Origin of the sequence: Blautia wexlerae, from assembly GCF_013300825.1 — a bacterium.
GTDB classification, from domain to species: domain Bacteria; phylum Bacillota; class Clostridia; order Lachnospirales; family Lachnospiraceae; genus Blautia_A; species Blautia_A wexlerae_B.
Window position 1 is genome coordinate 1 of record NZ_JAAIMY010000001.1, and the last position, 115343, is coordinate 115343.

The window sequence follows — 115343 nt, forward strand, 5'->3', positions numbered from 1 at the left end:
CTTTCCAGACAGGAAAACGATATAATTGTGACCTGTCAGCATCCTATAATATAGGGGCGAGATATTTTATAAGGGAACTTTTAAAACCCCTTCCGGCAACGGAAAGGTCTTTGCTGGAGGCAAAAGTCCCTCCTGTAAAGCGTAGAACCTCATGCGTCTATGCAGATCTGCGGAAACTCCATTCAGAAATGGAACGCTTAAAAGCAGCATAGATACAGGCAGATATGCAGCGGACTACCTGTAATGTGGGAACCAGCCATATCTGGTATGGGAAATGCGCATAACTGCGCACCTAAGTTACAGGCGTATCCACCGATATTCAGTCTGACGCCTAAAGCGTCTGGAAGTACGTGACTTCAGTCATGTGAGGTTCACAAGTAGAGGACTACTGTAAATAAACATAAGTTAACAGTAAAAAGGATGTCGGATTTGCTCCCGGCATCCTTTTTATATGGGATCATACAGGATAAAATAGTATAAAAAAATGTCAAAATATTTTATTGAAACTCCTCGTGATTTTGCTATGATATAATAAGATTATGTCGGCAGAAGGTCAGTACTATAGATATATAGTGAATCGGAGACAAAATTCAGAAAGGGGATTTTTACATATGTACACAGAAAACTATGAATGTCTGGAATTATTTGTAAAACCAGAAGCCGGGAAAAAAGGTAGAGTGAGCCTGAAGAAGGTAAAAGAAAACAAAACAGAAATAAAAGAACTGCAGCATATCTATGGGAACTGGATCAAGTTCCGAGCCGGGAGCTTATGGAAGCATGACTCTGCCAAGAGAACTCCATGTGAAGAATGAAAATGAGGGATAAATAGAAATGACCACATCTATGATAAAGGGCAATCCACTGAAGTTGATGTTACAGTTTGCGTTTCCTTTATTATTAGGAAACTTGCTGCAACAGACCTATAATATTATTGATGCTGCGATCGTAGGCCAGATTCTTGGCGCAAAAGCACTGGCAAGTGTAGGAGCCAGCAGCAGTATTCAGTTTCTGGTACTGGGATTCTGCATGGGAAGCTGTACAGGTTTTGGTGTTCCTGTAGCTAAATATTTCGGTGCAGAGAAAATAGAAAAAATGTGGGATTATATCTTTAATGGAGCTGTATTATGTGCAGGAATCGCAGTGATCCTGACAGCATTATGCAGTGTTTTATGTCCTCAGATTCTGCATATTTTATCTGTACCAGAGGACATTTATGACAATGCATATAGCTATTTGCTAATCATTTTCCTGGGGATTCCCTTTACGATTTTATATAACTATCTGTCCAGTATTTTGAGGTCAGTGGGAGACAGCAGAACACCGTTTATATTTCTGGCATTATCTGCTGTTCTGAACATTTTTCTGGATTTATTCTGTATCGTAGTGCTGAAACTTGGATGTGCCGGAGCTGCCATTGCAACAATTTCCGCACAGGCGATCAGTGGAATCTTGTGCCTTATTTTTATCATCCGCAAGATGAAACTTCTGTGGCTCAAGAAAGAAAACAGGACAATAAAGGGAGATGCAGTAAAGGAACTTCTGGCAATGGGAATGCCTACGGGACTTCAGTTCTCCATCACAGCTATCGGAAGTATGGTTATGCAGTCTGCCAATAACGGGCTTGGAAGTGCATATGTATCAGCCTTTACTGCTGCAATGAAGATTAAGCAGTTTACCATGTGTCCATTTGATGCTATCGCAACATCTGCATCTGTATTCTGCAGCCAAAATCTGGGAGCAGGACAGTCTGACAGGATTAAGAAAGGATTGCGCTGTGGTATTACAGTGGGAGTAGGATATGGTATTGCGGCGGGAATTTTACTGATTTTTGCAGGGCGTACACTTTCTATGTTGTTTGTTGGAAAGAGTGCGGTGGCAGTTTTGGATGCCTCTGCCAAATACCTCAGATGTATGGGATTTTTCTACTGGAGTCTTGGTATTCTCAATGTCGCCCGTATGGTAACTCAGGGACTTGGATATTCAGGCAGAGCAGTTTTTTCCGGCGTAACAGAAATGATCGCCAGAACAGTTGTCTGTCTTGGATTTGTAGGAACTTTTGGCTTTACAGCCATCTGTTTCGCAGACCAGACTGCCTGGATCACAGCAACCTGCTATATTTTTCCGACATGCCTGTGGTGCATCCGAAAGTCTACAAGAATGCTTGCATCTAATAAAAGTATGACAAAATAAGAAAACAGCTATGCAAGAGCAGCAGATAAAAATATCTGTACTCTTCATAGCTGTTTTTATGTATGGTTTATATATGGTAAAGCTATTGACTATATGGATATCAGGTTAAAAGAGCTTCTGCTCAGATGCTTTTTTATCCGTAAATGGTCCTGCGACAGTTTTGACATCTCTGTGATTTCCAAAGAAATCCTGATTAAAGATAATCGGGCTTCCGTTAGGATTTTCGTATTTCTGCTCCGGTTCGAATGCCATACCAAGTGTTTCAGTTGAGATGATACCGTCGGTTTCTTCTTTGATGATATCATACAGGTTGGTCTTCAGATACCAGCCATCTTCTTTCTCTTCAACAGAGATATTTACAGTGTGTTCTGTATCTGTGACTGCATCTGTTTCTTTTTCCCATGCACGTGCTCCATTGAAATAGAGATTGCCGGATGCCCATACAGGAAGATGATCATAATAGCAGTTGCCTGTTGTCTCAGAACCCATTCCGCAGTAACCTTCGAACTGTCTGTTCCATTCATCAAAGGTTGGATATCCGTTAAATTTGAAAGTTCCTGTGATCACATTGCAGTCATCCCACATATTTCCATTGTTACCCATAAGATCAGCCAGATCCTGCATACAAGGACGGATCGGTTTCTGAACGAAGATGTTGTTGTAGAATCTGTCATCTCCATGAAGGATGGTCATAAATCCTGCAACCTGAGTTCCGTGTTTGGTGTGATATGGAGTATATCTCGGAGATGGAATATCAGGTGCACCGTTGTCTGTACCGATACCAACAGAAACGAAGCCGCCGCAGATCAGGTTATGTACAAGGGCAACACCCTGGGTTGCAATTTTCAGTGCACGGTCAGACAGCAGGATATTGTGGTCGATTAATGTCGGACCATGGGAAACCTCAACGAAGATATCTTCTCCTACGCTTGTGACAGCGTCATCCCCTGCCTCGAAGTCATTAGGAAGAGCATTGTCATGGAAGAGATTTCCTGTAACGCGGGTTCCCTGTGCCTGCCAGTCAAGCCACAGACCACGGGTGCAGTTGTGGATATGGTTGCGGCGGAAAATAACATCGATAGCAGCATGCATTTTGATACCGCCGATCTCTGCTCCTGCCAGATTCTGCTTGTTGTTAATGTGATGAATATGGTTGTCTTCAATAACAGAGAATACGCCTCCAAGATGTCCTACAATACCTGTCTGACCGCAGTCATGGATCTCACATCTGCGTACAATATGGGAACCGATGTGTTCTTTATCCCATCCTTCATAGGAAGCCTGGCAGATGCAGTCGCGTTCTGTCTGAGTTCCGTCTTTGTATTTCAACTTTAACCATTTGTTATCATTTTCCGGCTGCAGATATTTACCAAGAGAAATACCGCTGCATTTGGATTCATAGATTTCACAGTCTTCGATGATCCATCCTTTGGACCAGTGAGGACCGACCATTCCCTCCTGATAAGCGGTAGGGGGAGCCCACTGAGTAGCAGCCTGACTGATGCGGAAACCGGAGAGAGTGATATATCCGATTCCTTCACTTTCTGGATAGAAGCAGTTTCTTCTTACATTGATCTCAACATTTTCTTTATTGGGATCTTTTTCATGGAAGTTTGCATAAATAATTGTCTGATTATTGGCTTCATCCTGTTCTGCATACCATGTATATACAGAGAAATCAGGATCCCATGAGATAGTACTTTTTTGTGGATTTTTAACTTTATCCAGAGTGGTTACTTCATACATGGATTTTTCATTCAGATATACATCTCCTGTATGAGCAATAAATGTAGCGATAAACCAATCTCCGGATACCAGGGTAGTAAATGGGTTATAATCACCGAAGATTCCGTTCGGAATGACTGCTTTCCATACAGTGCCTTCTACATTTTCCCAGTCTTTGACAGCTTCACTTCCTGTAATGTGCGCCTGTCCTTTTATTGCAGAACGGTAGGTGATACGCTTGTCTGCCGTTCCAGCGTGAATCGGATTAACAGCTTCACGGTATAATCCCGGTGCAACGATGACTTCATCTCCCGGAAGTGCCTTTGCAGCGGCCTCCTGAATAGTTTTGAATGGATTTTCTTTTGTTCCGTTTCCGGTCTGGATCACGGATGCATCAACGTAAATAATCATTATAAAAACCTCCCGGCCTTCTGGCCTGAATCCTTCTGTTTGCGGGCGAAATGCCCATAAGATATGTAATCTAGTGTAGCATGTAGATATGCAGCGAAACAATGGAATCCTGTGTCATTTTGTATGAATTTTGTGATGATTCATTACTGTTCACTGACAATGTCGGATTCTGATTTTTTTCTGACAGTTTTTTGCGATTTTCTAAGAAATATGATATAATATAACATTATATAATGTTTGCATATGGAAGGAGTCATCAATGAGTTTGGATAAAAAATCACAGTTACCATTATATGCTCAGTTAATGAAAGAGATAAAAGATCAGATTCGAAAGGGAACATATAAGGAGGGAGATCAGATTCCCACAGAAGGAGAATTATCCACTGCCTATCAGGTCAGCAGGATTACAGTACGCAGAACAATTGAAGAGTTATGCTCTCAGGGATTTCTTGTAAAAAGACAGGGAAAAGGAACTTTTGTGGAAATACCCAAAATATATCGTAAAATAGAAAATGATAACAACATGAGTTTTTCAGAAGCGTGTCGTTCAAATGGAAGAAAGCCGTCTTCACATATCATTTCCTGTCATATTACGGAAATGCAGGAATGGCAGCAGGATTTTTTTAAACCTGAACATACTAAGATATATCATATAGAACGAATTTTGTCAGCCGATAACTTGCCGATTATTTATGAACATATTTATATTCCAACCGATTTTCTGCCGGATTTTCAGGTGGAAAAGCTGGAAAATGGATCTCTTACACGTCTTCTCAGTAAAGAATATCATATGAAAGAATCTGAAAAAGCGAGAAGTACAGTAGAAGTCAGTACAGTTTCTCAACCAGTGTCAGGATACCTTAGAATGAATGAAGGAGAACCGGTTATGATTCTGGCAAGCTATATTAATAATGAAAAAGAAGAACCTTTATATATCAGTTATGAAATTATTGCTGGTTCACGTTACAAAATTTCTATATAAACAACGAAAATGTAATATTAATAGATGGTGAAGAACCGTTTAAACACGAAAGGTTATATTAAACAAAAAGAAGGATTTCAAATCTTGTTTTCAGCACAGAAATATACTTTGAAAATGAGAAACGGAAATCCTTTTTTTGTGTGTTATAGACAAAAAAATAAAGAATAAAATATCAAGAATTCACAAAGTTATGATTTGACCAAAAGATCATATTGTATTATGACGTTATATGATGATATAATACAAACCAAGAAAGGAGGACGTGATAAATGAAAAAAAGATTTTCAAAAGTGATTATTGCAAAACATCTTTTTGACGGTATAAATGAGAAAGATTACGAAGGATATCTGTGTTTAAGTGGAAATCATATTGTCGAAAAAAAAGCAGGAAAACCTGAAAAAGATATTTTGGATCAGGCACAGGAAGTTCTTAATTTCAGGGATGAACTGGTTATGCCGGGAATTACAGATACTCATACATTTTTTACCGGATATGCAATTTATCATGTAGGAGCAGATTTTTCGAAAGTGACAGATAATGAAGAGGGATGCTGTATTCTGAGAAAATATGAGCAGAAGAAACATCCGAAGGGAGCATTACTGGGTCATGGATGGAATCCGGAGATGTGGGACAGGCAGAACGGAGAAGAAATGCTGGAAGAGAAATTTCCAAATAAAGCGGTGATCATTTTTTCGGCAGATCGTTCCTGTTGTATTATGAATCAGAAAGCCAGAAATATTTATCAGTTTTCGGCAGAAACATGTTATCCGGAAAGCTATTACCGCATCATGAGAGAATATCTGAATGACCGGGAATTTATTAAAAAGGAATTTTCAGATTATACGAAAATGATGAATTCCAGAGGGGTAACTACTGTAAAGGAAATGGGATTTGATGACTTTTATGGATTTACAGATTATCTTAAGGAACTGGAAGATTCTGATGATATTAATCTGAGAACCTTCTTTATGTCACAGCCTGTAGGTGAAGGAATGAATCTTGTTTATGCCCGCAGAATGAGAGAGCAGTTTACAGGAAATAAGATTCGTTTCAGTGGTTTTAACCGGATGACTGATGGTACGATTGCTTCTTATAAGGGTGATTTAAAAGAGCCATATGAAAATCAGGATTTCTGCTGTAAAGATCCGGTTCCATATGAAGAAATTGAAAAAGACGTTCTTGCAGCAGATGCAGAAGATTTCAGATGGTCTTTACATGCACAGGGAGATGGTGCAGTAGGAAAAATTACAGAAATTTATCAGAAATGCAAGAAGGTTCAGGGAAAGCTGAAAAACAGACATGCAATTACAGATATGGAGTTTACAGATCCAAAAGATCTGAAAATCCTTGGTCGGATTGGGGTAACAGCAGAATTATATTTTCAGATTATGTCACTGGATCCGGCAGATGTGCTGATTAATAATATTAAACAGACGATAGGTGCAGAGCGTGGAAAATATTACTGGAACCGCCGTAAAATGCAAGACAGTGGAATGAATTTAAGTGGTGCCACAGATTTACCGTTACTGCTTACCAGTATACCGGAATCTATCTATTATTCCTGTGGAGGATACATGGATGGACGTGCTGAGGCATTTCAATCGGAAAATACTCTTACTGTACCGGAACTTCTGAAAGCATGGACAATCGGTGGACAGAAAAATCTGGGTATGGAAGAAGTGCTTGGAACGTTAGAAGAAGGGAAACTGGCAGATATTACTGTGTTTGACAGAAATTTACTTGAAATTGATCCGGTAGATGCCAAGGATGCAAGGGTTGTAATGACAATCATGGACGGAAGAACCGTTTTTACAGAAAAAAGTCAGACAGAAAAAAATTGATCTGACAGAAAACAATAAGAAAAGGGGAAGGTAAAATGGAAGAAAAGAAAAAATTCAAACTTCATATGCCACATGTGCTCACATTGATTTTTTTTCTGATCATTGTAGTGGCAATACTTACATGGATTCTTCCAAGTGGTGAGTTTGAACGAAAGGTAGTGGAAACTTCTGCAGGAGAAAGAAGTGTAGCAGTAGCAGGAACTTATCATTCGGTAGATAAAGTTCTTGAAGATGGAACAAATTTAAGACAGGGAATTGCTCAGGTACTTATGGCACCTGGAAAAGGAATTCAACAGATGGTAGAGGTTCTTGCATTTGTCTTTATTATCGGCGGTGTATTTCAGATTATGGCCAAGACTAATGCACTGAATATGGGAATTCAGAAGATTGTGAAAAAACTTGGAGCAAAAGAAATTCTGATCATACCGATTCTAATGGTTCTTTTTGGATTAGGTGGAAGTACCTTTGGAATGTCAGATGAGTTGATTCCATTTTATTTGTTGATCATGCCAATTATGTTTGCAATGGGATATGATTCCATGACTACTTTTATGACAGTCTGCTTATCTGCAACAGTTGGTTATGCTGCATCTACAGTAAATCCGTTTTGTGTATTGATTGCACAGGGCATTGCCGGGATTCAGGGAAATCCACAGCTGGTATTTAGAATGCTCCAGTTTGCGATTATGATGGCTTTGGTTATTGCTTTTGTAACCTGGAGAGCATTTAAGATTAAGAAAAATCCTGAAAAGTCTATTACGTATCAGGATGATCTGATCAAGAAAAAAGAAATGAATACGGATATTGATTTTAATCAGGAAATGACAATTCGTCAGAAGTTGGTGCTCCTCACTTTTGTGATCGGAATGGTCATAGTGGTAGTAGGACTTGTAAAAAATGGCTGGTATATGAATGAATTATCCATGTGCTTTCTGGGAATGGGAATCCTCATGGGAATCTTTGGTGGTATGAATGAAACAGAAATAGCAGAAGAGTTTATCAATGGTGTAAAGGATATTGCATTTGCAGCTATGGTAATTGGCTTTTGCAGTGGAATCATGGTAATTGCGCAGGATGGGATGATTATTGATACTATTTTAAATGCATTAAGTGGACTGGTAGAAAAATCCAATAATGTTGTTTTCTCAGCAGTGATGTATGTGGTTCAGTCTTTATTGACATTGTTAGTACCGTCCTCCTCAGGACTGGCAGCATTATCTATGCCAATCATGGCACCTTTATGTGACCTTCATGGTGTAAATCCGGAAGCGGCAGTTACAGCTTTACAGTATGGAAATCAGTTGACAAATCTTATGAGTCCGGTAGCAGGAACAACAGTAGCAGGGCTTGCAATCTGCAAGATTTCATTTGGACAATGGTGGAAAACTATCTGGAAAATGTTTTTGATCATGGCGGTTATAGCAATTGTATTCTGTACAATTTCAGCAGGATTATAGAAAACTATAAAATAAAAAATATAAATAAAAGGAGATTATTAAAATGAACAGACCAGAAGAATTAATCAAAAAAATCTATGAAGAGCAGGGACAGATTAATGATGTATTTTTTACAGCATGTGGAGGTTCTTTAGTAGATCTTTATCCAGGATTCTATTTTATCAATGCAGAATCAGAAACTATGCATTCTCATTGGCTTACAGCAAAAGAGTTGATTGTATCCCCATCCAAATTTCTGAAAAAGGGAGCACTTGTAATTCTTTGCTCTCATGGTGGTAATACAAATGAAACTGTAAATGCAGCGAAACTTGCCAAAGAACGTGGTGCAGCAGTGATTACTATGACACATAATCCAAATTCTATCTGTGCACAGGAAGATATGAATCCAGTCGTATATAGCTGGGAAGATGATACAAATGAAAAAGAAAGACCACAGGGAATTGTAATGCGTGTTCTTAATGAACTGATGAAGTTACAGGAGCCATCTTATACAAAATATGAAGCTGTACTGGATGGACTTGAAAAAGCTGACGGTATTGTCCGTGCAGCAGTAAAGAAAGTACAGAACCGTACATGGGTATTTGCTGAGAAATATTTTGAAGAGCCGTTCCTTTATATTATGGGCTCTGGTGCTTCTTATTCACAGGCATATGGTTTCTCTATCTGTTCTCTTCAGGAAATGCAGTGGATGGATTGCTGCTATCTGCATTCCGGCGAATATTTCCATGGACCATTCGAGTGCACAGATGAAGACCATCTCTACATTCTTCTTATGGGAACAGGTGCAGCCAGAGTTATGGATGAACGAGCACTTACTTTCCTGAAAAAATATGGAAAGAAATATGAAGTAATTGATGCTAAGGAACTGGGAATTGATGCAATTGACGAAAGCGTAAATGAATATTTCTGCCCAATGGTATTCTATGCAATGTCAGTAGCATATCGTACAGGTTTACAGGACAAGAGAAGACATCCTCTTGATATGAGAAGATACATGGGTGTTGTAGAATATTAATATTCTTTCGTAACAAGTCTGGCAGATATGAATCTGCCAGATAAAAAAGGAGAAGAAAAATGGTAAAGTATAATACAAAAGTATTGGGATTTGGTGATAATGTAGTTGATCTGTATGAACATTCTCATATGATGTATCCAGGCGGGAATTGTGTAAATCTGTGTGCATATTCCAAAATGTTTGGTGTAGAGAGAGCTGCATATATGGGATATTTTGGAAGTGATGACATTGCAGAATTTGTAATTTCAGTATTAAATGAACTTGGAATTGAAACTGTAAAGTGCAAACAGTTGGTAGGAGAAAACGGATGGTCTAAATGTACACTTCGTGATGGAGACCGTATATTTGGGGATTATAATGAAGGTGGAGTAAGAGGAAAGACTCCGTATATTCTTGACCGTTTTGACCTTGAATATATGAAAGAATTTGATTTTGTGCATACGGGAAATTATTGCTATACAGAATCACAGCTGAAAGTTATGAAAGAGGCTGGTATAAAAATTTCCTTCGATTTTTCTGATGACTCTTCCAAAGAATATTATGAAAAATATGCACCATACATTACATATGCATTTTGTTCCTTTGACGGAGATGATGAAGCAGCAAAAGAACATCTGAAATTTATTCATTCCCTGGGACCGGAGCTGGTATCTCTTACCAGAGGTTCTAAAGGCTGCATTATGTATGATGGTGAACAGTTTTATACACAGCCGGCAACACTTATTGACAATGTGGTAGATACAATGGGTGCCGGAGATTCTTTTCTGACCTCTTTTATGGATTGTTATATTGATCAGCTGAAAAGAGGAACTGACAGACAGGAAGCAATCCGTACTTCTTTAAAAGAAGCTTCTAAATTTGCAGCACATGTATGTACACTCAATGGTGCTTTTGGATACGGAAAACCATACGAGGATTAGAAATATAATATATAGAGTGAATGACAAAGAGGAGAAAATATATGCTGTACCATGGAAATGCAATGGATTACATATATGAGACTCCTGATATCCTGCAATACATATTGGAAAATAAGAAGGAAATTCTTGAGGACAGCAACAGAGTGCTGAAAGATAAGAAAATATCAGAAATTTACCTGACAGGTTCAGGATCTTCTTATAATGCAGCAGTAGCTGTAGCCGATTTTGCAAAGAAATTACTGGGTATACGGGTTACACCTGTATACCCAGTAATGCTTATAGAGGATTATGAATTTATTTCAAAAAGCGCAGTGGTAACAGGAATTTCACAACAAGGAACCAGTGCAGCAGTCATAAAGGCACTGGACGATGTTAGAGAGCGCGGTATTGCCACAATTTCAATGACCGGTGAATATGATACGGAAATTACCAGACATGCAGATGCTAACATATATATTGAATGTGGTTATGAAGATGCTGGTGCAACAACCAAAGGTTTTACGGCAACAGTATTGACTTTGATGATATGGATTATTGATACTGCCGAAAGCATTGGAAGGATTACAGAAAAAGAAACTGAAAACTATAAAAAGCGAATAGATGTTGTAATAAAGAATATGAAAAATATTCTGCAGATAAGCAAACTCTGGTGCTCAGAAATATCAGAGAAACTAAAAGATAATGAAGATATGATACTTATTTCCGGTAATAAAATGAAGAGTTTGCTACTGGAGGGAATATTAAAATTTTCTGAGACCTGCAGATTTCCGGTGAGGGGATATGAGGCAGAAGAATTTATGCATGGTATGTATAATGCTGTCACTTCAAAAACTAACTTTTTATATATTTTTCCACCTAATGGTTATGAAAGAAATCGAATGGAAAAATTGTTCGATTATTATACAAAGCAGGGTTACTGTTTATTTGGGATTAATTCCAAACAGGTAGATGAAAATATAAAATATATACTGAACTGTAAATTTACAGACGATCCTGAGTTTTCAATTCTGGAATATATTCTGCCTGTACAAATGTTGTTTGTTATGACATCACGGGCAAGAAAGATAGATTTGAATATTCCGTCAGATCCTGATTTTCATAGATATATGGGTAGTAAACTGGAAAAATAGGAAAGTGAAATTATATGGGTATTATTGAGCTGTGAACAGGTAACAGAAGAAAGCATGGAGGATAAAATGGAGAAATTAATCAACAGAGAACAATTGGCAGGTATGAATATTCATTATTTATTTTATTCATTGGAATATTTTCTTGATGCACAAAAAGAAGCCGGATTTAAAACAATTGAGTTATGGCCTGGAACACCGCATTTCTTTTTAAGCTATATAGAATATTCTGACTGTAAACATGTCAGAAAACTTCTTGATGAAAGAGATTTGACTGTGAAGGTGATTACACCGGAAAATTGTACATACCAATATCAGTTCGCTGCACAGGAAAAAGAGCAGTTTGAAAAAAGTATGGCATATTTTAAGAAAGCTCTGGATGCCGGTGAAGAATTGGGTGTAGAAACAATGGCAATCAATTCAGGATGGGGATATTGGAATGAAGACAGGGAGGAAGCCTGGAAACGTTCAAGGGAAATGCTGTCTGTTCTGGCAGAATATGCCAAAACAAAAAATATCCGACTGGCAATGGAATCTCTTCGCCCGCAGGAATCCAACCTTGCTACTACGGTATATGATGTAAAAAGAATGCTGGATGAAGTAGATCATCCAAATCTGAAAGCGATGATTGATACCACAGCAATGGGAGTTGCCGGTGAAACAATTGATCAATGGTTTGATATACTTGGAGATGATATTATCCACATGCATTTTATTGATGGAAATCCTTATGGTCATCTGATTTGGGGGGATGGAACGCATAATCTTGAGGAGTTTCTGAAGGCAATCAATCGTCATGGATATAAGGGATATCTCGGACAGGAAATTACAGAATTTGACTATTTTAAAGATCCGGCTAGGGCAGATAAACGGAATATGAAAGCATATGAAACATTTATACGCTAAAACTCATATTATAGGAGACCAGCTATGAGTGATAAAATGAGAATAAAAATTTTTTCATGCATCATGCTTACTCTGTTTTTCTTATGTGCATGTAGAACGCAGAGTGTCTATGCTAAGGAAAAGATAACTGTCGGAACGAATGCAGAATATGCACCGTTTGAATATCTGGACAGTGATGGAAATCTCACGGGTTTTGATTATGAACTTCTGGAAGCAATTGCCCAAGAAGAAAATCTGGAATTGGAATGGAAAGATATGCCCTTTGATTCTTTGGTTGGTTCTATGGAAACCGGAAATATTCAAATTATTGCGGCAGCGATAGGACCAACAAAAGAAAGGGAAAAAAGTGTAGATTTTTCGGATGTTTATTATACGGGATCCCAGAGTATTGTAAGCAGTCAGAAAACACCTTTGTATGATTTTGCTGGATTATCCGGGAAAAGAGTAGCAGTTTTGGAAGGATCCCAGAGTGATTTCATTGTATCCGGAGAGAATACAGATTATGGTGTTGTTGAAAATGCAACAGTTGTCCGCTTTAAGAACGCTGCAAGTGCAGTAATGGAACTGAAAAACGGAGGTGTAAATGCTGTCTTAATTGATACTATTATGGCAGAGATTTACTGCAGACAGAATGATGATATTGTTTATCAGAAAGTGGATGGAACGGAAGAGGATACAGTGTATTGTATTGAAAAAGGAAATGCAGAACTTTTAAATACAGTAAATAAGGGACTGAAAAAGTTAAAAGATAATGGAGAATATGACCAGATTTATGAAAAATTTTTCTCAGGAGAAAATGATACAACGCAAGTTCAGATAGCAGATAACACAGGAATAATTGGAACTTTCAAATTTATTTTTCTGCAGGATAACCGTTGGAAATATTACCTGAATGGACTACAGGTTACGCTCTTGGTTTCAATCATGTCAGTACTTTTGGGAACTGTGATTGGATTAATGGCAGCAATGATAAAATTGAATGCCGATCGTAAGAAAAAAGAAACTGTATTGTCGAGGATTATCCATATATATGTAGATGTGATTCGTGGAACCCCTTCGGTATTACAATTGATGATCGTGTATTTTGCTGTCTTTCATAGCCGGTTGGGATATGTGGCAGCAGTTGTGAGCTTCGGGATTAACAGTGGTGCCTACGTGTCTGAAGTGATACGTGCCGGAATTATGGCAGTTGATAAAGGACAGCAGGAAGCCGGAAGATCTCTGGGACTTGGATATAAAGATACAATGAGATTTATTATCATTCCACAGGCTTTAAAAAATATTCTGCCTGCAATGGGAAATGAATTTATACAGTTGATTAAGGAGACTTCCATTTTGGGATATGTAGGTATTATGGATCTTACCAAAGCTTCCAGTTATGTTTCATCAAGAACCTATCAGATGTTTATACCGTTGATAACTGCTGGAATTATGTATTATCTGATTGTGAAAATACTCTCTATATTTCTCGAAAAGATGGAAAGGAGAATGAGACAAAGTGATTAGTGTACATAATCTGAAAAAATCTTTTGGAAATGTGCAGGTTCTCAAGGGTATTAATATAGAGATACGAAAAGGTGAATGTGTCTGTATTATTGGCCCTTCAGGATCTGGAAAATCTACTTTTTTGAGATGCCTGAATCTTCTGGAGGTACCAGATGAAGGAGAAATTATTATAGAAGGGGAGAGCATTCTGGAAAAAAGGAAAGATATTGATAAATATCGAGAAAATGTAGGAATGGTATTTCAGCATTTTAATTTATTTCCAAATATGACAGTACTGAAAAATATAACTCTTGCACCTGTAAGATTAGGAAAATGGAAAAAAGAGGAAGCAGATGAAAAAGCAATAGGACTGTTAAAAAGAATTGGGTTGGAGAAGAAAGCACTATCTTATCCATCAAAGCTTTCCGGAGGTCAAAAACAAAGGGTTGCGATTATAAGAGCACTGGCTATGAACCCTGAAATTCTTTTATTTGATGAACCAACTTCAGCATTAGATCCTGAAATGGTAGGAGAAGTACTTGATGTAATGAAGAAATTGGCAGGAGAGGGAATTACAATGCTTATAGTTACCCATGAAATGGGATTCGCCAGAGAAGTGAGTGACAGGGTATTGTTTTTTGATCAGGGATCTATATTAGAAGACGGTTCTCCAGAAGAAGTATTTGAAAAGCCACAACATAAGAGAACGAAAGAATTTCTTGCGAAAGTTTTATAAAATTCGAGTTACAAAAAGAAGATAGTGTTATGGTTGGTGTAATGTAAAAAAAACAAAAAGTTCACAAAAAACATCTTGACCATCAAAGAAACACAAGTTATAATCCCCTATATAAAAATTTTCGTGCAAAGAGCAGACAATGGGGTCTGAGAAAGAATCCCATTGACTGCTCTTTTTTGCGTACTACGAAGATTTTTGTTACTGTTCACACACCACTATCCCGCGAGGTGTTTTGGCTACGTTACTGAGAACGGAGTGAACAGTAACAGATTTTTGCATATTATAATCCGCACAATTCGAGAGGAGGAATATCATGAGGCTGAATCCCAAAGAACAGGAAAAATTAATGCTTCATATGGCAGGAAATCTTGCAAAAGAGAGAAAGGAAAGAGGTCTGAAACTGAATTACGTGGAGGCACTTGCGTATATCAGTTCTGAACTCCTGGAGCTTGCAAGAGATGGTAAAACAGTAGTAGAGCTGATGCAGCTTGGAACCAAGATTCTTACAAAGGATGATGTAATGGACGGTGTTGCTGATATGATCGGTGAAGTCCAGGTAGAGGCAACATTCCCGGATGGAACCAAGCTTGTGACAGTACATAATCCAATTCAGTAAGGAGGAGAATGAGCATGAAGATCGGTGAAATTATGGCCGCAGATCGTGAGATCACACTTAATGAAGGCAAGAAAACAGTGACAGTAACAGTGGCAAACAAAGGCGACAGACCGGTTCAGGTCGGTTCTCATTTTCACTTTTTTGAAGTAAATAAATGCCTTTCTTTTGACAGGGAAAAAGCCTATGGATATCATCTGGACATTCCTTCAGGAACATCTGTAAGATTTGAGCCGGGTGAAGAAAAAGAGGTTCAGCTTACAGAAATGGGCGGCAGACAGAGAGTATTCGGACTGAATGACCTTACCCGCGCCCAGGCAACTGACGATACAAAAGCAGCATCCATGGAAACTGCGAAATTAAAAGGATTTCTGTAAGGAGGGACAACAATGAGTACAAAAATTTCCGGAAGCAAATATGCGGCAATGTATGGCCCGACTACAGGAGATAAGGTACGTCTGGCAGATACAAGCCTTGTGATCGAGGTAGAAAAAGATTATACAACCTATGGAGACGAAGTAAAGTTCGGCGGCGGCAAGACAATCCGTGACGGTATGGGACAGTCTGTAAAAACCTGCAGTAAAGACGGAGATCTGGATCTGGTAATTACCAATGCATTGATCGTAGACTCCACAGGAATCGTAAAGGCAGATATTGGTATCAAAGACGGCAAGATCGCAGGAATCGGTAAAGCCGGAAACCCGGACATCATGGATGGCGTCACACCTGGAATGACAGTGGGCGCATCTACAGAAGCACTTGCAGGAGAGGGAATGATCGTAACTGCAGGTGGAATTGATACCCATATCCATTTCATCAGTCCGCAGCAGATCGACTGTGCATTATACAGCGGTGTAACTACTATGATCGGAGGTGGTACAGGCCCTGCAGACGGTACAAACGCAACTACCTGTACACCTGGACCATGGAACTTAAAAATGATGTTAAAGGCAGCCGAGGAATACCCGATGAACTTAGGTTTCCTTGGAAAAGGTAACTGCTCAGACGAAGCTCCTCTCATTGAGCAGGTAAAGGCTGGAGCTATGGGACTGAAGATTCATGAGGACTGGGGTGCAACACCTGCAGTTATCAATCACTGTCTGAATGTGGCAGATGAATATGATGTACAGGTTGCCATCCATACAGATACATTAAATGAAGGCGGATGCGTGGAAGATACACTTGCAGCCATCGGCGGCAGAACCATCCACACTTATCATACAGAGGGTGCGGGCGGCGGACATGCACCGGATATCATCCGCGCAGCAGCAGCTCCGAACGTACTGCCATCCTCCACAAACCCAACAATGCCATATACAGTAAACACTCTGGATGAGCATCTGGATATGCTGATGGTCTGCCATCATCTTGACAAGAGAATCCCGGAAGATGTTGCATTTGCAGATTCCCGAATCCGTCCTGAGACAATCGCAGCAGAGGATGTTCTTCATGATATGGGTATCTTCAGTATGATGAGCTCTGACTCTCAGGCTATGGGACGTGTAGGTGAGGTTATCACACGTACCTGGCAGACAGCAAGTAAGATGAAAGATGAGAGAGGTGCACTTCCGGAAGATGCAGGACATGACAATGATAATTTCCGTGTAAAACGTTATATCTCCAAATATACCATCAACCCGGCGATCACACACGGTATTTCCCAGTATGTGGGCTCTGTGGAAGAAGGTAAATTCGCAGACCTCGTTCTCTGGAATCCTGTATTCTTTGGTGCAAAACCGGATATTATCATCAAAGGCGGTATGATCATTGCATCTAAGATGGGCGATGCAAATGCATCCATTCCGACTACACAGCCGGTTCTCTATCAGCCAATGTTTGCAGCTCATGGAAAAGCTAAGAACGAAGCTTGCCTGACCTTTGTATCCCAGGCTGCCATGGATGAGAATGTAAAAGAGAAATACGGTCTTGAGAAAACTGTAGTACCTGTAAAGGGATGCAGAAATATCAGCAAAAAAGATATGGTATTTAACGACAGAACACCGGAACTGACCGTAGATCCGGAGACATATAAGGTTACTGTTGACGGCGAAGAGATCACTTCCAAACCGGCAGAGAAGCTTCCGCTGACACAGCTTTACAGTCTGTTCTAAACAACTTTAAACCATTACATTCTGGTTATCTGATCATAAAAATGATATTCGCAGGACTGTTATTTATGTAGTTTTGTGAGAACTTTTATAAGAACTTACCAAACGATATAATGACAGTCCTGTCAGATTTAACAGAAAAATATACTGAAAAAGCAGGAGAGGAGAGAATATTATGTTAGGAGTTTGTCTTTTATTCGTAGGAATCGTACTGATCAACAACGGTATGTGTTCTTTATACAATGTAGACGGAAAATCAACCGCCATCATGAACATCTTTACAGGTGGTCTTTCTTTATTTATTAACTTTGTCAATCTGGTGCAGGGCAATTATTATGCAGCAGGAACAGGATTACTGTTCTGCTTTACCTATCTTTTCGTAGCCCTGAGTAAATTCCTGAAAGCAAGCCCGATTCCATTTGCATGGTTTTCTACTTTTGTAGCCATCAATGCGGTGATCTTCGGTACAATCGAGGGATTTACAGGAAGCACTGCACTGGGAATCACACCGGATCTGCGTTGGGCAGCAATCTGGTATCTGTGGGCAATTCTCTGGGGAACTGCTTTCGTAGAAGATATCTGCGGAAAGAAACTGGGAAAATTCGTTCCATATCTTCAGGTATTTGAAGGAATCGTAACTGCATGGGTTCCTGGAGTTATGATGTTGCTTCAGATTTGGTAAGATTCAGGAGGTCGAAAATAATGCTGTGTGAACAGGTTTTGGGAAAGCTTCATGATTTTGATACTACAGGAAAAACAATAGAATATGTAGATATTGAATGGCACGAAGCATTTAAGAAAATACATAAAAAAATAACAGACAAAGGAACAGAAGTGGGAATCCGCATGGACGATTCCATTCTCGCCAGAGGTCTGTATCAGGATGATGTGATCTACGCAGATGATGAGAAGCTTGTAGTGGTAAATACACCGCCATGCGAAGTTATCCGTGTTTCTCTGACTCCCGGACATGAGAAAATGTCTGCAAAGGTCTGCTACGAAATCGGCAACAGACACGCACCGCTTTTCTGGGGAGAGAATGATACGTTTATCACGATCTATAATGAGCCAATGCTTGTTATGCTTCAGAAAATCCATGGAGTTCAGGCGGAGAAAGAAGTGCTGAAGCTGGACTTTGACAGGAGAATTTCTGCAAGTATTCATAATCATCATCATTAATAACAACGGAGGTTCTTCATGTCAGAAAAACAGTTCTATCTTCTACAGGTAAATGATGCGCTGTTTCCCATCGGAGGATATTCCCACTCCCAGGGACTTGAGACTTATATTCAGCGTGGAATTGTCTACGATGCAGACACAGCCAGAGAGTATATTACTCACAAAATCAAATGGAATCTTGCATATACAGAACTTCTGGCAGCCAGACTTGCATACGAAGCTGCAGAGAAAAAAGACCTGCAGGAACTTCTGTATCTGGAAGAACTTCTGGAAGCATCCAGAATTCCTATGGAACAGAGAGAAGCTGCCAGAAAAATGGGTTCCCGTTTCGCAAAGACCATTGAAAAGTTGGGGCTTTCTATCAGTGAGACAGGGATTTTCAGAGAATATCTGGATGCAAGAAAGGGAAAAGCAGTAAATCATTGCTGTATTTACGGAGTTTTTTGTGCGGAAATGCAGATTCCTCTGGAAGAGGCGCTGACACATTATCTATACGCACAGACATCTGCAATCGTCACCAACTGCGTAAAAACAATTCCACTCAGCCAGACATCCGGGCAGCAGCTTCTGAGCGGATGTTATGGGGAGTTTGATGAGATATTAAAGGATGTCATGAACAGAAGTGAAAAGGATTTGTGTCTCTCTGCACCCGGATTTGATATCAGAGGAATCCAGCATGAGAAGCTGTATTCCAGACTATATATGTCATAGTTTGACTTTGGCAGAATGTTTTTCAGGTTCAGGCGTGGATAGAAACAGAATCATGTGTATAACATCAAATCTTCAAAAATAATATGTGGAAAGTCAGTAAACAGATTATAAGAAGCTATCAACAAGTAAAGTAGAAAAGAGGAAATCGGTTATGTCATACGTAAAAATCGGAGTTGCCGGACCTGTGGGTTCCGGAAAAACAGCACTTATTGAGGCACTGTCAAGAAAGATGGCAAAGGATTACAGTATTGGTGTCATCACAAATGATATCTACACAAAAGAAGATGCCCAGTTCCTTGCAAAGAACAGCGTTCTTCCTGTAGAGAGAATCATTGGTGTAGAGACAGGCGGATGTCCTCACACAGCCATCCGTGAAGATGCTTCTATGAATCTGGAAGCAGTAGATGAGATGATGGAACGCTTCCCTGATATTGAACTTCTTTTCATAGAAAGCGGCGGAGATAACCTGTCTGCAACATTCAGTCCGGAGCTGGTAGATGCAACCATCTTCGTCATTGATGTAGCAGAAGGAGATAAGATTCCGCGTAAAGGCGGTCCTGGAATCACACGTTCTGATCTTCTTGTAATTAATAAGATAGACCTGGCTCCATATGTAGGTGCAAGTCTCGAAGTAATGGAAAGAGACTCCAAAAAAATGCGTGGTGACAGACCATTCCAGTTTACAAATATCCGCGGAGATGAGAATGTAGATAAAGTAGTAGAGTGGATCAAGAAGAACGTACTCTTAGAAGGAATGTAAAGGAAAATGCCTATGGATAACAAATTCGGAAAAATATCCCGCATCAGCGCCTGCGCAGCCTTAAAAGACGGAAGGACTATTCTGGAAGATCTGTCTTTTACAGCACCATACAAGATCATGATGCCTTTCGAAAAAGAAAACGGTGGGATCCAGATCATGCCGCTCTGTGCTTCCGCAGGAATTATGGCAGGCGATTCCCAGGAATTTTCCTACCATGTAAAGGAAGGCGCAGACCTGGAAGTCCTGTCCCAGTCCTTTGAGAAAATCCACAAAATGGACGAAGGCTCAGCCACCCGGACCATTGAAGTGCAGGTAGACAAAAACGCCACATTATATTACTATCCACAGCCGGTGATTCCTTTTGCACAGTCAGCCTTTGACAACAAAATGACTATCCATCTGGAAGACGCAACCTCCCGTTTATTCCTGCTGGAGATCATCTCCTGTGGTCGAAACGCTCATGACGAACGTTTTCAGTACCGCAGATTCTCCTCAAAAGTCCTGTTGTACAGAGGAGACAAACTGATTTATCGTGATAATACCCGCTACGAACCGGACAAAATGCCCATGGAAGGAATCGGAATGTACGAGGGCTACACACATATGGCAAACCTGTTTCTCTCTAAAATCTGCAGCAGAGATGGTGAAAACTGCAGTCAGGAATACGGAACTGTCAAAACGGCAGATTCAACAATCAATCTGGAACTTCAGGAAAAAATCTGGCAGATTCTTGATGAAGATTCGGAAATAGATGGCGGAGTTACCCGTCTCACAACCGGAGATCTGGCATTGAGAATCTTCGGTCATCGTGCTCAGAAACTGCAGCAGGTAGCGGAAAAAATCAAAAAGTTATACGAAACAGAACAGAGATAAAAAATGGCGGGATTTCCCGCCATCAGATTGTAGATAAACTTGGTGTTGGGCTATACACATTATACGTGCATAGCCTCGATCCATTCTTTCTCCCTGAATCCGGTAAGTACAAAGTCATCTCCGATTACCAACGGCCGTTTCACCAGCATTCCGTCTGTGGCAAGAAGCTTCAGCTGTTCATCTTCAGACATATCTTTTAACTTATCTTTCAATCCCATTTCCTTATAGAGCATCCCACTTGTATTAAAGAATTTCTTCAGTGGAAGACCACTTTTGGTGTACCATGCTTTTAATTCTTCATAGGTAGGATTTTCTTCTTTAATAGCCCGTTCTTCATAACTGATATTGTGTTCATCCAGCCATTTCAGAGCTTTCATGCAGGTACTGCATTTGCGGTAAACTAAAACTTTCATAGACATTCTCCTAGTATAGCTTCTTGTGCATTGATATTTATATATTGTGAATATCTCCGGACATCAATTTCCTGATTTTAATGCATCTTCCAGGAATTTCACTGCATCTCTGACACAGTCATCACAGGAGCGGATTACCTTTCCGGTTTCCACACCCTTTAAGTCTTTACATATTACAGTTCCATTCTGCTGTTTAAACTGATTCATGACAGAGCGGACAGTCTGAGAGGTTCCGGCTTTGTCCTGGTTAATAAGTCCAGCTACAACTGCAGCACCGGAGATTGCTCCGCATGTACCGGCCATAGTGCCAAGCCCTGCACCGAATCCCTGTGTGATCTTTTTGAGTGTATCCTCATCCATAGATGCCTCTTTACAGAAAGAACAGGCCACAGCCTGTGCACAGTTATAGCCGTTATGTTTCTTTTCTACTGCTTTTTCACATCTTAAATTTTCCATATATAAAATCCTCCTGTGTATAAATTTTAACCGAATCAAGTAAGTCCCCTGCTTGACTTGCGAAGAGCAATAAGCAGTGGGTGGGGACTTGAAGATATAGTTTATGATAGCACCTGACGCCTGTTTTTACAACCTTCACAAAAATTTTCAATTTACAAAGATTTTACTTTAGCGTGGTTTTACATTTAACTTTGGATTTCTATAATAGCACTTGTAAATGAGGCAACAAGTTATAAAACATAAAGATATTAAAAAGGAAATGAGCCTTTCACTTTATATTAAAAACATGGCTCATGGGAAGAGGAGAAAATTATCATGAAGAAAAAAATCGCAACAATCCTTACAGCAGCAGTTATCGGAGCAACAGCTTTCACAACAATCGTAAGTGCAGCAAGCGGAGACATCACAGTTGTATCCCGTGAAGATGGTTCCGGTACACGTGGAGCATTCGTAGAACTGTTTGGAATTGAAGAAGAAAAAGATGGTGAGAAAGTAGATATGACTACAGATGAAGCAAGTGTAACAAACAGCACATCTGTTATGATGACAACTGTTGCAGGTGATGAAAATGCAATCGGTTATATCTCACTTGGTTCTCTGGATGATACAGTAAAGGCAGTTAAGATCGACGGTGTAGAAGCTACTGTAGATAATGTTTCCAATGATTCTTACAAGATCGCACGTCCATTCAACATCCTTACATCTGATAAAGAAAGCGATGCAGCAAAGGATTTTGTAAACTACATTATGAGCTCTGACGGACAGAAGATTGTAGAGGACAACGGATATATCAAAGAAGCAGCAGATGCTAAGGCTTATGAAGCAGCAGACGGAGTTTCCGGTAAAGTAGTAGTTGCAGGTTCTTCTTCAGTAACACCGGTTATGGAGAAACTTGCAGAAGGCTATGAAGCAGTAAACAAAGACGTAACTGTAGAAGTTCAGCAGAGTGATTCCACAACAGGTGTAAACATGGCAGCAGAAGGAACAGCAGATATCGGTATGGCATCCCGTGACCTGAAGGATGAAGAGAAAGACCTTGGCCTTACAGCTACAGTTATCGCAAGAGATGGTATCGCAGTCATCGTAAACAAAGACAATGATGTTGATGAACTTACAAGCGATCAGGTAAAGGCTGTATACACAGGCGAGACTACTACATGGGAAGACCTTGCTAAATAATGTAACAGATTTAGTTTCAGAGCAGTTCGCCTGTGAATGAAATAATACAGCAGGCGGGCTGTTTGTATGTCGAAAATCATATTTTAAGAATTACTGTAGAAGTGACAGGTTATGATTTTTGATACAGGGAAAGAAAGGTGTAATGAATGAACCACTTTAAAGAAAAAGCAATGAAATGTGTATTTCTGATCGCAGCCTGTACTTCAGTGCTGGCAGTGTTTCTGATCTGTGCATTTCTGTTTGCAAATGGTGTCCCGGCTATCGGGAAAATCGGTCCGCTGAAGTTCCTGCTGGGAACGAAGTGGAAGCCGTCAAATGATATTTTTGGAATCCTTCCAATGATCGTAGCAAGTATTTATGTAACTGCAGGTGCCATTCTCCTGGGTGTGCCGATTGCACTCTTTACTTCTGTTTTTATGGCACGTTACTGCCCGAAGAAAATTTACAGACCATTGAAATCAGGAATTGAACTGATGGCAGGTGTACCTTCTATTGTGTACGGTTTCTTTGGACTGATTCTCATTGTTCCTCTGATCAGACAGCTTTTCGGCGGAACAGGAACCAGTATGCTGGCAGCCTGTGTTCTGCTTGGAATGATGATCCTTCCGACGATCATCGGAGTTACGGAATCTGCGATCCGCAGTGTGCCTGAGAGTTATTACGAAGGTTCTCTTGCACTGGGAGCGACCAAGGAGAGAAGCATCTTTTTTGTCATGCTTCCGGCAGCAAAATCAGGTATTCTGGCAGCTGTAGTGCTTGGAATCGGTCGTGCGATCGGTGAGACAATGGCAGTTGTAATGGTTGCAGGTAACCAGCCGAGAATGCCACAGGGAATCCTGAAAGGTGTCCGTACAATGACTGCAAATATCGTCACTGAGATGGGTTATGCAACAGGTCTTCACAGAGAAGCTCTGATCGCAACAGCAGTTGTGTTATTTATCTTTATTCTTATCATTAACCTGAGTCTTTCTTTACTGAACAGGAGGGCAGAACATGCAAATTGAGACAGCAGCGGCAATTGATTTGTCAAAAGAAAAAAAGCAGAATGAGTCTTCTTTCTCAGATCAGATGAAGGCATACATTAAGCATCCGGGATCAGGTGTTCTTGCATTGCTTACCCTTTTAGGTGCAGTCCTGACATTTGCATTACTGTTCTTTCTGATCGGATATATTCTGGTCAAGGGCGTACCGTATCTGTCAACAGACTTGTTCAGTTTAACTTATAATTCAGAGAATCTTTCCTTACTTCCTTCTCTGATCAACACATTCATCCTGACGGTTGTTTCACTTGTAATCGCAGCACCGCTGGGAATCTTTGCAGCCATCTATCTGGTAGAATATGCGAAAAAAGGAAGTAAGCTTGTAAATGTGATCCGTATTACAGCAGAAACACTTTCAGGAATTCCTTCTATTGTATATGGCCTTTTCGGTATGCTGTTTTTCGTAACAGCACTGCATTGGGGACTTTCTCTTCTGTCCGGTGCTTTCACACTGGTAATCATGATTCTTCCTCTGATCATGCGTACTGCGGAAGAAGCCCTGAAATCTGTTCCTGATTCTTATCGTGAAGCCAGCTTTGGACTGGGAGCAGGGAAACTTCGTACCATCTTCACCATTGTTCTGCCATCAGCAGTACCTGGTATTCTGGCAGGTGTGATCCTGGCCATCGGACGTGTGATCGGTGAAACAGCAGCCCTGATTTATACAGCAGGTACAGTTGCAGAGATACCGAAGAACCTGATGGGTTCCGGACGTACTCTGGCACTTCATATGTATGTGCTGTCAGGTGAGGGCCTTCATATGAATCAGGCATCTGCGACAGCAGTTGTTATTCTGGCATTTGTTCTTGTGATTAATTTCCTGTCCGGAGCAGTTGCCAAACGAATTGCGAAAGGATAAGAAAAATGAGTGGGAATGAAAAAATAACAGTTGAAAATATGAACTTGCATTACGGAAAATTCCATGCGCTAAAGAATATAAACATGGCAATTCCGGAGAAAGAAATCACAGCTTTTATCGGACCGAGTGGCTGCGGTAAATCTACACTTCTGAAATCTTTAAACCGTATGAATGACCTTGTTGAGGGATGTGTGATCACCGGTAAGGTACAGCTTGACGGTGAAGATATTTACGGAGATATGGATGTGAATCTCCTGAGAAAAAGAGTGGGAATGGTATTCCAGAAGCCTAATCCTTTCCCTATGAGCATTTATGATAACATTGCATATGGACCGAGAACCCATGGAATCCGTTCCAAGTCTAAGCTGGACGATATTGTAGAAAAATCTCTCCGCGATGCGGCAATCTGGGATGAAGTAAAAGACAGATTAAAGAAAAGCGCACTGGGTATGTCCGGTGGTCAGCAACAGAGACTTTGCATTGCCAGAGCACTGGCAGTTCAGCCGGAGGTACTTCTGATGGATGAGCCTACATCCGCACTTGACCCTATCTCAACTTCCAAGATTGAGGAGCTGGCGATGGAGTTAAAGAAGGATTATACCATTGTTATGGTAACTCATAATATGCAGCAGGCTACACGTATTTCTGATAAAACAGCTTTCTTCCTTCTGGGAGAAGTAGTTGAGTTTGATGATACTGATAAACTGTTCTCTATGCCTTCTGACAAGCGTACAGAGGATTACATTACAGGAAGGTTTGGTTGATTATGTCAAAGTATTTCGAAAGACAACTGGAGGAACTGCACGTTCAGCTTATCACACTGGGAAGCTATTGTGAGAAAGCAATTTCATTCTCTGCAAAAGCAATCCAGAAGGTACAGAATGAAGAGATTGCCCGCCAGGTTTTTGAGACGGACAGAGATATTGATGCCAAAGAAAGAGAGATTGAGAATCTGTGCCTGAGTCTTCTGCTTCATCAGCACCCGGTTGCAAGAGATTTAAGAGAGATATCTGCAGCATTGAAGATGGTTTCTGATATGGAACGTATCGGTGACCAGGCAGCAGATATTGCAGATCTGTCTTTATATGTTGCAAAGAATACCACTGCGATCCCGGAGACTATCACACAGATGGCGGAAGACACTGTGCGTATGGTAACTGAGAGCGTGGATGCTTTTGTAAAGAGTGATCTGGAGCTGTGTAGAAATGTCATTGATAGAGATGATGTGGTGGACGATGCGTTTAACGAGATCAAAGAGAAGCTTGCAGATATGATCTATGGAGGAAATCTGGATGCCAAGACAGGGCTGGATCTTCTTATGACTGCAAAGTACTTTGAACGTATCGGCGATCACGCAGTGAATATTGCTGAATGGGTGGAATATTCCATTACAGGACAGCACAGAAATAATGAGCATCAGGATTATCTGAATAATTAATTGAATAGGGGAAGTCTCTGATTTTGAATATAATTATTTGGAAGCAGGGCTTTTTATATCCGCAGGCGGGAACCGTTTGCGGATATTTGAGTTATTATATATCTCAATCGGAGACCGATATCTGCCTGAGGTATTAAATAAAAAGGGGAAGTGAAGAGAAGTGACAAAAAAAATCTTTAAATCTATAATGTTTGTATGTGCATTGGTTCTGACTGTGGGACTGGCTGCTGTAATGGGAATCCTTTACAGCAATTTTGACGGACAGATGCGGAAAGAGCTGTCTAAGGAAGCTGCTTATCTGGCATATGGTGTGGAGCAGCAGGGTGTGGATTATCTTAAAAATATTAAGGATAAAAGTGCAAGAATTACTTATATTGATCAGGATGGAACAGTACTGTTTGATAATGAAGCTGATGTTTCTGAGATGAAGAATCACAGTGACAGAACTGAGTTTCAGAAGGCAGAGAAATATGGTGCAGGAGAATCTTCAAGATATTCGGATACACTTTCTGAGAAAACCATTTATTATGCATTGCGTCTGAAAGATGGTACGGTACTGAGAGTTTCCGGTACGCAGGATTCGGTACTGGCGCTGTTTGAAAACCTCATATTTCCTTTATGCGGGCTTTTATGTCTGATGCTGATCTTATCAGGAATTATGGCATCTGCGATATCGAAACGAATTGTGAAACCAATCAATGAGCTGGATCTTGAAAGTCCGAAAGAGAATCAGGTTTATGAGGAACTTTCTCCTCTTTTAAGTAAGATACACAGACAGAACCGGGAAATTCAGAATCAACTGGAACTGGCGAAACAGCAGCAGGAAGAGTTCTCTCTTATCACAGAGAATATGCAGGAGGGGTTGATCGTGATTGATAAATATACAATGATCCTTTCTGCAAATTCCAGTGCATGGAATCTGTTTCATATGGACAGGGTGTGTCAGGGAGAAAGTGTTTACTGTCTGGATCGTGAGGAAGAGTTCAGACATGCCATTGAGCAGGTGCTTAGTGGAGAACATACGGAACTGGTACTGAAATTAAATGGAAGTGATATTCAGCTGATCGCCAATCCTGTTATACGGGATAAGAAAACCGAAGGTGCGGTAGTGCTGCTTGTCAATGTGACGGAGAAGCTGGAGAGAGAGAGTCTGCGGAGGGAGTTTTCTGCAAATGTCTCTCATGAACTGAAAACACCTCTGACCTCCATTTCTGGATTTGCGGAAATCATGCAGGGTGGTCTGGTGAAGAATGAGGATATTCCAAAGTTCGCGGGACGTATTTATAAAGAATCTCAGAGACTGCTTCAGTTGGTTGAGGATGTAATCCAGATTTCCCAGCTTGATGAGGAGAAGACTTCTTATGTATGGGAGCCTGTGGATGTTTATCAGGTTTGTAAAAATGCGTTTGAGAGTCTAAGGGAAAAGGCGAAGAGGCTGAATGTGCATCTTTATATCTGTGGGGAACGTATGAAGATGGAGGTAGTTCGTACACTTCTGGAAGAGGCGGTTTATAATATCTGCGATAATGCGATTAAGTATAACCGGAATGACGGAAGTGTGAGTGTTTTTCTGACGCAGACTGCGCAGGAGATTCAGATTGTGGTAAAAGATACAGGTGTGGGCATTCCAAAGGAGGATCAGGACAGAGTTTTTGAGAGGTTTTACAGGGTGGATAAGAGTCACTCTAAGGAAATTGGGGGTACAGGACTTGGGCTTTCGATTGTGAAACATGCAGTTGGGGCTCTTAAGGGAAGTGTTATACTGAGAAGTGAAGAAGGAAATGGAACGGAGATTACTTTGAGATTTCCGAAGGTGCATATGGAATAGATTTATCTGATCGAGAGATGCTGTTTCGCGCTGGGTATTGGCAGATTGTATGTAAATTGTAGAGGTTTAATGTTTTCAGGAGGTGGCTTTTTTGATAATATGGAGAGGAGAAAATTGTGGTGATCTTCTCAGATACTTTTTAAGAGGATTGCTATAGGCAGACATCTTTGATAAAGGAGAGGGATTATGATGAATAAGTATGGGCTGGATTTGAATAAGTATGCGGCGTTAGCGAGACAGGCGGCTGCGGAGGGGTGCGTGCTGCTGGAGAATGAGAAGCAGGCACTTCCTTTGAGAGAGGGAGAGAGTGTGGCTGTTTTTGGCCGCATGGCATTTCATTATTATAAAAGCGGACTTGGTTCCGGCGGTCTGGTGAATACGAGATATGTAGTGGGAATTCTGGATGCGCTGAAGGAGTGTAAAGAGATTCAACTGGATGAGAAACTGCTGGGTATTTATGCAAACTGGATTAAAGAGAATCCTTATGATGAAGGTCAGGGATGGGGTCGTGTTCCATGGTCTCAGAAAGAGATGGAAGTTACAGAGGAAATGCTGGACTGCGCACGTAGCAACGATGTTTCGCTTATTATTATAGGAAGAACTGCAGGTGAAGATCAGGATAATAATACGAATCCGGGAAGCTATTGTCTGACGGAGACGGAGGAGGATTTGATCTGCCGGGTCTGTGAGGTGAGTAAGTGCACAGTTGTGGTGCTGAATGTTGGAAATATTATTGATATGAGTTGGGTGGAGAAATATCATCCTCAGGCTGTGCTGTATGCATGGCAGGGTGGTCAGGAAGGTGGCAATGGTGTGGCTGATGTGCTGACCGGTAAAGTGTGTGCATGTGGGAAGCTGACAGATACCATTGCTGAGAGGATTGAGTATTATCCGTCTACGGAGAATTTTGGTGATCCATATAAGAATTATTATAAGGAAGATATTTATGTGGGTTATCGTTATTTTGAGACATTTGCGAAGGATAAGGTGCTGTATCCGTTTGGATATGGTTTGTCCTATACGAATTTTGAGACAAAGGCGGAGATTTTTAAGAATACTGAGGATGAACTCACAGTGGCTGCGACGGTTACCAATATCGGTGATGTGAGGGGCAAAGAGGTTGTACAGGTTTATGTAAAAGCACCGCAGGGTAAACTTGGAAATCCGGCAAGAAAGCTGATCGGATTTGCAAAAACCCGGGAACTGGCACCGGGTGAAAAAGAAGAACTTGTTATCATCATTCCCAAATATGATATGGCCTCTTATGATGACAGTGGAGTGACAGGACACAAATCCTGTTATGTTCTGGAAGAGGGAACTTATGAAATTTTTGCAGGCAGTGATGTAAGAAGTGCGAAATCAGCAGGAATTTACGAAGAAGAATTACGTGTAATAGAACAGTTACAGGAGGCATATGCACCGATTGAGAAATTCCGGAGAATGAAAGCCGTTCTGAGAGCGGATGGAACTTATCAGGCAGTAACAGAAGAGGTTCCTGTCCGCACAGCAGATCCACATAAACGCAGAGAGGAAAGAATGCCGAAGACTCTGGAGTATACGGGAGATAAAGGCTATAAGCTGGCAGATGTACTGGATAAAAAAGTTTCTATGGATGAGTTTGTGGCACAGATCAGTGAGGCGGATCTGATTGCCATGTTCCGCGGTGAAGGAATGTGCAGTCCCAAGGTCACTGCTGGAACTGCAGCTGCATTTGGCGGTGTGACAGAGTCTTTGAAGGCTCTTGGAATCCCGGTGGGATGCTGCGCGGATGGGCCGTCAGGGATTCGTATGGATTGCGGTACGAAAGCGTTTTCTCTGCCAAATGGAACTTTGCTGGGCTGTACTTTTAATACGGAGCTTGTGGGTGAGCTGTATGAAATGACAGGGAGGGAACTTCGACTGAATAAGATTGATTCCCTGCTGGGACCAGGTATGAATATTCACAGGAATCCACTGAATGGTCGAAATTTTGAATATATTTCTGAGGATCCGCTTCTCACAGGAAGAATTTGTGCGGCTCAGGTGAAGGCAATGGCTAAATCCGGAATTGGAAGTACGATTAAGCATTTCTGTGGAAATAATCAGGAAGTGGGACGAAGTACTTCTGATTCTGTTATGTCTGAGAGATGTCTGAGAGAGATCTATCTGAAGGGATTTGAGATTGCAGTAAAGGAAGGTGGTGCACGTTCTGTAATGACTACTTATGGAAGTGTAAATGGGCTCTGGACTGCAGGTAGCTATGATCTGTGTACAACCATTCTGAGAAAAGAGTGGGGATTTCAGGGTATTGTCATGACTGACTGGTGGGCGAAGTCCAATTATGAGGGTCATCAGGCAGAGGTAACTGCGAAAGCTCCTATGGTAGCTGCCCAGAATGATATTTATATGGTAGTGAGTGATGCGAAGTCCAATCCGGAGAATGACGATGTGGAGGAAATGCTTCATGCAGGAAAAATTACTGTGGGAGAATTGCAGAGGAATGCAGCCAATATCCTGGGATTTCTGTTAAAAAGTCCTTCTGTTTTATTGTTGACAGATAGAATATGTAAAGAAGAACTGGAGGCTATGAATACAAAGGAAGAGGACGATGTGGATGCCGGAAGTCTGGTAAGTATTGAAAGTGATTCGGTGACACAGAAAATTGTAATTGACGGTGCATTATTACATCCTGCAAAGGGAAAGGCAGATGTGATTGCTGTGACTAACGAGTTCATGGGTGATTTCACAATGAAGTTTACTTTGAAATCTGATCTTGGTGAGCTGGCTCAGCTTCCGGTTTCTGTATTTTTGGATAATATTCATAAGATGACTGTTTCAGTACAGGGAACCAATGGAAAATGGGTAAAAGAAAGCCGCATCCTGAATATGGAATTTGGTCATAATCACTATATCAAATTTTATTATGGTGCGGATAATCTTGAAATTAAAGAAATTGTGCTGATTCCGAATAGGTAAGACCAATTTTAGAAACGCTTGCAAAACTACATCCTTTATGGCATAATTATGAAAATACTCAGAACCTGCGAAAGATGGGTGATAATTGCTTTATAAAAGTGGTTATCTGTGGACTTTTTTAATGCGGAGCGGGCTGTTCAGAGGAAAAGTGTTACTGATGATTAGAACAGTGTTAAGAGTGATGAGGAAAAGATAATATGTCAGGTTTTACAAAGGAAATTATTGCAAAGACTTTTACAGAATTGCTGGATGAAAAGCCCATGTCTAAGATTACGGTGAAGGATATCGTGGAACGATGTGGTGTAAACAGAAATACTTTTTATTATCATTTTAAGGATATTCCGGATGTAGTGGAGTTTATTTTGAAAAAGAAGTGGGATGAGATTCTGGAACACCCACAGGACAGAGCCTCTATTCTGGAATGTATGGAAGAAATGGCAGATCTGGTGAGAAATAACAGAAAGGTTATGTTTAATGTTTACAGATCAGTGAAAAAAGATACGTTCCTTTTTTATATGAATGAGATTTCCAACTATATTATTATGGAATATTTTCGGAAAAATGCAGATCAGTTTGATCTTGATGAGGGAGAAATCCGGATTCTGATTCAATATTATAAGTGTCTGTTTATGGGATTTCTGATGGAGTGGCTGGATAATAATCTGAAATCTGATTTTGGAGAAGAAATGCGTCAGGCTTCCCGGCTTTTTGAAAAGCACCCGGAGCTACATGCGGTATTGAACAGATCAGAATAGAGTGAAAATACCTGTTGTTCCTGATATTTATTATAGCAATTCTCTTAAATGTATTATCTGAGAGAAGCGTTATAGGTAATTCCTTTAATTTTCATATTATACAAAATTAAGCTTATGTCTGTTTTTTGGACATGGGCTTTTTTTTGTCTATTTATTGTTAAAAAAATCACAGCTATAATAGCAGCCATAAAGAGATGAAAACAAGAGCCTGACAGTCACAGGTTCGGGTATATTTCAGAAGGGAGGAGCAATAGGATGGATGCACTGAAGCAGTTAAAATTAGCCAAGAATGGTTATATTATTATGTCTGTATTATTTATGGTTCTGGGTGCCTGTCTGATTATCTGGCCGGATTGTTCGATGGCAGTTTTCTGTACAGCAGTAGGGATTATGCTTATTGTATACGGATTGATAAAGATTCTGGGATATTTTTCCAGAGATATCTATTGTCTGGCATTTCAGTTTGATCTTGCCTTTGGAGTGCTGCTGGCAGCAGTAGGAATTATTATTATAGTACGCAGGAACGTAGTGGTGAATCTGATCTTTGGAATCTTTGGACTTCTGATCCTTGCGGATGCATTATTTAAAATTCAGATGTCGATAGATGCAAAGAAATTCGGGCTGAATCTCTGGTGGAGGATTCTCCTGGTAGCGATTCTGACCGGTGTTCTGGGATTTTTACTTTTGATAAGGCCGTTTGAGGCAGCAGAGATCATGATGATCCTGGTTGGTGTTTCGGTTCTGTTTGAGGGAATTCTGAATCTTTGTGTGGCGATTTACACTGTAAAAATTATTAAAAACCAGAAACAGGATATCATAGATATGGATGAATATTGATAAAATAATAAAAATATACCTGATACACAGGTGTTTATATATATATCACATCACAACAAGGAGGAGCAATCACATGAAATTAATGGACAAAGCAAAACAGGCTGCACTTGCAGCAGCAGTTAAGACAGGTCTGGGTTATCTGGAGAAGGACCCGGAAGTAAATATACCAAAACTGATGGAACTTGTAGATAAATTTGTACCGGATGGCTGGTATGAGTCACAGAGAAATGCAATCCGTAATGCAATCCAGAATAAGGACAGCAACTGGTATAAACTGATCCTGAGGATTTATGAGCTGGATCCAGGAGTACGTGAAGCATTCTTTACAAACTTTATTATCAATGCCAGCTTAAAAGGAAGTGCACTTCAGGAAGAAACAGCAGAAGAGAACAACTGTAATGTTCCATGGGCAATCCTTCTTGATCCTACAAGTGCCTGTAATCTGCACTGTACAGGATGCTGGGCAGCAGAGTATGGTCACAAATTGAATCTTGATTTTGACACCATCTGTTCTATTGTAGAGCAGGGCAGAAAAATGGGAACTTATATGTACATATATACAGGTGGTGAACCGCTGGTACGTAAGAAAGACCTGATGCGTATCTGCGAGAAATATCCGGACTGCGAGTTCCTTTCCTTTACAAATGGTACACTGATCGACGAAGAATTCTGCCAGGAAATGCTTCGTGTTAAGAACTTTGTTCCGGCAATCAGCCTGGAAGGTTCTGAGGAAGCAAACGACGGACGTCGTGGAGAAGGTGTATATCAGAAAGTTATGCATGCAATGGAACTTCTGAAAGCTCATAAACTTCCGTTTGGTGTATCTACCTGTTATACTTCTGCAAATGTGGACAGTGTAAGCAGCGAGGAATTTTTTGATCACATTATTGACTGTGGTGCATTATTTGTATGGTTTTTCCATTATATGCCGACAGGTAATGACGCTGTAGTAGAATTAATGCCGAATCCACAGCAGCGTGAGAAGATGTATCACAAGATCAGAGAGTACCGTTCTACAAAAGCTATTTTTGGAATGGATTTCCAGAATGATGCGCAGTATGTAGGAGGATGTATTGCAGGAGGAAGACGTTACCTTCATATCAATGCGAATGGTGATGTAGACCCATGTGTATTTATCCATTATTCTAATGCAAATATTTATGAAAATACTCTGCTGGAAGCATTGAAGAGTCCGATTTTCATGGCATATCATGATGGTCAGCCGTTTAATGAAAATATGCTTCGTCCATGCCCGATGCTTGAGAATCCGCAGAAGCTTCGTAAGATGGTTGAAGAATCCGGTGCGAAGTCTACAGATTTGCAATCTCCGGAGTCTGTGGAGCATCTTTGTGCGAAGTGTGATGCTTATGCAGAACATTGGGCACCGAAAGCTGAGGAATTATTTCCTGTAAAAAATAAGTAACTTAATAATAAGAAAAAACATTAACTCAAAATTTAGCCAAAGTTATCAGAGAAAGTTCCCTGTCCGGTCATCCCCTGTCCGGATGGGGAACTTTCTCGTCTTTGAATAAGGGGACGCGCGAAACAGCATCTCTCTGTGGGTTCAGTTCCGGGGGCTAAGTAACTCTAAGGTGGAGAAAATCCGCTAAAAGCATGAAGAAAAACGCAAAACTCGCTCCGCCTCCGACTTCGCTCAGACAGGTTGCTGCTTTTCTTCATAACGCGGATTTTCTCCGCCTAAGAGTTACTAAGCCCCCTCCAGATTCACCCACAGAGAGATGCTGTTTCGCGCTGTTGATTGATTGTGGAAGGAAGTGTGTGAAGCATTTTATTGTTAAAAATAACTTGCCTGAGTGTGCGACATGTATTAAAGTTATGGTGTTAACCTGTATGATGGATATGTAGAAGTTCTCGTAAATAATATATTTAAGAGGATTGCTGTAGTTTTTTTAGTATGAGAGAGTGGTAGGGATGTTAAAAACTTTTTTAGTAGAGGATGAAGTTGTGATCAGGGAGATGATTAAGAAGATGATTCCCTGGGAGCAGTATGGATTTGAACTGGCAGGAGAAGCATCTGATGGGGAGATGGCACTGCCGTTGATATTAAAGAGCAAACCGGATCTTCTGATCACTGATATTAAGATGCCGTTTATGGATGGCCTGACGTTATGTAAATTGGTGAAGAAGGAGTTGCCGGATATTAAGATTGTGATTCTTAGTGGCTATGATGACTTTAACTATGCGAAGCAGGCGATCAGTATTGGTGTGGAGGATTACCTGCTGAAGCCAATTACTAAGAATGCATTTATTGAGCGTCTGGAGGAGATTCATAATCGTTATGAACATGAGAAGACGCAGAAGGAATATTATGAGAAATTCAAACTGGAGATGCAGGAGTATGAGAGGAATGCGAGCCGTGATTTCTTTGAATCTCTGGTGAGAGCGGACTTTGATCTGGAAGAGATTTATCGGAGAGCAGATCGTTTGAATCTTGATATTGTGGCAGAGGCTTATAATATTCTGATTTTTACACCGGATGCTTCAGACAGCAGTTATAATTCGTCGGAAGGATATTCAGACTGGGAGGCAGAAGTACATAAGAAGATTGAGAATTATTTCCTCAGTCATCCGGTTGCGATGCTTTTCAGACATCAGGTGTTCAGTTATGCGATTCTGGTCAAGGGGCAGCGAGATACGATAAAGAAGAATACATGCGAATGTGTGGAAACAATTCAGAAGATCATGGAAGAAACCAGAGCAAATGTGGACTGGTTTGTGGCAGTCGGCGAGGAGGCAGACCGTCTGAGCAGAATTAAGCAGAGTTATCACACGGCTGCAAGAACTTATGCATTCCGTTATCTGTATGACGGGCATATTCTTTATTACAATATGCTTGAGCAGGTAAAGGAGAATTCAGCAGATACTTCAAAAACAGAAGCTGTTCAACTGAAGAATGTGAATATCAATGCCCTGAATCCGGAAATTCTGCAGAAATTTTTAAGCAGCGGTCTGGAAGATGAAGTAGACAGTTTTGTCCATGATTATTTCCATGCTATTGGCAGGGAACCGATGGAATCACTGGTGTTCCGTAACTATGTTGTTTTGAATGTGCGTTTTTCTGTGCTGTCATTTCTTAAGAAAATTGGATATGATGATACGGAATTGTCCAGAGAAGAGACAGATGATGTTGTGAGGAAGACAAGCCAGTCTACAGAAGCATCTATTGCATATGCAGAGGAAGTCCTGAAACGGGCCATTGCAATCCGTGATGAAAATGCAGGCAGTCAGAACAGAAGTGTGTTGAAGCAGGCAATAGATTTTATAGATGGACATTATATGGATGAAGAGATTTCTCTGAATAGAGTGGCGCATGCGGCGAATGTGAGTGCCAATCATTTCAGCGCGCTTTTCAGCCAGAATATGGAACAGACATTTATTGAGTATCTGACTTCGCTTCGCATGGACAAGGCAAAGGAGCTGCTTCGCTGTACTTCCAAACGTTCCAGTGAGATTGCAGGGGAAGTGGGATATAAGGATGCGCATTACTTCAGCTATCTTTTTAAGAAAACTCAGGGAATGACTCCGAGTGAGTATCGTAAGACGAGAGGAGAAGTCTGATTCATGAAGCAGAAACAGGAGAAGCTGGAAACAAAGATGAAGTGGATGCTTCTGAGCACTATGATCCCTATGACAATTTTGATCATAGTGCTTCTTGTTTTTTTCTGGCATTATACAAATGAATATAATCAGTTGTCTAATAATCTGGCGGTGAGTTCGGAATATAATGCAAACTATAGAAATTCCAATAATGATATGAGCTTTAAAGATGAAGTGGATATGGATATCTATTATGTGACTATCGGGCGAAAAGGTAAGGACGGGCTGCCGACAGAGCAGGTAGACAAGGCAATCAGTACTGTGGAGAGTCTGAAGAAAACCACATCAAAGAAGGAAAGCCTGCGTTCTCTGAAATATCTGACTAACTATCTGGAGAATCTTAAGAAACGGATGAATCAGCTTCTTGAGATAAAGAATTATCAGGAACGACAGGAATTTGTGGCAAATAATACAGAAATCCTGACCACGCTCTTTGAGAAAGAAATGCAGAATTATATTTATCAGGAGGCGACGGAACTGGTGCAGATAGAGTCTCAACTGGCTGGAAATGTACGTCTGACGATCATCACTATGTGTGCGGCGATTTTGGTTGCTACGGCTATTCTGCTGCGGCGTTCTTTCCGTCTGACATACAGCATTACCAAACCGATTTCTGAAATTCTCCATAATATTAAGAAGGTTGGAAAAGGAGAGTACAAAACTATTAATGCAGTATCTGCCGACAGTGTTGAAATCCAGGAGCTTGATGCCGGTACCAGAAAGATGGCAGGAAGGATTGAAGGGCTTCTTGAGAATGTGCGTAAGGAGCAGGAGGTACAGCATATGACGGAGCTGCAGCTGATCCAGGCACAGGTAAATCCGCATTTTCTGTATAATACACTGGACACTATTGTGTGGCTGGTGGAGGGTGGTATGCAGCAGGATGCAGTGGATATGATCACAAGTCTGTCTGTTTTTTTCCGCACTTCGCTTTCGAAGGGGAAGGATATCATTCCGCTGTCGGAAGAGAAACGCCACACATTGAGTTATCTGGAGATTCAGCAGTCAAGATACAGGGATATTATGGAATTTGAGATTAATATTCCGCCGGAACTGGATGAAGTGATGGTGCCGAAGCTTACTCTGCAGCCGTTAGCGGAGAATGCTCTTTATCATGGAATTAAGAATAAGCGTGGAAAAGGTAAGATTCTTATTGAAGGATTCAATCTGGGAGATGATATGATGCTGAGAGTGACTGACAATGGTCAGGGAATGACACCGGAACGTCTTTATGAAGTACAGGAAGCCATCCGTACCGGTGAACGTGCCGGGTTCGGACTTGCTGCGGTGTCAGAGAGAATTGCACTCTATTATGGTCCGGGTTATGGACTGAAGATTTCTTCTACAGAGGGAGAAGGTACGGTTATGGAAGTGTATATGGCGAAAAAAATTAACCTGGATAACAATTCAAGATAAACAAAGAAAAAGCTGCATGAAGTTAAGAATCTTAACAGATATGCAGCTTTTGTTATGTATTCAGGTGGATAAAGTCAATTATTTTATTGTTTATTCATATCCAATAACAGTTTTATGGCCTGCTGATAGAGACTTACGAAGGTCTGCCAAATAATGGAATGTATGAATTATGTCGACTAATGCTGAATTGTGCAAAGTGAATATAAAAGAAAGCTGATAATTTATTTCTATATTTATAATGCACAATAAAAAATCCAACTTCCACAATAAAAAAACAAACCTTGTATAAATTGTGAACAAAATATGATAGAAGAATAAACTTTTTGCGGAAAATATTCTATGGAATTTTCCTGGAATTTTACTATAATAAAGACATCTTAAATGAACCGGGAGGATTTACAAAATGAAGAAAAAAATAGTGTCAGCTTTATTAACAGCAACAATGGTATGCGGTATGAGCGTTGTTCCGGCAGTGGGTGTAGCAGCAGCGGACGACACAATCACAGTTGGTTTCTCACAGGTAGGTGCTGAATCTGACTGGCGTACAGCTAATACAGAATCCATGAAATCCACATTCAGCGAAGAGAACGGATATGAATTAATCTTCGACGATGCACAGCAGAAACAGGAAAATCAGTTAACAGCAATCCGTAACTTCATCCAGCAGGAAGTTGATTACATCGTACTTGCTCCTGTAACAGAGACAGGTTGGGATACAGTTCTCCAGGAAGCAAAAGACGCAGGAATCCCTGTAATTATCGTAGACCGTATGGTTGATGTATCTGATGACAGCCTTTACACTGCATGGGTTGGATCAAACTTCAAACTTGAAGGCCAGAAAGCTATGGCATGGCTGGATGCATATCTGGAAGCAAAGGGACGTGGAGATGAAGAAATCAATCTTGTTGATATTCAGGGAACTATCGGTGCATCTGCTCAGATCGGACGTACACAGGGATTTGACGATGCAGTAGAGGCTCATGACAACTGGACAACACTTGCACAGCAGTCAGGTGAATTTACACAGGCCAAAGGTCAGGAAGTTATGGAATCTATCCTGAAACAGAGCGGTGATGACATTGATGTTGTTTACTGTGAGAATGATAACGAGGCATTTGGTGCAATTGATGCGATCGAAGCAGCAGGCTACGAAGTTGGTGGAGAAGAAGGCCAGATTCTTGTAATGTCCTTCGATACAACAAACGCTGGTCTTACAGATACATTAAGCGGAAAGATCACACTGGATACAGAGTGTAACCCATTACACGGACCACGTGTACAGGAAATCATCGAGAAGCTTGAAGCTGGCGAAGAGGTTGACAAACAGGCTTATGTAGATGAAGAAATGTTTGCAGCTGATGATACAGTTACATCTATCAAAGTTGACGACGCTGACTATGAAGTAACAACTATTACACAGGACATCATTGATGGACGTGCATACTAATTATTAGTGTAAATCCGGAGCGTGGTTCATAATTCGGAGAAACCCGGGTTGCGGACCACGCTACCTTTATGCCAAAAATCAACCCGCTTTGCTGAAAAAATTCAGCGATGAGGGGTAAAAACCAGTATAGAAAGCAGGTGGAAAGATTATGGAACAAAATGTAGTATTGGAGATGCGCGATATTTCCAAAAATTTCACTGGCGTTCGTGCCCTTTCCCATGTGGACTTTACCCTTCGTAAAGGTGAGATCCACGCACTGATGGGTGAGAACGGTGCAGGTAAATCAACACTGATCAAGGTGCTGACCGGTGTTCACGAATTTGAAAGCGGTTCTATTCATATGGCCGGAAACAGCAATGCAATTGTAAATCATTCTCCGCAGGAGGCACAGGCAAACGGTATCAGTACGGTGTACCAGGAAGTAAACCTTTGCCCGAACCTGACTGTAGCCGAGAATTTATTTATCGGTAGAGAGCCGAGAAAGATGGGAATGATTGATTGGAAGCAGATGAATGAGCGCTCAGGAAAACTTCTTGAGAGCCTGGACATTCATGTGCCGCCAACACAGATGCTGGAGGAGTGCTCTATTGCTATCCAGCAGATGATCGCAATTGCACGTGCAGTTGATATGAAATGTCGTGTACTGATTCTGGATGAGCCAACTTCCTCACTGGATGACGATGAAGTTGAGAAGCTGTTTGTACTTATGAGAAGACTTCGTGATGAAGGAGTAGGTATTATCTTTGTTACCCATTTCCTTGAACAGGTATATGCAGTCTGCGACAGGATCACAGTTCTTCGTAACGGCGAACTGGTAGGAGAATATGAGACAAAGGATCTTCCGCGAGTTATGCTGGTTGCCAAGATGATGGGTAAAGACTTTGATGACCTTGCTGATATTAAAGGGGAACACAAAGATAAGAAAAAAACAAAACCTGAACCTGTTATCGAAGCAAAAGGAATCTCCCACAAGGGAACAATTAAGCCATTTGACCTTACCATTAATAAAGGAGAGGTTATCGGTCTTACCGGACTTCTCGGTTCCGGACGTTCTGAACTTGTACGTGCCATTTACGGTGCAGACAAGGCTGAGACTGGAACCCTTAAGGTAAAAGGCAAAGAGGCAAAGATCAACAGTCCTCTGGATGCTATGAAGCTTGGTATGGCGTACCTTCCGGAAGACAGAAAAGCAGAAGGTATCATTGCAGATCTTTCTGTAAGAGAAAATATTATTATAGCGCTCCAGGCTAAACGCGGTATGTTCCATCCATTAAGCAAGAAAGAAATGGAAGAAGCAGCCGATAAGTATATTAAACTGTTGCAGATTAAGACAGCAAGCCGTGAAACCCCGATTAAGAGTCTGTCCGGTGGAAATCAGCAGAAGGTTATTCTTGGAAGATGGCTTTTGACAAATCCGGATTACCTGATTCTGGATGAGCCGACCAGAGGTATTGATATCGGTACTAAAACAGAGATTCAGAAACTGGTTCTTGATCTTGCGGATCAGGGAATGGCAGTTACATTTATCTCCTCAGAGGTTGAGGAAATGCTCCGTACCTGCTCCCGTATGGCAGTCCTTCGTGATGGTCAGAAGGTAGGCGAACTGGAAGAGGATGAACTTTCCCAGAGCGGAGTTATGAAAGCTATTGCCGGAGGTGACGATAAATAATGAATAAGAGTAAATTAAAGAAAATAACAAGTGCGCGTCTGTTTCTTCCTATCGTGTGTCTCATCGCCGTACTTTTGCTCAATGTGATCAAGACACCGGACTTCTTTAATGTATCAATCCGAAACGGCGTGCTTTATGGTTATATCATTGACGTTATCAACCGTGCTTCAGAGCTGGTTATTCTTGCAATCGGTATGACACTGGTAACAGCAGCATCCGGTGGACAGGATATCAGTGTGGGTGCGATCATGGCTGTGGCAGCTGCAGTTTGTTGTCAAATCCTTTCCGGTGGACAGGTTTCTGTAAATGAGTATCAGAACTCGATTATCATTGCAGTGATTGCAGCGCTTCTTGCATCTGCATTATGTGGTGCATTCAATGGATTTCTGGTTGCCAGGCTGAATATTCAGCCGATGGTTGCAACTCTGATCCTTTACACAGCCGGACGTGGTATCGCACAGCTTGTAACAAATGGACAGATTACTTATATTCGTGTGGATTCTTTTAAGATGGCAGGTGGTTACATTGGAAAGTGTCCGATTCCAACTCCTATTTTCTTTGCGATCATCACAGTTTTAATTGTTTACCTGATCCTGAAGAAAACAGCACTTGGCCTTTACATTGAAAGCGTTGGTATTAATGGAAAAGCAGCCCGCCTTGTTGGATTAAATTCCACAATGATCAAATTCCTTACTTATGTTATTTGTGGTGTGCTGGCTGGTATTGCCGGAATCGTAGCATCCAGCCGTATCTATTCTGCAGATGCAAACAACATCGGTCTTAACCTGGAAATGGATGCCATCCTTGCAGTAGCACTTGGCGGAAACTTCCTTGGCGGTGGTAAATTCAGTCTGATCGGTTCCGTAATCGGTGCTTATACTATTCAGGCTCTGACCACAACACTTTATGCAATGAACGTAAAGGCTGACCAGCTTCCTGTTTATAAGGCAATCGTGGTAGTCATTATCGTTACTCTGCAGAGTGATGTATTTAAAAAATATATTGCCGGCTTAAAAGCTAAAAAGAGTGTGGCAGTAGAAGGAGGTCAGAAGTAATGAAAGCAAATGGAATGCAGAAAAAGAAAATGACAGGAAACGGCTTCCTGCTTCTGATAACAATCGCTTTATTTGCAGTAATGTATATTGCAGGTATGATCATCTTTGCTGACAAAGGTTTTGCAAAACCGCAGATGTTTCTGAATCTGTTTGTATCTAATGCAGGACTTCTGGTTATTGCATGCGGACTTACCATTGTAATGATCACCGGCGGTATTGATATTTCCGTAGGTTCTGTAACAGCTCTTATTTGTATGGTTCTTGCAGATCTGATGGAAAACAAGGGTGTAAATACATATGTGGCAGTTTTAGTTGCACTGCTTATTGGTGTTGCTTTTGGTGTTGTCCAGGGATTTCTGGTAGCATATCTGGATATCCAGCCATTTATCGTAACCCTGGCAGGTATGTTCTTTGGACGTGGTATGACAGCTATCATCAGTACTGATATGATTTCTATTAAGAATGAGTTATTCCTGAAGTGGGCAAACTTCCGTTTTTATATGCCTTTTGGTTCTACGAATAAGAAGGGAAAATTCATTCCGGCTTATATTCCTCCTACAGTAGTGATTGCGGTGATCGTTGTTATTATCATTGCAGTTCTTCTGAAATACCGTAAATTCGGACGTAAGCTGTATGCAATCGGCGGCAACCGTCAGAGTGCATTAATGATGGGTCTGAATGTTAAGAGAACAATGTTCCAGGCTTATGTGCTGGATGGTTTTCTTGCTGGACTTGGTGGTTTCCTGTTTTGCTTAAACAGCTGTGCTGGTTTCGTTGAGCAGGCGAAAGGTCTTGAGATGGATGCGATTTCTTCAGCGGTTATTGGTGGTACGCTTCTTTCTGGTGGTGTTGGTACACCGATCGGTACTTTGTTTGGTGTATTGATCAAAGGTACCATTTCCAGTCTGATCACTACACAGGGTACATTATCAAGCTGGTGGGTAAGAATTATTCTTTCACTGTTGCTGTGTTTCTTTATTGTGATTCAGTCAGTGATTGCTTCTATGAAGAAGAAAGCGAAATAAGTGATTGTATTATGAAACAAGCTGGGACTTGGATGGGTTCTGGCTTGTTTTTGTTTTTGCAGAGGGGATGCTGTTTCGCGCTGGGTACTGGCAACGATTTGGAGTGAATAGTAATACTTTATTTGTTTATAACTGTGAATTATGATGGTTTACTTGCCACGGGGAGAGTTTTATTTTATACTTTACACAATGGAAGTTATGTGAGAAATATGGCTTTACTAATGGTTGGATATGTAGTACAATCGTAACTTATTATGCGTTTATTTTAGGAGGATTATGATACAATGTGGATTGCAGATGGATGGAAAGATTATGAGGTGATTGATACTTCCTGTGGGGAGAAGCTGGAGCGTTGGGGGGATTATCTTCTGGTGCGGCCGGATCCGCAGGTTATATGGGATACGCCGAAGGTGAATAAGGGCTGGAAGCATATGAACGGGCATTATCACAGAAGTAAGAAAGGCGGCGGTGAATGGGAGTTTTTTGATCTGCCCCAGCAGTGGGATATTCATTATAAGGGACTTACCTTTAATTTGAAACCTTTTAGTTTTAAGCATACCGGGCTTTTTCCGGAGCAGGCGGTGAATTGGGACTGGTTTGGCAATAAGATCCGCAATGCGGGACGTCCGGTGAAGGTGCTGAATCTTTTTGCATATACAGGTGGTGCGACTCTGGCGGCAGCGGCTGCGGGGGCTTCTGTTACTCATGTGGATGCTTCTAAGGGTATGGTTACCTGGGCAAAGGAGAATGCGGTTGCTTCCGGTCTGGGAGATGCTCCGATCCGCTGGCTGGTGGATGACTGTGTGAAGTTTGTTGAGCGTGAGATCCGCAGAGGGAATCATTATGATGCGATCATTATGGATCCGCCTTCTTATGGACGTGGACCGAAGGGGGAGATCTGGAAGATTGAGGATTGTATCCATGACCTGATTAAGCTGTGTACAAAGATTCTCAGCGATGAGCCTTTGTTTTTCCTGATAAATTCTTATACAACAGGTCTGGCACCGGCAGTTCTTACTTATATGCTTTCTACTGAGCTTAAGAAGTTCGGCGGACATGTGGATTCTCAGGAAATCGGGCTTCCGGTAAGTTCTAACGGGCTGGTTCTGCCTTGTGGTGCTTCTGGAAGATGGGAGGCGTAAGTTTTTCCTTTTGTTTGTTATTGACGGAAATCTGCTTTTTAGCTAAATCAGGTAAATCTCTTGCAGGGGTTGCGAAAATGATTTTTCAAACACGCGCTAAGCAGTAGATGGGAGGAAGCTCAAATTATGAAGGAACTTAATTTAAAACATGAAGCCAAGCGTTACGGCTGTGCGGTTCTGGCTGCAACGATCATGGCGTTGAATATTAAGACATTTGTTCGTGCAGGCGGTCTTTTTCCGGGAGGATTTACAGGACTTACTCTGCTGCTCCAGAATATTTTTCAGACATTTATGGGGATTGCAGTTCCGTATACGCTGATTAATGTACTGCTGAACTCTATTCCTGTATTTATTGGTCTGAAATTTATCGGAAAGAAATTTACGATAAGTTCTGTCTGTGTGATCGTGCTTTCCGGTCTGCTTACGGATATTATTCCCAGTCAGCCGATCACTTATGATACATTGCTGATTAGTATCTTTGGCGGTCTGATTAATGGATTTTGTATCAGTCTCTGCCTGATCGGTAATACCAGTACAGGTGGAACGGATTTTATTGCGATTTATTTTTCCGAGAAAAATGGTAGGGATATCTGGAATTATATTCTGTGTGGAAATGCAGTGATCCTGACTGTGGCAGGTTTACTTTTTGGATGGGACAGGGCACTTTACTCTATTATCTTTCAGTTTACTTCTACTCAGGTGATTCAGATGTTGCATCAGAGATATAAGAAGCATACGCTGTTTATTATCACGAAGGAGCCGTATCAGATTTATGAGGAGATTTTCAAACTTACCAATCATACGGCGACACGTTTTGAAGGTACCGGATGTTACACAGACGAGAAGACCAGTATGATCTATTCTGTAGTCTCTACAGAAGAAGCGAAATATCTGGTAAAGAAGGTTCATGAGATCGATCCGAAGGCTTTTGTAAATATTATCAAAACCGATTACATAAACGGAAGATTTTACCAGAAAACAGACTATTAATTACTTGTATTCCCTTCCTGTGAGCGTATAATACAAGGTATAAGGAACTCTGTTCGTTCATGGGACTTTACTTAAGATTGGATGAACAGTAACCGGCACACAAGGAGGGTGATATATATGGGTAATGCAACAGAAAGCACACTTCCTCACGGCAATACCTCAGGCTATGACCGCAAAGCCTGCAGGACATGCGCCTGTTCCACCTGTTATGAGCAGGAGTTTTGCGACAGATGCAGTTCCTGTCAGAATCAGTCACGCAAATTAGACAGGTGCAATGCCTATGAGGGAGCATATAACTATTAACCTCAACATATCCTCGTCTGCTGTTTTAACCGAATCAAGTAAGTCACCTGCGGAGCAGTTATTTGGTGTAGAGCTGCGTAGTAAAGCGGTTTGCGAATATCCGCCTGACTTGCAAAATAATAAACAGCGGATGGGGATTTCTTTATAAAAAACAGCTATTATAAGCAATGTTTTTCTGACTTTACAGATTCATAAGATGCATCTGATATAATAATTCTGTTACTTACTGATATAAACTTTTCGTAAGTTCTTTTGCTGATAAACTTTGTTATAGAATTCTATGTTGAAAAATCGTTCCCTACACCTGACAAATATCCTGAAATTTAATGACCCCATGGAGACCAACTGGAACTGTCGGTAATATGATGCAGAATTAAAAAGAGCTTATGAAAATACCTCGATTGGTAATGTATCGAATATACCTTATACGAGTATATCAGACATCAGGGAAAGGCAGATGAAAGACATGAAAAGAAAATTATCATTTAGAAAAGTGGCAGTATTTCTGATACTGACCTTGTTTCTGGCAGCAGGCATCAGTATGCGTGCAGTTACCGTAAATGCAGCCACATATGTGAAACAGAACAGAACCTCCGTCAGTATCACATCGAAGAAAACGGGATGGCAAAAAATAAATGGAGATTACTATTTTTATAATTCAAAGGGCCGTCTGATCTGTGGTTCTTTTAAATACAAAGGTTATTATTACTACAGTATTGCCAACGGTAAACGTTTCACCGGATGGATGAAACGTTCCGGTAACAAGTACTATTATAACCGTAAAAATGGTGCCATGTTTCGCAATCGCTGGGCAATGGGTGATAAATATACCTATTATTTCAATGAATCCGGCGTAGCAATTGCCAGACAGTGGTTTACTCAGGATGGAAAAAAATACTACTTCCTCAGCAATTCTACCATGGCAAAGGGCTGGCAGAAGATAGGTAAATATTATTACTATTTCAGCAAAAAAACAGGAGTGATGGCAAAAAATACCTGGATAGGTAAATATTATGTAAACAGCAAAGGGCAGCGCATAAAGTCTTCAAATACTAAACCAACAGATACTAAACCAACAGTTACTCAAAGCGGCAGCACGTACCAATATAAAAGCAGTACTCTGAATATTAAACTTGAACGTAAATCTGTCCATGGTATTTCCTATTGGGCAGCACATGTAAAAACATCCAGTGCCAGACAGCTGAAATCTGCTCTTTCCAACGGAACCTATGGCGGATCCCGCCAGACAACCTCTGATGCAGTATCCTCAAATGGCGGCATTATCGGAGTAAACGGCAGTGCTTTCGACTACGGAACAGGAAAGCCATCTCCGCTCGGTATGTGTATCAAAAACGGAATCATCTATGGTGACTACATGACAAGCTATTCTGTCATGGCAGTAAAGAAAGATGGAACTATTTATACTCCGGTACAGGGGCTTATGGGAAAAAATCTTCTTGCGGCTGGTGTGAAAGATACATATAATTTCGGTCCGGTTCTTATTAAAGACGGCGAAACCCAGCTTCCATGGGCTGAAACAGAAAAATATTACCCACGTACAGCAGTAGGAATGGTAAAACCCAACGATTATGTACTCCTTGTAACAGATACCGGCAGTTATACTGGTCTTAATCACTGGGATATGGTGAATATTTTCAAATCCTACGGCTGTACCTATGCTTACAATCTGGATGGAGGCGGTTCTGCAACCCTGTACTTTAATGGAAAAGTAATGAATAAACTTATCGGCAATACTCAGCGTCCATGTGCAGACTTCCTTTATTTCACCCGGTAATCTTTTTCCAGATAAGAATCCCGTCTGCCTGCACACACTGCCAAAGCCCAGCATACGAGAACCAGCAGTCCGATTCCCATAGCCAGCAAAGCAAGCATGATCACGATAATTGCGTGGATAAATATAGACATGGATAACCTCCTTTCGCAGTCATTTGGTTATGAGTTTATAGCAGCGAAGCGGATGATTTTATCCGCCTGACTTGGATAAAAATGGATGTTGAAATTTAAGAAAAGATATCAGGATGACCTGACAAGAACAATTAAGACAGTTAAAAGATCTGTTAACTGATTTAAATATACGCTGTCATATTCGAAAAAGCAAGCCGAAACTTTCGATAAAATTCGACTTGCTTTTTGTTATGTTGCTGTTCGTACATTGCCATCCCGGGACAATCCTATTGCCGCAGGCAATCTGGAATAAATTTTGAATATGTTAATGAGAACGGAGTGAACAGTAACGATTGCTTTGGTAAAATATTAACAATTCCATAAAAACACTTGACAACCCTACTTTACCATACTAAAATGTAAAAAGCACAAAAAATGTTGCCGCAGGAAAAACAAATGATTGCCCTGTACGGAAAATAAAAACATCCATCCATGGCAGAACAAGGAGGAATATTATGAAAAAATACAGCGACATGAGCAAAGAAGAACTGCTTACACTTAAAGCACAGCTGGATAAAGAATATGCAGAAATCAAAGCACAGGGCCTGGCCCTTGACATGTCACGTGGAAAACCATCAGCAGACCAGCTTGATCTCTCTATGGGATTAATGGACGTATTAAGCAGCGACTCAGACCTCAAGTGCGAAACAGGAGTAGACTGCCGTAATTACGGTGTTATCGACGGAATCCCGGAAGCTAAACGCCTCCTTGGAGAAATGTCCGAAGTAGATCCTGATCACATTATCATTTACGGAAACTCCAGCTTAAACGTCATGTTTGACAGTATTGCCCGTTCCATGACTCAGGGTGTAATGGGAAATACCCCATGGTGCAAGCTTGACAAGGTAAAATTCCTCTGTCCTGTACCAGGATATGACCGCCATTTTAAGATCACAGAATTCTTCGGAATCGAAATGATCAACGTGCCAATGACACCACAGGGACCGGACATGGACATGGTAGAGAAGCTTGTTAGTGAAGATGCATCCATCAAAGGAATCTGGTGTGTGCCGAAATACTCCAACCCACAGGGATACACTTACTCAGCAGAGACAGTAGACCGTTTTGCGCATCTGAAACCGGCAGCGCCTGATTTCCGTATCTACTGGGATAACGCATACAGCATCCATCATCTCTATGATGACAATCAGGACTTCCTTGTAGAAATCCTCGAAGCATGTGCAAAAGCAGGAAATCCTGACCTTGTATATAAATTTACATCAACATCAAAAGTCAGTTTCCCGGGTTCCGGTATTGCAGCAGTTGCAGCTTCCAAAGCAAATCTGGAAGATTTCCGCAGCTACATGCAGATCCAGACAATCGGACATGACAAATTAAACCAGTTACGCCATGTAAAATTTTTCAAAAATATCGACGGTCTTCATGAACACATGAGAAAACATGCAGCAATTCTCCGTCCGAAATTTGAAATGGTCCTTAACACACTGGACAGAGAACTTGGCGGTCTTGGAATCGGCGAGTGGACAAAACCACATGGCGGATACTTCATTTCCTTTGATTCAATGGAAGGATGTGCAAAAGCTATTGTTGCCAAGGCAAAAGAAGCCGGTGTTGTACTTACAGGAGCAGGTGCAACCTACCCATATGGAAAAGATCCGAAAGACTCCAACATCCGTATTGCACCAAGCTTCCCGACTCCTGAGGATCTTGGAAAAGCAGCAGAAGTGTTCGTACTCTGTGTTAAACTTACAAGTGTAGAGAAGCTGCTGGAAAACGCATAAAATAAAATAATCGTATTTACATTCAGGATAAATAATGTGATAATAAAACTGCCCGGCATAACTCCTTGCCGGGCGGTTGCTGTTTATAAAAAGAAAGGAGAGGATGCCGTGAGTACCAGAAAGAAAATCATGGTAACCCTGATCATAATCTTACTCCTGCTGACTGCCGGGGTATATGGATATGGTGCATATTATTTCACAGAGCATTTTTTACCGGGCTCAATGGTAAATGGATTCAACTGCTCTTATATGACAGTATCGGAATCTGAAGATCTGCTCACAAAGAAAGTAGGAGCATATGTTCTCACTATTGACACCAGAAATAATGGACAGGAGAGTATAACAGCAGAGCAGGCGGGACTAGCCTATGACTCAGACGGAAGTGTTGGTAAACTGATCAGGGATCAGGATCGTTTTACATGGTTTCTTGCTTTTAATCAGCACAGGAATTATGAAGTGTCCTCTTCCATTAAATATGATGAGAAGAAGATGGAAGCTGCCATATCCGGACTGAAATGTATGCAGCAGGAGAATATGACAGAACCTTCAGATGCACACATAGAAGAAAAAGACGATCAGTTTGTAATCATTCCTGAACAGCAGGGAAATGCGCTGAAAACGAAAAAAACGAATAAGGACATCATAGATGCCCTTGTCACAGGAAGGACACCGATCGATCTGGAAGCGGATGGATGCTACAAAGATCCCAAAGTTTACCAGAATGATAAAACACTGGTCAAAAACTGCGAACTGATAAATAAACTTACGGATGTAGTGATTACCTATGATTTTGATGACCGCACAGAGACAGTAGACAGAGATACAATTAAAAACTGGCTGACAACAGATGAAAACGGTCTTTACATACTTGACCAAAAGCAGATAGAGGCATATATCAGTGAACTGGCAGCTAAATATGACACAGTTGGAACAGAGAGAACATTTAATGCATATGATGGTCGTGGGATTACTGTTGGCGGAGGCAATTATGGTTGGAAGATTGATCAGAAAGAGGAGGTAAAGGAGCTTACCAGACTGATCAAAAACGAGGAAACCCAGGTCAGAGAACCTGTTTATTCTCATAAAGGTCTGGTCAGAAAAACAAATGATATCGGATATACGTATATAGAGATTGACCTGACAGCCCAGAGAATGGTATTCTATAAAGATGGAACACCAATCGCAGATGCGCAGATCGTATCCGGAAACCCATTTGTACCCAATTGTGCAACTCCGGCAGGCTGTTATACAACGGGCGAGATAAAGAGTGGATATACTGTAAATGGGGAAGATTATCCTTCGGCAGTAAATTACTGGATTCCGTTTGATGAGAATCTGGGAATCAATGATGCTCCGTGGAGAACAGCTTTCGGAGAACAGCTTTATGAATTTGAAGGAACTCATGGAAGTATCTGTGCGCCGGCTGATCAGATGCAGATCATTTACAACAATGTTGAGAAGAATACACCGGTTGTTATTTATGAATAAAGGAGAAGAGTAATGAAGATTGTAGTATTATCAGGAGGAACAAGTACAGAACGTACTGTTTCCATCACATCAGGAACAGGAATATGTAAAGCATTACGACAGAAAGGGCATCAGGCAATTCTTGTGGATATTTTCTGCGGTATTGAGAATGCAGACTGGGAAAATCCGTTCCCGTCAGAGTATGATGTAGATGCGGCATCAGAATATATATCGTCATTTAATGACAGGATTGAGCAGATGAAAAAAGAGCGAAGAAGCTTCTTCGGACCGAATGTGCTGAAGCTCTGCGAAGAGGCTGACATTGTTTTCCTTGGACTTCATGGTGCGAACGGAGAAGACGGAAAAGTGCAGGCAACATTTGACCTGATGGGAATCAAATATACAGGAACCGGCTATTTAAGCAGCGCTATGGCAATGGATAAAGGGATCACCAAGCAGATGTTTCTGATGAATAATGTGCCAACACCACGCGGAGTATCTATGGTAAAAGAAGAAATGACCACAGATCTGAAAGCATTTGGAATGGAATTTCCTGTAGTTGTAAAAACCTGCTGTGGCGGTTCCAGTGTGGGTGTTTATATTGTAAACAACCAGGCAGAGTATGAGCAGGCTCTCAAGGATGCCTATTCTTATGAAAATGAAGTTGTGATTGAAGAATATATCAAAGGCCGTGAATTTTCAGTGGCAGTTGTGGATGGAAAAGCTTATCCGATCATCGAGATCGCTCCGCTTCAGGGATTCTATGACTATAAGAATAAATATCAGGCAGGTTCTACAATTGAGACCTGTCCTGCTGAAATTTCACCGGAACTTACGGAGAAAATGCAGCATTATGCGGAAGCAGGAGCCAGAGCTCTGTTTATGGAAGGGTACTGCCGTCTTGATTTCATGATGAAAGAGAACGGAGATATGTACTGTCTGGAGGCAAATACCCTCCCGGGAATGACTCCGACCAGTCTGATTCCACAGGAGGCAAAGGTGCTGGGAATCGATTATCCGACCTTATGTGAGAAACTGATTGAAGTTTCCATGAAAAAATATAAATGATTTTTTAAGTTAAAGACATGATAACTGACAGGAAAGAAGATATATAAAATATTATGAAAAACTTAACTCTTGAAAATATCGCCCGTGTATGCGGCGGTACTTACTATGGTCCGGCAGATAAACTGCAGGAAGAAGTAATCTCTGTTACTACAGACAGCAGAAAAGCAGAAGAAGGATGCCTGTTTGTGCCTATTGTGGGTGAACGTGTGGATGCTCATAAATTTATTCAGCAGGTGATGGGGGCAGGGGCACTGGCAACTTTGTCAGAACGTGTACTTGAAAATGCTGATTTTCCGTATATTGTAGTAGAATCCTCTCTTCAGGCAGTAAAGGATATTGCGGAATTTTACTTAAAACAGCTTCAGATTCCGGTTGTGGGAATCACCGGAAGTGTTGGAAAAACAAGTACAAAAGAAGTAATCGCATCTGTCCTGAGTCAGAAATACCGCACTCTGAAAACACAGGGAAACTTTAATAATGAACTTGGTCTGCCGCTGACGGTGTTTCGGCTGCGTGATGAAGATGAAATTGCAGTTCTGGAGATGGGAATCAGTGATTTCGGAGAGATGACCAGACTTGCGCAGATTGCAAGACCGGACACCTGTGTGATCACAAACATTGGTACCTGCCATCTAGAGAATCTGGGGAACAGAGACGGAGTTCTGAAAGCAAAAACAGAGATTTTTCAATTTCTCAGACCGGACGGACACATTGTATTGAATGGTGATGATGACAAACTTGCTACAGTAAAAGGATACAAAGAAGTAAAACCTGTATTTTTCGGAATGGGCAATGGATGCCAGGTTTACGGTGATGAGATCGTAAGCAGGGGGTTAAAGGGAATGACCTGTACCATCCATCTGGGAGATAATGCATTTACAGTTGATATCCCGATGCCGGGCCGCCATATGGTATATAATGCGCTGGCGGCTGCAGCAGTCGGAAATATTTACGGGCTTACAACTGAGCAGATTAAAGCAGGGATTGAGAGTCTGGAACCGATCAGCGGTCGTTTCAGAATGATTGAAACGGATAAATTTCTGATCGTAGATGACTGCTATAATGCGAATCCTATGTCCATGAAGGCATCTTTGGATGTTCTGCAGGATGGTGCAGGACGCAGAGTTGCAATCCTTGGAGATATGGGTGAACTTGGCGAGAATGAAATACAGCTTCATGAAGAAGTTGGAGAACATGCAGGTAAATGTGATATTGATGTTCTTATCTGTGCCGGTAAATTGTGCAAAAATATGGCAGACAGAGCACAGCAGACAAATCCGGATCTGAAAGTCATCTATGAGCCGGACAGAGAAAAACTGCTGGAACATCTGGAAGGTTATGTTCAGAGTGGGGATACTGTTCTTGTGAAAGCATCCCATTTCATGAAATTTGAAGAAGTAGTTGCAAAACTGGAAAATATGTAAGAATTTGACGAACGATTTTTATTTTCACAGACTGTGGATGGCAGTATAATAGACTCATCAGTTATGAGCAAGCAGCGAAGCGGATGATTTTATCCGCTTGGATTAGGAGGATGTTATGCTGGAGAAAATCATGAATCTGCATCTCCTGCTTTATGCCATGTTAGTGCTGGGCGGATTTGGCACACTGGGGATGTTGGCCACACATCTTACTTACCGAAGACTGATCAGAAAAAATACAGATGTAAGATCAAATCTTAAAGAGAAATGGATGAAACTCTGGAAAACAAGAGACAAGCTGTTAAACCGTATGAACCGGCTGGTGTGGTATCCGTCGCTTTTCTGCACCGTACTTCTTGGACTGGCATTTTTTCTGTCGTCAGGGAACACCAAATGGGACGGAATGCCTCTGGCATATTTGTATGTGGGTGCACTGATCCCGGCCATATTGCTTCTGCTGAGGCAGGCACTGGATTTTACATACAGAGAAGAATTGCTTATAAATACTCTTTCTGATTATGTGGAGCATGTGCGGACATGGGTGGAAGAAGTGCCGGTGGCAGAGAAACCCAACGAAGCAGAGAAAGAAGAAATTGTTGAACATATTGCACAAAGCATCCGCCAGACAGCCGCCGCCGGAAGTCATTTCAGCATGATGCTGACACCGGAGGAAGAAGAAATTATGAGAGAAATCATAAGAGAATTTATGAAATAAATGTGGAAAGTATTTTTGAACAGGATCAGAAACAACGTGTATAACATAGAGTTTCTGGTCCTGTACGCATTTCATGGCCGGCTGATTAGTCATCTTCCTCAATTACCTGAATTTCCAGATAATCGAAATCAATCTGCTCTATAAAATTATCCTGATAAAATCTTGCTTTTCCGTGTTTCTTAAAATGTCTGATCGTGGATTCGAGCCAGATCGGATTTCCCAGATCCATTTCATAACAGATACTTTCTAGACCACGGAAAATCTTGTGAGTCCGGGTATCTTCAGAGTCATCGCAAATCACAGTATCTTTTAGTAAGTGATTGTCTTTCCATATTTTTCCCCATAAACGGAACATATTAATAATACCTCCCTGTCAGAACTGCCACAGGCGACAGAAATCTTAATTCAAATATCTGCCTGACCTGCTGTAAGCGACTTCAAGTATAACGGATTTCTTATTGAAAGTAAAGGAATACAGACGGTAATAACAGAAATAGCTTATCATCAGAATTGCAACGAAAACGTTTAAGCTAAAATTTAAAAAATTATAAAGAACAGTGAAAGATGTCGAAAAATATACGTGCAACAGAGATATGGATAAAAATTGAAAAAAGTAAAAATACACAAATAATTGGATTAAAAATAATACATTTTATATGAAAAGCATAATTTAAGCAAAAATACCATTGACAAATCCGTATATATGCTGTTTAATAAAGGAAAGAAAACGATTAAGTAGAACGAAACAAACAAAACTTGATCGATAACGTGTTTCGAAACCATATAAGAATGGAGAAACACCACACACCAAACAAATCATTTATTAAAAAAGGAGGTCACACAATGAAGAAAAAAGTCATGGCAGTTGCACTTGCAGCAGCAACAGTTGTATCAATGGTAGGCGCTACAGGCGTAAGCGCAGCTACAGAGGTTGCAAAGAATGATCTGGCTTACAAGGGAGAGCTTGAGATCATGCATTACTCCACATCAGAGGAGTCTGAAGGAAACGGTGGATCTGATGGATTTCGTACAACTCTTGCAGCATGGCAGGAAGCTCATCCGGATATCACATTGAACGAAAACGTTCTTGCAAATGCAGAATACAAGACACAGATCGCTACACTTGCAGCAGCAGACAACCTTCCGGATGTATTCTTACTTCAGGGTATGAATACAAGAGCATGGTCTGATCAGGGACTGGTTATGGATCTGACAGACACCATCAAAGCCTCTCCATATTATGATAACTATGATCAGGATTACTTCACACCATTTAAGGTTGGCGATAAGCTTTATGGATATCCGGTACTGACAGGTGGTACCTGTACAGTGGTTATCTATGATAAGGCTATGTGGAAAGAAGCAGGATACGATACATTCCCATCCACATGGGAAGATGTTGAGAAAGCTTCTGAATATTTCCAGGAGCAGGGCATTGATACTGTTGCATTTGGTAATGGTGGAAAATGGCAGGCAAACAGTGATTTCCTTTCTACTTTAGGAAACAGATACACAGGTAAAGACTGGTTCCAGGGTCTGATTGACAACAGCGGTTCCAAATTTACTGACGAAGCATTTGTAAAAGCTCTGACAGAAACACAGCATCTGTTCACAGAAACCAAGATCTTCAATGAGGACTTCAACTCTGTAACAAACGAAGATGCACGTGAGTACTATATCTCCGGTGATGCAGCAGCATTTATTGGTGGTAACTGGGATGAATCTTATATCGCAGCAACTCTGAAAGACAGCGATGAAGAAAAATACAACAACATCGGCTTTGCAGTTCTTCCGCAGCCTGCAGATGCAACAGAGGATCCTGATTCTCAGAACATCGGTCTTGGATATGCAGTAGCAATCAATCCTAAGGTTGCTGACGATGCAGATAAATTAGCAGCAGCTATCGACCTTGCACAGGAACTTACAGGACCTGCATTCTCCTCTTATGTAGCAGAGAACTATGCACTTAGCGGATTAACAAAGACAGATGATGTTGACCTGAGCAAATTCGATCAGATTACACAGGACTTCTACAACTATTCTTATGTTGATACAACAAAATGTGAGATTTATGACTCCTACATCAACAGCGCTGTATGGGATGTTCTCAACACAGATCTTCAGACTATGATGAATGGTGATATCTCTCCGGAAGATGTAGCTGCAAATGCTCAGAAAGCATACGAAGAGAACTATAAATAGATTATATAAATAAGAATATAAATCTATAAGCAATGACCGTTCTGCCCACTGCGGTGGGCGGAGCGGTTTTTGAGGCTTAGGAAGGAGATGTGCAGCATATGTTGACGACAATTAAACCTAAAACCAAAACTCTTATTTTATATCTGTGTCTGCCGGTTGCAATGTTTGTTTTTACGGTATTCGTTCCGCTGGTAACAGCTCTTGTATACAGCTTCTTTGAGTGGAAGGGCGGCCCGGTAAAAACCTTTAACGGACTTGCAAACTATGTTCAGTTGATTCATGATTCTACTTTCTGGCAGTCCTTTGGACATAATATTTATCTGGTAATCGCATGTATCATCGGACAGGTTGGCATTGCTTTCCTTCTGGTTCTGCTGGTTAATGCAAAAGCAACAAAATTAAAAGGTATGCACCGTACTTTCGGATTTTTCCCAAGTACGATCTCAGCTGTATGTATTGGTTTGATCTGGAACATGATCTATCATAACAAATATGGTCTGATCAACTGGTTCCTGAAAGCAATCGGACGTGCAGATCTGTGCCAGGTATGGCTGAATAATCCAAAGATCGTTATGCTTTGTGTAACAATTCCTCTGATTTGGCAGTACATAGGTTATTATATGGTAATTATTCTTTCCGCCATTGCTTCTATTGATACGGAAATTTTTGAAAGTGCTCAGATTGACGGAGCGAACGGACTTCAGACGGCATGGTATATTACCTTGCCATTGATCAAGAACACAATGCTTGTATGTATTACTCTTTGCGTAGCTGGTAATATGAAAGCTTTTGATAATATTTATGTTATGACGAAGGGTGGCCCGGGTACGGCATCCATGGTTATGGCAATGTACGGATACCAGATTTCCTTTAGTCAGAGTAATATGGGTTATGGTAGCTGTATTTCAGTAGCGATCTTTGTACTGTCGTTGTTGGTAATTGGTGGTTCTCAGGCGCTGATCAAATATCTTACCAGGGAAAAGGAGGCGTAGGTTTATGAATTCAAGTGCAAATGTACCGGCAACTCACAAAGTGAGAAAAGGAATTGCAGCTGTGCTCATAAATGCGGTCCTGCTTATTTTCTCCCTTTCCTGTATTTTCCCTATCGTGTGGATGATGTATTCCTCACTGAAGGAAAAACGAGTATTTAATGCAGATATTATGGGGCTTCCAAAGACCCCTACTTTGATTAATTATATCAAAATCCTTTCCAATAAGGATTACCATCTGGGACAGTCTATGTTAAACAGTGTAAGAACTACAGGCGTGTCTATTGTTCTTATTATTATATTCAGTTTTATTGTAGGCTATATTCTGGCACGTGTTCATTTTAAACTGAACCGTGTGCTATATATCATGTTCCTGATGGGTATGCTGATACCCATCCATTCTCTGCTGGTTCCTATCTATGTAGTATTCCAGAAATGCGGAATCAACAACAGATGGTTTACTTTGCTTCTTCCGTATGTATCCTTTGGTCTTCCTATCGGTATTTTCCTGGTAGAGGGCTATGTGAAATCCATTCCAGTATCGCTGGAAGAGGCTGCAGCAATTGACGGAAGTAACTTTACTCATACTTTATGGACGATTATTCTTCCAATCTGCCGCCCGATCCTTATAACCATTGCAATCATTCAGGTATTTAGTTGCTGGAACGAGTTTTCTTTCGCATTGGTTCTGATCAAGGATGTTGGTCTTCAGACTGTGCCGCTTGCCCTGACACAGTTTAAGGGACAGTTTGCATCCGATTATCCGAAGCAGATGGCTGCTATGCTGATCACTATGGCGCCGGTTGTTATTCTTTATTTTGCATTCAGTAAAGAAATTATCAAAGGTATGGTATCAGGAGCTGTTAAGGGCTGATATCATCCGTATTTTCTGAAATCCAGTCAAGAATCCCCTGGAAGGTGTGTGACTCCTTACTTTCTGGGGGATTTCTTTATATATAAGGCGTTTTTGGAGAAAATACGTATAGTCTTTTTTAAACACACTCTGGACTTGATTATTTCGGCGGAATATTCTATAATAAAACCTAAATTTCCATAAATTAGCGTGTCAAAGTGACGGTTCAGGAGAAAAACTGCATTTGTGATATGCAAAAAAACAGAATGGAGGAGACATTATGAAATTATACGATACCGGTGTGTATTTACTGAATGGTCAGAAGATCGTTCCGGAGGTTCAGGCAGATCTTCCTGTTTCCAAAGAGGAAGCCGCAAAAAATACAATTGCCTATTCGATTCTGAAAGCACACAATACTTCAGGGAATATGGAGAAACTTCAGATCAAATTTGATAAGCTGACTTCTCATGATATCACTTTTGTCGGTATTATCCAGACTGCACGTGCATCAGGACTTGAGAAGTTCCCGGTGCCATATGTACTGACGAACTGTCATAATTCACTCTGTGCAGTAGGTGGTACTATTAATGAAGATGATCATATGTTTGGCCTTACCTGTGCCAAGAAATATGGCGGCGTATATGTACCGCCTCATCAGGCAGTTATCCATCAGTTTGCAAGAGAAATGCTTGCAGCAGGCGGAAAAATGATCCTCGGTTCAGACAGCCATACACGTTATGGTGCGCTGGGAACCATGGCAATGGGTGAAGGCGGACCGGAGCTTGTAAAGCAGCTTCTTTCCCAGACTTATGATATCAATATGCCAGGTGTAGTGGCCATTTATCTTACAGGTTCTCCACGCCCGGGTGTAGGTCCTCAGGACGTTGCGCTTGCAATTATCGGCAAAGTTTTTGCAAACGGATATGTGAAGAATAAAGTTATGGAATTCGTAGGACCTGGTGTTGCAAATTTAAGTGCTGATTTCCGAATTGGTGTAGATGTAATGACAACAGAGACAACCTGTCTTTCCTCTATCTGGCAGACGGATGAGAAGATTCAGGAGTTCTATGAGATTCATGGCAGAAGTGAAGATTATAAAGAACTGAAACCGGGCGAAACAGCATATTATGATGGTTGTGTAGAGATTGATCTGGGTGAGATCAAACCAATGATCGCTATGCCGTTCCATCCAAGTAATACATATACAATTGATGAACTGAAGGCAAATCTGGATGATATTCTGGCAGATGTTGAGAAGAGAGCCCAGATCAGTCTGGATGGAAAAGTTCCCTATACATTGAGGGATAAAGTAATTGACGGTAAACTTTATGTGGAACAGGGAATTATTGCAGGATGTGCAGGCGGCGGATTTGAAAATATCTGTGCAGCAGCTGATATCCTTAAAGGTAAGAGTATCGGTGCAGATGCGTTTACACTGAGTGTATATCCGGCAAGTACTCCAATTTATATGGAATTGGCCAAGAATGGTGTTCTGGCAGAACTTCTTGGAACTGGTGCTGTTGTGAAGACTGCTTTTTGCGGACCTTGCTTTGGCGCCGGCGATACTCCTGCAAATAATGCATTCAGTATCCGTCATACAACCAGAAACTTCCCGAACCGCGAAGGCTCCAAAATCCAGAATGGCCAGATTTCTTCTGTTGCACTTATGGATGCACGTTCTATTGCGGCAACAGCAGCTAATAAAGGATTCCTGACTTCTGCTGAGGATTATACAGGCGGTTATACAGGTCAGAAGTATTTCTTTGACAAGACAATTTATGATAATCGTGTATTTGACAGTAAGGGTGTGGCTGATCCGAGTGTGGAGATTCAGTTTGGACCGAACATTAAGGACTGGCCGGAGATGGCAGCTCTTCCGGAGAATCTGATCGTGAAGGTTGTTTCTGAGATTCATGATCCGGTTACTACAACAGACGAGCTGATCCCGTCCGGTGAAACTTCTTCCTATCGTTCCAATCCACTTGGACTGGCAGAGTTTACACTTTCCAGAAAGGATCCTGCATATGTAGGTCGTGCGAAAGAAGTTCAGAAAGCTCAGAAGGCTATTCAGGAGGGCAAATGTCCGGTTGATGCATTACCGGAGATGAAGCCTGTAATGGATGTGATCAGGAAGGATTATCCGGATGTGAGCAAGGAGAATCTTGGTGTGGGAAGTACGATCTTTGCAGTAAAACCAGGTGATGGCTCTGCGCGTGAGCAGGCTGCTTCCTGTCAGAAGGTGCTTGGCGGATGGGCAAATATTGCCAATGAGTATGCGACCAAGAGATATCGTTCCAATCTGATCAACTGGGGTATGCTTCCATTCCTGATTAAAGAAGGGGAGCTTCCATTTACAAACGGAGATTATCTGTTCTTCCCGCAGATTCGTAAAGCTGTGGAGGAGAAGGATGATGTGATCAGAGGTTATGTTGTCGGTACTGAAGGACTGAAGGAGTTTGACGTGGCGCTTGGGGAACTTACGGATGATGAGCGTGAGATTATCCTTAAAGGGTGTCTGATTAATTATAATCGAAAATAGGAAGTAATGAAGATGCAGCAATCCTCTCTTTGCAGGTCAGGATTAGCTGCATCTTTTTTGTGTTGGAAGGGTTTTGACGGAAACATAAGAAGATAAAATATTCTGAAAATTATTAAATAAATGAAAATATTGTAAAATAAATGCAAATCATACAATTATAAACAGAAAATATTAAAATAAAATGCAAAAATGTATTGACAAATAATGGAGAGAGTGTTATTATAACACCATCAAAAGAAACAAGAAAACGAATTAAATAATCAAAGCAATTCATTCAATTCATAGCATATATAAATGTTCCAATGAAAAGGATGAAAATAAAAGAAAGGTTCGGGTGATTCCATTGGGAAAGAAGTTATAACTTAATCAATATAAGAGTGACGGGTATCGCATTTCCTGCAAGAAAGACCTGATACGGAGATTGTATAAAGAACATTTCCTTATATAGAATATACGCACAGTTCGATAAGGAAGAAATGTATCAAAGGTATTATAGAAGCGATAACTTATATTGAATATCTGTCACAGACCTGATACAGGGATTTTGGTAAATATGTAAAGAAATATTTATCGGAAGAGCATAACCCTTATCTCAGTAGTTAGCCTGAAAGCAGAGGTTCAGGTAACAGATAGACTGAAGGTAAGAACGATGTTTTGAGAGGCATATGAAATTTGATATATGGTTTGAAATCCTGCATCAGAAGAATATCAGGTACATAAAGTTACAGGATATTGAGTGAGAAATATTAAGGTACTTTTTCCGTGATACTTTACATAGTTCAGAACATCTGCCATTAATGTTCAATACATATGAAAAGCACATAAGAAAATTAAACAGTTATGAATTTAAGAAGTTAAGTTTATGATTGCTTAGCACGAAAAAATGGTGAAAAAGTGTATCCGATATTTCGCAAATGAAAAAATAAATTATAATCCGTGAAATTATAATTTGAAATCTATAAAACTTTCTAAGTAAATTCCAATGAACTGGATAACTGATATCATAGCATGGAAGCAGATGTGAATCAGATTAATAAACAGTACATATGGATTATGAGCAGGAAACAGGATAAGAATTTTAAATAAAGATAGAAAAATTTAATAGTGAAACCTATAAAGTAGTCTGTAAATAACATATTATTATAGAAAGAATACTAAGAGGAAAATAAATTGAATAACGAAGAACATTGAAACGGTCATCATTTTTGAAATTAAGAAAAGTAAAAAGTGATGACCGTTTTGAATGGTACTCGTGTATTCTTTTTAGCAGTGCTTATTTATTGTTTTGTCTGTTGCGTATAAGGCAATTTTGGGATATACTCTCCATGAAAAGGAGAGTTTTTTTATGTGGATAAAAGATATCAGAGACTATATTTTATATGAAGATAAAGATATTCTGGTCTGTCATAAACCGGCGGGGATCGCAGTTCAGAATGCACGTGTTGGCAGTATGGATATGGAGAGTCTTCTGAAGAATTATATTGCTCAGAAGGTGCCTGGTAAGATACCATATCTGGGAATTATTCACCGTTTGGATCAGCCGGTGGAGGGAGTTCTTGTGTTTGCCCTGAATCCGAAAGCGGCAGCAGATCTGAACAGACAGATGACAACAGGAAAAATAAAGAAGGTTTATCTTGCAATCACAGAGGGACATGCACAGGTGAAAAGCGCAAAACTGGTGAACTGGCTGAAGAAGGATAACAGGACTAACAGTTCCGCTGTAGTTACGGAGGGAACTGTGGGAGCGAAAAAAGCGATACTGTCATATGAAGTTCTGAAAACATGGAAAAGCGAAGAAGGGGTTCGGGATGATGGAGAGAGAAATCTGGTTCGGATTTATCTGGATACAGGAAGACATCATCAGATCCGTGTGCAGATGGCATATGCCGGAATGCCTCTGGTTGGTGACAGGAAGTATAATCCCTGTCAGAATGGCCGGGAACCTCTGGCTCTCTGTTCTGCTAAGCTGGGATTCTGGCATCCGGTGACGAAGAAACAGATGAAATTTCAGGTGAAACCTGTGGGTAGTGCATTTCTGTAGTTTCTACGTATAAAAGTGAAAAAGTGAAAAATCTGTAAAATCTCTGGACGAATTTCGTAAAGTGTGTATAATGTAGAAAGAAATATGCTGTTATGAGGTTTTCGGTAATTGTTCGGTGCTGATTATTTTGTGAAAGTTACGGAACAGATACTGATTTTGTTGTTTTGCAGTAATTGGATATTATTTTATGGGATTGCTGCAGTGTGCGGTTTAGCACTGAAAGGAAGAGGAAATTGAAATGAAAAGAGCGGCGGCAGCAGCGATAAGTTTAATAACAGGGCTGGCAATGCTGACAGGGTGCAGCAAAGCAGAAGTGGAAGAAACAATTCAGCCGTTGGTGGCAGACGCTATCGAAGAATCCGATTCAGAGGCAGAAGCAGTGAAGGAAGAGGATGAGAGTCCGTTGATCCCGGAGATTGATACAGATGTAAAAATCCATGCAGGTTCAAGGATCGCAGTGGTAAGCAAATGTGTCAAAGGTGAATATTGGAAGATGGTTAAGAAAGGCATGGAGGATGCGGTAAAGGAAATTAATAATGCATATGGTTATAAAAAAGATGACCAGATTACCATGACTTTTGAAGGCCCTGATAATGAAGAGGACGTAGAAACTCAGATTAATACAATAGATGCTGTTATTGCAGAGAATCCGGATGTTCTTTGTATTTCGGCAAGTGATATGGACTCCTGTGAGGCACAGCTTGAAGCTGCAAAGGAGAATGGAATTCCGGTTATAGCATTTGATTCTAATGTGGCCGAGAAGAAACTGGTGAGGGCATATCGGGGAACTGATAATGTACAGGTAGGAAAGATGGCTGCTTATCAGCTTGGCAGTGCACTTGGAAAGATGGGAAAGGTTGCGGTTTTTTCCGCACAGCAGAAGACAAAGAGTGTTCAGGACCGTGTAGAAGGATTTATGAATAATATCGGGAAGTACGGAGACATTGAAGTTGTGGAAACTATTTATTCTGATCAGGTAGATGATATGGAGGCTTCCATGAAGGAAGTTCTGGAAAAATATCCTACACTGGATGGTGTATTCTGCACCAATGCAGATATTACAGAGATGTATCTTGAACTGGACAAGGGAGATGTGAAGGATGCACCGGCACTGGTGGGTGTGGATGCTACAACGAAACAGCAGGAAGCTATCCGAAACGGGGAAGAGATTGGATGTGTTTCCCAGCAGTCTTATGCGATGGGATATCAGACAATCTGGGCAGCAGTGGAAACTACGGCTCCAAAAAAATCTGTGACAATTGAGAAAGAACTGCTTTTGAATCCGGCATGGATTGATGCAGAGAATCTTGATGATCCGGACAGCAGTGCATATCTTTATGCAGAATAGTAATACGGAATTTGTTATATATAAGGCAGAATTATATACGAAAGAGAAAGCATGAAAACAGTGAAGAGTTGTTTTCGTGCTTTTTTTGTACTTCTTCCGTTTTAAAAAATATAAATAGATCAGAAGCTTTGACTGTATAAAAAGATTTATATTGATGATATAATCACATACACGACATAAAAATAACAAAAAAATATTGGATGGACAAAAAATATTTGATAAAATTGTTTAATAAGATTGTAATTTTAAAGAATATATGATAAAATTTGACTATAAATTCTTGAAAATATATGCAAAAATTAAGCAAAAAGGAGAAGAAAATGAAACAATGGTCAGAGATCATCAGAAATGTCACCATGTTGTCGCAGCTTGGACTGTCTCTCATAACCCCTGTCCTGATATGTCTGGCAGTATGCTGGCTGATTGTTTCTAAGACCGGAGCTGGAGGATGGGTATATATCCCCGGTTTTTTCTTTGGTCTTGGAGGTTCAGGGACAGTGGCATATAAATTTTATCTTTCTATTAACAGACAGCAGAGGAAAGAGAACAAAAAGAGAAAAAACAAAGTATCATTTAACAGACATCTTTAGATTTATGGTCAGAGTAAATATGTGGGATAAAATGATATGGGAATAGAAGGGAGATTTGTATGAGTATTATAGAAAATGTTCAGCCTGCCGTAAAGAAGGAAACCGGGAAGGTAGCTGCCATCACCGGAATCGGGCTGATTCTGATGTGGATCGTGTTTGGAGTGCTGCATGCTTTCATGCCGCAGAAAGTACCGTTTGATTATACGGTATTTCTTGGAGGGGCAGTGGGAGCATGTGTGGCAGTCCTTAATTTCTTTTTTATGGGACTTGCAGTGCAGAAAGCAGCTGCAGCAACAGATGAGGACACAGCGAGAATGAGGATCAAAGCAAGTTACTCCCAGAGAATGCTGATCCAGATGTTGTGGGTGATCCTGGCAATCGTGGCACCCTGTTTTCATTTTGTGGCAGGAATCGTTCCTCTTTTATTTCCCGGAACAGGAATTAAAATTGCAGGAATTTTTCATACTAACAAATAGGTATTTCTATATCAAACCGGAACAGTACCGGGAGAGACGGGAGGTGAATAAAGAGTATGGAATTGGATATCAGCGGGGCAAGGATATTCTTTACATTACCCATTGATGTGCCTGTTCTCGGACCATTAAGACTCAGTGAGACAATGGTGGTAAGCTGGATTGTTATGATACTCATAACAGGTTTGTGTATCTGGCTGACACATGATCTGAAAGAAGAGAACATTTCCAAACGTCAGGCTGTGGCAGAGCTCATTGTAGAGAAGGCCAACAGCTTTGTAATCGGAAATATGGGTGAGAAATTCAGATACCTGATACCATTTGTTGCAGCACTTTTTGCAACCAGCGTGGTTTCCAACCTGATCAGTCTGATCGGACTTCGAAGCCCTACAGCAGACCTTTCTACTGAGGCTGCATGGGCAGTTGTGGTTTTCATTATGATCACAGCACAGAAGATAAAGACCAGCGGATTTGGCGGTTATCTGAAAGGATTTACAACCCCGATCGCAGTTATGACACCGTTTAATATTCTTTCCGAGCTGGCTACACCTGTCAGTATGGCGTGTCGTCATTTCGGAAATATCCTTTCCGGTGTGGTAATCAATGGCCTGATCTATGGGGCACTGGCAGTTGCAAGTTCCGCACTTCTGGGCCTGATCCCGGGTGCATTGGGAGATGTACTGTCAAAGATACCGATTCTTGATGTCGGTGTACCTGCGATAACATCGGTCTATTTTGACTGGTTTTCGGGAGTTATGCAGGCGTTTATCTTCTGTATGTTGACCGTAATGTACATTGCAAATGCAGCAGAAGAGTAGCAGAAACATGATTTGCCGGAGCAAAACGGCAGCGGTGATAACCGCAAAGAATGCTGAAATACAGCAGAAAAATTAATACCGCAGCAAAGGGGAAAAAGCTGCAGATTATTTTTAACAGGAGGGTTTTAATATGGATTTTCAGTTATTGGCAAAAGGTATCGCATTAGCAGGATGTGCAATTGGAGCAGGATGTGCGCTGATCGCAGGTATCGGACCTGGTATTGGTGAAGGTAACGCAGTAGCAAAGGCACTGGAAGCAATCGGACGTCAGCCTGAGTGCAAGGGTGATGTTACTTCTACCATGCTTCTTGGATGTGCCATCGCAGAGACAACAGGTATCTACGGTTTCGTAACCGGTCTGTTACTTATTTTCGTTGCACCTGGTATGTTCATGAACTTCCTGAGCTGATAAAAACAGCTGAGATGCCGTATATCACAGATTAAGCGGCATCTGATACGGAACCTGTGGATAATTCCGGCAGCAGCCGGAGAATGATCCGCATAAGTATAGACAGGAGGTTACAAACATGCAGGTACAGGAATTAGTTGGAATTGTGCCGTGGAATTTTATAGCGACGATTTGCAACCTTTTTATTCAGGTATATCTGATTAAACGTTTCCTCTTCAAGCCCATCAATGAGATGCTGGAAAAGCGCAAAGCAAAAGCGGATGCCCAGATCCAGGATGCAGTGAAGGCAAAGGAAGAAGCCCAGGCAATGAAAGCAGAATATGAAAAGAATATGCAGGAAGCCAAGAATAAGGCAAATGACATTGTGATGACAGCTCAGAAAACAGCAGCTATCCAGAGTGAAGAGATGCTTAAGGAGGCTTCCAGTCAGGTAACTGCCATGAAAGAGAAGGCAGAGAAAGACATTGCACAGGAGAAACGTAAGGCAGTCAACGAGATCAAGGGAGAAATCGGCGGTATGGCTGTTGAGATTGCCGGAAAAGTGATCGAGCGCGAAATTAGTGAAGAGGATCATGCAAAACTGATTGATGAGTTTATTGAGAATGTAGGTGAGGCATCATGACAAAAACTGCCAGAGTTTACGGCGGAAGTCTGTATGACCTTGCCGCTGAAGAAAAGCTCGATGGACAGATCATGGAGCAGATGATCGCGATCAGACAGATTTTCAGGGAGAATCCGGGATATCTGAAATTGCTGGGAGAACCGGCAATTCCTGAAGATGAGAGACTTAAGATGATTGAAGAGGCTTTCGGAGGGCAGGCAGAGAGATATCTGGTGAATTTTCTGAAAATATTGTGTGAACGCAAGATTCTGAGAGAGTTTGCCGGATGCTGCGAAGAGTTTATCAGACGCTACAACAGTGCACATGGAATTGCGGAGGCAGTGGTTACCAGTGCAGTGAAGCTCAGTGAGACTCAGATGGAAGCTCTGAAAGCGAAGCTTGAGAAGCTAAGCGGAAAGAAAGTGTATCTGGTTCAGAAGACAGATGCATCTGTTCTTGGCGGACTTCGCGTGGAACTGGAGGGCGTACAGCTCGACGGTACAGTACAGAGCCGCATTTCCGGTATTTCGAAGAAACTGAATGAATTGGTAGTATAAGGAACTGGATTCCGGATTTGAGAATCGTACTGTATGGGTATTTGACATATGGATATGAAAAATCTTTAAATTTCTGAATTCAGACAGCGCAAAATAATAGAATATAAAAGGATGGAATGGAAACATGCAATTAAAACCTGAGGAAATATCCAAGGTCATCCGAAGCCAGATAAAATATTACGAAAATGCCATTCAACAGAACGAGACAGGTACGATCCTTATGGTTGGGGACGGTATTGCCAGAGCCAGCGGACTGGTAAACTGTATGTCAGGAGAACTTCTGGAATTTGAGGACGGAAGCTTCGGTATGGCACAGAACCTGGAGGAGAACAGTGTCTCCATCGTAATCTTTGGTTCAGATGAGAACATTGGTGAGGGTCAGACCGTAAAGCGTACAGGCAAGGTCGTGTCTGTACCTGTAGGTGACGCCATGGTTGGGCGTGTTGTAAATGCACTGGGACAGCCAATTGACGGAGCAGGCCCGATTGATACAAAAGAATTCCGGCCGATTGAGAGCAAGGCACCTGGAATCTGTGAGAGAAGATCTGTATATCAGCCTCTCCAGACCGGTATCAAAGCCATCGACTCCATGATTCCTATCGGACGTGGACAGCGAGAATTGATCATTGGTGACCGCCAGACTGGTAAAACTACAATTGCTACAGATACCATCATTAACCAGAAGGGAAAAGATGTGATCTGTATTTATGTAGCCATTGGACAGAAGCGTTCCACAGTAGCTACATTAGTAGAGAACCTGACCAGAAACGGCGCAATGGATTATACTATCGTTGTGGCAGCTACAGCATCTGAGTCAAGCCCGCTGCAGTATATAGCACCCTATTCCGGATGTGCAATGGGTGAATACTTTATGAATAAGGGAAAAGATGTGCTGATCATCTATGATGATTTAAGTAAGCATGCAGTTGCATACCGTGCACTTTCCCTGCTGATCCGTCGTCCGCCCGGACGTGAGGCATATCCGGGTGACGTTTTCTATCTGCATTCCAGACTTCTGGAACGTGCAGCGAAGCTGGATGATGAACATGGCGGCGGCTCTATGACAGCACTGCCGATCATCGAGACACAGGCAGGTGACGTATCTGCCTATATTCCTACTAACGTTATTTCTATTACAGATGGACAGATTTTCCTGGAGACAGAGTTGTTCCACTCAGGAATCATGCCTGCTGTAAACCCGGGTATCTCCGTATCACGAGTTGGTGGTGATGCGCAGATCAAGGCAATGAAGAAGGTAGCAGGAACACTGAAACTGATTTATTCCCAGTACCGTGAACTGCAGAGCTTCGCACAGTTTGGCTCTGATCTGGATGCTGATACAAAGGCACGTCTGGAACAGGGTGCACGTATTGTGGAAGTTCTGAAACAGAACCAGAATGCACCGGTTCCTGTAGAGAAGCAGGTTGCGATCCTTTATGCGGTTACAAAGGGTGTTCTGGAATCAGTAAAAGTGGAAGACGTAAATGTATATGAATCAGGATTATATACCTATCTGGATACAGATGCAGCAGGCGTAGAGGTTATGCAGGAGATTCGCTCAACAGGTAAGCTGGAGCAGGAAACAGAGCAGAAGCTTCGCAGCGTACTGGATGCGTATACAGAGAACTTCCTGAATACAAGACCTGAGAAATAAAGTGATTAGGAGGGTATCGTATGGCTTCGAATATGAAAGCGGTAAAGCTGCGTATCAAGAGTGTACAGAGTACCATGCAGATTACCAAGGCCATGGAGCTTGTAGCGTCCTCCAAACTGCGTAAGGCAAAGGAACGTGCAGAGGTATGCCGTCCGTACTTTACAGAACTTCATGAGACATTGAAAGAGATTGCAAGGGAGAATACAGATTTCTCATCCGTTTATGCGAAAGAGTCTTCCAACAATAAAACCTGCTATGTAGTGATCGCAGGTGACAGAGGACTGGCAGGCGGATATAATGCAAACCTTTTCAAATGTCTGGAGGCTTCTGCTGAAGGTAAGGACTACATGGTTCTGCCGGTTGGAAAGAAAGCAGTAGAATATTTCCGCCAGAGGGAGATTGAAGCTCTGACAGAACAGTTTGCAGAAGTGGGAAGTATTTCTGTGGCGGACTGTTTTGAGATGGCAAATATGCTCTGCACGGAATTTCGAAAAGGAACCTTTGGTCATATTGAATTATGCTATACTGTCTTTGATTCCATGCTTTCTCAGCAACCGGAGGTATTTTCCATGCTTCCTATGACTGATATCAGAGAGGAAAGCGGAGGTAAGATAGAGACGAAGAATCTGATCCTCTATGAACCGGACGGAGAGACAGTATTTGATGCCATTGTTCCGGAATATCTGGCAGGACTGGTTTATGGCGGTATCTGCGAAAGTACCGCAAGTGAACTGGCAGCCAGACGTATGGCTATGGATGCAGCCACAAGTAATGCGGAAGAGATGATTGATCAGCTCAATCTGTATTACAACAGGGCACGTCAGGCCAGCATCACGCAGGAGATCACGGAGATTGTTGCAGGTGCAGAAGGTCTTTAATATAATTTCCAACAGATAGGAGATTACTAACATGAGTGAAAAACACATTGGCGAGGTAGTGCAGGTTATCGGTCCGGTATTGGATATCCGCTTTGCGCACGATGAACTGCCGCCTCTTCTCAATGCCATAGAGATTGATAATGATGGCGCAAAGCTGGTTGCCGAGGTTGCACAGCAGGTTGGTGATGATGTGGTAAGATGTATTGCCATGAATTCTACTGACGGTCTGGTGCGCGGTGCCAAAGCTCTGGATACAGGCGGTCCCATTTCTGTTCCTGTAGGTGAAGAATGTCTGGGACGAGTATTTAACCTTCTGGGTGACCCGGTAGATAATCTTCCGGCACCGGAGGCAAAGGAACGCTGGTCTATCCATCGTCAGGCTCCTTCTTATGAAGAACAGATGCCTGCAACAGAAATCCTGGAGACAGGTATCAAGGTCGTTGACCTGATCTGCCCTTATGCAAAGGGTGGTAAGATCGGTCTTTTCGGTGGTGCAGGTGTAGGAAAAACAGTTCTTATCATGGAGCTGATCCACAACGTAGCAACTGCACACGGCGGACTTTCCGTATTTACAGGTGTAGGAGAGCGTACACGTGAGGGAAATGACCTTTACAATGAAATGAAAGAAAGTGGAGTTATCGACAAGACTGCGCTGGTTTACGGTCAGATGAACGAGCCGCCCGGAGCACGTATGAGAGTTGGACTTTCCGGACTTACCATGGCGGAATACTTCCGTGATGAGAAGAACCAGGATGTGCTCCTCTTTATTGACAATATTTTCCGTTTTACACAGGCAGGTTCTGAGGTGTCTGCTCTTCTGGGACGTATGCCTTCAGCCGTAGGTTATCAGCCTACACTGGCAACTGAAATGGGTAACCTGCAGGAACGAATTACTTCCACAAGAAAGGGTTCCATCACATCTGTACAGGCTGTATATGTGCCTGCCGATGACCTGACTGACCCGGCTCCTGCAACTACATTCTCACATCTGGATGCAACAACTGTACTTTCCCGTGAGATCTCTAGCCAGGGTATTTATCCGGCTGTTGATCCTCTGGATTCCACAAGCCGTATCCTTTCTCCTGAGATCGTAGGAACAGAGCATTATGAGATTGCCAGATCAGTACAGAGAGTTCTTCAGCGTTACAAAGAGCTTCAGGATATCATTGCCATCATGGGTATGGATGAGTTGTCTGAGGAAGACAAACGTACTGTAAGCCGTGCCCGTAAGGTTCAGAGATTCCTGTCACAGAGCTTCTCTGTAGCAGAACAGTTCACAGGTATGCCTGGTAAATATGTTCCTCTGAAGGAAACACTGAGAGGATTTAGAATGATCCTGAACGGTGAGTGTGATGACATTCCTGAGAGTTATTTCCTGTTTGTGGGAACCATCGATGAAGTGTTTGAAAAAGCCAAGAATCAGTAAAGGGGGAAATGTCCTATGAGTACTTTCCCGTTGAGAATCGGAACACCGGACGGATTGCTCTTTGAAGGTAATGTGGAGCGTGTGATCTGCAGAACTGTCAGTGGTGATCTGGCTATTCTTGCCAGACACTGTAATTACTGTACTGCCCTGGGAATGGGTGAAGCAAGTGTGGTAATGGAAGACGGCAGCAGACGAACCGCAGCCTGTATTGGTGGGATGCTTTCTGTTATGAACGGAAAGTGTCGTGTCCTTGCAACTACCTGGGAGTGGAAAGAGGATATTGATGAGCAGCGCGCGCAGGAAGCTAAGAAAAGAGCTGAGGAGATGATCGCCAAAGGTGGTTTGAGTGATCATGATTATAAGATTGTGGAGGCTAAGCTGCAGAGGGCGTTGGTGCGTTTGAGTGTGAAGAGCTGAGAAAATAAGAGTTATTAAAAGACTGACAGGAAATCCGGGAGGGGAGACTGTCGGTCTTTTTTGTTTGTGATATGGTTTTTTAGGGATATAGTGGGAAGAATTTGAGGGAGGGATTTGAAGGAGGGACGCATAGAAAAATAATTTATTTCATGTGCGGTTTCGGACATTAAGATATTCTAAGCTGTTAAAAATCTGCTAAAGGCATGAGAAAAATGCCACAAACTCGCTTCGCTCAGACAGTGTGTCATTTTTCTCATAACGCAGATTTTGACCAGCTAAGAATATCTAAATATCCTGCAAATGCACATGAAATAAATTATTTTTCTATGCTGGTGGTTGGATCTTTTAAATACACTTTAACCGAATCAGGTAAGTCCCCTGCGGAGGTTGCGAAAAGCAATAAGAAGTGAGTGGGGACTTGCTTGTATCAGGAGGAGCGCAAACATTCCTTCTGAATAACTGTGTAGCGAAGTGGATGATTTTATCCACTTGATTTCGGTTAAAAGATGGAATATAGTATATTGTCACACATTGACACTTTACCATGATGAGGTTAAAATAGAAATAGATTATGCGACTGTAAGGGAAAGTGGGCAGTTGCGATATTATTTTGAATTTCGGTGGTTTGCCGGGATTATTTGGACAGGAGCGAATATGTTATGATAGCAGAAAAAATGAAACCTTATGTAAAAAATAATTCAGCCATCCGTATGATGTTTGAGGAGGGAAATCGTCTCAGAGCCATTTACGGTGCGGACAAAGTTTATGATTTCAGTCTTGGAAATCCGAGCGTTCCGGCGCCGGAGTGTGTGAAGGAGGCTATTATAGATCTGGTGAATGAAGTGGAGCCGACAGTGCTTCATGGCTATATGAGTAATGCAGGATTTGAGGATGTGCGCCAGACAATTGCAGAATCTCTGAACCGTCGCTTTGGGACAAAGTTTGCGGCGAAGAATCTGATTATGACAGTTGGAGCAGCCAGCGGTCTGAATGTGATTTTCAAGACGATTCTGAATCCTGAGGAAGAAGTGATTGTTTTTGCACCATACTTTTTGGAATATGGTGCATATGTGCGTAATTTTGATGGCAAGCTTGTGGAAATCTCTCCGGATACTACCACATTCCAGCCGAATCTTGAGGAGTTTGAGCAGAAGATTACGGCAAAGACAAGGGCAGTGATCGTAAATACACCTCATAACCCCACTGGTGTTGTATATTCTGAAGAAACCATTAAGAAACTGGCAGCAATTCTTGAGAAAAAGCAGCAGGAATTTGGAAGTGTGATCTATCTGATCTCTGATGAGCCATACAGAGAGCTGGCTTATGATGGTGTAAAGGTTCCGTATCTGACAAAATATTACGACAACACTATTGTTGGTTATTCTTACAGTAAATCTTTGTCTCTTCCGGGAGAGCGTATTGGTTATCTGGTAATTCCGGATGAAGCGGATGGCAGTGAAGAACTTATTACTGCTGTGGCTATTGCCAACCGTACTATCGGATGTGTCAACGCCCCATCCCTGATGCAGAAGGTGATTGCCAAATGTGTAGATGCAGAAGTGGATGTAGCTGCATATGACAAGAACCGTCTGGCATTATACAATGGACTGAAAGAATGCGGATTCGAGTGCATCAAACCCCAGGGTGCATTCTACCTCTTTGTGAAATCACCGGTAGCAGATGAAAAAGCGTTCTGCGAAGCTGGAAAGAAATATAATATTCTCATGGTTCCGGGAAGTTCCTTTGCCTGCCCGGGTTATGTGAGACTGGCTTATTGTGTATCTTATGATACTATTATTAATTCCCTGCCGGAGTTTAAGAAACTGGCAGAAGAGTTTGGACTGTGAAAACGGCGGGGATTGACATTGGGACAACAACGATAAGCGGTGTTGTTCTGGAAAAAGAGGAAAACGGACAGGCAAAGATTCTGGAGGCAAAAACTGTAGAGAACGGTTGCTTTATCGAAACCGGAAATGAATGGGAAAGAATACAGTATGCAAAAGAAATTGTAGAAAGAGCAGTGAATCTGCTGGATTATTTCCTGGAGAAGTATCCGCATGTTGAGCGGATTGGGCTCACAGGGCAGATGCATGGAATTGTCTATGTTGACAAAGAAGGAAATTGTGTCAGTCCGTTATATACATGGCAGGATGCCAGAGGAAGTATCTGCGATGGGGATCAGATTCCTTTAACAGAAGAAATTCGGGAAAGATGTCAAATCCATGCTGCTTCAGGATATGGGCTTGTCACACACATTTATAATATCAGACATAATCTGGTTCCGGATTCGGCTTTGAGCTTCTGTACGATCATGGATTATTTTGGAATGTATTTGACAGGGCGTAAAAAACCATTGGTACATGTGAGCAATGCGGCAGGTTTTGGATTCTTTGACAGCCATAAGATGTGCTTTGAAAAAGAAAAACTGGCTGAAATGGGAGTGGACGTAAATTGGCTGCCTGATGTCTGTACGGGAATAGAAAAATTGGGTACATACAGAGGACGGACAGTTACAACAGCAATCGGAGACAACCAGGCAAGCTTCCTTGGAGCAGCAGGTGATGAGGAGAATATATTACTGGTCAATATGGGAACCGGCGGACAGATTTCTGTTCTTTCCAGTCAGTATTTTTCGGGAGATGGAATTGAGGCAAGACCTTTCCTAAATAGGAAGTATCTGCTTGCAGGAGCATCTCTGTGTGGCGGCAAGGCATATGCGCTTCTGGAACAGTTTTTCCGAAAAATTGTAAAAGAAGCGACCGGACAGGAGCAGCCATTATACAAAGTAATGGAAAAGATGGCAAGAACAGGGAGAGACCAGAATAGTGAAAGAACTGAAAGTCGAAAGATTAAAGTTGAAACAACATTTGACGGTACGCGGGTAAATCCGGAAAAAAGCGGCAGTATTACCCAGATCTGTTCCGAAAACTTTACACCTGAAGATTTTTGCTATGGTGTTCTGAAGGGAATGAGCACAGAACTGTATCAGATGTATATGACTATTCAAAAAGGAATCGGCATAAAGATCAGGCGTATGATTGGTTCAGGGAATGGACTGAGAAAAAATCCGGTACTGTGTGAAATTATTGAAGATATGTTCAAGGCAGAACTTGTTCTGGCAGAATGTGAAGAGGAGGCTGCGACAGGAGCGGCAATGAGCAGTAGTATGTATAACTATAGCAACTCCACCAGATAATAAAATGAAGCAGTGAAGCGGATTGTGAGTAACCAATTGATTTTAATACTGGAATTTGAGGAAAGAGAGTGTCACGCAATCATTAAAAGATGGTTACGTGGTACTTTCTTTCCTGTTTTTTATTTTGCTTCCAGATGTTTAATCATACGATTTATAATCTGTTCCGCTTCTTTTGGAGAGTAATAAGTATCCGGATCCATATTTGTAAATTTCAGGTGATGTATCTATCATATAGCAAAAAACTACAAATTATTCAGAACCTCCAAATTGGTAGGGATTTGCTTGATTTGGTTAAATATGTATTGAGATAAGATAATATGTAAAATTTCAATAATGTGCTTTATTTGTAGTTGGAAAACAGGCTTGTTAGTAGTAAAATACAACTATAAATAAAAGAAGGGAGATTTCAGTTATGAAAAGAAAAAAGTCCATATGCAAATCGTTATTTACTATCTGTTTGATTCTAGGATTGGCTTTTGTTTTACCAAACATTAAACCTGTTCCGGTTATTGCAGCGTCTAAGGCTTCTTATGAAATAATAAATAAGAAGGAAATAAGAAAATATAAAAACATGAGTGCAAAGTATCTTTATCAGTTACCACAGCTAAAGGGAAACAGTGCGGCAATTAAGAAAATTAATAAGTCTCTCAGAGCTGATTATAAGAAGACTCTTTCTGGTAAAGAGAGCTTGTTTGAGTATTTTGAGGGAGACAAATATAATTCTTTTCGTCAGGATTATGGTGAGAAATATTATGACACAGTGACATGTAAAGTTATGTTTAACCAAAATGGATATATCAGTTTTAGATATTCATGTAAATGGTATGCCGGTGGAGTAGGTAATGTTTGGGAATATGGATTGACTTATCGCCTCAAAGATGGGAAAAAGATGGGAATTCAGGATGTGCTTGCAGGAAGCAGAGATTCCGCAAAACAAAGAATTGCCAGTACGTATGCGAATAAGATATCCAGCAGGGGATATGAACCAATTATGAAGATGAAATACTCTGAATTCTGTTTTTATATTAAACCAGGCAAGAAAGTTGTAGTATGTTTTGGACCGTATCAGCCAATGGGAGGAAATGGAAAATCTTCTATTACGATGAAGGGAAAAATAAATTAATATCAAGTTGGTATAGGGTGACAGAAGCATGGTATGAGTTTAAATCATATCCTGCTTCTTTACTGTCCGATTTATTGTATGTTATTTTTCGGCATGCTCCGATAGGTTTTGGAGCATGCCGGAAAATTTTATGAAAACTGCAAAAAAATTCAGGAAAAAAAAGACAGCATTTTAAACGCTATAGAAAAAATGTAATTTTTGAAAAAACAATTATTGTAATAATCTCCCGGACGTGACATAATAAGAATGGAAAAGTAAAAAGCAGGTTAAATTCTGATTAGAAACAGGTAAAATAACCTGCTTACATTATGCGCCGATTTTCTGAGATGAGGTGGGAAATCAGGCAGACGACAAAGGAGAAAATGATGGAAATTTTTTCAATGATATTGTCATTGCTGAGTGGAGTGGCATTATTTCTGTTTGGTATGTCATTGATGGGCGATGGCCTGAAAATGGTTGCCGGAAATAAGCTGGAAGCTTTTCTGTATCGAATGACAAACACACCGCTGAAGGGAGTTGCTCTGGGTACTGGTGTTACCAGCGTGATCCAGTCTTCTTCTGCCACAACTGTTATGGTCATTGGTTTCGTTAACTCAGGTATGATGAAGCTGAAGCAGGCCATCGGTATTATCATGGGAGCTAACATTGGAACCAGTATTACCGGGTGGATTCTCTGTCTTTCTTATATTGATGGAAAGAATGGAATTGCTAAGATTTTATCCACTGCAACAATTTCAGCAGTAGTAGCGATTATTGGTATTATCCTTCGCATGGCATGTAAGCGCTCCGTGCATAAAAATATCGGTAATATCATGCTTGGTTTTGCAATCCTGATGACAGGTATGCAGACAATGAGTGGTGCTGTTTCACCGCTGAAAGACAGCCCGACCTTTACAAATATGCTGACCATGTTTTCCAATCCTCTGATTGGTATTCTGGTAGGTATTGCATTTACCGCAGTGCTGCAGAGTGCATCTGCCACAGTCGGTGTATTGCAGGCGTTATCTGTAACAGGTATCCTGACATTTTCCAGTGCATTTCCAATCGTTCTTGGTATCGGTGTAGGTGCGGCCTGTCCGGTCCTGATCTCAGCCATCGGTGCTAATAAAAATGGTAAACGTACAGCACTTGTTTACCTGATCAACGACCTGTTTGGCCTGATACTCTGGTCTGTGATCTTCTATACAGTAAATGCTATCGTACATTTCGGATTTATGGATATGATCATGTCACCGGTTGCAATTGCTTTACTGAATACTGTATTCCGTGTAGCAACAGTATGTGTTCTTTTCCCGTTCATACCGAAGATCGAGCAGCTGGTGTGCTGGCTTGTAAAAGACAGTGCAGAGGAACTGGAAGATGAAGCAGACTTTGATCTTCTGGAAGAACGTCTTCTGAATTATCCGGCACTTGCTATTGGACAGTGCCACCGTGCCATGAGTGGTATGGCAAAGAAGCTTCGTAAGAATGTTAACCGTGCCATGAACCTTCTGAACGAATATCAGCAGGATAAATTTGACAAGGTACAGAGAAAAGAGAACCTGATCGATAAATATGAAAGCCGTCTTGGCGACTATCTGATGAAGCTGACAAAGCATGAGATGAACAGTGCCCAGACAAAGCAGGCTTCACTTTATCTTCATACCATCAATGACTTCGAGAGAATCGGTGACCATGCATCCTACATTGCCTATATGTCCAGTGAAATGCATGATAATCACACTAATTTTTCACAGGAAGCCTGGGATGAGCTGAATGTAGTAATGGAAGCAGTTCGCGAGGAGATCAACCTTACCTGTCGTGCATTCCTCAATGATGACAAAGAGATGGCACAGAGAGTTGCACCGCTTGGAATGATTATCACATCCTTATGCAATGAGCTAAAGATGCATCATGTAGAGCGTCTGAGTAATGGCAATTGCGGACTGGAAGAGGGAACTGTATATACAGATATTCTCAACAGCTTTAACCGTATTGCAGCACATTGTGCAAGTGCAATGGTAGCTCTCCTTAAGAGTGGAGACGAGAATCCGGATATGCATATCCATGATTCCAAGATTTACCCATCTGACAGCGTGGAATATTATACATACTTCAAGGAATATCGCCAGAAGTATGAAATCGTAAAGAACGAGGAACACATGCGAAGCATGGAACCGGAAGAGGTAGAATAATACTTTTATACTACAAAGAAGTAAATATATATGATATAATGACAGCAGATGATCTGGAAACAGATGTCTGCTGTTTTTTCGTTATAGTTGTCAGCAGGCTGGATTGTTTTTGCAAACACAACAACCCCAAAGGAGGAAGTAATTATGTTATTCGACAGTAGAACAGTTTATCTCGGTGCATCCAGGGATAAATATGAGCAGTATTGTAAAGCCTTAGATTCAGAGAAAATCAAATACAAAACAAAGAGAGTCAACCACGAAGAAAAAATGACAGCCCCGGGCAGGGGAACCGTCCGCAGCATGGGTGGGAACTTTGGAACAGATAAAACATTGTATGAAATCATGGTCGGAGAGAAAGATTACGACAATGCAATGGGGATTCTGACAGCACTGAAGTAGACGGAATCTATCCTGAAGAAGAAAGTATGCAAAAAAGTGTGCAAGATAATGTGCAAGATAACGGAAATCCTGGAGATGTTTTTGTGGGAGAATATAAACCGCACTTGAAGATGAACTTGATCCAAATGACATTACCAGATAAACCGAATAGCAGAAATCAGAGATATATAAAAATATAAAGAGCAGGAAGGAAAAATAAGATGGAATTTACAGGTGTATACCACAAAACATCAGAGCAGATGAGTTATCCCCTGGATGAGGACAGACTGATCGTAAATATTAAGACCGGATATGATGTAAAACAAGTATTTATCCATTACGGAGATCCCTATGAGGCCGGAATCCTGGGGGGAAAGGAAAAATGGACAGGAAAAAGAGAGGAAATTATTTATAAAAAACGTCTGCCTCATCAAATCTGGTGGACAACAACACTTTTTCCGGAATATAAAAGATGTAAATATTATTTTGAACTGAGAACAGAACAGGAAGTCTGGTATTATTTTGAAGATGGTTTCCTGACAGAAGAGCAGCTTCAGATGGATGGGCGTATGCAGCAGTGCTTTATTGTTCCCTGGATGAATCCGGCAGATATAAACCGCACACCTGCATGGGTAAATGACACCATCTGGTATCAGATTTTTCCGGACAGGTTCTGCAATGGGACGCCGGAAAAGAATGGAAATGATATCACGCCGTGGAGAAATCACGGAACTGTAACAAATGAGGAAAAATTCGGAGGGAATCTGGAAGGAATCCGTCAGAGATTACCGTATCTTCAGGAACTGGGGATTACCGGTATCTATCTGAATCCGATCATGGAAGCAGAGTCCAATCACAAATATGACACTACGGATTATACAAAGATTGATCCGGCTTTCGGTGATGAAGAAACGATGAAAGCACTTTGCAGGGAAGCGCATGAAAAGGGAATCCGTATTATGGTAGATGCAGTATTTAATCATTGCGGAAGAAAATTTGCGCCGTGGATGGATGTGCTGGAGCATGGGAAAGATTCTCGTTATGCAGACTGGTTTATGATAGAAGACTGGGAACAGATTGGAAAAAGAGCAGACACCAGAGACCGGCGTTTTTACTCTTTTGCATTTACAGATGCGATGCCGAAACTGAATACGAATAATGAAGAAGTGATCGAATATTTCTGCAAGGTCTGTGAGGACTGGATCCGGAAATTTGATATAGATGGAATCCGCTTTGACGTGGGAAATGAAGTGTCTCATCGGTTCTTAAAGCGGATACGGGAACATTTAAAAGCAGTAAAACCGGATCTTTATCTGCTGGGGGAAATCTGGCATGATGCAAGCCAGTGGCTGCAGGGAGATGAATATGATTCAGTTATGAATTACCCACTGCTCAGTGGAATCCATGATTTTTTCCTTGATAAAACAATGAAAAGAGAGGAATTCGAATATATGGTAAACCGTTGCTATACCATGTATATGCAGCAGAATAATGATGTGCTTTTTAATCTGTTGGATTCACATGATACGGAGCGGCTTATGAACCGTTTCCATGATCTGGATAAATTCTATCAGCAGCTTGCGATTCTCTTCACTCTTCCGGGAAGTCCCTGCATTTATTATGGAACGGAGATCGCAATGGAAGGTGCCCATGATCCGGACTGCAGAAGATGTATGCCATGGAGCGAGATTAACAGCGAAGAGAATCAGGAAAAGATAGCAACAATGCGTAAACTGATTATGCTAAGAAGAAATGAAAAAATATGCAGAAGCCCACATTTCCATTTTCCGGATACCTATGAAAACGACCGATGCGTAGAGTATATCAAAATAGATGAAGAAGGAAATAAAATGGAAGTTTTGTTAAATACATCGGAGAAAGAGATAAAGGTAAAAGAAGCCGGAGAAGTGCTTTTTGCCCGGGAGTTTGATGGAGAGATACTTGGTGTGAATGGAACATTGATCCGAAGGATTTAGACAACAGAGCACGGAAAAAGAAACGAATATCCCGAAAGAATATTACTGTTATATAAAAGAAGCCCCCGGACCGCTGCATATAACAGCAGTGGGAGAGGACTTGCCTGTATCAGGAGGAGTGCAAGCCTCCTTCTGATAAGCTGCGGAGCAGTTAATTGGTGTAGAATTGCGTAGCGAAGCAGATTGCCATAGTTAAACGGATTGAATAAATTTCTCTACATAATGCAGAGCCGCTCCGATTGCCGGTGTATATTGTCCGTTGGTACCGACCAGAATCTGTGTTTTATCCAGTATGAATGGTGCGGTTGTATGGAGATGTTCTGCCAGATATTCAATATCTTCTTCTGTAAAATAAGGTGCCAGATATCCGCTGAGGATGATCGGTGCATCGATAACAAGGTTGAGATTCTTCATGGCAAATGCCAGATGGTTTAAAAAATCTTTCCAGATCTGTATGATCTGGGGAGATTTTTTTTCACGCAGAAGAGGAAAAAATTCTTTGGCAGGCATACCAGCAGCCTGTTCCAGTGCATTGGCAGAGCAGTAGGTTTCCAGGCAGCCACGGCTGCCGCAGTAGCAAAGTGGGCCGTCGGGATTAATACACATATGTTCAAGAGTTCCGCTGTGCATGGAGATCCCCTGATGAATCTGATGATTGGTAATGATGCCGCCGCCCAGATTTCGGTTCAGCAGGATGATAACAGCACTGTCAAGCTCAGGATGATTCCATAATTCAAGGAACGCAGCTGATTTCGAATCATGTTCCAGATAACAGGGATATGGAAGATATCTGGAAAAATCATCCAGTTTCATGCCTGCGTTATTCATGATATCTCCATATAGTACAGTGGTATGATCCGGGGATGTGATACCCTGTGTGGCAATGGAGATGCCAAGAACTTTGTCATTGTCATATTGGCGCGATGAGATGAATTCTTTTACTGCGTCAGTGACCTGTTTATAGTAATCCGGTGTGTTGGAATATGGAAGCGGAATGGTATCTGTATAGAAAGCATTTCCATACAAATCTACAGCAGTAATATGAAACATCCCTTTTAAAATACCGATACCAATGGAAATTTTAAAATCTGATACAATCTGAAGGGCGTTTGCCTTTCTTCCACCGGTGGATTCAAAGAAACCATTTTTTTCAATAAGACCTTCCTGCTCCAGAAGGTTCAGGTTCTGACTGACAGTGGATAACCCCATCTGCAGTTCCTGAACAATCTGCAGCTTGGAGGTCGTTTTTTTTCTGTAAATATACTGGTAAACCTTTGATTTATTTATTTTCTTGAGACTAATGTTGGTCAATCCCTTTTCACTCATAATATTCTCCTGATTATGTTACAAGATAATGTTAAGTTTCAGTTTTATTGTAGCATAGAACGAAAAAAAAACAATAAAAATATCCGGCACGATCAGCAACATCAATTTGTCAGTACACTATAGTAAAATAGACAAAAAAGTTGTTTGAAAATTAGAATTTCTGTCAATGGATTTTTTAAAATAAAAGATATATACTCAACTTACAGTTAAGATATAAACGTAAGTAAAAAACATAATAACAAACAATAAGCATCGAATAAGACAAACAAGGAGGATATAATATGAAATTATCAATCAATGGAATCAAGGAACAGGAAGCATGGAAAAAGGCAGGAATTACTCTCCCGAGTTATGATGTGGAAGCAGTTTCTGAGAATGCAAAGGAGAATCCGGTATGGGTTCACTTTGGTATCGGAAATATTTTCCGCGTGTTTATCGGTGGAATTGCAGATGGTCTTCTGGAAGAGGGAGTTCTGGATCGTGGGATTACCTGTGTGGAAACCTTTGATTATGATGTAGTAGATAAGATTTATGATCCATATGACAATCTTGGATTAAGTGTAATCCTGCATGGGGATGGAACCCGTGAGTATAAAGTAGTCGGAGCTTTTGCGGAAGCAGTGAAGGCACAGTCTTCTAATGCAGAACAGTGGAAACGCCTGAAAGAAATCTTCACAAGCAAATCCCTGCAGATGGTTTCATTTACGATCACAGAGAAAGGCTATGCATTACAGAAAGCTGACGGAACATGGTTCCCGTTTGTAGAGGCAGATATCAAGAATGGTCCGGATAAAGCAGTTGGTGCCATGGCAGTTCTGGTTGCAATGCTTTATGAAAGATATAAAGCAGGAAAATATCCCATCGCACTGGTTTCCATGGATAACTGCTCACAGAACGGTGCAAAGCTTCGTGAGTCAGTACTGACAATGACAGAAGAGTGGAAGAAAGCCGGATTTGTTGATGAGGGATTTGTAAACTATGTAAGCGATGAGAAAGTAGTTGCTTTTCCATGGACAATGATCGATAAGATCACACCTCGTCCAAGCGAGCAGATTGCAGCAGACCTTGAGAATCTGGGTGTTGAGAACATGCAGCCGGTGATCACAGGTAAGAAGACATACATTGCACCATTTGTCAATGCTGAGAAACCACAGTATCTGGTAATAGAGGACAGCTTCCCTAATGGACGTCCGGCTCTGGAAAAAGGTTTCGGCGTATATATGGCAGACAGAAATACAGTTAACCTTTCTGAACGTATGAAAGTAACAGTATGTCTGAATCCGGTTCATTCTGCTACAGGTCCGCTGGGAGTAGTTCTTGGATATGATCTGTTTGCGCATATGCTTAATACAAATGAAGATATGATGAAAATGGCACGTATGATTGCTTATGATGAAGGTCTTCCGGTAGTTGCTGACCCTGGAATCCTTTCTCCCCAGGCATTTGTTGATGAGCTTTTTAATGATCGTTTTCCAAATGAATATCTGGGAGACACCAACCTTCGTCTGGCGGTAGATGTATCTCAGATGGTTGGTATCCGTTTCGGCGAAACAATCAAAGCATATGTAAAGAAATTCGGAGATGCTTCCAGACTGACAGCTATTCCTCTGGGAATTGCAGGATGGCTCAGATATATGCTTGGTGTAGATGATGAAGGAAATAAATTTGAACTTGCACCGGACCCAATGAATGAGGAACTGCAGGAACAGTTTAAGGATATTGTAGTAGGTAAACCTGAAACATTTAAGGATCAGTTAAAACCAATTCTTTCCAATGAGCGTCTGTTCTTCACTGACCTTTACAAAGACGGTGTGGGAGAGAAGGTTGAGGATATGTTCCGTGAGATGATCGCAGGACCTGGAGCTGTAAGAGCAACAATACATAAATATGTTGGATGATTTTCAGCAGATGGATACTATAACTGACTTTCAGGAGGAAAATGAAAATGAATTTAAAAGAACAGTTTAATGGAATTCAGCATATTGGAATTCCGACCAATGATATTGAAGCAACCATTGATTTTTATAAGGCTCTGGGATTTGAAATTGCTTTTCGTACAGTAAATGAGGAAGCAGATGAAAAGGTTGCTTTTCTGAAATTAAATACACTTGTTGTTGAGACATATGAGAATAAAGCAGCTAAGATGGAAGCCGGTGCCATTGATCATCTGGCGATTGATGTAAAAGACATTGAAAAAGTATATGAAATGATTAATCAGGCAGGATTAAATATGACCAACGATACCGTTCATTTTCTTCCCTTCTGGGAAAACGGGGTAAAGTTCTTTACAATTGAGGGACCGAATAAAGAGAAGGTTGAGTTCAGCCAGTACTTATAAAGTCAGGCGGTTAAATTCAGCGAGAAAAAGCATCTGTCAAAGCAGGTGCTTTTTGTTTTCAATATTTTATTGAGAAAAGCCTGAGAAAAGTTTAAAATAGGAAATAATAAAAAATAAACGAAAGGAGTTTTTATCATGAGTAAACGAACAGAGAGAATGAGTCGGAGTGCAGCTGAGAGAATTAACCGCAAAGATACAGTGATCAGACAGAATAATGCAGAACTTGAGGAGCTGAGGAGTCAGTATGAGAATCTGGATATCTGTGAGGAGGATAAGCAGGTGATTGATGATTATATTGCCTGCAAAGATGCCAGAGCTGACAGGATGGCAGAGAAACTCTATGAAAAGGGACGAAAAGATGTAAAGAGATGTATCCGCATCCGAAAACTGATCCGCAGATGCATGATCCTGTCTGCCATTGTTACGGTGGTACTGATTCAGTATAATAAGAATGAGAAGTTGAGAGAAAGTCTGGAAGAGCTACTGAAAATGTTCCGGGATGGAGTGTCGGACGAGGATTTATAACTGATATAAATAACGCAGATAAAAATGTACTTTCGGAATCTTTTTGCAAAAGCAAATACAAGGAAGACTTCGAGAGTGCATAAAACAAAAAAAGGAGCAAGAGACAGCATGGGAATACAAAGATACTCGATTATATACAGCAGTAAAACAGGGAACACAAAGAAGCTTGCGGAGAAGATCAGGGAGGTACTGCCTGAGGAAAACTGTGACTATTTTGGAACAGAAGGAGCAAAGGCTCTTTCTTCCGACATATTATACATTGGATTCTGGACAGATATAGGGAATGCAGATCCTGCAACACTTGAACTGTTAAAGAGTCTGAAAAACAAGAAGATCTTTCTGTTTGGAACAGCAGGTTTCGGAGGCAGTGAAGCCTATTTCCAGCAGGTTCTCGGGAAAGTTAAAGAATCTGTGGATGAGAGTAATACAGTGATGGGAGAATTTATGTGTCAGGGGAAAATGCCCCAGTCAGTTAGGGACAGATACGTAAAGATGAAAGAGAAGCCGGATCATGCGCCGAACCTGGATGAACTGATCCAGAATTTTGACAGGGCGTTATCTCATCCTGACAATGAAGATCTGGACAGACTGGAAGAAATAATCAGAAGAGACCTGGAAAAATAATTAAGTCTTGACTAACAGAGGGAACTGCGGTATAGTGCTCGTTACTAAAAAGGTAATCCATAAATTTATATAGATTTTCACGAAAGAGAGGTAACGAGACATGACATTTTATCAGGAATTACAATTGAGTTCGACCGGCTCCAAACAGCTGATCAGAAGCACCACAGACCCCAAAGAGAAAAGACGACACATTTTAATCTATAATTTTAAAGTGTATCTGGTTATGGCTTTTTGCGTAGCAGTGGTAAGCATGTACAGTAAGCTTACAGGGAGTAACAACAGTGTAGTTGGTGTTACTGTTCTGCTGGCAGTGCTTGTGCTGCGGCAGGCAGATTTCGGAATCAGGACAACACATGGACTGCTTTCCATTGCAGGGATCTTCGGTATTCTTATGTCAGGACCCCGTCTGGCAAATATGGTGCCTCCGTTAGCTGCGTTTGCAGTGAATGCTGTGTGTATTTTACTGCTGATGATACTGGGCTGTCACAATGTGATCATGTACAATCATTCTACCTTTGTTCTGGGATATCTGCTGCTTCTGGGATATGATGTGACAGGAAAGGAATACACCTTCCGTGTGATCGGCTTGTTGGTGGGAATGGTGATCTGTATGATCGTCTTCTATAAGAACCAGAGAAACAGAGCCTATCGAAGAACCTTCCTGGATTTGTTCCGGGAATTTGATCTTAAGTCAGCAAGAAGCAGATGGTATGTGAAACTGACACTGATTGTATCCAGCGCAATGCTGTTTATGAATCTTCTGGGACTTCCCAGAGCAATGTGGGCAGGAATCGCCTGTATGTCCGTATGTCTGCCTTTTACAGAGGACTGTATCCCAAGGTCTGTGAGCAGAGGAATGTTTAATGTTGTGGGCTGTCTGCTGTTTATTGTGCTGTATCTGGTACTTCCTAAATCCATGTATCCGTACATTGGAATGATCGGAGGAATCGGAGTTGGATATTCAGCAGGATATCCGTGGCAGACTGCATTTAATACATTTGGAGCGTTGTCTATTGCAGCAGGGATCTTCGGAATGCCGGCAGCAATAGCACTTCGTATAGGTGCCAATGTTCTGGGAGCAGCTTATACGGTAATCTGCAATAAAGTAACAGATAAAGTAGCAGAGTATATAGGCAAAAATAAATGTGCAGAAAATCTTTCCTGACTGAAACTGCGGAGCGGTTATAAGCAAGTAAAAAAGCGGATGATTTTATCCGTCTGATATGTGTTCTGGGAATAGAGTGAATATTAACGTACAATGACAGAGGGAGAGAGAAAGAATATGAAACAGGATACCCTGGAAGGCAGGGCGAGAACGAAAAATGGTGTAAAACGATTATGCTTTTCCGCAGTATGTATTTTACTAGAAGCAGCTTTTATCATTGCTATGATCACAAAGCTGAATCAATATGCGGAGATTATCAATCTGATGACAAGGCTTCTTGCAGGTGTACTGGTTCTTAAGCTGTATGCGTCAGACCAGACTTCATCTATGAAAATGCCCTGGGTTATTTTGATCCTTGTATTCCCTATCTTGGGAGTGGGATTGTACTTACTGATTGGTCTCAATGGCGGTACCCGTAAAATGCGGGAGCGTTATGACCAGATCGACAGGGAACTTCTACCGTTGCTTCCCAATGACAGTGAGTGCAGGGAAACGCTTGGCAGGAAAATCCCGAAGGCAGGCAATATTTCTGATTATATACAGAAAAATGCCTCCTATCCGGTCTATCAGAATACAGATGTTATTTATTATGATGAGGCAGTCAAAGGGCTGGAGGCTCAGCTGGCAGATCTGGCAAAGGCAGAGAAATTCATTTTTATGGAATATCATGCCATTGAGGATGCACAGGCTTGGCATAAAATCCAGAGAGTTCTGGAAGACCGCGTAAAGGCGGGAGTGGAAGTCAGAGTGTTTTATGACGACATGGGTTCCATTGGATTTATCAATACAGACTTTATTAAGAAAATGGAAAATGTGGGAATCCACTGCAGAGTGTTCAATCCTTTTACTCCGGGTCTGAATGTGTTTCTGAATAACCGGGATCACCGCAAGATCACAGTAATTGATGGAAAAGTAGGATTTACCGGCGGTTACAACCTTGCTAATGAATATTTTAATTTCACACATCCTTATGGACAGTGGAAGGACACAGGTATCCGTCTGGAGGGGGAGGCTGTACGTTCCCTGACAGTAACATTCCTGGAGATGTGGAATGCTGTCAGTGATAAGGATAAAAATGACAGTGATTTTACCGAATTTCTGGTTCAGACAGATTATCAGGCAAAGCAGACAGGATTTATCCAACCCTATGCGGACAGTCCTATGGATCATGAACAGGTAGGTGAAGAAGTGTATATCAGTATGGTGAATAAAGCGGAAAAATATTGCTGGTTTATGACTCCGTACCTGATTATCACAGATGAAATGACCCATGCTCTGTGTCTGGCAGCCAAGCGAGGGGTAGATGTAAGGATCATTACACCTGGTATTCCGGATAAAAAGATGATCTACAATATCACACGTTCCTTTTACCATGGACTGGTAAAACATGGAGTGCGTATCTATGAATGGACACCTGGTTTCTGTCATGCAAAGATGAGTGTGGCAGATGACTGTATGGCAACCTGCGGAACCATAAATCTGGATTACAGAAGTCTGTATCATCATTTTGAAAACGGCTGCTTTATGGCAGACTGTCAGGCAGTTCTGGATATCCGAAATGATCTTGCAGCAACCATGGATGAATGCCGTGAAGTGACAGAACAGTACAGTACCGGACGCAGCGCGTATCTGCGCCTGGGACAGCTGTTTATGAGGTTATTTGCGGGATTATTATAACGTTACTGTTTACTCCATAACACTTGGAAAAAAGTAGGATATCGTGTACAATGGAATGGGTAATAGCAAAACTATTAAAATATGGGAGGTATTTTAACTATGGATCTTTCAACCTTAGTAAAAATGTCAAATACTTATGGAAGTAATCCTGCTTATGTTCTGGCAGGTGGTGGCAATACTTCTGTAAAAGATGACACCACATTGTATGTAAAAGGCTCCGGTACACAGCTTGCTACAATCAAGTCGGAGGAATTTGTGGAAATGAGCAGAGCACGTTTGAATGAAATCATGAAAACTGATTATCCGGAAGATGATGTCAAACGTGAATCACTGTATCTTGCAGATGTTATGGCTGCAGTAACAGATGCTGACAAAACAAAACGTCCAAGTGTAGAAGCACTGCTTCATAACTTATTTGCCTATACTTATGTGCTGCATGTTCATCCTACACTTGTCAATGGACTGACCTGCGGAAAAGGGGCAAAGGAACTCAGTGAACAGCTTCTTGGAAAAGATGTACTCTGGATTGATATCTGCAAACCTGGATATACACTTGCGCGTATCTGCTATGAGAAAATGAATGCTTATAAAGAAGAATCCGGAAAAGATGTTCAGGTTCTTCTGCTTCAGAATCATGGAATTTTCGTTGCAGCAAATACTGTAGAGGAAATTGGAGTATTATTTGACGGCGTGATCAGTAAATTAGAGAAACAGGTAAAGAGAACTGCTGATGTCAGTGATGCGGTTACACCTGAAAAAGAGCAGGCAGCAGAGAAGCTTTCCCAGTTACTGGGACATGCGGTAGAAGTTGTACCTGTAGCGGAAGCTGATAACTTCGTAAAAGATAAGGCAGCGGCTGCACCGCTTCTGAAACCATTTACACCGGATCACATTGTATACTGTGGACCATATCCGTTATTTGTAGAGGATATTGATCAGGCAAAAACAGTACTGGATGCATTTATGGAAGAGAATGACAAAGAGCCAAGACTGATCCTGGTACAGGGAGTGGGTGCCTTTATTATGGAAGATGATAAGGGAAAAGCTGCAAAAGCACAGCTTCTTGTAAAAGATGCCATTAAGCTTGCAGTATATGCAGAAAGCTTTGGTGGCCCGCTTCACATGACAGATGATATTACATACTTTATCACGCATTGGGAAGCAGAAGCATATCGCAGTAAGAAATAATATAATAAGGGCTGTCGTTTTTTGACAGCCCTTATTATATTGGTTTAAACACTATATTTTTAAAGAAAAAGGTTTATTTTCAGCAAATCTTATTTCGTTTCTTTTTTCTCTTTGGCCTTCCCGGATTCAGGAATATTTCCATCTCCATAGTAAGCTTTCAGATAGATTTCCTTCAGCTCAGACATTAATGGATATCTCGGGTTGGCACCGGTACACTGGTCGTTGAATGCCTGTTCGGTCATTTCGTCCAGAGTTTCGAGGAAGTATTTCTCGTCTACGCCGTATTCTTTGATCGTATGTTTGATCTCGATAGTATCCATCAGTTCCTGCAGTTTCTGGAGAAGCTTCTCAAATACTTCGCTGTCGTTCTTGCCTGTCAGACCTACAGAACGGCCAATCTCAGCGTAACGTGCAAGTGTGTGCGGATACTGATATTGTGGGAAGGTACCCATCTTAGCCGGAACTTCGGCTGCATTATAGCGCAGAACATGAAGCAGAACCAGAGCATTTGCAATACCATGTGGAAGATGATGGAAAGCTCCCAGCTTATGAGCAAGAGAGTGGTTTACGCCAAGGAAAGCATTTGCGAAAGCCATACCAGCCATGCAGGAAGCATTTGCCATATGCTGTCTTGCTTCTACATCAGAACCATCTTTGTATGCACGTGGCAGATAGTTAAATACCAGTTTGATGGCATTTAATGCAAGACCATCTGTATAATCAGATGCCATCATGGAAGCATAGGCTTCAAGTGCATGAGTCATAACGTCGATACCGGAAGCACAGGTCAGTCCCTTAGGTGCGCTCATCATATTATCTGTATCAACAATAGCCATGTCAGGCATTAATTCATAATCAGCCAGAGGCCATTTGATACCTGTAGTCTTATCAGTAATGATAGCAAAAGGTGTTACCTCGGAACCTGTACCGGAAGATGTTGGAACAGCTATAAAGTAAGCTTTCTTACCCATATGCGGGAATGTGAAGATTCTCTTACGGATATCCATAAAGTCCATAGCCATATCATCAAAGTTGGCGTCCGGATTTTCATAGAGAACCCACATGATCTTGCCGGCATCCATTGCGGAACCACCGCCCATTGCGATAATGCAGTCAGGCTCGAACATTCTCATTGCAGCAGCACCGGCTCTTGCAGAAGCGAGAGATGGATCTGGCTCTACATCGTAGAAGCAGGTATGTACGATTCCCATCTGATCTAATTTATCTTCAATCTTTTTAGTATATCCATTCTTATAAAGGAAAGAGTCTGTTACGATAAAACAGCGTTTTTTGTGCATAACAGTGCCAAGTTCATCCAGAGCAACCGGCAGGCAGCCTTTTTTGAAATAAACTTTTTCCGGTGTTCTAATCCAGAGCATATTTTCTCTCCTTTCAGCAACGGTCTTGATGTTGATAAGATGTTTCACACCTACGTTCTCAGATACGGAGTTGCCACCCCAGGAACCGCAGCCCAGAGTCAGGGACGGAACAAGTTTGAAGTTATAAAGGTCGCCGATGCCGCCCTGAGAAGATGGAGTATTAATGAGGATACGGCAGGTCTTCATAGCTGCTGCATGTTTTTCCATCTTTTCCTTCTCTCTTGTGTCAATGTAGAGAGCGGAGGTATGTCCATAACCGCCGTCAGCTACAAGCTGTTCAGCTTTGGCAATCGCTTCGTCAAATGTCTTGGCCTTGTACATGGCAAGTACAGGGGAAAGCTTCTCATGTGCGAATTCTTCGCTGATGTCTACAGATTCAACTTCACCGATCAGAATCTTTGTTTCAGGAGGAACTGCAATACCGGCCATCTCAGCGATAGTGGCAGCTTTCTGACCTACGATTTTTACATTCAATGCACCATTGATGAGGATAGTTTTTCTTACTTTCTCTAATTCATCCGGTTTCAGGAAGTAACATCCTCTGTAAAGGAATTCTTCTTTTACTTTCTTATAAATGCTCTCAAGAACAGTTACAGATTGTTCGGAAGCACAGATCATACCATTGTCAAAGGTCTTGGAATGGATGATGGAGTTAACTGCCAGACGGATATCTGCACTGTCATCAATGATAACAGGAGTATTTCCGGGACCTACACCTAAAGCAGGTTTTCCGGAAGAATAGGCAGCCTTAACCATTCCGGGACCACCTGTAGCAAGGATGATGTCTGCTTCACGCATAACCTGATTTGTCAGATCAAGACTTGGAACATCGATCCATCCGATGATTCCCTCCGGTGCACCGGCTTCTACAGCTGCCTCCAGAACAACCTTTGCTGCCTCAATGGTACATTTCTTTGCGCGGGGATGCGGACTGATGATGATTGCATTACGTGTTTTCAGTGCAATCAGAGTTTTGAAAATTGCAGTAGATGTTGGGTTGGTTGTAGGAATAACAGCAGCAATCAGACCGATCGGCTCAGCTATTTTCTTAATACCATAAGCAGTATCTTCTTCAATCACACCGCAGGTTCTGGTATTCTTATATGCGTTGTATACATATTCGGCTGCGTAATGGTTCTTGATAACCTTATCTTCTACAATACCCATTCCTGTTTCTTCAACAGCATCTTTAGCAAGCGGGATACGTGCTTTGTCAGCAGCAGTAGCGGCAGCTTTAAAAATCTTATCTACCTGCTCCTGGGTAAATGTTGCGAAAATCTTCTGTGCCTCTTTCATGGCTGCAATCTTTGCAGTAAGGGCTTCAGGGGTGTCGATGATGGTTGGGATAGTGTTCTCTTTTTTTGCCATTTGGGAATCCTCCTGTTTGTGTTTTCGTTAAAAGTATTTACCGTGACCTGTTATGTTTTTATTATATAAATAAACTGATTATTCGGTCAACAGTAACATTAATATGAGCATAACGAAATATTATGGTGAAAATTGTGCATAATCACGTAAATAATGTGAATAAAATATCAATTGTCAGAATATATGAGAAAAAATTAACAATATATGTTCTGTTGGCAACTGAGAGAAAGTTAAAAAAATAACGTTAATAAATTAACAACCTCGATGATGCTATTATATGACTTTGTTAATCATTTGTCAATTACATAGCATATGAAAAAGTTAACAAATACTAACTAGGAATTTCGTGAAAATATAACAATATAATTTGTAGAAGGATTTATGTTTTTCCATATGTTTGCAGGAGATTAAGAGTTACTGTGAACGGAGTGAACAGTAATGATTAAGAAAAATTAAGCCCCGCAAAATCTGCGGGGCTTAATTTTTCTTAAGTTTCTATTTGTTTCAGGCTTTTCTGAAAGCGGCTCTCTTACGTTCTCTGGAATCCAGCAGTCTCTTACGGATACGAAGAGATTCCGGTGTAACCTCAAGGAGTTCATCCTGGTCGATGAAATCGATGGCCTGTTCCAGGCTGAGAACTCTTGGTGGAGTTAATTTCAGTGCATCATCAGCGGAAGAAGAACGTGTGTTAGTCAGATGCTTTGTCTTGCATACGTTCAGCTCGATATCTTCGGCTTTACCATTCTGTCCGATAACCATACCGCTGTAAACCTTTGCACCAGGTCCGATAAACAGAGTACCACGCTCCTGGGCTGCGAACAGACCATAAGTAACAGCTTCGCCAGCCTCGAAAGCGATCAGAGATCCCTGTTTTCTGTACTGGAAATCTCCCTTGTAAGGAGCATATCCGTCAAACATGGTATTGATAATGCCGGTACCCTTGGTGGAAGTAAGGAACTCACCGCGGAATCCGATCAGTCCACGGGAAGGAATGTGGAATTCCAGACGGACAGTACCGTCACTGGCAGTACTCATACCCTGCAGCTCACCTTTACGTTCGCTCAGCTTCTGGATCACAGTACCGGAAAATTCTTCCGGAACATCTACATAAGCGATTTCCATAGGTTCAAGTTTCTTTCCGCGCTCGTCTGTTTTGTACAGAACCTCCGGTTTACTTACTGCGAATTCATAACCTTCACGTCTCATGTTCTCGATCAGGACAGACAGATGAAGTTCTCCACGTCCGGAAACCTTAAAGGCTTCTGTTGTTTCAGTATCTTCTACACGAAGGCTGACATCTGTATTCAGCTCACGGTAGAGACGGTCACGAAGATGACGGGATGTGATGTATTTACCTTCCTGGCCTGCCAGCGGACTGTCATTTACGATGAAGTTCATGGCAATGGTAGGCTCGGAAATCTTCTGGAAAGGAATTGCCTCCGGGTTTTCTCCACCGCAGAGAGTATCACCGATATGGATGTCTGCAATACCGGAAATAGCAACGATAGAACCAATTGTAGCTTCCTTTACTTCAACCTTATTCAGACCGTCAAACTCATAAAGCTTGCTGATCTTAACTTTCTTACGTTTGTCCAGATCATGATGGTTTAACAGAGTCAGCTCCTGATTTACTGCAATTGTACCATTCTCAACTTTACCTACACCGATACGTCCAACATATTCGTTGTAGTCAATGGTACTGATCAGAACCTGAGTATCTGCATCAGGATCTCCCTCCGGAGCCGGGATATATTTCAGGATAGCGTCAAACAGCGGAGCCATATCCTTAGGAGTATCATTTAAGTCGATCACAGCATGACCTGCTTTTGCAGAAGCATACAAGAACGGACAGTCAAGCTGCTCATCAGAAGCACCAAGATCCATAAGAAGTTCCAGAACTTCATCTACAACTTCGTCAGGACGAGCTTCCGGACGGTCAATCTTGTTGATACATACGATTACATGGAGATCAAGTTCAAGGGCTTTCTTAAGAACGAATTTAGTCTGAGGCATAGCACCTTCGAAAGCATCAACGAGAAGAATAACACCGTCTACCATTTTAAGTACACGTTCTACTTCGCCGCCGAAATCAGCATGTCCTGGTGTGTCGATGATATTGATCTTTGTATCTTTGTAATGAATAGCTGTATTCTTGGATAAAATAGTGATACCACGCTCACGCTCAATATCATTGGAGTCCATGACACGTTCCTGAACTTCCTGATTCTCGCGGAATACACCGCTCTGTTTCAGAAGCTGGTCAACCAGAGTTGTTTTACCATGGTCAACGTGGGCGATAATGGCTACGTTACGGACATCTTCACGTTTTGTTCTCATAAAATGATTTTCCTTTCCTCTTTAAGCTTTGAATGGGTAACTGTTCGGCACACTTGCTGAACAGTTACCGGGATTGTTAATATTCATGTGTTATCAGCAGGATTATTTTGCTGTAAAAGCAATTTTTTCAAATATGATTTAATCTTGCAGATGAATTTGTTCCTATTATTATGTGTTTTTTTCTTCAATAAGTTACCCGAATTTTCAGTTTACCACATTTTCGCCAGATTACAAGGTGTTAAAATAATTTTTTTTATTTTTGCAGATTCTGGTTCTAAATGAGAATACCTGTACATAACCTTATAAAGAACAATACAAGGTACAGAGGAGCATATGCGGGATCGCTGAAAGAAGCAGAGGCGATTTACGGTCTGCACTGCAGGCAGGGATTCTGACACAGGTGCTCTACAGGGAAGGAGAACCACATTATGGCAGATAAAATTATTGAAAACAATCAGGTATCTATGATGGGCAAAATTGCAGCAGGCTTTACATTCAGTCATCAGGTCTTTGGAGAAGGCTTCTATATGACAGAGCTGCTGGTCAAAAGGCTCAGTGATTCGGAGGACAGGATTCCGGTGATGGTTTCTGAACGGCTGGTAGATGTAACGCAGGATTATATCGGAGAATATGTGGAAATCCATGGACAGTTCCGCTCATATAACCGCCATGAGGAGAAGCATAACCGTCTCGTGCTTTCAGTATTCAGCAGAGAACTGAAGTTCGTGGAAGAAGAGGATGAAACAGTTCCGGTAAATCAGATTTTTCTGGACGGATATATCTGTAAACCTCCGGTGTACCGTAAAACTCCTCTTGGAAGAGAAATTGCGGATGTGCTGCTGGCAGTAAATCGTCCGTATGGAAAATCAGATTACATACCATGCATCTGCTGGGGCAGAAATGCCCGCTATGCATCTGCGTTTGAAGTTGGCGGTCATGTCCTGATCTGGGGACGTATCCAGAGCAGAGAATATATGAAACGGATCGGGGAAAATGAAACAGAGAAGAGAGTTGCGTATGAAGTATCTGTAAGCAAGCTGGAATATATGGAATAATTCCATTGCCGCAGGCAATTTGGAATGAATTTTGGCCACGTTACTGTGAACGGAGTGAACAGTAACGATTACTGTAAACAGTAACACTTGCAATTCTTCATAAACTGCGGTAATATAAGCGTATTCAGATAACTATGGCAGCCTGCTGTTCCACGAAGCATTCCGGCGTGAATATGCCGGAAACTCATCGCAGAAGTCGAAAACAGACTGCTGTTTATCATGTCTGTAATGACACAGAGAAGAAGGTACAATTTCAATAACGATAAGAGGAATTGTTTGTTATGGAAAAAGAATTTACAGAGGTTTACTGTGGCGGGGGAAAGGGAAAGACAACTCTGGCAATCGGTCAGTGTCTGAGAGCTTCCGCACAGGGTAAAAGCGTCATTATTATTCAGTTTCTGAAAGGAAGAGAGCGCAGGGAACTGGATTTTCTGGCGGAACTGGATAATCTGGATATTAAGATATTCCGTTTTGAGAAGCATGATGAAGGATATGAGGAACTGAATGAGCAGGAGAAGGCAGAGGAGAAAACCAATATTCTCAATGCTTTGAATTTTGCGCGCAAAGTGATCGCAACGCAGGAATGCGATTTTCTGCTCCTGGATGAGATTCTTGCACTTCCGGATTATGGGATCACTACTGCAGAGGCAATCGGTGATATCCTGAAGATGAAGGACGAGAGTATGCATATTTTGCTTACGGGACGGACGTTACCGGACAGCCTGCGTAAATATGCAGACAGCATAACTACACTGACAACAGAGATTGTATAAGGTGTATAAAACCTGATTATTGTTTATGAATGGACAGTAATCTGTATGGAAATTACAGAAGAATAAAGGAGGAAGGCAAATGGCAATTTTTAAAGGTGCAGGTGTTGCAATCGTAACCCCTATGTATGAAGATGGCAAGGTTAATTATGATAAACTGGAGGAACTTCTGGAGTATCAGATTGCAAACAGTACAGATGCGATCATTATCTGCGGAACAACAGGAGAATCATCAACGATGACGCATGGAGAGCATCTTAAGACAATTAAGTTTGCAATCGACAAGGTAAACAAACGTGTTCCGGTTATCGCAGGTACAGGTTCCAACTGTACGGAAACTGCAATTATGATGTCAAAGGAGGCTGCTTCTTACGGTGCAGATGCACTTCTTATAGTGACTCCATATTATAACAAAGCGACTCAGAAAGGACTGATCGCTCATTATACAGCTATTGCAGAGGCAGTTCCGGAAACACCGATCATTATGTACAATGTTCCGAGCCGTACAGGATGTAACATCCAGCCTGCAACAGCAGTAGCTCTGGCTAAAAATGTTAAGAATATTGTTGGTATCAAAGCAGCAAGCGGAGATCTTTCACAGATTGCAACCATGATGTCCATGGCTGATGGCTGCATTGAACTCTACTCCGGAAATGATGATCAGGTACTTCCGATCCTTTCACTTGGCGGACTTGGAGTAATTTCCGTACTTTCTAATGTAGCTCCTAAGGAAACACATGATATGGTTATGAAATTCCTTGAAGGAGATACAAAGGGTGCAGCAGAAATCCAGTTAAAGGCAATCCCGTTAATTCATGCACTGTTCAGTGAAGTAAACCCGATTCCGGTGAAAGCAGCTCTGAATCTGATGGGTAAAGAAGTGGGACCACTTCGTATGCCATTATCCGAGATGGAAGATGCAAACAAGGCAAAACTTGCTGAAGAACTGAAGAATTTCGGAATTAAACTTGCATAAATATAACCGCAGGATTGTTCGGAAAATCAACTTGCCGATATACTGGAATTGAGAGGAATAGACAAATGGTAAAGATTATTATGCATGGCTGTAACGGTCACATGGGTCAGGTAATCTCCGGACTTGTGGAGAAGGATCCGGATGCTGAGATCGTAGCAGGTATCGATGTGGCAGATCAGGGAAAGAACAGCTACCCTGTATATACAAATATGGAAGAATGTCAGGTAGAGGCAGATGCCCTTATCGACTTCTCTTCTGCAAAAGCAACAGATGCACTTCTTGCTTACTGTGAGAAACGCAAACTCCCGGTTGTATTATGTACAACCGGTTTAAGCGAGGAGCAGCTCGCAAAGGTGGAAGAGACATCTAAGAATGTCGCAGTTCTGAAATCTGCAAATATGTCTCTTGGAATCAATACTCTGATGAAACTGCTTCAGGATGCGGCAAAGGTTCTGGCAACAGCAGGATTTGACATGGAGATTGTTGAGAAGCATCACAGACTGAAACTGGATGCACCAAGCGGAACAGCACTTGCACTGGCTGACAGCATTAATGAGGCAATGGATAACCAGTATCATTATATCTATGACCGCAGTCAGAGACGTGAGATGCGAGATGATAAGGAAATCGGTATCTCAGCAGTCCGCGGTGGAACAATCGTAGGAGAACACGAAGTGATCTTCGCAGGTCCAGATGAAGTGATCGAATTTAAGCATACTGCACATTCCAAAGCTGTATTTGGAAAGGGTGCTGTTGAAGCTGCTAAATTCCTTGCAGGTAAACCGGCAGGAAGATATGATATGAGCGATGTTATCAGCGCAAAATAATAGAGAAGAAGTGTATCTGTATTTGATAAAATACGATGCACTTCTTTTTTTTATGGGCAGATTATTTTGAGTAAATAGTAAATTTTTTCCAGAATAGTATTGAGTTTTATGCACATATTAAAAACATAATATGATATCAGGTTAGGAGCAAAATACCTTTTGACCCTAACCTAACATTATAATATAAAAACATGAAAAGACGGAGAGGTTCTGCTGCATGGACCGGCAGAATGCTTTCCGGGAACAGGAGATGAATATGGGAATAAAGGTAAAAAAGATTCTGACAGGTACAGCACTTATTATGTCACTGTGCATATTCACAGCATGTGGAAATGCAAATAAAGCAGCTGATGAGGCAGACACAAACGAAGAAAATATGACGGATAATAATGCTGCAAACGATGATAACATGGAAAATAACGCAGGAGAAAACAATACAAATGAAAATAGCACATCAGGAAACAATGCGGCAGATAAAAATGTAAATAATGGTGGAACCGTCACAGACAATGGAACTGCCGCAGAGGATGAAGCTGCAGAAAATGAGACAAAACAGAATAGCAATGCAACAGATAACACTGCAGATAATACCAGAATTGATGAAAACAACAACGGTGACGGCACAGTATCCGGTGAACTGGGAAACAGCGTCAAAGATCTGGGTGAAGGGGTAGGTAATGCTGTAGAAGATGTAGGCGATGCTGTTGGCAATGCGGCAGAAGGAAGATAGACATCAGGAATAATTTATGGTATTATCGTGTTAAAACGGTAAAATTTAAATAGTGTACTCCCGAAGTTTTTATTGCATTTGTTTTTGCATCTAACTATAGCAATCATTGTAAATAATGCATATTGATTCAGCTCATCAGAGTGTGAAATCCGTTACTGTGAACGGAGTGAACAGTAACTGAAATCCTGCGTCAGCACGCCTGCAGATAGCTTCCTTGTCTTTCGCACTCTGCTGAACTGTCTCAAATGCATTAATTTAAGAGGCTTGCTATAAGTACAAAAAGATTCTGAGAGTACATATAACGGATATGGAGGTACGGATTTCATGAAATTTCGCCCATGTATTGATATACATAATGGAAAAGTAAAGCAGATTGTAGGTGGGAGCCTTACGGACGTACAGGATCAGGCAAGTGAGAATTTTGTATCAGAGCAGGATGCATCTTTCTATGCAGAATTATATAAAAAGGCAGGGATAAAAGGAGGACATGTAATTCTGTTAAATGGTCATGATTCCCCATACTATGAATCAACAAAAGAACAGGCGATTCTTGCATTACATACTTATCCGGGAGGATTACAGATCGGCGGAGGAGTGAACCCGGAAAATGCAGGGGAATATCTTAGTGCAGGTGCCAGTCATGTAATCGTTACATCTTATGTATTTAAAGATGGAAGGATTTCCTGGGAAAATCTGAACAAAATGAAAGAGACTGTGGGAAAAGAGAAACTGGTTCTTGACCTGAGCTGTCGCAGAAAAGATGAAAAATACTATATTGTGACAGACCGCTGGCAGAAATTTACAGATGTCACTGTGACACTGGATATTATGAAAGAACTGGGAAGTTACTGCGATGAGTTTCTGGTTCATGCAGTAGATGTGGAGGGAAAGGCACGCGGAGTTGAAACAGAACTTGCATCTCTGCTGGGTGAATACAAAGGAAATCCGGTTACTTACGCAGGGGGAGTCGGCTCCATGAAGGATATTGAGGATCTGCGGAAATATGGAAAAGACAGACTGGATGTCACAGTAGGCAGTGCATTGGATCTTTTTGGAGGAAATATTTCATTCTCAGAACTGATTAAACTTTAACTGATTTTTATAGTAATCTCAGGAATCACTGTGAAAATGTATAGAACAATTACAGAATTTTTGCTATTTCCCCATAATGACAAAGGAACTTTAAAGTTATTTCTGAAGTAAACAGAAAAAATGTGAAATTTTAATAAAATAGTGTTAAAATTCAAAAATATGTGTTATAATAGGTTCATCAAACAGCAAAGGGGATGGAAGCATGAAGTTTATCATCAGCGGAAAAAATATTACAGTTACAGAAGGTCTTAAGACAGCAGTTCAGGACAAGCTCAGTAAACTGGAAAGGTATTTCACTCCTGACACCGAAGTTGTAGTAACTTTAAGTGTTGAAAAAGAAAGACAGAAAATTGAAGTGACAATCCCTGTAAAAGGAAATATCATTCGTTCCGAACAGGTAAGCAATGACATGTATGTATCAATCGATCTGGTAGAGGAAGTCATTGAACGTCAGCTTCGCAAGTACAAAAATAAAATCGTAGACAAACAGCAGGCAGCAGCCAACTTCCAGAAAGCATATCTGGACAAGGACTACGATGAGGATGAAGAAGTTAAGATTATCCGTACCAAGAAATTCGGAATCAAACCAATGTATCCGGAAGATGCATGCGTACAGATGGAACTGCTCGGACATAATTTCTTTGTATTCTACAATGCAGAGACAGAGCAGGTAAATGTAGTTTACAAACGTAAAGGCAATACTTACGGTCTGATCGAACCGGAATTCTAAATCTGCTTATAAGATCAAAAATATGAAACATAGACAGCCATAAAAAAGTTTTCATAAAAAAAGCTTCCTTACAGAGAGACAAAATGTCTTCTGTAAGGGAGCTTTTTTGTCAGGAAAAATATATACCTTTAGCGCATAAGGAATGCTTTGACGCAGTGGCCGAAATATGTTAAAATATCAAAAGATATTATGAAATTTGTAACTGTTCAGCAGTTAAAAAATTACAAGTTGAAATTTATTCCGGATTGTCTGCGGCAATGGAATATTGACTTGTATATTTTGTTGGAATGGATTGCTGAAGAACAGTTACCGAAATTTTATAAATGAAAAGTGTAAAAAGAAGGAAGGAGCACAAAAATCATGAGAAAAGCCGGAGTATTAATGCCAGTTTCCGCACTTCCGTCCCGTATTGGTGCCGGGGAACTTGGAGAATCTGCATTCCATTTTATCGAGTTATTAAAGGAGAATCATGTAAAAATATGGCAGATACTGCCACTGAATCCGGTTGGTTATGGTAATTCCCCATACCAGCCATACTCCTCCTGTGCAGGGGATGAGTTATATATCAGTCTTGATGCGCTTGCAGAGGAAGGTCTGTTAAAGGAACATCCAAAGGAATTTCAGGAGAGAGCTACAAGAGTAGATTATGAGGCTGTCCGCCAGTACAGAGAGCCTTTCTTAAGAACCGCATTTGATGTTTTTACAGAGAAAAAGGGACAGGAAGAAAGTGCATATAAAGAATTTGCTTCACAGGAATGGGTATATGAGTATGGTGTGTTCCGCGCATTAAAGAAAGCAAATAACGGAGAATGCTGGAATGACTGGCCGGAAGAATACAGAACCTGGCCGGAGAACAGACAGAAGTTACCGGAAGAGGTGGAGACAGAGGCACAGTATCAGATTTTCCTTCAGTATATTTTCTACACACAGTGGATGAAGGTGAAGAAGGCTGCAAACGATGCCGGAATCCAGATCATGGGAGATGTTCCTTTCTATGTGGGACAGGATTCTGTAGACGTATGGGGTGGAAAAGATAATTTTCTTCTTGATACAGATGGACGTCCGATTTTCATCGCCGGAGTACCGCCTGATTATTTCAGTGCTACAGGACAGAGATGGGGAAATCCGATCTATGACTGGGATCATATGAAGGAACAGGATTACAGATTCTGGGTGGACAGGATTGGCTACAGCAATAAATTATTTGATATTATAAGAATCGATCATTTCCGGGCATTTGATACATACTGGAAAATTCCGGCAGACTGCCCGACTGCTATTGACGGTGAATGGATCGAGGCGCCGGGATATGAGGTCATTGATACACTTCAGAAAGAAATTCCGGGATTAGATCTGGTAGCAGAGGATCTGGGTCTGCTTCGTCCGGAGGTTCTGATGCTGAAGGATCATTATCATCTGAAGGGAATGAAGATTCTGATCTTCTCCATAGAAACAGGTGGAAAATATGCCCGCGATACCTTCGATGATGTGGAAAACATGATTTTCTACACAGGAACGCATGACAATGATACGATTATGCAGTGGTATGGAAATATGAGTGTTGCAGCCAGAAGAAAAATCCGCAGGATGTTAAAGAGGGCGGGAGCATCACAGGGCTCTGTCAAGGACAGATTCCTGCAGTATACCATGCAGAATCAGGCAGAATATGCGATCATTCCGCTGGCAGACATTCTCGGACTGGGAAAAGAGGGACATATCAACACACCGGGAACCATTGGTTCTCCGAACTGGGAGTGGCATTTACCGGATTTTGTACAGGCCAAAAAGGAACTGCAGAAATTTGGCAGACTGATCGTAGATACGAAGCGATAAATTTTGGTGACTCCGTAATTTTCTTGGTTTGTTCATGAAAAATTCATTGTTTTCCATAACGGAAAGTGTTAGAATATACAAGTATTGTGTATTATAGTAAGCGTTTGTAATGTTCGCATGCTGCTGACATGTCTGCTGTGGACGGAGTGAACAGAAATTATTCCGCCAGTAGCAATTGTTATATGGCAGCAATGCTTGTATAAAAAAGAAATAAACAGGAGTAAAACCTAATATGAATATGTTTTCAAAAGTATTCGGGACCCGCAGCCAGCGAGAGGTTAAGCGTATCATGCCTCTGGTTGAGAAAATTGAGAGTCTGCGCCCGGACATGCAGAAGTTAAGCGACGAAGAACTCAGAGGAAAAACAAGAGAATTTAAGAAACGTCTTGAAGAGGGAGAGACACTGGATGATCTGCTTCCTGAGGCATTTGCGGTTGTACGTGAAGCAGGCAAGCGTGTTCTTGGAATGGAACATTTCCGTGTGCAGCTTATCGGTGGTATCATTCTCCATCAGGGACGTATCGCAGAGATGAGAACAGGTGAAGGTAAAACACTTGTCGCCACACTTCCGTCATATTTAAATGCACTGGAAGGCAAAGGTGTGCATGTCGTAACAGTCAACGATTACCTGGCTAAACGAGATGCGGAAGAAATGGGAAAGATTCATGAGTTTCTTGGCCTGACAGTCGGTGTTGTTTTAAATGATATGAAGCAGGATGAGCGTCGTGCTGCATACAACTGTGATGTTACCTATGTTACGAACAACGAACTTGGTTTCGATTATCTGCGTGACAACATGGTTATCTATAAAGAACAGCTGGTACAGAGAGATCTGCACTACTGTATCATCGATGAGGTTGACTCCATTCTCATCGACGAGGCACGTACCCCTCTGATCATTTCCGGACAGAGCGGTAAGTCAACCAAGTTATACGAGGCATGCGATATCCTTGCCCAGCAGTTAGAGCGCGGTGAAGCCAGCCATGAGATGACCAAGATGGCAGCCATCATGGGTGAAGAAGTTATCGAGACAGGTGACTTCGTTGTAAATGAGAAAGATAAGATCGTAAACCTTACAGAGCAGGGTGTTCATAAGGTTGAGAAATTTTTCAATATTGAAAACCTGGCAGATCCGGAGAATCTGGAGATCCAGCATAATATTACACTTGCACTTCGCGCCCATAACCTGATGCATAAGGATCAGGATTATGTAGTTAAAGATGATGAAATCCTTATTGTTGACGAATTTACCGGACGTATCATGCCGGGACGCCGTTACTCAGATGGTCTTCATCAGGCAATCGAAGCGAAAGAGCATGTTAAGATCAAACGTGAGAGCAAGACTCTGGCAACCATCACTTTCCAGAACTTCTTTAATAAATATGATAAGAAGGGCGGTATGACCGGTACAGCTGTCACAGAGGAGAAAGAATTCCGTGATATCTATGCAATGGACGTTGTAGAGATTCCGACTAACAGACCGGTTATCCGAGTTGACCATGAAGATGCTGTTTATATGACAAAGAAAGAGAAATTCAATGCAGTTGTCAATGCTGTAGTGGAAGCTCATGCGAAACAGCAGCCTGTACTGGTTGGTACCATTACGATTGAAACTTCCGAGCTTCTCAGCCGCATGCTGAAGAGACAGGGGATTAAACATAATGTATTGAATGCCAAGTTTCATGAACTTGAGGCAGAGATTGTCTCACAGGCAGGTCAGGCAGGAGCAGTTACGATCGCCACTAACATGGCTGGTCGTGGTACAGATATCAAGCTGGATGATGTGGCAAGAAATGCGGGTGGTCTGATGATCATCGGTACAGAACGTCATGAGTCCAGACGTATTGACAATCAGCTTCGCGGACGTTCCGGACGTCAGGGTGATCCGGGTGAATCCCGTTTCTATATTTCCCTGGAAGATGACCTGATGCGTCTGTTCGGTTCTGAGAGACTGATGAAGATCTTTACATCTCTTGGTGTTGCAGAGAATGAACAGATTGAGCACAAGATGCTTTCCAATGCAATTGAGAAAGCTCAGGAGAAGATTGAGTTTAACAACTTTGGTATCCGTAAGAATCTTCTTGATTATGACCAGGTAAACAATGAACAGCGTGAGATCATCTACAAAGAACGTCGTCAGGTTCTCGACGGTGAGAATATGCGTGAAGCAATCTATAAGATGATCCAGGATACAGTGGATACTTATGTTGATATGTGTTTCTCTGATGATGTAGATTCTGAAGAGTGGGATCTGAATGAATTTAACGGTGTTCTTACTCCGATCATTCCGATCAGACCGCTTACAGATGAGAGTGTAAAAGGAAAGAAACGCGATGAGATCAGACATGAACTGAAAGAAGAGGCAGTGAAGCTCTATGAAGAAAAAGAAGCAGAGTTCCCGGAACCGGAGCAGCTTCGTGAATTAGAGCGAGTTGTACTTCTGAAATGCATTGACAGCAAGTGGATGGATCACATTGATGATATGGAAATCCTTCGTCAGGGTATCGGACTTGCTGCTTATGGACAGAGAGATCCGGTTGTTGAATATAAAATGAGTGCATTTGATATGTTCAACGAAATGATCACATCTATTCAGGAAGATACTCTTCGTATGCTGTACCATGTACATGTAGAGCAGAAGATCGAGCGTGAACAGGTAGCTAAAGTTACCGGAACAAACAAGGATGACAGTGCCGGTCCTAAGAAACCGGTTCAGAGAAAAGAAATCAAAGTATATCCGAACGATCCCTGCCCATGTGGAAGCGGTAAGAAATACAAACAGTGCTGTGGACGTAAGAATAAGGTCTGACTCGTTTATCTCAGTTGAGAAGACTCCCATTTTTGTATATGGTGAGTTCATTACTACAGAGCGGGCAGTAATGATTTTGTAAACAGAACATTGTGAGCAGATCATGTCTGCTGCAAAATAAAAGGGCTGAATCATGAGGCCCTTTTATCGTGCGCAAAAACACGTTAGCGCGTTGAATTGGCAGATTGTGAATATCTGTCTGAACTGTTCAGTACATCCACAGCTATGTGATTATGATTGATGAACAGTCACATAACAATTCCATAAAGGGGGAAAAACAGTATGAAAAGAGAGTCTTTCGGCTCACGCCTTGGTTTTATCCTGGTGTCAGCAGGATGTGCCATCGGTATTGGAAATGTGTGGAAGTTTCCGTATATCTGCGGGGCATATGGAGGCGCGGCCTTTATCCTGATCTACTTATGTTTTCTGGTTATTCTCGGTATTCCGGTTCTGGTAGCAGAATTTGCGGTAGGACGGGGAAGCCATACAAGTGTTGCGAAATGTTTTGACAAACTGGCACCTGCAGGAAGCTGCTGGAAGCCATTGAAAATTATTGGTATTATTGGATGTTATATGCTGATGATGTTTTACACAACAGTAGGAGGATGGATGATCTACTATTGTGTGAAGAGTCTGCGGGGAGATTTCGTCGGAGCGACTCCGGAAGCAGTAACACAGTCTTTTTCCGATATGCTGGGAAATGCACCGACGATGATGTTATGGATGGTGATCATCTGTCTGATCGGATTTGCAGTCTGTTTCATGGGACTGCAGAATGGTATTGAAAAAATCTCCAAAGTAATGATGAGTGCACTGCTTATCATTATGGTGATCCTTGCAGTTCATTCAGTAATGATGGAGGGCGCGGGAGAAGGAATCCGCTTCTATCTGGTTCCTGATTTTCAGAAGATTAAGGAAGCAGGAGTTGGTAATGTAGTATTTGCGGCATTGAGTCAGTCATTCTTTACATTATCCATTGGTATTGGTGCCATGCTGATCTTCGGAAGTTATCTGGACAAATCCAGAAGCCTTACCGGAGAGGCGGTAAGCATCACCGTACTCGATACTTTTGTTGCGCTGACAGCAGGATTTATCATTATTCCGGCATGCTTCTCCTATGGAATCCAGCCGGATGCAGGTCCAAGCCTTATCTTTATCACTCTGCCCAATATTTTTGCAAAGATGAGCGGAGGGGCTTTGTGGGGAAGTCTGTTCTTCCTGTTTCTGACATTTGCTGCGGTTTCAACGATCATTGCTGTATTTGAGAACCTGATTGTGTTTAATATGGAACTGTTTGGCTGGAACCGTAAAAAGAGTGTTGTTGTCTGCGCAGTTCTTGTTGTGATCTTAAGCATTCCATGTGTGCTTGGATTCAATGTACTTTCCGGATTCCAGCCATTCGGCGATGGAAGTAACATCATGGATCTGGAAGACTTTATTGTTTCTAATAACCTTCTTCCTCTTGGAAGTCTTGGTTACCTTCTGTTTTGTACCAGAAAGAACGGATGGGGATGGGACAATTTCATTGCAGAGGTGAATGCCGGTACAGGCATGAAATTCCCGAAATGTCTGAAAAATTATGTTGCCTATGGAATTCCGGCGATTATCATTGTGATCTATCTGAAAGGTTACTATGATAAATTTGCAGGTCTGGGAACAGTAGCACTGGCCGGATGGATGATCGTGGCACTGGTACTGCTGGGATTCGTATTCTACTGTGCGACAGCGAAGAAGAAAGTGAAATAATAAGCAGAGTGTGAATATCTGCATGACCTGAGAACAATAAAAGATGTAATTATGTCTGAGAAGAAAAATTCTTTCAGACATGGTTACATCTTTTTTGTGTTATGGAATTGTTGTGTAAAAGTAGTGGATATATTATTTTAGAGGATTGCTATAATGAGGCAGTTCTTCGCTGGGGGTGGTTTTGAACTGTTTACGGTATGCCCGGGAAAAAGTGCTGTATTCTGCGAACCCACTTTCCTGTGCTGCTTTTGTCACAGGCATTCCATTTGAGATTAGAGTACGTGCCATAAGAAGGCGTTTATTTACAATATAATTATGAATGGTATAGCCGGTTTCTTGTTTGAACTTCCGCATCAGGTGATACTTGCTTACATAATATTTTGCAGAAAGAGCTTCCACAGAAAGGTCTTCCTTCAGGTTATGGTTAATATACTGAAGAATGTTGGCAATCTGCGAGTCAAAGGTGTAGGATTTTTTATCAAAAATGTACTGCTTTTCCAGAAAGATACGGTTCAGATAAACCATAAACTGAAGAAAAAGTGACTGTGTCAGGATTTCCCTTCCATATTCATCGGATTTTGCTGAATTTTCCAGTTCAAACAGGATGTCTTTCATCTTTTCCTGAAGAGCAGAGTTCAGACGTACCAGATTATAGCTTCGGTCATTTGCTTTCTGGAAGCATTTCAGCAGTTCCTGCCAGGGAATATCGTTCTGGATCCAGAGAATGAAACGCTCATACGGAACAGAAGGATCAATCTCCGGGCGGTGGATGGCATGGCGGTTTACCAGAAGAATGTCCCATGGTTTCAGTTGATAAGCTTTTCCTTCTATATGATATGCAGCCTTGCCGGAGATGAAAATAACTACTTTATGAAAATCATGATAGTGATAGGTGAATTCTTTACTGGTCTGGTCTTTGATGTGGAAAATCCGGAACTGTTCATTCAGGTATCCGGTTTTCTCTGTCTGATAAAATTGTTCTGATAAAAGCATTGTCGAACCGCCTTTGGATAATGTGATTATTTGGTATTGTATTTATACTATCATTTAATGGTGCCGGGGTCAAAAGATATCTATCATGAAATATAATAAGTCGATTTTACAGACAAAGAACAAGAATCTGTTAAAATATATAAGCTTTTTGTGAAGCTATGTGATTTACTGACTGCGAAGATACTGAACAGTTATAAGAATATTATAGTTCTGCAGAAAGATAAAAATTCAGCAGCAGGAGGAATAATATTGGAAGTGGAAAAAGATAAACAAAAAGAAAAATGTTGTTATTACGGGATATATTCCCTTTCGATGTGCGGGATTTTCTGCATTATACTATTCATTTTTATGAAAAATGGAAAATCATTTATTCATAAAGGTGATGGTATGCAACAGCATTACATTGCACTTGAATATTGGGGAAATTATCTGAGACAGATTATAAGAGATCTGGTGTTTGCGCACAGACTGAATATACCACAGTGGAATCTGCATATAGGAAACGGAGCAGATATTCTTACAACATTACATTATTATGTGATCGGAGACCCGCTGAATCTGCTGGCTGTGCTTGTTCCTTCCAGATACACGGAATATCTTTATGCATTTCTGTGTTTTCTGAGATATTATCTGGCGGGTATTACATTCTCCATGTATTGTTTTTATAATAAGAACAAAAAACTGCCAGTTTTTCTTGGAAGTCTGATTTATGTATATTCTCAGTGGATGATCGTGACGGGACTGGATCATCCCTATTTTATGAACCCGGTCATTTATCTTCCTCTGATCATGTTGGGGATAGACAGGATATATGACAGGAAGAAGCCATATCTGTATATATGGACAATCGTTCTTTCGGCAGTGAGTAATTTCTATTTTTTTTATATGCTGGCAGTATTTACGGTAATCTATGTGGTCTTTCGTTATTTTACAAAGCATAGCAGGTTTATTCTGAGAGAATTTGCAGGAATGGCAGGGAAAATCGGAATCTATACAATGATCGCATTGATGATATCGTCACCGGTGTTGCTTCCGATTATTAAGACAATGATGGGAAATTCACGGATGAATGTTCAGAGATATATGCCGATTCTGTACAGCAGGCGTTTTTATGTCACTTTGTTGGCTGCTTTTTCAGGAGCAAGTAATAAGACCAGGTTTTCTTACATTGGAGTTGCAGGGGTATGTGTACTGGCAATCATAGTTCTGTTTATGCAGAAAGGAAAATATCTGAGCCTGAAACTTGGAACAGCACTGGTAACTGCAATGGTATGTATTCCTTTGGCTGGCAGAATTATGAATGGATTTTCATATACAACAAATCGATGGACATGGGCATGTTCAATGTTGTTTTCTTATATTTTTGTGAAGATGTTTCAGGAATTTTTCGGGCTTACAACAAAAAAGAAGATAATTCTGGCTGCTATCGTGTCCCTGTATTCTGCGTTTTTGATTTTTTATCCTCATTTCAAAGGGAAAAATAACGGAGTAGCAGGAATTCTTCTGTTATGCATGATTGCTGCATTTCTGACAGGATATAGGTTTCTGGCAAATAATAAAAAGAGACAGGCAATATTTTTCACATTTTTTATTGTTCTGAGCGTGGGAACAAATATCTGGTTTTATTATAATGGATCAGGACGTGGACATAAAAATAAAACAATCATTTCTGCTTATGTTAACAGGGGACGGGCATATGGAAAATGCCACAGTGAAATAGAAGATACGATTAAGGAATTACCAAACAGTTCCCTGGTCCGTGTAGACCAGCGTAATATAAATACACTCTGCAACACTTCTATGCTGAATGAAATAAATGCGGGAAAATTCAGATTTTCGATTGCACCTGAGGGAACTGGCACATTCTTTAATGAAGTATATATGAACAGTTCCATGGATCAGATTTTCTATAGCTTAAACAGCAGAACCTGGCTGTCAAAACTGTTCTCGGTAAAGTATTTTCTTGCAAAAGAGGGAATTGTGCCCTATGGAGTGGTAAAGAAAAGTGAGGAAACAGGACAAAAGGATCGCATTCTTTACACGGATCCGGATTCGCTGCCTTTTGCTTATACGTATGACAGTTATATTCCGGTATCTTCATACATGAAAATGAATCCTGTCCAGAGGCAGGAAGCCCTTATGCAGGGAGTTGTTCTGAAAAGGGAAGATGCAGAAGGAATGGAAAAGACAAATTTGAGTCTTCATGTAAAAGAGATTCCCTATAGTGTTCATGATATGAAGGACATGACATGGAAAAATGGCCTGATCTGCGCAGAAAAAAAGGATGCAAGCTGTGTCCTGACTTTTAAAGGAGAGACAAATTCTGAGACATATGTGACTTTTGACGGGCTTTCCTATAAGGGTAAGAATAAAACTTTCCGTACTGTATTTGAAAAAAAAGACAATGTAAATGCAGATGTAAAGATTGTTTATCCACATGATGGAGAAATGTATACGCAGTCGCTTCGGGTATTATCAATAAAGGATAATTTCGGGAGTGGAAGAACCAATTACGGAATGAATCTTTTATATAATGAGAAGCCAATGAATGAAGTGAAACTTGTATTTGCGACTCCGGGAAAATATAAAACAGATAGCATCCGGATTTTTGCGCAGAAAATGGATGGTCTTTCGGAATTAACAGAAGAACGGAGGACAGAGGCACCGGAGGATCTGACTGTAGATGGAGACCATATCTGCTGTACAGTTAATTTTTCAAAGGAAAGAGAACTTGTATTTACAATCCCGTACAGTCCAGGGTGGAAACTTTATGTAGATGGAGTAAAACAGGAGACAAATAAAGCCAACAGAATGTTTCTTGGGTCCAAGATCTCTAAAGGATCACATCGGATAGAGTTGGATTATACAACTCCAGGACTGCCGGAAGGATTGTGTCTGATGTGGATGGGATTTTTTCTTCTGCTGCTTTTGTGGAAAAAATCAGATTTTCACGGTAAAAAAAGAAATATGCTACAAAAATATTGACATTATTCAAGAATAATAGTATCATAAAAACACAAAGCAATTGTAAAAACTTTGTAACTATTTCGAAATAGGGTAAAGAAATAGAAAACTGAACAGAGAGGAGTGATGTTGCTGTAAGGCTGTTATATCAGAGAACTGATATAATGGCCTTTTTTTGTAACACTTGTAGAGCATTTTTTGCAATATTTCAAGCATTTTACTCTATATACATGGTAAAAATGATAGAATATAATGAATGTAAAGTCAGGATGTGATATAAGAAAATCGCCTGACACAAAATTTAATCAGACAAGTGGCAAAGTGAGTTGGGAAGATTGCCCGACAATTGATTATCGGTGCAGATACAAAAGCGGGAAGTATCCGGGATTATAAATCAGAAGGAGAGATATGGTTATGGCAAATACAATTATTATGAGTAAATATCAGGGACTTGGAAACGATTATCTGATTCTTGATCCGAAGAAAAATCAGGTACAGCTTCAGGGAAAGAAGATTGCACTTCTCTGCCAGAGAGGATTTGGGCTTGGCGCTGACGGTGTGCTCTATGGACCGGTAGAAATTGATGGGAAATTGGGTGTGCGTATTTTTAATGCAGACGGAAGTGAATCTGCCATCAGTGGAAACGGCGTGCGTATTTTTGCCAAATATCTGATGGATAATGGATATATTACTGAGAAAAAATTTGACATTGACACTATGTCGGGCACGATTCATGTGGAATGCCTGAACAGCCGGGCAACGGAATTTAAAGTAAACATGGGAAAACCATCTTTTATCTCCAGCGATATCCCTGTTTCCGGTGAAGTTCGTGAAGTAATTAAGGAGAATTTCGTATTCCATGGAAAAGAATACAAGGCTACCTGCCTGACAGTTGGTAATCCACACTGCATTATTTTTACAGACAATGTAAGTGCAGAAGCTGTAAAGAATCTGGGACCTTATGTGGAAAATGCAGATGAATTTCCGGAGAGAATGAACCTGCAGATCTGCCGTCAGGTCGACAAGGGAAATCTGGAGATTGAAATCTGGGAAAGAGGCTCCGGATATACAAAGGCTTCCGGAACAGGAAGCTGTGCGGCGGCAGCGGCAGCCTATAAGCTGGGGCTGGTAGAATCCCGTATTAATGTAAATCAGCCTGGCGGAATGATACAGATCGATATGGAAGAGGACGGAACTATCTATATGACAGGAACAGTGGGATATATTGCAGATATAAGTGTTGCAGAGAGCTTCTTCTCATAAATTACACAGACTTTATGCGTAATTTAATGTAAAGTATGATTACCCACAGTGTGAAATGATTGTTACGATAAATAATCATTTCACGCTGTGGGTAATTCTTTGTTTGTAATTTGATTAAAGATATGTTATTATCTTAAACGAATTAATTTATAGCAATTCAGTCGGTTATCCACAGGGAGTCCGACAGAGAATATTTATAATAAGAAAGTGGGTGAAGCTGTGGTTGAATTAGACCAGTTCAAGAGTATTCTTGCGACTTATACAGAACCATTAGTGGAAGTGAGGGATTCACTTTGACCTGGCTAACAAAGAGCAGAAGGTCGAAGAATTAGAGCGCGAAATGGAAGCGCCTGATTTCTGGGATGATGCAGAAGTTTCCCAGAAGAAAATGAAAGAATTAAAAGACATGAAAGATGACATGGAGACCTATCAGAATCTGGTTACACAGATGGAAGATATGGAGACCATGATCGAGATGGGATATGAGGAGAACGATCCTGCACTGATTCCTGAGATTCAGGAAATGCTGGATGAGTTTCAGAAGGATTTTGACAATATCCGTATCAAGACACTTCTCTCCGGAGAATATGACAGTGAGAATGCAATCATTAAGCTGAATGCAGGTGCAGGCGGAACAGAGGCCTGTGACTGGTGCGGTATGCTTTACCGTATGTACAGCCGCTGGGCAGATAAGAAAGGATTTACCCTGGAAGTGCTGGATTATCTGGACGGCGATGAGGCAGGTATCAAATCTGTTACTTTCCAGGTAAACGGAACAAATGCTTACGGTTATCTGAAATCAGAGAAGGGAGTTCACCGTCTGGTGCGTATTTCTCCTTTCAATGCAGCAGGTAAGCGACAGACATCTTTTGTATCCTGTGATGTTATGCCGGATATCAAGAAGGATCTGGATGTGGAGATCAATGACGATGAGATCCGTATTGACACTTATCGAAGCAGTGGTGCCGGCGGTCAGCATATCAACAAGACATCATCTGCCATCCGTATCACACATTATCCTACCGGAATCGTGGTACAGTGTCAGAATGAACGTTCTCAGCACATGAATAAAGATAAAGCCATGCAGATGCTGAAAGCCAAGCTGTATCTTCTCAAACAGCAGGAGGCAGAGGAAAAACTCTCCGGTATCCGCGGTGAGGTGACAGATATCGGATGGGGAAATCAGATCCGTTCTTATGTTATGCAGCCATATACCATGGTAAAGGATCATCGTACGAACGAGGAGACCGGAAATGTGGATGCAGTACTTGACGGGGGAATTGATATTTTCATCAATGCATATCTGAAATGGATCGCACTGAAGAAATAAAAGAATAAAAAAGGCTGTCTGAAATCAGGACAGCCTTTTTCGTGTTGAGCCATAATGATTTAGTAGAATATATTTCTTGCGTATTTTGGTGTGGTGTGATAATATATCCAGTGTGTAAAAACAAATGTCTTTAAAGAACGGACAGGTAAATTGATATGCAGAAACCAGTAACAGAGAAAAAGAAATATTTTGTAGTGAGGGAACGTGCGGTTCCGGAAGTCCTGCTGAAGGTTGTGGAGGCAAAGAAGCTTCTGGACTCTGGCAAAGTGGACACTGTACAGGATGCAGCAGAGCGCACAGGAATCAGCAGAAGTTCTTTCTACAAATACAAAGATGATATTTTTCCATTTCATGAAGAGACAAGGGGAAAGACGATCACCTTTATTATCCAGATGGATGATGAACCTGGGCTTTTGTCGGTTGTCCTGCAGACGATTGCACGGTTTCATGGAAATATTCTCACCATTCATCAGAGTATTCCTATCAATGGGGTTGCCACACTTACTCTGAGTGTGGACATTCTTCCGGGCGAGGGGGATGCAGAAGCAATGGTAGAGACGATTGAACAGAATGAAGGAATTCATTATCTGAAAATATTAGGCAGGGAGTAAAAGAAAATGATCAATGTAGCAATTTTAGGATATGGCACAGTTGGAAGCGGTGTATTTGAAGTATTAAATGAAAATAAAGAGAGCATTTCCAGACGTGCCGGACAGGAACTTCATGTAAAATATGTTCTGGATCTTCGTGATTTTCCGGGACAGCCGGTAGAGAAGGTTCTGGTCCATGATTATGAACAGATCGTCAGTGATCCGGAAGTAGATATTGTAGTAGAGGTTATGGGCGGTGTGGAGCCTGCTTATACTTTTGTAAAGAAGGCACTTCTGGCAGGAAAAAATGTCTGCACTTCCAATAAGGCTCTGGTTGCAAAGCATGGCCGCGAGCTGATGGATATTGCAAAGGAAAAGAGCATTAACTTCTTATTTGAAGCAAGCTGTGGCGGCGGAATCCCGATCATTCGTGTCATCAATTCTTCCCTTACAGGAGATGAGATTGACGAAGTGACAGGTATCCTGAACGGAACTACCAACTACATGCTTTATAAGATGAGCACAGAAGGCTGTGAATTTGACACTGTATTAAAGGAAGCACAGCAGAAGGGTTATGCAGAGGCAGATCCTACCGCTGACGTGGAAGGATATGATGCATGTCGTAAGATCGCAATCCTTTCCTCTCTTGCTTATGAGAGATATTTTGATTTTGAAGATATTTATACAGAGGGAATTACAAAGATCACACCTGAGGATATGGAGTATGCTGCGAAACTTGGCAGAACTATCAAACTTCTTGGAACCAGCCGCAGACTGGCAGACGGAACCTGTTATGCAATGGTAGCACCGTTTATGCTCGGTCAGAACAGTCCTCTTTACAGTGTAAATGATGTGTTTAATGCAGTATTTGTACATGGAAATATGCTTGGAGATGCCATGTTCTATGGAAGCGGTGCAGGTAAACTGCCTACAGCAAGTGCTGTAGTTGGTGATATTGTGGATGCCGCAAAACATCTCCATGTTAACATTGTGACAAACTGGAACAGCACTCCGGCAGTACTGAAACCACTGGATGAAGTGACAGGAAGATTTTTTGTGAGAATCAAAAAAGAAGCAGCAGAAGAAGCGAAGAAGGTATTTGGTGATGTTGAGATCATCAGCCTGGGACAGCTTCCACAGGAATGTGCATTTATCACTGATGAAATGACACAGGGAGCATTTGAAGAGAAACTGGCTCAGATCGGAGATCAGGTACTTGCAAAG

Annotated in this window: 98 protein-coding genes and 1 pseudogene (1 of these 99 running past the window's edge); 90 read left to right on the forward strand and 9 right to left on the reverse strand. The window is 41.3% G+C overall.

What is annotated here, in order from left to right:
* The 3 genes and pseudogenes from G4417_RS16760 to G4417_RS00010 form a co-directional block, all read left to right on the forward strand.
* A pseudogene (locus G4417_RS16760) lies at nucleotides 1-212 on the forward strand (IS200/IS605 family accessory protein TnpB-related protein); the annotation flags it as partial.
* A gap of 399 nt (nucleotides 213-611) precedes the next feature.
* Entirely contained in the window at nucleotides 612-812 is a 201-nt protein-coding gene (locus G4417_RS00005; RefSeq protein WP_173682208.1) for a hypothetical protein, read from the forward strand.
* A gap of 31 nt (nucleotides 813-843) precedes the next feature.
* On the forward strand, nucleotides 844-2190 hold the full coding sequence (locus tag G4417_RS00010; protein ID WP_243872031.1) for an MATE family efflux transporter: 1347 nt from the start codon (nucleotides 844-846) through the stop codon (nucleotides 2188-2190).
* A gap of 105 nt (nucleotides 2191-2295) precedes the next feature.
* Here G4417_RS00010 and G4417_RS00015 read toward each other — a convergent pair whose 3' ends face one another.
* Nucleotides 2296-4326: a right-handed parallel beta-helix repeat-containing protein gene (locus G4417_RS00015; protein WP_173682210.1), complete on the reverse strand. Its 2031-nt coding sequence runs from the start codon at nucleotides 4324-4326 to the stop codon at nucleotides 2296-2298.
* A 259-nt stretch (nucleotides 4327-4585) separates the two neighbouring features.
* Between G4417_RS00015 and G4417_RS00020 the strand changes: the two genes are divergently transcribed.
* From G4417_RS00020 to G4417_RS00100, 17 genes are all read left to right on the forward strand, one after another.
* The gene (locus tag G4417_RS00020) at nucleotides 4586-5308 is read left to right on the forward strand and encodes a GntR family transcriptional regulator (RefSeq protein ID WP_025577717.1); all 723 of its coding nucleotides are present in this window, start codon (nucleotides 4586-4588) and stop codon (nucleotides 5306-5308) included.
* Between the two features lie 269 nt (nucleotides 5309-5577).
* The gene (locus G4417_RS00025; RefSeq protein WP_173682211.1) at nucleotides 5578-7149 is read left to right on the forward strand and encodes an amidohydrolase family protein; all 1572 of its coding nucleotides are present in this window, start codon (nucleotides 5578-5580) and stop codon (nucleotides 7147-7149) included.
* Nucleotides 7150-7184: 35 nt separating this feature from the next.
* Entirely contained in the window at nucleotides 7185-8606 is a 1422-nt protein-coding gene (locus G4417_RS00030) for a YfcC family protein (protein ID WP_025577720.1), read from the forward strand.
* A 43-nt stretch (nucleotides 8607-8649) separates the two neighbouring features.
* Nucleotides 8650-9621, forward strand: coding sequence for an SIS domain-containing protein (locus G4417_RS00035; protein WP_025577721.1), 972 nt, complete (start codon nucleotides 8650-8652; stop codon nucleotides 9619-9621).
* Nucleotides 9622-9680: 59 nt separating this feature from the next.
* Nucleotides 9681-10541 (forward strand): PfkB family carbohydrate kinase, encoded by an 861-nt coding sequence (locus tag G4417_RS00040; RefSeq protein WP_025577722.1) that lies wholly within the window; start codon nucleotides 9681-9683, stop codon nucleotides 10539-10541.
* Between the two features lie 104 nt (nucleotides 10542-10645).
* Nucleotides 10646-11671, forward strand: a complete 1026-nt coding sequence (locus G4417_RS00045; RefSeq protein WP_173682212.1) for an SIS domain-containing protein — start codon at nucleotides 10646-10648, stop codon at nucleotides 11669-11671.
* A 66-nt stretch (nucleotides 11672-11737) separates the two neighbouring features.
* Complete coding sequence (locus G4417_RS00050; protein WP_025577724.1) at nucleotides 11738-12574, forward strand: sugar phosphate isomerase/epimerase family protein; 837 nt, start codon at nucleotides 11738-11740, stop codon at nucleotides 12572-12574.
* 24 nt (nucleotides 12575-12598) lie between these two features.
* Nucleotides 12599-14080: an ABC transporter permease subunit gene (locus G4417_RS00055; protein WP_025577726.1), complete on the forward strand. Its 1482-nt coding sequence runs from the start codon at nucleotides 12599-12601 to the stop codon at nucleotides 14078-14080.
* Nucleotides 14073-14795, forward strand: a complete 723-nt coding sequence (locus G4417_RS00060) for an amino acid ABC transporter ATP-binding protein (RefSeq protein ID WP_025577728.1) — start codon at nucleotides 14073-14075, stop codon at nucleotides 14793-14795. Before G4417_RS00055 ends, G4417_RS00060 begins: the two co-directional genes overlap by 8 nt.
* Nucleotides 14796-15108: 313 nt before the next feature.
* Nucleotides 15109-15411, forward strand: coding sequence for an urease subunit gamma (ureA, locus tag G4417_RS00065; RefSeq protein WP_008705098.1), 303 nt, complete (start codon nucleotides 15109-15111; stop codon nucleotides 15409-15411).
* 14 nt (nucleotides 15412-15425) lie between these two features.
* Nucleotides 15426-15785: an urease subunit beta gene (gene ureB, locus G4417_RS00070; RefSeq protein WP_019163039.1), complete on the forward strand. Its 360-nt coding sequence runs from the start codon at nucleotides 15426-15428 to the stop codon at nucleotides 15783-15785.
* Between the two features lie 12 nt (nucleotides 15786-15797).
* Nucleotides 15798-17519 carry an urease subunit alpha gene (gene ureC / locus G4417_RS00075; RefSeq protein ID WP_008705097.1) on the forward strand — a complete coding sequence of 574 codons (1722 nt, stop codon included), beginning with the start codon at nucleotides 15798-15800 and terminating at the stop codon, nucleotides 17517-17519.
* Between the two features lie 172 nt (nucleotides 17520-17691).
* On the forward strand, nucleotides 17692-18198 hold the full coding sequence (locus tag G4417_RS00080) for an AmiS/UreI family transporter (RefSeq protein WP_008705095.1): 507 nt from the start codon (nucleotides 17692-17694) through the stop codon (nucleotides 18196-18198).
* A 20-nt stretch (nucleotides 18199-18218) separates the two neighbouring features.
* Entirely contained in the window at nucleotides 18219-18695 is a 477-nt protein-coding gene (locus G4417_RS00085; protein ID WP_019163037.1) for an urease accessory protein UreE, read from the forward strand.
* 18 nt (nucleotides 18696-18713) lie between these two features.
* The gene (locus tag G4417_RS00090) at nucleotides 18714-19406 is read left to right on the forward strand and encodes an urease accessory protein UreF (protein WP_173682213.1); all 693 of its coding nucleotides are present in this window, start codon (nucleotides 18714-18716) and stop codon (nucleotides 19404-19406) included.
* A 151-nt stretch (nucleotides 19407-19557) separates the two neighbouring features.
* Nucleotides 19558-20166 carry an urease accessory protein UreG gene (ureG, locus tag G4417_RS00095; protein WP_008705089.1) on the forward strand — a complete coding sequence of 203 codons (609 nt, stop codon included), beginning with the start codon at nucleotides 19558-19560 and terminating at the stop codon, nucleotides 20164-20166.
* Between the two features lie 12 nt (nucleotides 20167-20178).
* Nucleotides 20179-21039: an urease accessory protein UreD gene (locus G4417_RS00100; RefSeq protein WP_243872032.1), complete on the forward strand. Its 861-nt coding sequence runs from the start codon at nucleotides 20179-20181 to the stop codon at nucleotides 21037-21039.
* A 59-nt stretch (nucleotides 21040-21098) separates the two neighbouring features.
* Here the strand turns inward: G4417_RS00100 and G4417_RS00105 are convergent, their stop codons facing one another.
* Together G4417_RS00105 and G4417_RS00110 are read right to left on the reverse strand one after the other, a co-directional pair.
* The gene (locus G4417_RS00105) at nucleotides 21099-21458 is read right to left on the reverse strand and encodes an arsenate reductase family protein (protein ID WP_173682215.1); all 360 of its coding nucleotides are present in this window, start codon (nucleotides 21456-21458) and stop codon (nucleotides 21099-21101) included.
* A 57-nt stretch (nucleotides 21459-21515) separates the two neighbouring features.
* Nucleotides 21516-21908 carry a C-GCAxxG-C-C family protein gene (locus G4417_RS00110; RefSeq protein WP_118331562.1) on the reverse strand — a complete coding sequence of 131 codons (393 nt, stop codon included), beginning with the start codon at nucleotides 21906-21908 and terminating at the stop codon, nucleotides 21516-21518.
* Between the two features lie 315 nt (nucleotides 21909-22223).
* On the opposite strand from G4417_RS00110, the gene G4417_RS00115 reads away from it, so the two are divergent.
* From G4417_RS00115 to G4417_RS00210, 20 genes are all read left to right on the forward strand, one after another.
* Nucleotides 22224-23087: a substrate-binding domain-containing protein gene (locus G4417_RS00115; RefSeq protein WP_008705068.1), complete on the forward strand. Its 864-nt coding sequence runs from the start codon at nucleotides 22224-22226 to the stop codon at nucleotides 23085-23087.
* 146 nt (nucleotides 23088-23233) lie between these two features.
* On the forward strand, nucleotides 23234-24091 hold the full coding sequence (gene pstC, locus G4417_RS00120; RefSeq protein ID WP_118331564.1) for a phosphate ABC transporter permease subunit PstC: 858 nt from the start codon (nucleotides 23234-23236) through the stop codon (nucleotides 24089-24091).
* Nucleotides 24081-24986 carry a phosphate ABC transporter permease PstA gene (gene pstA / locus G4417_RS00125; protein WP_173682216.1) on the forward strand — a complete coding sequence of 302 codons (906 nt, stop codon included), beginning with the start codon at nucleotides 24081-24083 and terminating at the stop codon, nucleotides 24984-24986. The genes pstC and pstA overlap by 11 nt, the downstream gene beginning before the upstream one ends.
* 5 nt (nucleotides 24987-24991) lie before the next feature.
* Nucleotides 24992-25750, forward strand: a complete 759-nt coding sequence (pstB, locus tag G4417_RS00130) for a phosphate ABC transporter ATP-binding protein PstB (protein WP_022381180.1) — start codon at nucleotides 24992-24994, stop codon at nucleotides 25748-25750.
* 2 nt (nucleotides 25751-25752) lie between these two features.
* Nucleotides 25753-26424 carry a phosphate signaling complex protein PhoU gene (gene phoU / locus G4417_RS00135; RefSeq protein ID WP_008705061.1) on the forward strand — a complete coding sequence of 224 codons (672 nt, stop codon included), beginning with the start codon at nucleotides 25753-25755 and terminating at the stop codon, nucleotides 26422-26424.
* A gap of 160 nt (nucleotides 26425-26584) precedes the next feature.
* Nucleotides 26585-28252: a sensor histidine kinase gene (locus G4417_RS00140; RefSeq protein WP_330598042.1), complete on the forward strand. Its 1668-nt coding sequence runs from the start codon at nucleotides 26585-26587 to the stop codon at nucleotides 28250-28252.
* 186 nt (nucleotides 28253-28438) lie between these two features.
* The gene (locus tag G4417_RS00145; RefSeq protein ID WP_243872033.1) at nucleotides 28439-31207 is read left to right on the forward strand and encodes a glycoside hydrolase family 3 protein; all 2769 of its coding nucleotides are present in this window, start codon (nucleotides 28439-28441) and stop codon (nucleotides 31205-31207) included.
* Between the two features lie 197 nt (nucleotides 31208-31404).
* On the forward strand, nucleotides 31405-31962 hold the full coding sequence (locus G4417_RS00150; protein WP_022381285.1) for a TetR/AcrR family transcriptional regulator C-terminal domain-containing protein: 558 nt from the start codon (nucleotides 31405-31407) through the stop codon (nucleotides 31960-31962).
* A gap of 255 nt (nucleotides 31963-32217) precedes the next feature.
* Nucleotides 32218-32799 (forward strand): HdeD family acid-resistance protein, encoded by a 582-nt coding sequence (locus G4417_RS00155; protein WP_008705039.1) that lies wholly within the window; start codon nucleotides 32218-32220, stop codon nucleotides 32797-32799.
* A gap of 73 nt (nucleotides 32800-32872) precedes the next feature.
* Nucleotides 32873-34222, forward strand: coding sequence for a radical SAM protein (locus tag G4417_RS00160; RefSeq protein ID WP_008705038.1), 1350 nt, complete (start codon nucleotides 32873-32875; stop codon nucleotides 34220-34222).
* 509 nt (nucleotides 34223-34731) lie between these two features.
* Nucleotides 34732-36378 carry a response regulator gene (locus tag G4417_RS00165; protein WP_173682217.1) on the forward strand — a complete coding sequence of 549 codons (1647 nt, stop codon included), beginning with the start codon at nucleotides 34732-34734 and terminating at the stop codon, nucleotides 36376-36378.
* 3 nt (nucleotides 36379-36381) lie between these two features.
* Nucleotides 36382-37833, forward strand: coding sequence for a sensor histidine kinase (locus G4417_RS00170; RefSeq protein WP_119241333.1), 1452 nt, complete (start codon nucleotides 36382-36384; stop codon nucleotides 37831-37833).
* 403 nt (nucleotides 37834-38236) lie between these two features.
* Nucleotides 38237-39280: an ABC transporter substrate-binding protein gene (locus tag G4417_RS00175; protein WP_118331572.1), complete on the forward strand. Its 1044-nt coding sequence runs from the start codon at nucleotides 38237-38239 to the stop codon at nucleotides 39278-39280.
* A gap of 148 nt (nucleotides 39281-39428) precedes the next feature.
* Entirely contained in the window at nucleotides 39429-40949 is a 1521-nt protein-coding gene (locus tag G4417_RS00180; protein WP_118575525.1) for a sugar ABC transporter ATP-binding protein, read from the forward strand.
* Nucleotides 40949-42004 carry an ABC transporter permease gene (locus G4417_RS00185; RefSeq protein ID WP_118331574.1) on the forward strand — a complete coding sequence of 352 codons (1056 nt, stop codon included), beginning with the start codon at nucleotides 40949-40951 and terminating at the stop codon, nucleotides 42002-42004. The genes G4417_RS00180 and G4417_RS00185 overlap by 1 nt, the downstream gene beginning before the upstream one ends.
* Nucleotides 42004-43029: an ABC transporter permease subunit gene (locus G4417_RS00190; RefSeq protein WP_173682218.1), complete on the forward strand. Its 1026-nt coding sequence runs from the start codon at nucleotides 42004-42006 to the stop codon at nucleotides 43027-43029. The genes G4417_RS00185 and G4417_RS00190 overlap by 1 nt, the downstream gene beginning before the upstream one ends.
* Before the next feature lie 284 nt (nucleotides 43030-43313).
* Nucleotides 43314-44171, forward strand: a complete 858-nt coding sequence (locus G4417_RS00195) for a class I SAM-dependent methyltransferase (protein ID WP_118568989.1) — start codon at nucleotides 43314-43316, stop codon at nucleotides 44169-44171.
* 126 nt (nucleotides 44172-44297) lie between these two features.
* On the forward strand, nucleotides 44298-45161 hold the full coding sequence (locus tag G4417_RS00200; RefSeq protein ID WP_081017093.1) for a YitT family protein: 864 nt from the start codon (nucleotides 44298-44300) through the stop codon (nucleotides 45159-45161).
* Nucleotides 45162-45278: 117 nt separating this feature from the next.
* A complete protein-coding gene (locus G4417_RS00205) occupies nucleotides 45279-45464 on the forward strand; it encodes a hypothetical protein (RefSeq protein WP_020993174.1) in 186 nt (61 codons plus the stop codon).
* 466 nt (nucleotides 45465-45930) lie between these two features.
* Complete coding sequence (locus tag G4417_RS00210; protein WP_173682219.1) at nucleotides 45931-47259, forward strand: phosphodiester glycosidase family protein; 1329 nt, start codon at nucleotides 45931-45933, stop codon at nucleotides 47257-47259.
* Here G4417_RS00210 and G4417_RS00215 read toward each other — a convergent pair.
* Nucleotides 47244-47390 carry a hypothetical protein gene (locus G4417_RS00215; RefSeq protein WP_173682220.1) on the reverse strand — a complete coding sequence of 49 codons (147 nt, stop codon included), beginning with the start codon at nucleotides 47388-47390 and terminating at the stop codon, nucleotides 47244-47246. The genes G4417_RS00210 and G4417_RS00215 overlap by 16 nt on opposite strands.
* A gap of 494 nt (nucleotides 47391-47884) precedes the next feature.
* Between G4417_RS00215 and G4417_RS00220 the strand changes: the two genes are divergently transcribed.
* The 5 genes from G4417_RS00220 (at nucleotide 47885) to G4417_RS00240 (ending at nucleotide 53842) form a co-directional block, all read left to right on the forward strand.
* A complete protein-coding gene (locus tag G4417_RS00220; RefSeq protein ID WP_173682221.1) occupies nucleotides 47885-49171 on the forward strand; it encodes an aminotransferase in 1287 nt (428 codons plus the stop codon).
* A 108-nt stretch (nucleotides 49172-49279) separates the two neighbouring features.
* Nucleotides 49280-50659, forward strand: coding sequence for a L,D-transpeptidase family protein (locus tag G4417_RS00225; RefSeq protein ID WP_330598044.1), 1380 nt, complete (start codon nucleotides 49280-49282; stop codon nucleotides 50657-50659).
* 12 nt (nucleotides 50660-50671) lie between these two features.
* The gene (locus G4417_RS00230) at nucleotides 50672-51706 is read left to right on the forward strand and encodes a D-alanine--D-alanine ligase family protein (protein WP_173682223.1); all 1035 of its coding nucleotides are present in this window, start codon (nucleotides 50672-50674) and stop codon (nucleotides 51704-51706) included.
* Between the two features lie 53 nt (nucleotides 51707-51759).
* Nucleotides 51760-53130: a UDP-N-acetylmuramoyl-tripeptide--D-alanyl-D-alanine ligase gene (locus tag G4417_RS00235; protein ID WP_173682224.1), complete on the forward strand. Its 1371-nt coding sequence runs from the start codon at nucleotides 51760-51762 to the stop codon at nucleotides 53128-53130.
* A gap of 115 nt (nucleotides 53131-53245) precedes the next feature.
* Complete coding sequence (locus G4417_RS00240; RefSeq protein ID WP_173682225.1) at nucleotides 53246-53842, forward strand: hypothetical protein; 597 nt, start codon at nucleotides 53246-53248, stop codon at nucleotides 53840-53842.
* Between the two features lie 85 nt (nucleotides 53843-53927).
* Here the strand turns inward: G4417_RS00240 and G4417_RS00245 are convergent, their stop codons facing one another.
* Complete coding sequence (locus G4417_RS00245; protein WP_173682226.1) at nucleotides 53928-54197, reverse strand: hypothetical protein; 270 nt, start codon at nucleotides 54195-54197, stop codon at nucleotides 53928-53930.
* Nucleotides 54198-54685: 488 nt separating this feature from the next.
* On the opposite strand from G4417_RS00245, the gene G4417_RS00250 reads away from it, so the two are divergent.
* The 23 genes from G4417_RS00250 to G4417_RS00355 all read left to right on the forward strand — a co-directional run bounded on the left by G4417_RS00250 (nucleotide 54686) and on the right by G4417_RS00355 (nucleotide 80484).
* Nucleotides 54686-56044 carry an ABC transporter substrate-binding protein gene (locus G4417_RS00250; protein WP_173682227.1) on the forward strand — a complete coding sequence of 453 codons (1359 nt, stop codon included), beginning with the start codon at nucleotides 54686-54688 and terminating at the stop codon, nucleotides 56042-56044.
* Nucleotides 56045-56142: 98 nt separating this feature from the next.
* Complete coding sequence (locus G4417_RS00255; protein WP_173682228.1) at nucleotides 56143-57036, forward strand: carbohydrate ABC transporter permease; 894 nt, start codon at nucleotides 56143-56145, stop codon at nucleotides 57034-57036.
* Nucleotides 57037-57040: 4 nt separating this feature from the next.
* Entirely contained in the window at nucleotides 57041-57907 is an 867-nt protein-coding gene (locus G4417_RS00260; protein WP_173682229.1) for a carbohydrate ABC transporter permease, read from the forward strand.
* Nucleotides 57908-58166: 259 nt separating this feature from the next.
* The gene (locus tag G4417_RS00265; RefSeq protein ID WP_173682230.1) at nucleotides 58167-60425 is read left to right on the forward strand and encodes a hydratase; all 2259 of its coding nucleotides are present in this window, start codon (nucleotides 58167-58169) and stop codon (nucleotides 60423-60425) included.
* Between the two features lie 1345 nt (nucleotides 60426-61770).
* Nucleotides 61771-62466, forward strand: a complete 696-nt coding sequence (locus G4417_RS00270) for an RluA family pseudouridine synthase (RefSeq protein WP_173682231.1) — start codon at nucleotides 61771-61773, stop codon at nucleotides 62464-62466.
* 238 nt (nucleotides 62467-62704) lie between these two features.
* Entirely contained in the window at nucleotides 62705-63814 is a 1110-nt protein-coding gene (locus tag G4417_RS00275) for a substrate-binding domain-containing protein (RefSeq protein WP_173682232.1), read from the forward strand.
* A 320-nt stretch (nucleotides 63815-64134) separates the two neighbouring features.
* Nucleotides 64135-64404 carry an AtpZ/AtpI family protein gene (locus G4417_RS00280; protein WP_055201082.1) on the forward strand — a complete coding sequence of 90 codons (270 nt, stop codon included), beginning with the start codon at nucleotides 64135-64137 and terminating at the stop codon, nucleotides 64402-64404.
* 59 nt (nucleotides 64405-64463) lie between these two features.
* Nucleotides 64464-64880, forward strand: coding sequence for a hypothetical protein (locus G4417_RS00285; protein WP_173682233.1), 417 nt, complete (start codon nucleotides 64464-64466; stop codon nucleotides 64878-64880).
* A 56-nt stretch (nucleotides 64881-64936) separates the two neighbouring features.
* Nucleotides 64937-65695: a F0F1 ATP synthase subunit A gene (locus G4417_RS00290; RefSeq protein ID WP_173682234.1), complete on the forward strand. Its 759-nt coding sequence runs from the start codon at nucleotides 64937-64939 to the stop codon at nucleotides 65693-65695.
* 130 nt (nucleotides 65696-65825) lie between these two features.
* Nucleotides 65826-66104 (forward strand): ATP synthase F0 subunit C, encoded by a 279-nt coding sequence (gene atpE, locus G4417_RS00295; protein WP_008704968.1) that lies wholly within the window; start codon nucleotides 65826-65828, stop codon nucleotides 66102-66104.
* Between the two features lie 118 nt (nucleotides 66105-66222).
* Nucleotides 66223-66726, forward strand: a complete 504-nt coding sequence (gene atpF, locus G4417_RS00300; protein ID WP_019162980.1) for a F0F1 ATP synthase subunit B — start codon at nucleotides 66223-66225, stop codon at nucleotides 66724-66726.
* Entirely contained in the window at nucleotides 66723-67262 is a 540-nt protein-coding gene (atpH, locus tag G4417_RS00305; protein WP_173682235.1) for an ATP synthase F1 subunit delta, read from the forward strand. The genes atpF and atpH overlap by 4 nt, the downstream gene beginning before the upstream one ends.
* A gap of 124 nt (nucleotides 67263-67386) precedes the next feature.
* Nucleotides 67387-68916 (forward strand): F0F1 ATP synthase subunit alpha, encoded by a 1530-nt coding sequence (atpA, locus tag G4417_RS00310; RefSeq protein WP_008704965.1) that lies wholly within the window; start codon nucleotides 67387-67389, stop codon nucleotides 68914-68916.
* A gap of 20 nt (nucleotides 68917-68936) precedes the next feature.
* Entirely contained in the window at nucleotides 68937-69794 is an 858-nt protein-coding gene (gene atpG, locus G4417_RS00315) for an ATP synthase F1 subunit gamma (RefSeq protein ID WP_022380877.1), read from the forward strand.
* A gap of 31 nt (nucleotides 69795-69825) precedes the next feature.
* Nucleotides 69826-71220 carry a F0F1 ATP synthase subunit beta gene (gene atpD, locus G4417_RS00320; protein ID WP_008704959.1) on the forward strand — a complete coding sequence of 465 codons (1395 nt, stop codon included), beginning with the start codon at nucleotides 69826-69828 and terminating at the stop codon, nucleotides 71218-71220.
* 15 nt (nucleotides 71221-71235) lie between these two features.
* Nucleotides 71236-71637, forward strand: a complete 402-nt coding sequence (atpC, locus tag G4417_RS00325) for an ATP synthase F1 subunit epsilon (protein WP_008704958.1) — start codon at nucleotides 71236-71238, stop codon at nucleotides 71635-71637.
* A gap of 659 nt (nucleotides 71638-72296) precedes the next feature.
* The gene (locus G4417_RS00330) at nucleotides 72297-73484 is read left to right on the forward strand and encodes a pyridoxal phosphate-dependent aminotransferase (RefSeq protein WP_173682236.1); all 1188 of its coding nucleotides are present in this window, start codon (nucleotides 72297-72299) and stop codon (nucleotides 73482-73484) included.
* The gene (locus G4417_RS17240; protein ID WP_173682237.1) at nucleotides 73481-74833 is read left to right on the forward strand and encodes a sedoheptulokinase; all 1353 of its coding nucleotides are present in this window, start codon (nucleotides 73481-73483) and stop codon (nucleotides 74831-74833) included. The genes G4417_RS00330 and G4417_RS17240 overlap by 4 nt, the downstream gene beginning before the upstream one ends.
* A 412-nt stretch (nucleotides 74834-75245) precedes the next feature.
* Nucleotides 75246-75956 (forward strand): DUF4163 domain-containing protein, encoded by a 711-nt coding sequence (locus G4417_RS00340; protein ID WP_120062015.1) that lies wholly within the window; start codon nucleotides 75246-75248, stop codon nucleotides 75954-75956.
* A 365-nt stretch (nucleotides 75957-76321) separates the two neighbouring features.
* Complete coding sequence (locus tag G4417_RS00345) at nucleotides 76322-78130, forward strand: Na/Pi cotransporter family protein (RefSeq protein WP_173682238.1); 1809 nt, start codon at nucleotides 76322-76324, stop codon at nucleotides 78128-78130.
* Between the two features lie 144 nt (nucleotides 78131-78274).
* Nucleotides 78275-78529 carry a hypothetical protein gene (locus G4417_RS00350; protein ID WP_026649178.1) on the forward strand — a complete coding sequence of 85 codons (255 nt, stop codon included), beginning with the start codon at nucleotides 78275-78277 and terminating at the stop codon, nucleotides 78527-78529.
* 26 nt (nucleotides 78530-78555) lie between these two features.
* Complete coding sequence (locus G4417_RS17430) at nucleotides 78556-78708, forward strand: Fic family protein (RefSeq protein WP_334296866.1); 153 nt, start codon at nucleotides 78556-78558, stop codon at nucleotides 78706-78708.
* Nucleotides 78709-78729: 21 nt separating this feature from the next.
* Nucleotides 78730-80484 carry a glycoside hydrolase family 13 protein gene (locus tag G4417_RS00355; protein WP_173682239.1) on the forward strand — a complete coding sequence of 585 codons (1755 nt, stop codon included), beginning with the start codon at nucleotides 78730-78732 and terminating at the stop codon, nucleotides 80482-80484.
* A 192-nt stretch (nucleotides 80485-80676) separates the two neighbouring features.
* On the opposite strand, the gene G4417_RS00360 is transcribed toward G4417_RS00355, so the two are convergent.
* On the reverse strand, nucleotides 80677-81810 hold the full coding sequence (locus tag G4417_RS00360; RefSeq protein WP_161233626.1) for an ROK family transcriptional regulator: 1134 nt from the start codon (nucleotides 81808-81810) through the stop codon (nucleotides 80677-80679).
* 281 nt (nucleotides 81811-82091) lie between these two features.
* Here G4417_RS00360 and G4417_RS00365 point away from each other — a divergent pair, with 281 nt between their 5' ends.
* The 7 genes from G4417_RS00365 (at nucleotide 82092) to G4417_RS00395 (ending at nucleotide 89327) form a co-directional block, all read left to right on the forward strand.
* A complete protein-coding gene (locus G4417_RS00365; RefSeq protein ID WP_173682240.1) occupies nucleotides 82092-83708 on the forward strand; it encodes a mannitol dehydrogenase family protein in 1617 nt (538 codons plus the stop codon).
* A gap of 47 nt (nucleotides 83709-83755) precedes the next feature.
* The gene (locus G4417_RS00370) at nucleotides 83756-84148 is read left to right on the forward strand and encodes a VOC family protein (protein ID WP_173682241.1); all 393 of its coding nucleotides are present in this window, start codon (nucleotides 83756-83758) and stop codon (nucleotides 84146-84148) included.
* Between the two features lie 135 nt (nucleotides 84149-84283).
* Nucleotides 84284-84673 carry a hypothetical protein gene (locus tag G4417_RS00375; RefSeq protein ID WP_173682242.1) on the forward strand — a complete coding sequence of 130 codons (390 nt, stop codon included), beginning with the start codon at nucleotides 84284-84286 and terminating at the stop codon, nucleotides 84671-84673.
* Nucleotides 84674-84781: 108 nt separating this feature from the next.
* Complete coding sequence (bilS, locus tag G4417_RS00380) at nucleotides 84782-85297, forward strand: flavodoxin family protein BilS (protein ID WP_118520298.1); 516 nt, start codon at nucleotides 84782-84784, stop codon at nucleotides 85295-85297.
* A 100-nt stretch (nucleotides 85298-85397) separates the two neighbouring features.
* The gene (locus G4417_RS00385) at nucleotides 85398-86462 is read left to right on the forward strand and encodes an FUSC family protein (RefSeq protein ID WP_173682243.1); all 1065 of its coding nucleotides are present in this window, start codon (nucleotides 85398-85400) and stop codon (nucleotides 86460-86462) included.
* A 117-nt stretch (nucleotides 86463-86579) separates the two neighbouring features.
* Nucleotides 86580-88139 carry a cardiolipin synthase gene (gene cls / locus G4417_RS00390; protein WP_173682244.1) on the forward strand — a complete coding sequence of 520 codons (1560 nt, stop codon included), beginning with the start codon at nucleotides 86580-86582 and terminating at the stop codon, nucleotides 88137-88139.
* 99 nt (nucleotides 88140-88238) lie between these two features.
* Nucleotides 88239-89327: a class II aldolase/adducin family protein gene (locus G4417_RS00395; protein WP_173682245.1), complete on the forward strand. Its 1089-nt coding sequence runs from the start codon at nucleotides 88239-88241 to the stop codon at nucleotides 89325-89327.
* Between the two features lie 89 nt (nucleotides 89328-89416).
* On the opposite strand, the gene adhE is transcribed toward G4417_RS00395, so the two are convergent.
* Both adhE and typA read right to left on the reverse strand, forming a co-directional pair.
* Nucleotides 89417-92074, reverse strand: coding sequence for a bifunctional acetaldehyde-CoA/alcohol dehydrogenase (gene adhE, locus G4417_RS00400; RefSeq protein WP_173682246.1), 2658 nt, complete (start codon nucleotides 92072-92074; stop codon nucleotides 89417-89419).
* Nucleotides 92075-92578: 504 nt separating this feature from the next.
* The gene (gene typA / locus G4417_RS00405; RefSeq protein WP_055150693.1) at nucleotides 92579-94411 is read right to left on the reverse strand and encodes a translational GTPase TypA; all 1833 of its coding nucleotides are present in this window, start codon (nucleotides 94409-94411) and stop codon (nucleotides 92579-92581) included.
* A gap of 428 nt (nucleotides 94412-94839) precedes the next feature.
* Between typA and G4417_RS00410 the strand changes: the two genes are divergently transcribed.
* The 10 genes from G4417_RS00410 to G4417_RS00455 all read left to right on the forward strand — a co-directional run bounded on the left by G4417_RS00410 (nucleotide 94840) and on the right by G4417_RS00455 (nucleotide 106979).
* Nucleotides 94840-95466, forward strand: coding sequence for a single-stranded DNA-binding protein (locus G4417_RS00410; protein ID WP_008706256.1), 627 nt, complete (start codon nucleotides 94840-94842; stop codon nucleotides 95464-95466).
* Between the two features lie 281 nt (nucleotides 95467-95747).
* Nucleotides 95748-96239, forward strand: a complete 492-nt coding sequence (locus G4417_RS00415; protein ID WP_022381314.1) for a cob(I)yrinic acid a,c-diamide adenosyltransferase — start codon at nucleotides 95748-95750, stop codon at nucleotides 96237-96239.
* 79 nt (nucleotides 96240-96318) lie between these two features.
* Entirely contained in the window at nucleotides 96319-97212 is an 894-nt protein-coding gene (gene dapA / locus G4417_RS00420) for a 4-hydroxy-tetrahydrodipicolinate synthase (RefSeq protein WP_008706258.1), read from the forward strand.
* 65 nt (nucleotides 97213-97277) lie between these two features.
* Complete coding sequence (gene dapB / locus G4417_RS00425; protein ID WP_173682247.1) at nucleotides 97278-98039, forward strand: 4-hydroxy-tetrahydrodipicolinate reductase; 762 nt, start codon at nucleotides 97278-97280, stop codon at nucleotides 98037-98039.
* A 217-nt stretch (nucleotides 98040-98256) separates the two neighbouring features.
* Entirely contained in the window at nucleotides 98257-98769 is a 513-nt protein-coding gene (locus G4417_RS00430; protein ID WP_243282938.1) for a hypothetical protein, read from the forward strand.
* Nucleotides 98770-99093: 324 nt separating this feature from the next.
* Entirely contained in the window at nucleotides 99094-99861 is a 768-nt protein-coding gene (gene hisA / locus G4417_RS00435; RefSeq protein ID WP_173682248.1) for a phosphoribosylformimino-5-aminoimidazole carboxamide ribotide isomerase, read from the forward strand.
* 202 nt (nucleotides 99862-100063) lie between these two features.
* Entirely contained in the window at nucleotides 100064-100591 is a 528-nt protein-coding gene (gene hpf / locus G4417_RS00440) for a ribosome hibernation-promoting factor, HPF/YfiA family (protein ID WP_008706266.1), read from the forward strand.
* A 360-nt stretch (nucleotides 100592-100951) separates the two neighbouring features.
* Nucleotides 100952-102424: a 4-alpha-glucanotransferase gene (gene malQ, locus G4417_RS00445; RefSeq protein WP_173682249.1), complete on the forward strand. Its 1473-nt coding sequence runs from the start codon at nucleotides 100952-100954 to the stop codon at nucleotides 102422-102424.
* A 232-nt stretch (nucleotides 102425-102656) separates the two neighbouring features.
* Nucleotides 102657-105233 (forward strand): preprotein translocase subunit SecA, encoded by a 2577-nt coding sequence (gene secA, locus G4417_RS00450; RefSeq protein ID WP_173682250.1) that lies wholly within the window; start codon nucleotides 102657-102659, stop codon nucleotides 105231-105233.
* A gap of 282 nt (nucleotides 105234-105515) precedes the next feature.
* Nucleotides 105516-106979: a sodium-dependent transporter gene (locus G4417_RS00455; RefSeq protein WP_173682251.1), complete on the forward strand. Its 1464-nt coding sequence runs from the start codon at nucleotides 105516-105518 to the stop codon at nucleotides 106977-106979.
* A gap of 132 nt (nucleotides 106980-107111) precedes the next feature.
* Here the strand turns inward: G4417_RS00455 and G4417_RS00460 are convergent, their stop codons facing one another.
* Complete coding sequence (locus G4417_RS00460) at nucleotides 107112-107972, reverse strand: helix-turn-helix domain-containing protein (protein WP_118609956.1); 861 nt, start codon at nucleotides 107970-107972, stop codon at nucleotides 107112-107114.
* Between the two features lie 312 nt (nucleotides 107973-108284).
* Between G4417_RS00460 and G4417_RS00465 the strand changes: the two genes are divergently transcribed.
* The 5 genes from G4417_RS00465 to G4417_RS00485 all read left to right on the forward strand — a co-directional run.
* Complete coding sequence (locus G4417_RS00465) at nucleotides 108285-110957, forward strand: YfhO family protein (RefSeq protein ID WP_274597606.1); 2673 nt, start codon at nucleotides 108285-108287, stop codon at nucleotides 110955-110957.
* A 393-nt stretch (nucleotides 110958-111350) separates the two neighbouring features.
* Nucleotides 111351-112199, forward strand: a complete 849-nt coding sequence (gene dapF, locus G4417_RS00470; protein WP_330598052.1) for a diaminopimelate epimerase — start codon at nucleotides 111351-111353, stop codon at nucleotides 112197-112199.
* Nucleotides 112200-112418: 219 nt separating this feature from the next.
* A protein-coding gene (gene prfB / locus G4417_RS00475) for a peptide chain release factor 2 (protein ID WP_096788358.1) occupies nucleotides 112419-113529 on the forward strand; the annotation gives its coding sequence in 2 pieces (ribosomal slippage) (nucleotides 112419-112493 and nucleotides 112495-113529; 1110 coding nt in all).
* 155 nt (nucleotides 113530-113684) lie between these two features.
* Nucleotides 113685-114140: an ACT domain-containing protein gene (locus G4417_RS00480; protein ID WP_022380012.1), complete on the forward strand. Its 456-nt coding sequence runs from the start codon at nucleotides 113685-113687 to the stop codon at nucleotides 114138-114140.
* 6 nt (nucleotides 114141-114146) lie between these two features.
* Nucleotides 114147-115343, forward strand: the 5' portion of a protein-coding gene (locus G4417_RS00485) for a homoserine dehydrogenase (RefSeq protein WP_025578840.1). Its footprint extends 18 nt past the window's final position; only the first 1197 of its 1215 coding nucleotides appear in the window; its start codon is at nucleotides 114147-114149; the stop codon falls past the right edge of the window.

Bases quoted from the DNA above. Each gene is read 5' to 3' on its own strand.
- hisA (WP_173682248.1), top strand. From the start codon at position 99,094: ATGAAATTTCGCCCATGTATTGATATACATAATGGAAAAGTAAAGCAG.
- G4417_RS00370 (WP_173682241.1), top strand. From the start codon at position 83,756: ATGAATTTAAAAGAACAGTTTAATGGAATTCAGCATATTGGAATTCCG.
- G4417_RS00230 (WP_173682223.1), top strand. From the start codon at position 50,672: ATGAAGATTGTAGTATTATCAGGAGGAACAAGTACAGAACGTACTGTT.
- typA (WP_055150693.1), bottom strand. From the start codon at position 94,411: ATGAGAACAAAACGTGAAGATGTCCGTAACGTAGCCATTATCGCCCAC.
- G4417_RS00115 (WP_008705068.1), top strand. From the start codon at position 22,224: ATGAAGAAAAAAATCGCAACAATCCTTACAGCAGCAGTTATCGGAGCA.
- G4417_RS00280 (WP_055201082.1), top strand. From the start codon at position 64,135: ATGAAACAATGGTCAGAGATCATCAGAAATGTCACCATGTTGTCGCAG.
- G4417_RS00015 (WP_173682210.1), bottom strand. From the start codon at position 4,326: ATGATTATTTACGTTGATGCATCCGTGATCCAGACCGGAAACGGAACA.
- G4417_RS00030 (WP_025577720.1), top strand. From the start codon at position 7,185: ATGGAAGAAAAGAAAAAATTCAAACTTCATATGCCACATGTGCTCACA.
- G4417_RS00375 (WP_173682242.1), top strand. From the start codon at position 84,284: ATGAGTAAACGAACAGAGAGAATGAGTCGGAGTGCAGCTGAGAGAATT.
- atpA (WP_008704965.1), top strand. From the start codon at position 67,387: ATGCAATTAAAACCTGAGGAAATATCCAAGGTCATCCGAAGCCAGATA.
- G4417_RS00245 (WP_173682226.1), bottom strand. From the start codon at position 54,197: ATGTTCCGTTTATGGGGAAAAATATGGAAAGACAATCACTTACTAAAA.
- G4417_RS00355 (WP_173682239.1), top strand. From the start codon at position 78,730: ATGGAATTTACAGGTGTATACCACAAAACATCAGAGCAGATGAGTTAT.
- dapA (WP_008706258.1), top strand. From the start codon at position 96,319: ATGGCAATTTTTAAAGGTGCAGGTGTTGCAATCGTAACCCCTATGTAT.
- G4417_RS00340 (WP_120062015.1), top strand. From the start codon at position 75,246: ATGAAAAGAAAAAAGTCCATATGCAAATCGTTATTTACTATCTGTTTG.
- G4417_RS00350 (WP_026649178.1), top strand. From the start codon at position 78,275: ATGTTATTCGACAGTAGAACAGTTTATCTCGGTGCATCCAGGGATAAA.
- ureB (WP_019163039.1), top strand. From the start codon at position 15,426: ATGAAGATCGGTGAAATTATGGCCGCAGATCGTGAGATCACACTTAAT.
- G4417_RS00105 (WP_173682215.1), bottom strand. From the start codon at position 21,458: ATGTCTATGAAAGTTTTAGTTTACCGCAAATGCAGTACCTGCATGAAA.
- G4417_RS00465 (WP_274597606.1), top strand. From the start codon at position 108,285: ATGTGCGGGATTTTCTGCATTATACTATTCATTTTTATGAAAAATGGA.
- G4417_RS00195 (WP_118568989.1), top strand. From the start codon at position 43,314: ATGTGGATTGCAGATGGATGGAAAGATTATGAGGTGATTGATACTTCC.
- G4417_RS00155 (WP_008705039.1), top strand. From the start codon at position 32,218: ATGGATGCACTGAAGCAGTTAAAATTAGCCAAGAATGGTTATATTATT.
- G4417_RS00205 (WP_020993174.1), top strand. From the start codon at position 45,279: ATGGGTAATGCAACAGAAAGCACACTTCCTCACGGCAATACCTCAGGC.
- ureG (WP_008705089.1), top strand. From the start codon at position 19,558: ATGTCATACGTAAAAATCGGAGTTGCCGGACCTGTGGGTTCCGGAAAA.
- G4417_RS00250 (WP_173682227.1), top strand. From the start codon at position 54,686: ATGAAGAAAAAAGTCATGGCAGTTGCACTTGCAGCAGCAACAGTTGTA.
- atpD (WP_008704959.1), top strand. From the start codon at position 69,826: ATGAGTGAAAAACACATTGGCGAGGTAGTGCAGGTTATCGGTCCGGTA.
- hpf (WP_008706266.1), top strand. From the start codon at position 100,064: ATGAAGTTTATCATCAGCGGAAAAAATATTACAGTTACAGAAGGTCTT.
- G4417_RS00020 (WP_025577717.1), top strand. From the start codon at position 4,586: ATGAGTTTGGATAAAAAATCACAGTTACCATTATATGCTCAGTTAATG.
- G4417_RS00455 (WP_173682251.1), top strand. From the start codon at position 105,516: ATGAAAAGAGAGTCTTTCGGCTCACGCCTTGGTTTTATCCTGGTGTCA.
- atpG (WP_022380877.1), top strand. From the start codon at position 68,937: ATGGCTTCGAATATGAAAGCGGTAAAGCTGCGTATCAAGAGTGTACAG.
- pstC (WP_118331564.1), top strand. From the start codon at position 23,234: ATGAACCACTTTAAAGAAAAAGCAATGAAATGTGTATTTCTGATCGCA.
- ureA (WP_008705098.1), top strand. From the start codon at position 15,109: ATGAGGCTGAATCCCAAAGAACAGGAAAAATTAATGCTTCATATGGCA.
- secA (WP_173682250.1), top strand. From the start codon at position 102,657: ATGAATATGTTTTCAAAAGTATTCGGGACCCGCAGCCAGCGAGAGGTT.
- pstB (WP_022381180.1), top strand. From the start codon at position 24,992: ATGAGTGGGAATGAAAAAATAACAGTTGAAAATATGAACTTGCATTAC.
- G4417_RS00010 (WP_243872031.1), top strand. From the start codon at position 844: ATGATAAAGGGCAATCCACTGAAGTTGATGTTACAGTTTGCGTTTCCT.
- G4417_RS00185 (WP_118331574.1), top strand. From the start codon at position 40,949: ATGAATAAGAGTAAATTAAAGAAAATAACAAGTGCGCGTCTGTTTCTT.
- G4417_RS00085 (WP_019163037.1), top strand. From the start codon at position 18,219: ATGCTGTGTGAACAGGTTTTGGGAAAGCTTCATGATTTTGATACTACA.
- G4417_RS00290 (WP_173682234.1), top strand. From the start codon at position 64,937: ATGGAATTGGATATCAGCGGGGCAAGGATATTCTTTACATTACCCATT.
- cls (WP_173682244.1), top strand. From the start codon at position 86,580: ATGAAACAGGATACCCTGGAAGGCAGGGCGAGAACGAAAAATGGTGTA.
- phoU (WP_008705061.1), top strand. From the start codon at position 25,753: ATGTCAAAGTATTTCGAAAGACAACTGGAGGAACTGCACGTTCAGCTT.
- G4417_RS00090 (WP_173682213.1), top strand. From the start codon at position 18,714: ATGTCAGAAAAACAGTTCTATCTTCTACAGGTAAATGATGCGCTGTTT.
- atpF (WP_019162980.1), top strand. From the start codon at position 66,223: ATGCAGGTACAGGAATTAGTTGGAATTGTGCCGTGGAATTTTATAGCG.
- atpE (WP_008704968.1), top strand. From the start codon at position 65,826: ATGGATTTTCAGTTATTGGCAAAAGGTATCGCATTAGCAGGATGTGCA.
- G4417_RS00175 (WP_118331572.1), top strand. From the start codon at position 38,237: ATGAAGAAAAAAATAGTGTCAGCTTTATTAACAGCAACAATGGTATGC.
- G4417_RS00235 (WP_173682224.1), top strand. From the start codon at position 51,760: ATGAAAAACTTAACTCTTGAAAATATCGCCCGTGTATGCGGCGGTACT.
- G4417_RS00050 (WP_025577724.1), top strand. From the start codon at position 11,738: ATGGAGAAATTAATCAACAGAGAACAATTGGCAGGTATGAATATTCAT.
- G4417_RS00385 (WP_173682243.1), top strand. From the start codon at position 85,398: ATGACATTTTATCAGGAATTACAATTGAGTTCGACCGGCTCCAAACAG.
- G4417_RS00265 (WP_173682230.1), top strand. From the start codon at position 58,167: ATGAAATTATACGATACCGGTGTGTATTTACTGAATGGTCAGAAGATC.
- G4417_RS00270 (WP_173682231.1), top strand. From the start codon at position 61,771: ATGTGGATAAAAGATATCAGAGACTATATTTTATATGAAGATAAAGAT.
- G4417_RS00160 (WP_008705038.1), top strand. From the start codon at position 32,873: ATGAAATTAATGGACAAAGCAAAACAGGCTGCACTTGCAGCAGCAGTT.
- G4417_RS00285 (WP_173682233.1), top strand. From the start codon at position 64,464: ATGAGTATTATAGAAAATGTTCAGCCTGCCGTAAAGAAGGAAACCGGG.
- atpH (WP_173682235.1), top strand. From the start codon at position 66,723: ATGACAAAAACTGCCAGAGTTTACGGCGGAAGTCTGTATGACCTTGCC.
- bilS (WP_118520298.1), top strand. From the start codon at position 84,782: ATGGGAATACAAAGATACTCGATTATATACAGCAGTAAAACAGGGAAC.
- G4417_RS00330 (WP_173682236.1), top strand. From the start codon at position 72,297: ATGATAGCAGAAAAAATGAAACCTTATGTAAAAAATAATTCAGCCATC.
- G4417_RS00110 (WP_118331562.1), bottom strand. From the start codon at position 21,908: ATGGAAAATTTAAGATGTGAAAAAGCAGTAGAAAAGAAACATAACGGC.
- G4417_RS00165 (WP_173682217.1), top strand. From the start codon at position 34,732: ATGTTAAAAACTTTTTTAGTAGAGGATGAAGTTGTGATCAGGGAGATG.
- pstA (WP_173682216.1), top strand. From the start codon at position 24,081: ATGCAAATTGAGACAGCAGCGGCAATTGATTTGTCAAAAGAAAAAAAG.
- G4417_RS00025 (WP_173682211.1), top strand. From the start codon at position 5,578: ATGAAAAAAAGATTTTCAAAAGTGATTATTGCAAAACATCTTTTTGAC.
- G4417_RS00055 (WP_025577726.1), top strand. From the start codon at position 12,599: ATGAGTGATAAAATGAGAATAAAAATTTTTTCATGCATCATGCTTACT.
- G4417_RS00410 (WP_008706256.1), top strand. From the start codon at position 94,840: ATGGCAGATAAAATTATTGAAAACAATCAGGTATCTATGATGGGCAAA.
- malQ (WP_173682249.1), top strand. From the start codon at position 100,952: ATGAGAAAAGCCGGAGTATTAATGCCAGTTTCCGCACTTCCGTCCCGT.
- G4417_RS00170 (WP_119241333.1), top strand. From the start codon at position 36,382: ATGAAGCAGAAACAGGAGAAGCTGGAAACAAAGATGAAGTGGATGCTT.
- G4417_RS00395 (WP_173682245.1), top strand. From the start codon at position 88,239: ATGGATCTTTCAACCTTAGTAAAAATGTCAAATACTTATGGAAGTAAT.
- G4417_RS00480 (WP_022380012.1), top strand. From the start codon at position 113,685: ATGCAGAAACCAGTAACAGAGAAAAAGAAATATTTTGTAGTGAGGGAA.
- G4417_RS17430 (WP_334296866.1), top strand. From the start codon at position 78,556: ATGCAAAAAAGTGTGCAAGATAATGTGCAAGATAACGGAAATCCTGGA.
- G4417_RS00145 (WP_243872033.1), top strand. From the start codon at position 28,439: ATGATGAATAAGTATGGGCTGGATTTGAATAAGTATGCGGCGTTAGCG.
- G4417_RS00240 (WP_173682225.1), top strand. From the start codon at position 53,246: ATGCTGGAGAAAATCATGAATCTGCATCTCCTGCTTTATGCCATGTTA.
- G4417_RS00365 (WP_173682240.1), top strand. From the start codon at position 82,092: ATGAAATTATCAATCAATGGAATCAAGGAACAGGAAGCATGGAAAAAG.
- dapB (WP_173682247.1), top strand. From the start codon at position 97,278: ATGGTAAAGATTATTATGCATGGCTGTAACGGTCACATGGGTCAGGTA.
- G4417_RS00415 (WP_022381314.1), top strand. From the start codon at position 95,748: ATGGAAAAAGAATTTACAGAGGTTTACTGTGGCGGGGGAAAGGGAAAG.
- G4417_RS00200 (WP_081017093.1), top strand. From the start codon at position 44,298: ATGAAGGAACTTAATTTAAAACATGAAGCCAAGCGTTACGGCTGTGCG.
- G4417_RS00460 (WP_118609956.1), bottom strand. From the start codon at position 107,972: ATGCTTTTATCAGAACAATTTTATCAGACAGAGAAAACCGGATACCTG.
- G4417_RS00035 (WP_025577721.1), top strand. From the start codon at position 8,650: ATGAACAGACCAGAAGAATTAATCAAAAAAATCTATGAAGAGCAGGGA.
- G4417_RS00430 (WP_243282938.1), top strand. From the start codon at position 98,257: ATGGACCGGCAGAATGCTTTCCGGGAACAGGAGATGAATATGGGAATA.
- G4417_RS00005 (WP_173682208.1), top strand. From the start codon at position 612: ATGTACACAGAAAACTATGAATGTCTGGAATTATTTGTAAAACCAGAA.
- G4417_RS00220 (WP_173682221.1), top strand. From the start codon at position 47,885: ATGAAAAAATACAGCGACATGAGCAAAGAAGAACTGCTTACACTTAAA.
- G4417_RS00190 (WP_173682218.1), top strand. From the start codon at position 42,004: ATGAAAGCAAATGGAATGCAGAAAAAGAAAATGACAGGAAACGGCTTC.
- G4417_RS00275 (WP_173682232.1), top strand. From the start codon at position 62,705: ATGAAAAGAGCGGCGGCAGCAGCGATAAGTTTAATAACAGGGCTGGCA.
- ureC (WP_008705097.1), top strand. From the start codon at position 15,798: ATGAGTACAAAAATTTCCGGAAGCAAATATGCGGCAATGTATGGCCCG.
- adhE (WP_173682246.1), bottom strand. From the start codon at position 92,074: ATGGCAAAAAAAGAGAACACTATCCCAACCATCATCGACACCCCTGAA.
- G4417_RS00100 (WP_243872032.1), top strand. From the start codon at position 20,179: ATGGATAACAAATTCGGAAAAATATCCCGCATCAGCGCCTGCGCAGCC.
- G4417_RS00260 (WP_173682229.1), top strand. From the start codon at position 57,041: ATGAATTCAAGTGCAAATGTACCGGCAACTCACAAAGTGAGAAAAGGA.
- G4417_RS00180 (WP_118575525.1), top strand. From the start codon at position 39,429: ATGGAACAAAATGTAGTATTGGAGATGCGCGATATTTCCAAAAATTTC.
- G4417_RS00150 (WP_022381285.1), top strand. From the start codon at position 31,405: ATGTCAGGTTTTACAAAGGAAATTATTGCAAAGACTTTTACAGAATTG.
- G4417_RS00360 (WP_161233626.1), bottom strand. From the start codon at position 81,810: ATGAGTGAAAAGGGATTGACCAACATTAGTCTCAAGAAAATAAATAAA.
- G4417_RS00080 (WP_008705095.1), top strand. From the start codon at position 17,692: ATGTTAGGAGTTTGTCTTTTATTCGTAGGAATCGTACTGATCAACAAC.
- G4417_RS00210 (WP_173682219.1), top strand. From the start codon at position 45,931: ATGAAAAGAAAATTATCATTTAGAAAAGTGGCAGTATTTCTGATACTG.
- atpC (WP_008704958.1), top strand. From the start codon at position 71,236: ATGAGTACTTTCCCGTTGAGAATCGGAACACCGGACGGATTGCTCTTT.
- G4417_RS00255 (WP_173682228.1), top strand. From the start codon at position 56,143: ATGTTGACGACAATTAAACCTAAAACCAAAACTCTTATTTTATATCTG.
- G4417_RS00345 (WP_173682238.1), top strand. From the start codon at position 76,322: ATGGAAATTTTTTCAATGATATTGTCATTGCTGAGTGGAGTGGCATTA.
- G4417_RS00040 (WP_025577722.1), top strand. From the start codon at position 9,681: ATGGTAAAGTATAATACAAAAGTATTGGGATTTGGTGATAATGTAGTT.
- G4417_RS00215 (WP_173682220.1), bottom strand. From the start codon at position 47,390: ATGTCTATATTTATCCACGCAATTATCGTGATCATGCTTGCTTTGCTG.
- dapF (WP_330598052.1), top strand. From the start codon at position 111,351: ATGGCAAATACAATTATTATGAGTAAATATCAGGGACTTGGAAACGAT.